Below are 113970 nucleotides of genomic sequence, written 5' to 3' on the forward strand. Positions count from 1 at the left end.
GGAGCGGGATACCGCTCACCTCAATGCGGTGCTCCGGCACGCCGGAATCGGCGATCTGCTGCTTTAAGTGCTCTGTGGCTACGTAATATTTATCAATATCCGGATGAATCCAGCGCTGGTGAAGGACAAAGTCGGTTAAGACGGTATATGTCCGGATATCCGTGCCGTTGCGGGATATTAGCCCGGAGACGACAGGCAGCGGAAACGTATAAATAATCGCATCGGGCCGTTCGGCCTGCAGCATTTGCTTGAATTTACGCGTACCGAACCGGTTCAGCATTTTGGTAAACGCCGTATCGTGCTTTAAATGCTGGGTTAAATAAAAGCTCCAGCCGTATAAATCCGGCCCCAGGGTAGAGCTCTTCAGATAAACGTAACGGGTAACGGCGTTCACGAAGGGGTGGGCCTCCGCAAGCAGGTCCACAAGCTTGACCTGGTCGATGCCCAAGCGGGCAAAACGCTGCTGCAGCGCCTTGGCGACCTGAAGATGTCCATCGCCGTAGCTGGCATATAAAATCAAAATGTTGGGGTTGGCTTCAGTCATAGTTTTTCACGCACCTTAGTTCTCATTCAGATTCGCGAAACAATGGTGAAGTTGTGGAAGGAGGGCAAGATGGCCCCATCATTATCATATACGAGTTTGCGAAAAGGTACAAAAAATTGAGTAAATTTTCTGATTTGTCCTATAGGACATCCTATTCGCACGGAGCTCAACTTAGGCTCAAAGCCAAAAAAATCGGCCCCTTGAGCAGGGGCCGACGGTGTATGGCAGCTGTGAACTTAGAACGTGGATGCGGCTTGTGCAGCTTGACGAAGACCGGTTTCCACGATTTCTGCGTTACGATCCGGGAATTGGTTATGGCCTTCGACAACGACCGTAGTCAGATCCGTTACGCCGATGAAGCCCATAATCGTTTTCACATAATTCAACGACATTTCAATGGACGCCATTGGTCCTTCGGAATAAACGCTGCCGCGCGCATTCAGCAGAGCGACCTTTTTATCGGTTACGAGACCTTTTGGCCCTTGCTCCGTATATTTAAATGTTTTGCCGGCTTGGCAGAGGTAGTACAGGTAAGTTGTCAATTGGGCCGGAATCGTGAAGTTCCAGAGCGGGAACGCGAAGACGACTTTGTCCGCAGCCAGAAATTGATCCAGATAAGCGTTGGCGACATCGGCTGCCGCTTTTTCTTCTGTCGTCAGCTCCATGCCTTTACCTTGCTTGAACAAGCCGGTCATCATGACGGAATTGTAATAAGGCGGGTTGGCTGCAAACAGGTCGAGCTCGGTGATTTGGTCTTGCGGGTTAGCTTCACGGTACGATTTCAGGAATTCGTCATACAGTTTTACGCTAACTGCCTGATCGGCCGGGCGGTCGTTTGCTTTAATAAAAAGTACGTTGGACATAAAAATAAAGCCTCCTTTAATTTGGCGAAAAGGGTATAGGGTCAATCAAAATTAATAACTTACTTTATGTAAGTATAATAAAACATGTAACTTACTAAAGTCAAGTGTTATTTTAAATTTAAAATAAAAAAGGTATAGCCGGTTTCCGGGAGTGGGAAGCTAACCGCAGCGAAACGACGGAAAGGAAGTTTGGGATGATGAATCCGATTGAATATGCGGCATACCGCCGGGTATTGGAGCGCGGCGACCAGTTGTGCGCGGATGTCGAAGTTCGCATCAAAGGGAGAGAAAACTATCTGGTGGTGCTGTTTGCAGAATCGCAGGCCAACGACTACGATATGGTGATGGTGCTGGAAAAAGACGCGGACCGCGATATCGATTGGTACGACAATGATTTGCATGCCGCTTATGTTGATGTCACGGAGAAGCTGTTCGCGGACGGAGCGGGAGAGACGCATTGGAATCCGAGAGAAGCGTTTAAGGAGCAGGTGCTGAGCTTCGGAGACGTCCGGGAGCAGATCCGGCAGCAGCTGAAGGAAGCGCGGTTGCAGAAAGTATAAGTCATATGGCAGGGAAACAAAAAACAGACGTCTGCGCCTTGAGGCGGGCCGTCTGTTTCTTTTTTTGCGCAGCTCAGCGCTTCTTGTTCGTCGGGCGCGGCGCATATTTGCGCTCGTTGCCGTCCCATCGGAAGTTCGCGACAAGAAAGCCGATTATCCCGAATACGATGATGCGGATCGTAAACCAGGACGGCGTAAGCGTTTGCTGTGTCAGCCATTCGATCGCTGTAAACAGCACCGCCAGCGAGATCCCCCACATGGCAACGCCGTAGTACATGACATATCTCGCTTTGCCCAATTGCCGCGTTTTTTGCCACTTGGCGGCCTTGTCTTCATTTGCTGTACTCATGGACTGGTTGTTCCCCCCGATTGCTTCATGGACAAACCATTCGCGAAGCAACCGGTAAATTCCTGCCTGTTCGGGAAACGTTCACATCTGATTTTTTGCCTGACCGTTTATGGCAATTTGTGGTACAATCGGTGGGAAAACAAGCGAAAGGTAGGTCGCCAGGCGTGAGTAAAGTCTTCATCTTTTCTTTATTATGGTGGGTCACCGGAAATCCGTTTGTGGCCTTTCTCGTGCTGCTGATCATCCTGTATATGGTTGACCGTCGTTTTGTCGGCTTGACCCCGAGCATTTTTCAGCCACTGAAGCGGGCGCGACGATTGTCCCGCCTGAAGGATGAGCTGCGGCTCAATCCGCATCATACGTCGACCAAGCTGGAAATCGCCCGAATTTATATGGAGCAAAAAAAATACGGCGCGGCGCTCGAACTGTTGGTTGAGGTGGCGAAAGTGATGGACGATTCCGCGGACGTGCTCAGCGAGCAGGGCATTTGCGAGTTGAAGCTGGGACGGACGGAGGAAGGCGAGCGCCTTCTGCTGCGTGCGCTGGAGCTGAACCCGCGGGTCAAATACGGCGAGCCTTATTTGCGGCTGGGCGAAGCGTTCGCAGGCAGCAATCCGGAGAAGGCGATCCGGTATCTGGAACGGTTCGGGGAAGTCAACTCTTCGTCCTGCGAAGCGTACTACCGGCTCGGTCTTCTGTACCGGGGGCTCGAGCGAAACGAAGAAGCCCGCCGGGCGTTCCGCGAAGCGGTGGAACTATACCGGGGGCTTCCCAAATACAAGCGGCGCCACGAACGGCGCTGGGCGCTTCTCGCCCGCATGAAATCATAAGACGGCGGCAGTATCTGCGGCGGCCCGGATGGGCGTGAACGGCGCCAAGTCCGCCGAAGTCGGCCGGCCCTGCGCCAGCTCGGCGACAATCCGCGCGGTGGCCGGTGCGAGCAGAATGCCGTTGCGGTAATGGCCCGTAGCGAAGATCAAGCCGGGCGCAGCGTCCCACGTGCCGAGGAACGGCAGAGCGTCCCGCGTGCCGGGCCGCAGCCCCGCCCAAGTGGAGACGAATTCGGCCTCGGCCAGCCGCGGCAGCAGCGCTGCCGCTTTGGCGTGCAATTCGCCGATGACCTTGGCGGTCGGCCGCTTGTCGAAGCCGGCTTCCGTCTGGGTCGCGCCGACAATGTAGCTGCCGTCCCGTTTCGGCACGACGTAGCAGCCTTTGGTGAAGACGGTGGAGCGGATGAGCGGCGCTTCGGTTTTAAGCGAGATGCATTGGCCTTTGACCGGGAACATAGGCAGGCTCAGCCCGAGCGGCTCGGTCAACGCCGGACTCCAAGCGCCGGCAGCGAGCACGACGAGGTCCGCGTACAGCGGGCCTTCCGACGTCTGTACGCCACGGATTCGGCCGCTTCCGGGCTCCGTCAGCAGCCGGATGACCGGCGTCCACTCGCGGATCGTGCAGCCCTGCTTCGCTATCGTGGCTTGCAGCGTCTTGGCAAGCCAGACCGGATGCACGTGATGGTCGGCAGGCAAATACAGCCCGCCGCGCACGGCAGCGGTCAGCTCGGGCTCCAGCTTCAGCATTTCCGCAGGCTGTACCCACTCGGCGTCCCGAATCCACGACAAGCGGCCGCGCAGCTCGGCTTCATCTTCTTCCGTAAGGGCCGCGCGGAGGATTCCCTCGGCGACATACTGCGCCGTAAGGCCGCTAACCTGCTCCAGCTCGTCCGTCCAAGCGCGGTACAGCTGCTGGCTCAGACGGCACAGCTCGTAGTAAGGGCCGGGCCGGTGCGTTTCGGATTGGGCCCCCAGCATCCCCGCGGCGGCGGTGGACGCCTCCTGATTCAGCGCCCCTTTCTCGATCAGCGTGCAGGCAAAGCCAACCTTGCTGAGCTCGTAGGCCGCGCTGCAGCCGATAATGCCGCCGCCGACGATGATAACGGTCGGCTTGGTGCCCGTATGACTTGAATCCGTACTCATGACAATCCTCTCCTTGGGGTATGCTTCGTCCGATCGAGAGCTTCCCGGAATGCGGCAATTTGTCCCGCCGGGTCCTCATGCAGCAGCACCGAAGACAGCACGGCAATGCCAGCTGCGCCAGTGGACAAGACATCGTCCACGAGATTCGGTTCGATGCCCCCGATGGCCAGCACGGGTACGTCCGCCGCTTCTACGGCTTCCGTTAGTCCGCTCAGGCCGCGCGGCTTTAGGCCCGGTTTTGAGCCGGTGGCGTACACATGGCCGAAGAGCGCGTAATCGGCTCCCTGCCGGCCCGCCTCGGCCGCTTCCGCGGCCGAATGGACGGAGCAGCCGAGCGTCATGCCGCGCGGAGCGATGGTGCGCGCTTCGGCCGGCGACAAGCTGCTGCCGGTAAGCTGCACGCCGGCCGCCCCGGCGGCCAACGCGGCATCCAGGCGGTCGTTCAGCAGGACCGCCGTGTGCGGCAGCAGCGGTTTCAGCCGCGCATGCCAGCGCACCAGCTCGCTGGCGCTGCGGTGCTTCTCGCGGATGTGCAGCGCGTCCACCAGCTCGAACGGACAGCGGGACACAATGGCGGCCACCTCTTCCAGCTCCTGCCGGCCGGTCGTAATAACGTGCAGCGCATGGGTTCTCCGGGACATACGGGATCGGACCTTCCTTTTCTCCATTGAAATGTAGTTTCATCATAACGCTTTCGCTTCTGCGGCGTCAAAGCGTTTGTCCCACTTGTCATAAAATGATCACGAACCGTGGGCCGCGACTCCGCCGGGCTTCTTGACGGTCGGGAAGGAGAAGACTAAACTTATGGAAGGTATAGCGATTCGGGAGGCAGGTGCATCATGACGATATTCAAAGCATTGACCATTGCAGGCTCGGACAGCGGAGGCGGGGCAGGGATTCAAGCGGATTTGAAAACGTTCCAAATGCTTGACGTGTACGGGATGTCCGCGATTACGGCGATTACCGCGCAGAACACGCTGGGCGTTCACGGCATTTACGATATTCCGCTAGAGGGGATCGAGAAGCAGATTGACGCCGTATTGTCCGATCTCGGAGCGGATGCGGCCAAAACCGGCATGCTGTCGCAGCCGGAAATTATCGAGCTTGTGGCGGGCTGCATCCGTAAGCACGGGCTGAAGCGGCTTGTCGTCGACCCGGTGATGGTCGCCAAGGGCGGAGCCAGCCTGCTAGCCGGCAATGCGCAGAACGCGCTGCGCGAAAAGCTGCTGCCGTTGGCCGCGCTTGTGACGCCCAATATCCCGGAAGCGGAAGTGATTACAGGCCTTTCGATTGCCACGATAGAGGACATGAAGGAGGCCGCGCGGCACATCGTCAAGGAATTTGGCGCTGGCGCGGCGATCGTCAAAGGCGGCCACCGCAGCGGCGAGCCGACAGACGTGCTGTACGACGGCGAGGCGTTCCACCTGCTGACAGGTGAGCGGTACGAAACCCGCCATACGCATGGGACAGGCTGTACCTTTTCCGCGGCTATCTGTGCGGAGCTTGCCAAAGGAAAGACGCTGCTGGAGGCCGCCCATACGGCCAAGCAATTTATTACGCTTGCCATCCGGCATACGCTCGGCATCGGCGCCGGTCACGGTCCGACGAACCATTGGGCGTACGTGCGCGAGCGCGCTGCGGCCGAATAGCAGACGAAGGAGCATCCGATACATGAGCTATGAATACTTGATGCAGGCGGTTTTGCTCATCGTCCTGCTCATTGTCTTTTTTCCCGCCATCGTGTTGTGGTCCAAGTGGAAAAAGAAGAAACGGAGATAAGCGATATGTACTATGTCAATCAGGAACAAATCGATGCCCGGCTGGCGTTCGTGCCGGATTTATTGAAAGCTTGCGCTGCGTTGGAGTCCGCTTGGGAAGCCCCGGAATCGGAATCGGAGCTGCTGCTGCACCTGGCGCAGGAGAGGACGCTGCATTTGGCGATTGAGACGGTGACCGACGTCGGCAGCTTGCTGATCGACGCGTTCATGATGCGGGACGCCAGCAGCTATGAGGACATCGTCGAGATCCTCGCCGGCGAAGGCGTATTCGGGGCTGACGTTGCGGCCGTTTTGACGGAGCTTGTGAAGCTGCGCCGTTCGCTGACGCAGGAATACAACACGCTGCCGCGCAGCGGGCTGCATCCGATGATCGCGAAGCTGCCCGGGGCGTTGAGCGCTTTTGCCGAAGCCGTACCGGCATTTATCCGCAAAGAAATGCTGTAGCGCCGTGCTGCAGACCAGGGACCGTCCTGATCAGGACAGGTCCCTTTGTTCTACCGGGAAGCGCAGAATCGTTTTCCAGTCGGAAGGCGGGGTTTTACGGGGATCGGTCAAATAAATTTCATGATGCAATCCGTTTTGAACCAGTCTGCGTACCTCCATGTAAGCGTGCATGCGCTCCACCGTTTCCGGCTCCGTCTCGTAAGGACCGATGTGAAGCATTTGCACGGACAGCCCTTCGGCCATCGTCTCGTACGCCACTTGAGCGATGTCGTCGGCGAGCTCTTTTTTCTTCAGGGACGTCTTCTCTTTGGCCTCGACAGCCAGGGCCCCGGTGACGAAGTCGGGCATGCGGATCAGCAGCTTCCAGCGCCATTCCTGCCGCGGGACTTCCAGTGCGGGCTTGCCGGATTCCACCCACCACAGCCCTTCCAGCTTCGGTACCGCAAAATTGGTTCCCTGCGCTTTGCCAAGCGCCTTGACACCGTAAGCGGCTGCGTACAGCGCTGCGGTAGCTTGGGCGAACCGCTCGCCGTTCGGGTCGCCCTGACCGGCAAACGTCAAGTACGGCGCTTCGCCGAAGCCTACAAGCTCCGGCTCCGAGCCGGATTTGTAATAAGTTTTATATGTTTTGGCAAGATCGAGCTTGTCCATTCGCGCACGTCCTCTCTTCGTTTCGAATAGGATATAGCTCCAGCTTAACGGGTTATCCCTGACAACCTATTGTCAGTGTAGCGGAACAGCTTCGAATTTTTCTCCGTTTTATTCTCCGCCAGCCTTTTCCTCGGTTAGTATTTTACATACATAGTAGTATATTAATTTACTTATCGTATCATTTCGTATACAATATGCTTATTCATACGGTACAGCATAGCTTCCGCCATAATGAAGCAGGCGGCCTGCATACAAGAAGGACGGTGAGACCGCATGAACCAGGAAACGGACGTATCGACGCGACGCGTCATCCTCACGATGCTCAAGACCAAAGGAGCGCTTAGCGTAGGGGACATGTCGAAGCAGCTAGGCATCACGGAAATGGCGGTGCGGCGGCACCTGAACACGCTGGAACGGGATAATTTGATCGAATCGAAGCTGGTGCGGCAGGCGATGGGACGACCTTCGCATCTGTATTCGCTGACATCGAATGCCGACGACTCATTTCCTAAAAAGTATCAGCATCTCGCGTTGGACCTGCTGGAAGAGCTGGAAGCTTCCCTGGGGGAAAACAACGTGAACCTGCTGTTCGAGCGGCGCAAGGAGAGGCTGATCGGCCGCTATGGAGAGCGCATGAAAGACAAGCTGTTCGACGGACGCGTTCAAGAGCTGGCCGAGATTCAGAATGCCAATGGCTACATGGTCGAATTGGAGCCGACGGAGGACGGCGGTTATCTGCTGAAGGAGTACAATTGCCCGATCTCTCAGGTAGCCAATCAATATAACCACGCTTGCCAATGCGAGCTCGCGATGTTTCAGCGTCTGCTCGGTCCGGAAGCCGAAGTGGAACGGACGGAATGTCTCGCCAAAGGCGGTGGCAAATGTACGTATGCCATTCGGCCAAACCAATAAAAAACCATCTCTTCTGCCGGATCTCCGCAATGACTGCTGGATCTCCGCAAGAGATGGTTTTTTGCCGTTTCAGGAAGGGGGAGCCGCGTCGTTTTCGGGCTTGGGCCGTTTGTTTTGGGCCGTTCGCAGGTTCGTCGTATACGTTATGCCGACAGAGAGCAGCCCGAACAGGATGAACGCGATAATTTTGTCCATAGCCGGACTCCCGGACAGATCGAACAGTATCGTCTTGACAGCGAGGCAGATTAGCGTCAAGGAGCCCAAGGCTTGAAGCGGCTTCCGCTTCCGGTAAGCGCCCCACAACAGCAGCAATAGCGCGTACAAGCCCCAGACAGCCGACAAAGTAAGCTGCAGGTTAAGCCGTGGGGATAGCCCGTAATAGGCAAAGAAGCTATATGTTCCGCAGGCAAGTCCTCCGCCGACGGCCAGATGGCTGAGGAAGGCGAAGCCGTTGGATAGCATCCGGTTGTCGTCTTCCCGCAATCGTTCGAAGCGGCCTTTGACCGACAAATAAAATCCTACGGCGGCCAGCAGCGCCCAAGCCAGCATATTCCCGTGAGCGAACGGGGAGAGATTGCCGAACGGGTCCGCCTCTGCCGCATTCCATGCGCCAAAAATCCAGTAGCCGAAGACGCCCAGCCAGACGACGGCCGCTACCCCTCGGAGCGCACCCCATCGTTTTACGGTGCCAAGTCCCAGCATGGCGATAGCGGCGGGAAGCCATACAAATACATGAGTGACCGGTTCCAAGGTCCGTTCCTTGAGAAAGTGGAGCGCTGCGAGGAGTATAAGCATCATCCCGCCGAACAGCTTCATCAGGACGATCGTAGATAATTCGGGTAACCAGCGTCGGATCAGGCAGGCCAGGATGACGTACAGCATCCCCATGAACAGCATCGGGTAGGCGATCGGCACGACCCGTTCCCACAAGACGAACGCCCAGAAGCCGAACACGGCTGCATTCGCGATACCCAGGAACAGGTCGGCGCCTTCGTCTGCACGTTTCTTCCATATGGAGACGGACAAGGCGCCAATGTAAAAAATATAAATCAGAAGCGCATACCGGTATGCAAGGCTCCAGCCTTCGGCGGCATCCGGCTGGAGCTTCAAGTAAAATAAGAAATACAACAGCCATGTGCCTGCAAATGCGGTGAATTTCAGCTCGTTCCAATCGAGCCGGAGACTGAGGGTAAAATAGACGACATTCAATGCCAATAAGCCGGCCCAGAGCATCCAGCCTTCATCCGGGCCCGGGCTTACAATCAGGAGCGCCGGCCATCCTCCGAGCAGTGATACGTTCATGAGGAGTCTCGACTGCCATTTGAAGGCGATCCAGCTTGCCCCTGCCGCAGTGACCAGCATGCCCGTACCCGACGGAGGCCCTTGCCCTAGCGTAAGGCAGAGCCCGTATAGAAAGACCCCCAGAATCACCACGGCTCCGGGCCAACATGACGGCAACCTGCGCAGCCGTTCTTTCATGCCCAACGTTCCTCCCTCGATATCGTGTTCCGTACTTAGTTACAATAATTGTAAGGGAACGAGGGAGGAGGGGATAAGTACTAATTTCATCTAGTACTGGAACGCACGTTCGATTTCTGCTGTTACTTGTTCAACGGGATGCTTTCCGAACCGAGCTGCAGAAGGTTCAAAATAAAAAAAAGAACAGGTCTGCCGCGGTTAGCGGGACCTGCCGTTCTTGGTCATCGTATCGGTTTCCTTTTCCTTTTCTTTGATTTTCACAGGTGCCGGATCGATTCCGAAGCGCTTGCTGTATAAGCTGTAGGTCGAACCGGTCACGGTCCTCCCCGGGATTTCCGCCGGAAGGCCCCGCTGCGTTCGCAAAGAGGCGATCGCTGCGGTAAGCTCGTCTTCTTTGACAACAATGAAAGGGCTGTCCCACCGTCCGTCCAGATGGATGAATTCGATATGGTCGGGCTTCAGCTTCTGGAAGGAGAGCACGAACCGGCGAAGCTCATCGGCAGGGATATCCGTTTTCACGCTTTCTCCGGCGATTTTCAGCAATCCGCTCCATTGGGTAATCCCGCTGAACGACGTCATCTTTTGCAGCAGCTTATCGAGCACTTCCTGCTGGCGCTGGTTGCGGGCGAGGTCCGAGGACTCTTCGGTGCCCCGGTTGGATTTGCGGTAACGCAGGAAATCAAGCGTTTGCTTGCCGTTTAACGTCTGATACCCTTTTTTCAGATTGATATCCGTACCGTCTTCATCATCGACGTAGCGCATATCCATATCGACGTTCATTTCGATTCCGCCGAGCTCGTCGACGACATTGCGGAAGCCATCGAAATTGATCGCCGCCATATAATCGATCGGCACGTTGAACATGTTGCCGTACAGCTCTTTCGTCTTCTGAATCGCGGTGTCCTTGTCCTGTATGTAATAGTACGCGTAATAGTAGTTCGCTTTTTGGCTGGAAAGGCCGAACTCCCTCGGCTTCATCTCCAGATCGCGGGGGATGGAAACGATTGTGGCGGAGCGGGTCTCCGGATTAAGCGAGACAAGCATCAGCACATCGGTGTTCAGCGTGCCGCCGCTGCCTTCGCGGCTGTCGATCCCTGTCAGCAGAAAGGTCATCGGCTTGAAATTCTCCGTAGAACCAACCAGACCGTTCAATCCTTGCTGGGTCGTCTTTACCGGCGGGGCCACGGACATATTTTCCAGCGCCTTGTCGGCTTGATGCAGCAAATATCCGGCGTAAGCGACAGCGCCTGCGCCAAGCAGGGCAAGACCTATAATAACATTCCGCAAGGTTTTGCGGGGTTTGATCGTTATATTTTGTCGGGAAGGAACCATCATTCAACCTCCTGTTAACGCTCTTTCAAAACACTGTCTACCATGTTAACGCAAAACATGGAGCAAAAGGTTACAAAAATATTAAAAATTCGCCAAATCTTTTGTCATCGTTTTGTTACCTTCTTCTTTCGACAAACGATTACAATGGAGGGAGATACTCTTCTTTACCCTAAAATGAGCCCGATCACACGTATTCGGCCCGTTGATTGATTTTTGCAAGAGGAAAGGCTATCATGTGAAAAAAACGAAACCCGGACGTTCGGACCACCGCTTGGGGAGTGACATATGACGATGAAGAGAAAAGCGGCGGCGGCTTGGCTGGCGCTGGTTTTAGGCTGTACGGGCTGCGGCTTCATGGGACAGCCGGGGGCATATATGCGGCTGCCGAAGCTCCCGGCCGAGCAGGAGGCGCTCAAGCAGACGATCGAACGGTCGCTGCCGGAAGGCGCGGCGTTGATCCGCCCCCGCAAGGCGGAGCAGAAGGGAGCGTTCTCGCTGATCGATTTGGACGGTGACGGCAGCGAGGAAGCGGTGTTCTTTTATAAGATCAAAAACAAGGAACAGCTGAATGGCGAAATATGGAGAATGAAGGACGATTCGTGGCAGCGTCTTGACCGGTTCGAGGGCGCCGGCTTCGAGCTGGATTCGCTGACGTTCGACGATGTGGTGCAGAAGGGCCGGAAGGACGTTATCGCGGGCTATTCGACGGGAGCGGAATCGGCCAAAGGCTTGGCAGTCTATTCCTTGGAGGCCGGACGGATGGTAAAGAAGCTGGAGCTGCCGTATACGGACTATGTCATTGACGATCTGAACGGAGACGGAAAGAAAGATGTAACGGTCATTGTACACGACAGGGGAGTATCGTCCAACGCAGTCCTCTATCAATATGATAACGAGCTTCGCAAGCTGGGTAACGTCCGTTTGGATTCGACCGTGAACGATTATTATAACGTGCTCGGAGGGCGCGTGTCGGCGGACAAGCGAGGCGTCGTGCTCGATGCTTCGGTAGGCGCTCATTCCTCGTATACCGAGCTGCTTGTGTACGAGGGAGGGAAGCTCAAGCGGGCGCTTAATCCACAAACGACCTACAAAGCCTACTCGGGCAAAAGCGAAGACGCCGACGGCGACGGCATTATCGAAATATCCGGCATGTACGATCCGCCGGGCTACGAGAACGAGGCGATGGCCAACATCCCTTGGATCGAGACCTTCGCCAAATGGGACGGCGGACGGGGACTTACGACGGGGCTGGAACGTTACTATAGCGGCGAATACGGGTATACCTTTGACATTCCGCCGGAGTGGAAGGGCCGGTTTACGGTGAAGAAGTCGGAGGCTTCCGTCCGTTTCATGGATACCGGAGACGGGAAGCTGCTGGCCGAGATCCGGGTATTCCCGCAGGCGGAATGGACGGATGACAACAAGTCATGGATCGTGTTGAGCCGGACGATGGATCAAGTATATGCCATCGATGCGAACGGGGCGGCTTATCGAAGCTTTTTCCGCTTGCTATCGGAAGCGAGAGCCGAAGGGGGGAGCCAGACGCATGAGTAAAATACTTATTCTGGAGGACGAAGATTCGATTCGCAGCTTTGTCGTCGTCAATTTGAAGCGGCAGGGGTATGACATTACGGAGGCGGTTACCGGGGACGAAGCGCTGGCGCTGCTGAAGCGGGACGACAGCTTCGATATTGCGCTGCTCGACGTCATGGTGCCGGGGATCGACGGCTTCGAGGTGTGCCGGCGGGTGCGGGAGTTTAACGAGCGGATCGGCATCATCTTTTTGACGGCCAAAGTGCAGGAGCAGGACAAAGTGATGGGGTTGTCGCTCGGAGCGGACGATCATATCGGCAAGCCGTTCAGTCCGGGAGAGCTGATGGCGCGCATCGGATCGCTGCTGCGCCGTGTCCGCAGGCAGCCAGCCGGCGGGGAAGATAGCGGCACGCTGCGCTCCGGTCCGTTCGAAATTCATCCGGACAAAGTCGAGCTCCGCAAAAACGGAGAACGGATCGATCTGACCCCGACCGAGTTTGCTTTGATCCAGCGCCTGATCGAAAAAGAAGGCTCCCCGCTAAGCCGAAACGATCTGCTCGATGAGATCTGGGGCGTCCAATACATCGGAGATCCGAAAATCGTCGATGTCAATATCCGCAGGCTCCGTCAAAAAGTAGAGGAGGACCCGTCCGCTCCGAAATTTATCGAGACGGTATGGGGCTTCGGCTACCGCTGGCAAGGGCGGGAAGCCTCGACATGAAGCTGCGACGAAGTCTGAGGCGGCAGGTCGTCATGCGCTTTTTGGGGATCGTTCTGCTAACGCTCCTTCTGATGGAAGGCGTCTTTTTCTTTGCCGTCCGCCAGTTTTATTATAACGGCATCGCCAATGTGCTGACCAACCATGCCGTTGTCTCGGCGAACTTTTACGCCAATTTTGCGGGGGACTTGTTTTACAATAACTTGAGCCAGCATTTGAACCGGATGGTACAGTATTTCGCTTACGAAACGGCGGAGCTGGAAATTGTGGACCGTAACGGTACGGTGCTGGCGGCATCGAGCGGCTTTGCCGTCCAGGAGAGTATTCGGACAAGCGATGTGAAGGAGGCTTGGGCGGGCCGGACGGGGGTATGGACCGGGAATCAAGCGGTGACCAACGAGCGCGTGATGGCCGTCTCCAACCCGCTCGTCTACCAAGGGCAGACGCTGGCGGTGATCCGGTATGTCACTTCCTTGACGGAGGTAGACCGGGTGCTGCGCACGATTTACGCCGTATCGGCTGGCGTCGGCGTCGTCGTGCTGCTGCTGGTGCTGCTCGTCAGCCTTCCCTTTGCCAATTCGATCGTCCGGCCGATCAAGCGGATGACGGCCGCATCCGCCGAGATGGCCAAAGGCCGGTTCGATGTGCGGGTCAACGAATCGTATGACAACGAGATCGGCGAGCTGGCGGGGACGCTGAATTATATGGCTCGCGAGATCGTGCGCAGCGAAGCGCTGAAGAACGATTTTATTTCTTCCATTTCTCACGAGATTCGGACGCCGCTGAGCAGCATTAAGGGATGGAGCGAAACGATTCTGACCGGCGGCATGGACGACAAGGAAGAGACGCGGCTCGGGCTTGGCATTATCGCGAAGGAAACGGACCGCTTGATCGGCCTCGTCGAGGAGCTGCTTGACTTCTCCAGGTTGCACCAGAAAAGCATAACGCTCGATCTCGCCCGCGTGCAGATGAACGAGCTGCTGGGGGAGGCGGTGCTGCAAATGCGTTCCAAAGCGGAGCAAAAGCGGATCGATCTTCGATTGAGCGTACCATCCGAACTCGTGACGGTCATCGGGGATACGAATCGGCTGAAGCAGGTTTGTTTGAATTTGATCGATAACGCGATCAAATTTACCGGGCCGGATGGACGCATTGCTATTTCTCTGGAGCGGGAGGACCGGGACGCCGTCGTGCACATTGCGGATAACGGCATCGGGATATCGCGCGAGCATCTAGGTAACGTTCAAACGAAGTTTTATCAGGCGGACCCTAAAGCGGAAGGAACCGGCATCGGACTCGCCATTTGCCGGGAAATCGTCAACTTGCATCAAGGTGCGATTCGGCTCGATTCGGCAGAAGGGGAAGGAACGACGGTCACGGTCCGGCTGCCGTTGGAAGAGGCTGAGGCTCAAGGGGCGGAAGCCTCCGGCACGCCATTTGACAAGCCTGAAGCGGATGGGGGATAATGGAAAAGATCGGGGCGAATCCGCATCCATTCGCACGTTCGACTTTTTCACTTTCTGGAAAGGGAGGATGAATGATGTCTTACGATGTAGCGATTATCGGAGCAGGACCTGCAGGAGCAAGCGCCGCCCTCTTCACGGCGAAGGCGGGCAAGAAGACGCTGGTGATTGATAGCGATCAGAGCATTACGAAACGCGCTTGGGTGGAGAACCACTACGGCGTAGCCGAGATTACCGGGCCAGACCTGGTAGAGATCGGGAAGAAGCAGGCGGCGAAGTTCGGAGCTGAACTGGTACAAGGCAAAGTTGTCGCCGTTGCGAAGGAAGGCGAAGGATTCCGCTTGGAGACGGAGAACGGAAGCTACGAAGCGAAACATGTCGTGCTCGCCACGGGGCTGAACGCCGAACTGGCGCAGCAGATCGGCGTGAATACGAAGCCGGGAACCGAGCCGCGGATCAAAACCGTTGTCGACGCTACTCCGGAGGGCAAGACGAACGTGCCAGGCATCTGGGCGGCTGGGACCGCAGCGGGCGTGAGCGTGCATACGATCATTACCGCAGGCGATGGAGCCAAGGTGGCGATCAATTTTATCAGCGAATTGAACGGCGAACGGTATGTCGACCATGACGTGTTAAAAGCATAAATGTTCAAAAAGGCGGCCTCCAGCTATGGAGGGCCGCCGTTTTTTGTGTTGTAGCTCATTTTCGGCTTTCTGCGGGCCATCGGATTGATTTCCTACTCACGATAGGCTACGTTTATCTGTCCTCACAATGCGAAACCTGAGAGGATGCAAGGGAGGCTGTCGGTAGAGCTTAAAGATAGAGGAACCAGGATGAGTTATTTGAATGCTTTGGACCGCTGATGAGTACATAGCGGAACTCAAAGTGCATTAACCTTGTCGAAAAATGTGCAAGCTGCCGAGAACGAAGGCGTTAAGGCACTTCCAGTTCCGCTATGGAGGATTTGCCGTCGAAATCCAATCGAATAACGCACGGGCAGTTCCGCTATTTTGTTTGGGGCCAACTTACAAGCGGCCAAGAGTATGCCGTCGCTCGCCAACTCTTAAAGCTAGCTGCTTATAACCTAACTTGGAACTCGTCACTAGTAAAAAACCTGCTGCGTATAACTCTTCCACTTGCAACTCGCCCTTGCAGCTCGAGCTTGTATTTTTTCGCCTCCAGGGTTCTTTGTCGCTTGCGCCGGAAGTGCCGGTGAGGCCAATTCAAAGGGTTGCTTTAAGGCAGCAGGACGCAGGTTCCTCCTCCGATGCGATTCAGCCTCTGGACCGCTCTACAAGCCGGGCTGCTTTATCCCGCACCCAACCAAAGTTGCCGGCAGCGATTTCCTTCAGGTTCACGAGCGAGCCGCCGATGCCGACCCCGTAGCAGCCGATCTTTATAAAATCGGCGATATTATCCTCGTTTACGCCGCCGACCGCCATCATCGGAATGTGATTCAGCGGGCCCATCAATTCCTTGATATAGCCGATTCCAAGGCTGGCACCCGGAAATATTTTCACTGCCGTCGCCCCGGCTTTCCATGCTTTCACAACTTCCGTCGGTGTCATCGCTCCCGGAAAAATCGGAGCGCCGCGCTCCACAGCGTAACGGATCACCTGCTCGTCTGTGTTCGGAGTAACCAAATACGATGCCCCGGCATCGAGCGCTTTCCGCGCGTCGTCCACATCCACGACGGTCCCTGCGCCGATGTACATCCGTTCCCCGGACCGGGCTTGAAGCCGTTCGATCATGCCAAGCGCCCCCGGCGTATTCAGCGTTACTTCCATGACCGGCACGCCGCCGCTGAACAGCGCATCCGCTAATCCCTCGATATGCTGTTCCTCCACGCCGCGCACAATGGCGACGATCTTTACTTTCTCGATCAACTGCAGTCCTTGTTCCCGATTCATCCGCTGTATCCTCCCGTTATGACCTGCTTTTATCCTGTTGTCGCAGAGACAGGCCGCCATTTCATTGTCTTCATTATACCTGCTTTTTTTTAAATGCCAACTGTGCTAACCTGTACTTTATGGAAACCATGTTTAGGAGCTGATCCGAAAGATGAGCGTTAACGAACCGATCAAATTAACCTCTTACTCTACGAAAGGCGGATGCGGCTGCAAAATAGGTCCCGCGGATCTGCAGCAGGTGATCCGGACCCTTCCGCCGGCAACGCCCGACCCGAACCTGCTCGTCGGTCTCGATACGAGCGACGATGCCGGAGTGTACAAGCTGACGGACGAGCTGGCGCTGGTCCAAACCGTCGATTTCTTTACGCCTATCGTCGACGATCCTTACGCTTTCGGTCAGGTAGCGGCAGCCAATGCGCTCAGCGACATTTATGCGATGGGCGGGAAGCCGCTAACGGTGCTGAACATCGTAGCCTTTCCGATCAAAAAGCTGGATAAACAAGTGCTGGCCGACATTTTGCGCGGCGCGGGCGACAAGGTCAAAGAAGCGGGAGCGACACTCGTCGGAGGCCACTCCATTGACGATAACGAGCCGAAGTTCGGTCTCGCTGTCACTGGACTGGTGCACCCGTCCAAAGCAAAGACGAATGCGGGGGCCAAGCCAGGGGACAAGCTGATCCTGACCAAGCCGATCGGCGTCGGCATCCTGACGACCTCGATCAAGAAAGACGCTTTAAGCCCGGAGGAAATCGAACGGGTCACGAAGGTAATGACTACATTAAACAAGACGGCTGCGGAAACGATGGAGCCGTACGACGTGCACGGCTGTACCGACGTGACCGGCTTCGGACTGCTCGGCCACGCGGCTGAGATGGCCAAAGGCAGCGGCGTAGGTGTGCGCATTGGGAAGGCTCAGGTGCCTGTGCTGCCGCGCGTCCGCGAGCTGGCTGAGGCGGGCTTTGTCCCGGGCGGCACCAAGAACAATTACGCGCACCTCGAAGGGACCGTCGCCTTCGCCGAATCCATCGATCAGCTCGATCAATGGATTCTCTGCGACGCTGTGACCTCCGGCGGGCTGCTGATCGCCGTCGCCGCGGATAAGGCTGACGCCCTGCTGGACGACTTGCGCCGCGCAGGCGTCGAAGCTGCGATCATCGGCGAGACGACCGCCGATCATCCGGGCGAAATCCGCGTCCTGGAATCGCTGTAAGCAGCCGCCAAGGACGTGCAGCTATGCCGCAGCACGCCCGATATGAAGCAAAGGAGCGAGGACGCGTTGCAACAAGACATAACCGTGCAGGAGCTGCTGCGCCTGCATCAAGAACGGGAGCTGACGCTCGTCGACGTCCGCTCTCCGGGAGAGTTCAAAGAATTTACGATCCCCGGCAGCTTGAACATACCGCTTTTCGATGACCGGGAGCGGGCGGAGATCGGCACAACCTATAAGCAGGTCAGCATCGAAGCGGCTAAGCAGCGCGGACTTGAAATCGTGTCTGCCAAGCTGCCAGCCTTCATTAGAGAATTTCAGGCGCTTGGTCCGAACAAAGCTGTCTTCTGCTGGCGGGGCGGCATGCGAAGCCGGACGTCGGCCACGCTGCTGTCGCTTATGGGCATCCGCGCCTGCCGGCTAACCGGAGGCATCCGGGCCTACCGCCAGTGGGTTGTACAGACGCTTGAGTCGTTCGAGCATAAGCCCAGGGTTATCGTCATCGCCGGCCATACCGGCACCGGCAAGTCGCTGATCCTCCGCAAGCTGGCCGAGCGGGGCTATCCCGTGCTCGATCTTGAGCGGATGGCCGGGCACCGCGGCTCCATCTTCGGGCAGATTGGACTTGCGCCGAACAACCAAAAGACGTTCGAATCGCTGCTTGTCCACGAGCTGCTGCGCTATCAGGACCGGCCTTTCGTGCTGATGGAGGCTGAAAGCCGCCGGATCGGCCGGGTGGTGATGCCCAGCTTTTTGGCGGAAGCTAAAACAAGCGGCATCCCGATCCGGATCGAGGTACCGTTGGAAGAGCGGATACGGCACATCGTGCAGGAGTATCGGCCGGAGGAGCATGCGGACGCCTGCCTCGCTGCTTTTCGGCAAATTCACCGCCGGCTTCATACGCCGATTGCCGCGCAAATCGAACAGCATCTGCTGGACCATGAATTCGAGGAAGCCGCGGGGCTGCTGCTCGAATATTACTACGATCCGCGCTACGAGCACGCGGAAGAAAGTTATACCACGGAGGCGATCCGACTCCGCGTCCGTCATGCGGATGAAGCCGTGCAGCGAATCGAGCAAGAGCTGAAGCGGCTGTTCTAAGCCAAACTTTAAAGCCTGGGCAACCGGGCTTTTTTTGTTGCTTTTTTTTGGCAAGCTCCTCGTCCTTTTTTCCGGAAGTTGTGTCAAAATGGGCGCCTCCGTCTTATACTGTACTATCTCATAGGCATTCGTCTAGAAGCGGATGGGATGACGGAGGTGAAGGCCATGTGGTGGCAATGGGGAGCGGCGACCTGCATTTTTGCCTTTCTGGTGCTCATCGGTTTGGCTATACGCTTTGCGTATTTGGCGATTCGTGCCCTGAGGCATGCCGAGACTGCGCTTGATACGATGCAGCAGCAAGTGCGGCAAACCGCGGAGAGCACCGAAAGTTTGCTTCTGGTGTCGACCGAGGTTATGCAGGACCTGCAAGGCAAAATGCAAGCGGTCGACGCTTGGTTTGCGGCGGCAGAGGAGACGGGAGAAGCGGTGCAACGGGTATCCCGAATCGTGAAGTCCGCGTCACTCGCCATTGAGAGCACGGCACTTGAGGCGCGCAAAGCGTTACATAGCCATCGGGATACTGCAAACGACCTGATGGAGCTGACAGCCGCCGGCCTGCAGCTCTGGCATCGCCTGCAAGCTTCCAGACCCATGAAATCAAAGGAGTGAAGAATGATGGCAGCGGAAAAAAGAAATAAGGATTTGCTTGTCGGAGCCGTAATCGGCGGTGTGCTTGGCGCGGTGACAGCACTGCTGTTTGCGCCTAAATCCGGACGCGAGCTGCGCGCCGATTTGAAAGAAGGCTATCAACAGGTGAGCGAGAAGACGCAGCAAATCGCAGGCGACGTTGCGGAAAAATCGAAGCGGCTTGTCTCCGCCGTATCGGATAAAGCGCAGACTGCGGCGGAAAGCATCGGACGCACGACGTCGGAGATGGCTGGAAAAGCGAAGCAGGCGGCGGTTCAGGTGAGTCAGGAAGTGAAATCGTGGCGCAGCAATAAACCGGAAAACGGTACAGACGATGTAGCCGCAGCCGAAGCGTCGATAGCAGCTACAACGGTCGAACGCGAGGAACACTAAAGCTTGATTTGCAACAAAAAACGGGATCTTCGGCGTTATGCCTTAGATCCCGTTTGGTTTTGGCGGATGATTACCATTTGGACGGATCGATTTTGCTTGGATCGAGTCCTTCCCAAATGTTTTTAATATTCGCTTTGGCCGGGTCTTCGAACACCAGCCAGGCGGTAGGCAAATACCGTTCGCCGTATTCGCTGGATGGCTTGTTCAAAATCTGGTTGTCTTTGACCAGTACGGTTGAGGAGCCGCCGTCCAGATTGGCCGCTGTCACCGCACCGTGCTCCAGAAAAATGTTCTGGATATCGTACAACGTCGCCCCGATGCTGTATCCCGGCTGGCGTCCGTCGATGATGGCGAACATGATGGTGCCGTCAGCTTTTTGCGCCATTGAGGTACGGGGAGCGATTCCCCAGCCGTCGGCCTGATTTTTGATCATGCCCACGCCGTTGACGATAAACTTCGGAGCGAAGGTGACCGCTTCCTGAACGCCCATCTTGATCAGCTCGTTCGGCGTATATTTGCCCGCGATTAGCTTGCCTTCTTTATCGATGGCAACGATGTGATTGCGTGTGTTCATGCCGCCGTCGTTGTAGAAGATCTTCCCTCCGGACATGACGAGGCCGGTCGGCTGAAAGCCATTGCCTTTCCATTCCGGATCGACGAATCCGCCCGCATTGACGCCGGCAATGGCCCCCAATCGTTTAACCATCGAGGAAACCTTTTCTCCCTTGCCGCGTGTGCCCGGAACGGCGATGCGCAGCGTTTTTGGATCGTTCACGATCAGCAGCTTGCCTTTGAAATTTTTTCCTTCAATGTCTTGTATCTCAATAGGCGGCTTTTTTTCGACCACCGTTGTCGCCGGTTTATGGTCTACGCGCACAAGGTCCTTATCCTTGATTTCGGAATACGTGTCGAACTGCGCCCAGTACCGGTCAACCCGTTTTTTGAGCTCTTCCTCGCCGATGAGGTATTTCGCCCAATCGCGGTGCTGTGTCGAAATGATCGTATCAGCCATCATCAAGCGCAGATTCGTGCCGGTTTCCGTTAGAAAAAACCACAAGCTGAACACACTTCCGAACAAAAACATGAAAAAGAACGTATAAAGTGTAATTGAAGCCAAGGTGGACGAACGCCGTTTCTTCTTTTTAACCGGCTTCTTTTTTTTCTTTGCGGCAGCGGCAGCGGTCGTCTGAGTACGAGGACTGCCGGGCATCGGTACGGACATAATTCAAATCCTTTCCATGGATATGGTTAGACTCCATCCTCCTTTATAAACGAAATACAGCGAAAAAAGTTGCATGAAAGAAAACTTAAAATGTACCCATGAATCTTGTCGCAGTCTTGGGAGAACGGAAATTGAGCTGCTTTTGCGTCTTAATGTTTTTGGTGAGGGGGCTGACCAGCCTAGGGGTGGACCGTCTGCTTCAAATAAACTCTTCGGAAAATTTAGGGGGGGTTATAGAAGGGAGCGGTTGTGGTTCCAAGGGAGGAATAAACCGGCTTTTGAAGGGCGCCGACGTGCACGGATAAGGCTGGCAGACCTGCGGACTACCAGCCCAGAAAGCTAAGGCGTTATTTCTTAAGAAGTTCTTCCGGCGTTTCTGGGCGGTTCATAGTTAATGAATTTGTTACTACAAAAAAAGCGGCCAGAGCCATTAGTAATGAGTTTGCAATAATAGCTAATTTTTTTTTCAATGCAGTTGCCTCCTCTCAAAATATTTAATAATTTTGTAGGAATATCGTGTTGTTAAAACGGCTTGTATGATGAAAGCGGCAGTAAAAACTGTAGATTTGATAAAAAAGTTGCTGAATATAATTAGTAATGTAATTATTTTTAATAAAGGGTAAAATTTTTGAGGAATTCGGCTGACATCTTTAATATTATTAGGAGCTGTAAACAGCAAGATCATAAAGGAAATGGCATTAAGATAAATGGATATTTCTGTATACTCAGATGGTACATTGGCGATGGTTGTAAAAATAAAAATTGAAGTAATACAGCAAGCCAGCGAAGAAGACAAATGAACTCCTCCGCTAACATAACGAATCAACAAAAATACACATATACCAATAAACGTTTCGTCGAATCGGTTTGTAAAAACGGATATCAACAAGGAAAAGATTATAGCAAGACTCGTATTGATTGTTAAACTCAACGCGTATTTTAAAGCTATTTCTGATCCGGCATGTTCATTATTCTTACGTATGCATTTTGCCAAGTACGTTGCCATTGAATCGATAGGATTCATCTCTTGGACAGCCTTTCTCTTCTTGCTTTCCATAGTTTTTGATTATGTTTATACGAAAGCACGATACCAATAAGAAAAATGATTGCCAATACGATTGGAATTGCAATATGGTATTTTAAATCTCCCAATATTAAAGTTTGGACCTGAAGCGCGAATACGCTTAAGATAAGTATAGCCGACAACCAAAAATTGTATTTTTTCATCGAATCATTTATTGTGAAGTGAAAACCTATTTTATAGCGTTGTAAAAAAAGGATTAGCAGCACTTGAAAGGCTGTTACAACTAATTGCCAAGTAACAAAGTGAACTAGATTGGTCTGTATTAATTGCACTGACGTTAAATTCATCTGCATACCTATAACAGTGGCAAGACCTTCGAAAATGGCTGTTGCAATATTGGCAATGATGCACATGAAAAATGAAAAAAGAATAGGAAGTCTAAAAAATAAGGTTAGCAGCACGATTTCGATTACAAATATAGACAAAAATGCATAGTTAAATTGTCCCAGAAAATCACGTACATAAAACGAAACTAAAGATAGAATTAATGCGATAAAAAATACTTTATGTAGTGCATATCGAAAATATATACGGAAAGCGGATAAAACCAACAACACCATTGCGAAAAATTCAATAGTTGTAGACACCATTTTTACAAGAAAAGTAACCATGAGGAATCCCCTTTGAAAAACTATTAGTTAGATGGCTATTACAATTCGTATGGTAAAAAAGTCCTATCATAATACTGAATTGTTTTTGGAAAACTTTAGAATCGTTTACTTCAAGATAAGTTTAATATACACATAATAAGTACACAAGAAAATTTTTGTCGAAAATTGGCGGTTTTTAACTGTTTTGCTTTCGTAAGATATAGCGTAATACTGGGCATTGAAATATAAAAAACTATTAAGTAATAAAAAGAGAAGGCCGCACCCTCCTACGTATCCGCTACTTCCTTTATATATAAATAATGAATAAGGGCTATCAAAAGCACGGTTCCCAAGCTATACGCCAGCACGCTTTTGGTTCCTACAAGAAACAAAGACGAAATAATAGCCATCAACAAAATAAGCCCACCACTCATGATAAAAAATAACCTCTTGGTATAGGTCGGATTCGTAGAAGCCATTTTGGGGTTAAATTGAACGAAGGTGAATCCCACACGCATCTTTGAAAGTATCAATGCTGTTATCGAATTTAACGAACTTAAGAAAATCGCAGGTAAAAGTGTCGCTTCCATAGCCAAGGCAACAAACGCTTCCAATTGAAAACGGGTAATGAGTAAGTACATCAGCATTTCCGAAATCAAGTTATACAACAGTACGATAACACTGACCAACACTGCGCTCGTCAGACGAAGTCTGAAAAAAAGACTGAAACAGAGAATTGTGAAAAACGGCTGCAAAACGGCCAATCCCAAAAGCAGCAGCTTTGTTTGTGTGATAAGTGAAATTTGAGTCATGATGAGGGCGCTGATGATAATGCTCTTAAGATGAGGTACAAACTCTCGAATCTATCACTACGTTTGATTCAAGCAATCATGGCAAAGAAGCCTAGACTTTGGTAGTGTTAGAGGTAGAGGACTGCACTTTACCAAAGCAGGCTTTTTTTGCTCCAAAGCTACAGTGTACAAGAGTCCGTGCTGAACTTCAAGCGACTTTATGCCATGTTTTGGCATAGGAACGGCTCGGTCTGAAGCGGTATGGAGCGATGGTCTGCAGACAAAGAGAGGATACGCCTAATGACGGTTGACGTATATAGCGGAGCATGGTGGGACGAATTTAGCGTCTTCTTTTCGAATGAAGACTTGTGGGATAACGGAAGCCGAAGCTTACTGTTAAAGTATTTTGCGAAGTTTGCGGTTCGGGATGGAGGGCGGCGCGTGCTTGATGTCGGCTGCGGTCCGGGAATCGGTACGAAGCGCTTGAACGAAATGGGCTTTCTCGCGACGGGCGTCGATATTTCTCCGGCCATGGTCGAAACTGCCAAGGCAAGGCAGGTCGAGGCGTATTTGTCGGATTGCGACCCGATTCCCGAGGAAGACGGGACTTTCGATTATGTGTTCTGCTGTACGGTGGTAGAGTGGGTGCGGAATCCGTACGGGATGATTCGTGAGATGACCCGGGTGATCAAGCCGGGAGGCGGAATGGTTATCGCTTGTCTCGGTCCCGGCAATTTGCCGCACGAAGATGCGCTGAAGCGTCTGCGGGGCGAGACGACCAATTACAATATGCTGATGCCGGTCGAGCTGCATCGGCTGCTCTTGGACTGCGGGCTGAAGATCCGATCCATGACCGGTGCGCGAAGCCGTCATATCTCTCAAGAGACGTATGCCAAGCTCGATTGGATCACCAAATCGAACTGCAGCAATCTATGGATTATCGGAGCGGACAAGGAGGGGAGCTTGCTATGAACCTGGATCATTTCGGGCAGCTCGTTCGCTCCAGGCGCGAAGCCGTCCCGATGCTGCAAAAGGAGCTTTCCGCGGGCATTTGTACCCGCAGTATGATTTCACGGATTGAAAATGAGGACTACTTTCCGCACATCACGATCGTCGAAAAGCTGCTGGAGCGGCTTGGAATGCCGATTCTCGATTGGCTGGAACGGATGAGTCGGAAGGACCCCGAGCAGAAGGCGCTGGGGCTGATTCTCGAATACCTTCAGGAGAGATACGAGAAGGAACGGGATTACGAGACGATCCGGAAGTGGATGGAACAGTTGAAAGAGATACGGTTTGAGGTAAAGCCGGTGTATCGGGCCGGCCTGCATGCATTACAGGCATTTGTCGAAGACGTTCGGCAAAACTTCAAGGAAGCCGAGAGCGAATACAAGCAATGGATTGATCTGGCTCGGGAGCTGCAGGACATTCCTATGCTCGCCGCCGGCTTAAACCGGCTTTCGTTCATGTATGTGAACATCGATCCGGGCCATGCCTCCGAATGGATTGAAGAAGCTTATGCCCTCGTACAGCGGCACAGTGTCCCGCAGGAGCTTGCGATTTCGGTTCAGCTTACGATGTCCGCCTATCGCTACGGAATCGGAGAATACCATACCGCCATTTCGCTCCTTCAGGCTGTCAAAAGCAGAAAAAGGCTTTCCCCGATCTCCCGGTTTCGCTCGCATAATCTGTTGGGAAAATGTTACCAGGTCATTGGGAAGTATACGGATGCGGAGGAAGAATACAAGCAGACTGCCGCTTATTTTACGTACCATCCTTCGTTTGAGCTGATCTTTAACAATAATATTGGGGATTTGTATGCCGATATGGGAGAGTACAAGCTGGCCTTCGAGCATCAGCGCCGATCCTTGGAAATCGGAGAGGCGACCAAGCAGCCTTATTTTGTCGAGATTGCGCGGCTGCGGCTGGCGAAGCTGCATAACCGATGCGGCGAATACGAGGAGGCGGAAACGACCTGCCGCCAGATTATCGAGCATAGCTGGAATAGCCGCAACATCCATATGGCCAAGCTGATTTTATCCGAAACACGCTTCGCTTTGGGGGACGAGAACTGTACCGGAATGCTACTGGAAGTCGTTCGTTTTTTTCAAGAGCAGCCGGGAACGGATTCCGTCGAATACTTGAAGGAAGCGTATAAGCTGCTGGCCAAAGTCAACATGACACCTGAGGATACGGAGAAGCTGTTTCGTACCCAGGTGCGAATTTATTAAGGGAGGTTACACTTTTGAGGGGGTGACAAATTTCGTAACGTGGATTAATTTGGAGTATGATAGTAATAAAGAAGGACAAGCTTCAGGCAAGCGGCTAAAAAACTATGAACACTCTCAGCGAATGCATTCTAAACAGGAGCCGGAAGCATAGAATAATACTAACAGGTATTCACTCCGCTCCTACGGGCAGAATCGGATACAAAAATAGCCCGCGGCAGTCGTTCGCGCTCGCGGGCGGAGATAGGCACAGTAATGCAGGACGAAACTAGACGTTTTTCTCCGCTGTGGAGAAAGCTGCCGATTTGCCGCTTTTACTGAAGGAAAATTCCAGGCTTTTTTTGGTGTTGATCGCCACTTTGCGCAGAAGTAGTTCGTGGTATTTCCGTTGGCGGATTGCTGAGATGGTGACGTGCGGGCCTTCGCCGTCTTCATTAAAATAAAGCCGGCCGCGCCGCTCGTCGTATTTGCGGATGTGATTGAAATTGACGTAAAGATCGGTGTCCATCTTCTTGAAATCGTTCTCTTCCAACCGGTCCAAAAAGCTGCTGAAATCAAGCAGCGACTCAATACTCCTCGTAATTGTCGCGCCTTTCTGGTAATACGTAATTTCTTTCATACCGATCTCGATGAAGTAGACGTTCGACAGGTCCATATCCTCGTTTTGTTTGGGGGCCAGAGACGATGCAATATGACTGCTCATCAGATGCCCTGCCTTAATCATCAAATCGGTATAAGGGTAGCCGTATGCAGCCGACAGCTTCTGAAGCGTATCCGGCGACGGGGTTATTTTGTCATTGGTCGAACGGTTTCGCTCAAGCTCGAGATCCCGGATGTAGGCATGGGAAAGACCGCTTTTGCGAGCCGCTTCTCGCAAAGACATCGAGCCTCGAAGACCCTCTAGAAATTTTCCGAAATCGGGAATTGGTTGTCCCAAACCTGGTCACTCCTCTCTGAAACTATTGTAATGGACAAACGTATGAAAGGAAATAGCAATTTCTAAAAAAGCGTTTATCTGGTGGTCTGCCTCTTGACTCTATGTAATACGAATACTACATTAGAAGTAGCACACTTTTTTAGCTTTACAGAAGGGGGTGGGATTGTAATGAGAGACAAAGTTATGAATCGTTGGAGCACCTACGAACCCTACTATATTGAATTTAATGGTTACAAAGTAGCAGATATCGTCATTACCAGCCATGCGCTCAGCCGATGGTCGGAGCGTGTGGAGAACGAGCAGGGCGGAATTGAGCATATTTGCTCCTTTTTATGGGAAAGACTGAAGAACTGTAAAGTCCAACCTTATTATGCAAATGAAAAAGACGTTTACCTGATTGACGATGACCTTGTGATGGTCGCCGAGTTTGTCGAATTGAAGGATGAAACCGATATCGCAGGCAATCCTCTGCATAAAATGATTGTCGTTACGTTCTTGGGCCGCGTGTCTCAGGATATTCAACTTCGCGATTTGAAAGCCTATTACTCCTGGCTGCGCCACACCCGTCGCATGACCTTGGTGAAACACGGAAGAAAACGCAAATAAGCGGCACTTGCCCATAACCATATTCATACCGAAGGCTGGCCTCTACAGGTCGGCCTTTTCTTGCATTTACTTTAAGTATACCATAATATACCAAAGGATGCGACGGGTTTTTATGTCGAATGCATAAATTCCTTCCACTCATGGGGAAAATTAGGGTGAGCAGGAAGGGGATGAAGCGTTATGGCCCGTGATTTGCCTATTGGCAACGGCAATGTGCTTATTAATTTTGACGTCCATTACAATGTTCGGGATGTTTATTTCCCTTATGTCGGTCAGGAGAATCAAGCGCTGGATCATTTATCGCATTTTGGCGTATGGACGGCGGAAGATTTTTTCTGGATCGATCATCCGGAGCTGAAGAAGCAGTCCGGCTATTTGAACGATACCCTGATTACGAACGTCGCCTGCACGCACGAACGGCTCGGCCTCAAGCTGCAGCTTCGTGACGGCGTGGACGTACAGGAGAATGTCTTCATTCGCAAGGTGGTCGTGGAAAACGACTGGGACCGGGAACGCGAGGTGAAGCTGTACTTCCATCTGGATCTGCATTTGTACGGCAACGGCGTGGGCGATACGGCATACTATGACCCGGAATTGAGATCGCTTGTATTTTACAAGGGGCACCGGTACTTGTCGTTGTCGGGCCGGGGGCCGGATCAGAAGGAGGCGGGAGTGACTTCGTATGCGACCGGGCAAAAGGAAATGAACCGGCTCGAAGGGACATGGCGGGATGCGGAAGACGGACGGCTCGGCGGCAATCCGATTGCACAAGGGTCGGTTGACGGAACGGTCGAGCTGGCCTTGCGGGTGCCGGCCAAGGGTGCAAAGGAAGCCTGGTTCTGGATTTGCTTCGCCCGGGCAGATCAGGAAATCCGCAAGCTGGAGCGCACGGTCCGTTCGGCTACGCCGCAAGCGCTGCTGCAGCGCACGTACAACTACTGGGGGCAATGGCTCGGACAAGATCGGCACGATTTGAAGCTGCTTGAGCCGGACATCGCTTCCTTTTACAAGCGCAGCCTGCTCGTGGTCCGCACGAATACGGACAACCGGGGGGCCATCCTGGCCGCCAACGATTCGGACATTTTGAAGTTTGCGCGCGACACGTATTCGTATATGTGGCCGCGGGACGGCGCGCTAATCGCGCATGCGCTTGACCGAAGCGGCTATCATGCGCTGACGAAACGATTTTTCCAGTTTTGCAAGCAGGGATTGTCGGAGGACGGCTACTTGCTTCACAAGTACAACCCGGACGGCTCCGTCGGTTCGAGCTGGCATCCGTGGGTCAACGCCCGAGGCGAGAAACAGCTTGCCATCCAGGAGGACGAGACGGCGCTTGTGCTGTTCGCGCTGTGGCATCATCACCGGCAGGCCCGGACGATGGACGAAGCACGCGACGACTACGACAACCTTGTCCTGCCTGCAGCCGATTTCCTGGCGCGTTATACTGATGCTTCCGGATTGCCGCTGCCTTCGCACGACCTGTGGGAGGAACGCTACGGCGTGCATTTGTTCACGGTCGCGAGCGTCTATGCGGGGCTGCTTGCCGCCGCAGGCTTCGCCGAGCATTTCGGGGACAAGCTGAGGGCGATGCACTACCGGGATAAGGCGGGCAGCGTGAAGCAGGCGGTCGAGCACTCGCTTTATTCCGAGCAGGAGCAGCGGTTTATCCGTTCGCTTTATTGGAATGACGAGAAGCAGGCGTACGAGCCGGATTTGACGCCGGATGCGAGCATGTACGCGATATTCGACTTCGGGATGTTTGAGCCGGACGATCCGCGGGTCGTTTCTACTATGAAAGCAATCCGCGAGCAGCTCTGGGTGCAGACGGAAGTGGGAGGGCTTGCCCGGTATTCCAACGATTATTATCATCAGGTGACGAAGGATGTCGCCAAGGTGCCGGGCAACCCGTGGTTTATTTGTACGCTCTGGTATGCGGAATATGTGATTGCCGCGGCGAAGAGCGAAGAGGAACTGAAGGAAGCGGCGGATCTGCTGCGATGGACGATGAGCCATGCGCTGCCTTCGGGGATTTTGGCCGAACAGGTGCATCCGTTCAGCGGCGAGCCGATGTCCGTTTCGCCGCTGACCTGGTCCCATGCGACGTTCGTCAAGGTGGTGCAGGAATATTTGGCGAAACTGAAGCTGTTCCGGCACCGGGAACGGGGCCGCGAGGATCAGAGCGACGCGAAGCTGCTTCATGCAGCGGGAGAGAAGCGATGAAGGCGGTGCGCGTAACCGGCCTTGCACCCGCGGGCGGAGCGGGGACCGGGGAGGCGTCGCCGAAGCTGGAGCTGGTCGAGATCGAGCGTCCCGCGCGGCAGACGAAGACGGACGTGCTCGTCCGCGTGCTCTGCATCGGGCTTGACGGGACGGACCGCGAGATCATGAGCGAAAAGTATGGCGTGCCGCCGGCGGGCGAGACGTCGCTGACGATCGGGCACGAATCGCTCGGTGTCGTGGAAGAGGCGGACCCGGCCACGGGGTTCGCGCCGGGAGACGCGGTCTGCGCCTTGGTGCGCAGGCCGTGCGCGGAACCGGGCTGCGTCAACTGCCGCAACGGGCAGCAGGACTTCTGCGAAACGGGGCAGTATACGGAACGAGGCATCCGGGGCGCGCACGGGTATTTGTCGGACTATTATGTCGAGGATGCGAGATATTTGGTCAAAGTGCCTGTGGGAAGTCTCGCCTACGGGATCTTGGCTGAGCCGCAGAGCATTGTCGAGAAGGTATGGAACGAGGTGCAGCGCATTCAGCAGCGGCTCGTCTGGCAGCCGAAGACGGCGGTAGTGCTCGGCTCGGGGCCGCTTGGGCTGCTCGCTGCGCTAACGTGCCGGTGTTTGGGCCTGGATACGGTGGTATGGTCCAAGTCGCCGGACGATTCGATCGGGGCCGAGCTGGTGCGGGCCTGCGGAGCGACATACGCGCGGGCGGAAGACGAAGCAGCCGCCCCGGCGGGCTCCGGGGGCGCTCCCGCCGTATCCGCGTTGGGGGCGTTCCTGCAGCGAAACGGCCGGCGCGCGGACCTCATCTTCGAATGTACGGGCTACAGCCCGCTCGCCTTTGACGCGATGGCCGCCTTGGGGCCGAACGGCGTGTTGGCGCTTCTTGGGGTAACCCCGGGCAACCGGAGCATCCGCATTTCATCGGACCAAATTAACCAGGAGCTGGTGCTGGAGAACAAATGCGTGCTCGGCTCGGTGAACGCGTCGCGCAAGGACTTTGAAACCGGGCTGTACCGGTTGAAGCAGATGGAAGTCCGTTTTCCCGGCCTGCTGGGCAGACTGATGACCGACCGGCTGACGCTTCAGCAGGTGCCGCAGCTGGATTTCGGCCGGATCGCCGTCAAAGCCGTGGTCGATCTTGTGCCGCGGGAGCAATGGACTGGACTGGTCCGGCACGAAGCGGGCGAGGTGGCGTACAGCTTCTCGGTGTAATGTGTAAGGCAGCGTCATATTGAGATGAATGGAAAATAAGCGGGCATCGCCTTCGACTGTGAAAGCGGCTGTCCGCTTATTTTCGTTTGGGATCACGGCGAGCAATTATAAGGCTCGTCAGCAAAACCGCAAATACGAGTGCCCCGACCGCTCCTGCAACCGTCAAGCTCCAAGGTGCTGCCGGGGAGCCCTCGGGCGTAACCGATGTCGGGGGAAAAGACGCTATGTCCGCGCGTCTCTGCTCCCACAGCGCAGTTCGGCCGCAGAGATGCGCGGTTAGCACTCCGTTTTTCTGAGCAGCGTAGACGAGGTACGCCTCGTCTTGCTGCACCGGCATCCACATGGTGCTTACCTGCACGTCGATTTTGCCGGAAGCGACGCCTTTCCAGGCTTCTGTCACCTCGAACGTGGTTGCTCCGTTTTTTCTCTCGCCAACGGCTTTGCCATGAAATACGACCGTGCTGCGGGCGAATTCCTCATTGACGGACGGTTGTCTGGCACAGGATAGCGCGTTTGCCTCTCCCGCAGGCCATATCAGCCCAAGGACCCAGATCAGAAGCAAGGCTGCCGGGAAATAGCGTCTCATCGGAAACATAGTTCTCCTTTCCGCTCGGGTGTTGGAATCTTCTTCCCCTAAGACGCGCCGGTCCGCTCAAAGGTTGCTAGCCTTCGCAGTCGTACGGATGGACCTGTTGACTGTGACGGTATTCGGAGGGCGAGTGCCCGCAATATTTTTTGAACTGCTTGGAAAAGTACAGCGCATCGCCGAAGCCGACGGAGGAGGCGACCTGCTCGATCGTCAGCGGCCCCTGAAGCAGCAGCTTCGCGCGTTCCATGCGGATTTTCAGCAAAAACTGCATGGGCGACAGGCCGGTGTGCTGCTTGAACATTTTGGACAGGTGCGTCCGGTGGTACCCGAGCGTCCGGGCCATCTGCTCGATGGAGATCGGCTGGTAATACTGCAGCGTTAACCAGCGAATCGCCTGTTCTACCTGCTGCTGAATGACGGAGCCTTCTTCTTTCGGCACCTCCTCGCGCATCCGGTCCTGTGCGTATTCGCCGAACAAGAGGCGCAGGTAACCGCCTGCTTGCATATCGCAGCCGGGCTTGGCGAGGTGCAGTGTTTTTTCCAATTGATAATAAAGCGCTGTCAATCGGCGCAGCCGGTCGGAGGAAATCACCGGTTTATCCGGGGAGATGCCGGCCTTGCTTAAAAACTCGTCCGCCCGTTCACCCTTGAAGCCGACCCAGCGGTACGCCCACGGCTCCGAGGAATCCGAAACGTAGGTGACCAGCTCGCCGGGAAAAATAAAGAAGCTGCTGCCTCGTTCCAGACGATAATCGCGATGCACGCAGCGAAAATTGCCCCGGCCCGAAACGACCGTATGCACCAAATGATAGTCCAGCACCTGCGGTCCGACCTTGTGCTGCGCTGCGGTCTGGGCATGGCCTGCGAACAGCACGGTCAGCTCGCCTTTGCCGGGGTGAGGATTGAACGACGCCTCGTGATAGACGTGAGCTATGATGGTACACCTCCGTCAGTTTTGATATGATGTAGACAAGAAAGAAGGGAGAGATTGACGAATGAATTGGAAGCAGACCATCCGGGAGAACGGGCACCATCTGTCATGGGTTGTGGCGCTCACGGCTACGCTGGGAAGCCTGTACTTTTCGGAGATTATGATGTTTACCCCATGCAAGCTGTGTTGGTACCAGCGCATCCTAATGTACCCACTGGTGATTATACTGGGCATCGCAGCCGTGCGCAAGGAACGACATATGTACCTGTATGTTCTGCCGATGTCCATTTGGGGCGGAGGCATTTCGCTATATCATTACCTCATGCAGAAGACCGACTGGTTCAAGACCGGGGCTGCGGCGTGCGGCCCGGTTCCATGCGACTTGGACTATATCGATTGGTTCGGGTTCGTCACGATTCCGTTCCTGGCGCTGGTCGCATTCGCGCTGATTACGGTTCTGCAAATTTTGATGTGGGTGGCTGAAAAGAAATAAGACGCACTACATTTCTCCATACGAAAGTGGTTTGTGTCCATATGCATTCCCGGCGAAGCGGAGTATAGTCAAAGCAAGCAAGACAATGACGTTTCCACAAGCGGGGAGGCAAAAGAAGATGGCAAAGATTACTTTTCTTGGAGCAGGCAGTACCGTATTCGCCAAAAACGTGCTCGGCGACGTCATGCTCACGCCGGCGCTGCAGGAGTTCGAGCTGGCATTGTTCGACATCGACTTGGAGCGGCTGAAGGATTCCGAGAACATGCTGAACAATCTGAAAAGCTCGCTCGGCAGCGGCTGCACAGTGAAAGCGTATACGAACCGGAAGGAAGCGCTGCGCGGCGCGAAATATGTCGTGAACGCCATCCAGGTCGGCGGGTACGATCCTTGCACGATTACGGATTTTGAAATTCCAAAGAAGTACGGCCTTCGTCAAACGATTGCCGATACGATAGGGATCGGCGGCATTTTCCGGAACCTGCGCACCATTCCGGTCTTGCTGGATTTTGCCAAGGACATCCAAGAGGTTTGCCCGGACGCCTGGTTCTTCAATTACACGAACCCGATGGCGGTCTTGACCAATGCGATGATTACATACGGCGGTGTCAAGACGGTAGGGCTGTGCCATAGCGTACAGGCCTGCGTGCCGCATCTGTTCCGCTGTTTGGGGCTAGACAGCGGTGGGGTGCAGGCGAAGATCGCGGGCATCAACCATATGGCCTGGCTGCTGGAGGTGACGAAGGACGGCGTAGACCTGTATCCCGAGATCAAACGCCGCGCTTCGGAGAAGCAGAAGGAGGAGCATGGGGATATGGTGCGCTACGAGCTGATGTTCCGGTTCGGCTATTATGTAACGGAATCCTCGGAACATAACGCCGAATATCACCCTTACTTTATCAAGAAGAAGTACCCCGAGCTGATCGAGCGGTTCAACATTCCGCTGGACGAATACCCGCGCCGCTGCATCCACCAGATCGAGAAATGGAAGACGATGCGCGAGGAACTGGTCAACGACAAAACTCTGACACACAGCCGTTCAAATGAGTACGCCTCGTATATGCTCGAAGCGATGGAAACGGATAAGCCGTTCAAGATCGGCGGCAACGTGATGAATACCGGACTTATTACGAATTTGCCGAAGGAAGCGTGCGTCGAGGTGCCGTGCCTTGTCGATGCGAGCGGCGTCACGCCGACGTATGTCGGGGATTTGCCGCCGCAGCTTGCCGCGCTCAACCGCACGAACATCAATACCCAACTGCTGACGCTGGAAGCGGCCGTCACCGGCAAAAAGGAGCACATTTACCATGCCGCGCTGCTGGACCCGCACACGTCAGCGGAGCTGTCGATCGATGACATTGTGGCGCTGTGCGACGATCTGATCGAGGCGCATGGCGATTGGCTGCCGAAGTATCGGTAAATAAGCTGTCGAAAGTATGGTAAATAAGATATATTGAAAATTCGCAGGCGCTCGAAGAGACCGGGTTATCGATCTCTTGGTGCGCTTTTTTTGTAGTGCTTGCATACCATTTTCTTATTTTATTGTATAAAATTACATAATTGTTCTTGTGCATCTTATTTTACAATATTATACTATCATCATTATCAACTACTCTATTAAAATTTCATAGGGATAGGCTTCGACAAACGAATTCCCTTGCTCCGTCCCTGCTTGGAGGTGATTGTCCGCAAACTCTCATTCCGGTAAGGCATGACTTGAAAGCAACCAGATCCGCAGATGTTCTCTCTGGAGGATGCCACGAATTTGCTGAAACCAAGTCAAAGGAGCGGATGAATATTGTTGAAGCATAAAAAGTTAAGCAAGCATCTTTCCCTGGGGATGGCCATTCTCCTGTCGCTAACCTTCAGTTATCCGGCCAGTGCCGATAACACAAGCGTCTCTCAAAAGACCGATCTCAAATCCAGCTCTCCCCACATCGCCACCGATAAAGTTTCTTCCAAGCTCAGCCAGCAGTTTAGCGATGACGAATACGTCACCTACCTCGTTAAAATGAAAGAGCAGGCGGATACGACAGCCGCTTCCAAAAATGCCCTGCAAAAATTGACTCTCGAAAAGGCCACGCCGGCCGCCATCAAGCTTGCCAGACGGAGCTCCGTTGTCAGCTCGCTCCGCGAAACGGCTTCCCGCTCACAGCAATCCTTGGAACACTATCTGAAGAAAGAGCTTGAACAGGGGGGAGTTAAGGACTATAAGAGCTTCTATATTGTCAACGCCATGGCGGTAACGAGCAGCAAATCCGTTATGGAGAATATCGCCCAGCTCCCGGAAGTCGACAAAATTTTGCCGAATGAAGAGCGATTCCTGGATAAAGTGGAAATCGACAAAGAAGCCGAGGCCAAAACGGATGCAGTCAAACAAGACAATGTGAAAACGGATGCCATCAAGCCGGCCAACGTGGAGTGGAACATCTCGCAGGTCAATGCACCCGAGGTTTGGGCCAAGGGCATCGACGGCACCGGCATCGTTGTGGCCAACCTGGATTCGGGCGTGGATTACACGCATCCCGCGCTGCAGCGCAAGTGGCGGGGACTGGACGCTTCCGGGAATGTCGTGAATCCGGAGCTCAGCTGGTATGACCCCCACAGCAGATCACCGCTGCCCGCTGATGGAGACGGTCACGGTACCCATACGATGGGAACGATGGTCGGTTCGGAGGCGAACGGTGCAAACCAAATCGGCGTTGCCCCCGGGGCCAAATGGATCGCGGTGCGGATTTTCAATCCGAGCACGACCGACGCCATTATTCTTGACGGTGCCCAGTGGCTGCTTGCCCCCAAGGATGCGCAGGGCAATCTTCACCCCGAGCTGGCGCCGGATGTCGTGAACAACTCTTGGAGCGGCGGGGCGGGACTCGACGAATGGTTCCGGCCTATGGTTCGAGCTTGGCGGGACGCGCAAATTTTCCCCGAATTTTCGGCAGGGAACAAGAGAGCGACGAATCCCGGCGGACCCGGCTCCGTAGCCAATCCGGCCAACTATCCCGAAGCGTTCGCCACCGGAGCGACGGACATCAACAAGAACTTGGCCGATTTCTCACTCCTCGGTCCTTCTCCTTACGGTGAGATTAAACCGGAGGTTTCGGCTCCCGGGGTCAACATCCGTTCTTCCGTTCCGGGCGGAAAATATGAGGGCGGCTGGAACGGTACCTCGATGGCCGGCCCGCATACGACCGCGATTGCCGGGCTTCTGCTGCAAGCCAATCATTCCTTGACGGTGGATCAGCTCGAGCAAATCCTTATGGATACGGCCACCAAGCGAACGGACAGTCAATATCCTGTCACCCCGAACAACGGATACGGTCACGGCATCGTCAACGCGCTTGATGCGGTCGGGTCCGTCCTGGAGGGAGTCGGTACGGTATCCGGCAAGGTCGTAACCGCTGGAGACGATGACGAAGCTCCCGTATTGGAGCATACGCCGTTAACCCTCGTGTTCAAGGGGCTGGATGCCCGGGTGTCCGCCCGCGTGAAAGATAATGTAGCCGTGAATGCGGTCGAATTGTTTGCCAAAGTTGCAGGCACGGATCATTACACGTTCATTCCAATGGAGCGCAAGTCGGGCGACAGCAAGGACGGAATTTACGAAGCGACGATTCCTGCATTTCTGCTCGATACGAAAGGGCTGGAGTATTATATCCGCGTGAACGATTACGGCAACAACGGCTTTAACAGCAACGTGTACAAGATCCCGGTATCCAGCGGCGTTAAGCCCGGCTATTTCCAGGATTTCGAGAAAGATAATTTGGGCTTTACCACCGGAGGCGAAGGGGGCGCTTGGGCTTGGGGAGTTCCGAGCAGCGGTCCGGGAAGCGCTTATTCCGGGCAAAAGGTGGTCGCCACCAATCTGACAGGCACTTATCCGGCCAGCGCCAACTCCTATTTGCTTGCTCCGCCGATCGATCTTACGACAAGTCCGGAAGGAGCCGTGCTTTCCTTTAAGCATTGGTACGACCTGGAAAATAATATCGACTTCGGCAAAGTGTACATCGCCTCCAAGGCCAGCAATGATGCCTTCGTGCCGCTATTGACCTTCACGGGAAGCAGCGGGGGCTGGAAAACGCAGTATGTGGACTTGAAGCCGTACGCGGGCCAAGAAATTTCCCTGATGTTTAATTTGACCAGCGATGCCTCGATGCAGAAGGCGGGATGGTATATCGACGATCTTTCCATCCAGCCGCCGGATCAAACCGCCCCGGCAGCCCCTGGCAGCTTGAGCGCTTCGGCGGACCCTGTCGGCAATGTCACGCTAACTTGGACTCCGCCTGCCGACGAAGATCTGAAGCAGTATAAGGTGTACCGTTCCACGCGTTCCGGCACAGGCTATGAAGCGATCGGCACGGTGACGTCGGCAACGTATACCGATACGAATACGGTGGAAAATACCACCTACTACTATGCCGTGACCGCTCAAGATTACAGCGGCAACGAAAGCGTCAAGTCGAACGAAGCCTCGCTGACCGTTCGTCGTCCCGCTATCCTGTTCAGCGATTCTTTCGATTCGAATACGGATAACGGCTGGACTCACAGCGGAGCCAAGGACGAATGGGAACGGGGAGTGCCTGTTGCCCCCGGACCGACCGAAGCCGTATCCAAGCCTAACGTATGGGGAACCGATCTGGACGGAACTTACGAGAACGGTGCCGACGCCTCGCTGGTTTCTCCGAGCATCAACCTGACGAATGTGACGAATGCGACGCTGGCGTTCCAGCACTGGTACGAAATCGAAAGCGGCTATGACTACGGCTATGTGGAAATATCCACAAACGGGGGAGACACGTGGTCCGAGCTGGGCAAATTCTCGCATAACACGAGCGGAAAGCAGTGGAGCCCCGTCTACTACAATCTGGATAAATACACCGGGAAAGAGGTCCAAATCCGCTTCAGACTGAAGAGCGACAATACCGTATCGAAAGCCGGATGGTACATTGACAACTTCCAAGTACTGAATGTGACGACTACCGTGCAGACGGAGAATACGGCTCCCGAGATGAATATGCAAAAGCCGAAGCCGGTTTATGACAATCCGCTGTACAAGATTTCGAGAACCGAGAAGAGCGAGTTCAAGCCCGTTGTGAATAACGATAGCGTAGGAACGGCGAGCTTGCCTGCTAGCGCAACCGTCACCGTGCTTGAGACCGGCCGTTCCGTCAAAACAGATGCTGCCACGGGACGCTACAGCTTGACTCATGTGGCCGGCAAGTTCACGCTGAAAGCGGAAGCTTATGGATACTATCCGCGGACCCAGTCTGTTACGATTACCGACGGGACCGACGTCAAATCCAACTTTAATCTGGAAGCCATTCCTCACGGCCTAATTAACGGCACCGTGAAGGATGAACGTACCGGTCAGCCGATTGCGGGCGCGGTCGTGGTTCTTCAGGAAGACCCCCGAGTCGCCCCTGTGACGACGAACGTCTATGGCGGGTTTAATCTGGATGTGATGGAAGGCAGCTATACGCTTTCCGTTTCGGCAAAAGATTACTATGGCAAAACGGCCAAAATAACCGTTACTCCGAATGGCACTGTGGAGCTTCCGGTCACTCTGAAACCGTTCATCGGCTTCCCCGGTGAAATTGCTTACGACGATGGCACGCCGGAGAACGCCAGAGCTTTCAATGCAGCCGATAATGCCTGGGCCGTCCGGATGACGCCGGAGTCCGGCTCCGCGCAAGTGACGGGCGTATCGCTCCGCTTCTGGAATACGGAATGGCCGCAGCCGGGCGGGACGGCGTTCAAATACGCCATTTATGACGCTTCCGGCGCCGGTGGCGCACCGGGACGTCAGCTTGCCGGTCCGTTCGACGGAACTGCGCTTCGCAACAATCAATGGACGACGCTGGAATTGGCCGAGCCTGTGACCGTACAGGGCGACTTCTATGTCGTCTATATCCAGACGGTAGCCAATCCGAATTCACCTGGGCTCGCAACCGACGAGAACGGTAAAAATGCACTGCGCAGCTGGCAGCGTGTCGGCGGCGCGTGGAGCGCTTCTCCCAAAGAAGAGGGGAACTACATGATCCGCGCGGTCGTTCGCTATCCGGTGAACGCTCCCGTTATTACGGCGCCTGCCGATGACTTCTACACGAAGCAGCCGACCGTTGCCGTCACGGGAACTTCTCCGGCGAACGGAGCGACCATCCAGTTGTATAACGGAACGGAAGTGGCCGGAACCGCTAGCGTGCAGAACGGACAGTTCAGCTTGACCGTGCAGCTTAAGCCCGGGGCGAATCTGCTGAGCGCCGAAGCGGTCGTAGGCGGCAAAGCGACGGACCGTTCGGAGCCCGTCACCGTGACGCTGGACCAGACGGCGCCGGAATTGGTCGTTCTCTCTCCGGTAGAGGGAGCAAGAACCAATAGTGAGGTGCTTCACGTTACGGGGACGGCGACCGACCAGTTCTTCAACACGCTGACGGTTAACGGGCAGCGGGCCGAGATTGGCAACGACGGCACCTTCGCTCACCGTATTTTGATCAATCCAGGCCAGAACCTTGTGACGGTAACGGCAAAAGACCTTGCCGACAATGAAACGACGGTTACTCGTGCCGTGTACGTCGATCTGTCCCTGCCGAAAATCAATAATCTCTCGCCTGCGGCCGATGTTCGTCTTAAGGCAGGAGAGCCGCTTCATGTCTCCTTCGACAGCGCTCCTGGCCTGAATGCCTCTTTCCGCGTCGAAGTACCGCTTCTGCTGAGTGGCAAGGCGCGAAACGAGATTCCGTTGGCGGAAACGAGACCGGGTCACTACGAAGGCACTTATCAGACCCCGTCGTCCTTAGTGCTTAACGGCGGAGTCGTCGTTGTCCGCGTCTGGGATCGGGCGGGCAACCAAGCGGAATTCGAAGTGCCCGGCAAAGTGTACGTAACCGGCACCCAGCCTCCGGCCAATGTGCCGCCGGTCGCGGCCATTTCTGCGCCGGATACGGCGAAGAAGAAGCAGCAGGTTACGTTTAACGGTTCTGCCTCCCGCGATTCGGATGGAAAAATCGTCCGTTACGAATGGAAGTTCGGCGACGGCGGAACGGCTACCGGCGTCAAAGCGAAGCACCGTTTTACCACCGCTGGCACTTATACGGTGCAACTGACCGTCACCGACGATAAAGGGGCTCAGAATACGGCGGTGCATAAAATTACGATCAAGTAAGCGAAGGCAGCCTTGTTTTGGCCGATGCGATGCGTACCAGTTGAAAGATCGAAAGACCTCTGCGGTTCTGTGCCGCAGGGGTCTTTTTTATATGCCATGCCCGTTATGGACTTGTCCCACGAGCAAGGAGGGAAGCAGCAGGAAGACCGTCAAGAGACTTTTTGAGCGCCTTGAGGGAGCGACAGTATATTTTATAATAGCCTTAGCCTTGCCTGTAGTATGGCTATTTGGCTTTGCTGATTTTTGGTGAGAATATTGTATAATTTTAACCATTATTGTCGAGGAGACAGGAATAAAACGGGTGCGGTATGGTATTCAAACTTCGTTGGTGCAAGAAGTTAATGATTTTTTTTGCATGAACGGACCCGCGATATTTACGTCGGTTTGCCACATGTTACGCCGTTTGGTAAAATATATACGAACAATTATTCGTGTTCGATCAATTGATTTCCGACCGCACCAAATGACTCCACGACCAACGAAATGGGGAACAGCGATGAACAACAAGACAAAGGCGACTTGGATGCTTGCTACGGCACTTTCTCTCATGCTTGCAGCTTGCGGCAATGAGCAGGCCGCCGAGCCGCCTGCGCCGACCGAGTCGCCGAAGCAGACCGAAACACCGAAGCAGACCGAAACACCGAAGCAGACCGATGCCAAGAAGCCGGTTGAATCCAAGAAGCCGTCCGATTCGTCGGGCGATTCTGCGGTTGTCCCGGCTCCGCCGGTGACCTCCGTCAACTCGGAGTTAGCCAAGGACGCGAAGGCGGAGAAAGAGAAAGAAACGAAAGAAGCAAAAGCAAAAGAGACGAAAGAAACAAAAGCGACGAAGGACAAACCGACTCCGTCTGAGCCAGCGGACAAGCAAAACCAAACTCCCGGGGCGACGGGGGCTGTCTCCAATAACGGCAAAGCGGGCGCATCCGGACCGAAAAATCCGGCCGCAGCCGTCACAGACGGCAAAACGAAGGAACCGCCGGCGACGGGAACTGGGGACCGCAAGGCGCTTTCGTGGTATTACATGAAGAAGCCCAAAGGCCAAGTCCCGAATTTCCCGGCGGAGACGAAAAGCTTCACGAAAGACATGAAGGCGCTCTGGGTCGGCACCGGAAAAAAAGTATATTTGACCATCGATACAGGCGGACCGCTCGGAGATATCGATACGCTGGTGAAATCGTTGAAGGACAACAAGGTGAAGGCGAATTTCTTTATTGCGGGCTACAACGTCAAGAAAAATCCCGATTTCATCCGGACGCTGGTGGCCGACGGGCATCTGATCGCCAACCATACGATGACGCATACGGATATGAATACGCAAACCGACGAGCAGGTGCGCAAAGAAATCGAAGACTACGAGAAGCTTTATAAAGATGTGACTGGAAAGGACATCCAGCCGTATTTTCGTTTTCCGTACGGCCGCTATAATACGCACTTATTGAAAATGGTATCCGATATGGGGTATACGTCCGTCTTCTGGTCTACGGCCATGCGCGACTGGGAGCCCCGCAAGAACGGTGCGGAGGACCCTTACAACGACATCATGAACAATTTGCATGACGGCAACATTATTTTAATGCATCAAGGTTCGCCGGAAAACATCCAGGCGTTGGATAAAATCATCAAAGCCGTCAAAAAAGCGGGCTACGAGTTTGCGCTGTTAAGCGATATCGAGCCTCCGAAGTAGTATTTGTCCGGCACGCTCCGTTTTGAGCCGTGACCCGCCTTAGGGCGGGTTTTATTTTTGGCCGGGGTCTGTTAAGATAAAATGATCCGCATGGCGGAACAAGCCGAACCGGACACCTTTCCTTTTCGCTTTACATACCATAAACCTAGAAGTGAACAGACCAACATAAAGGAAGCGAATACCCGTGCAGCAAGCGATAGCCATATTGGATTCAGGAGTCGGCGGATTGACGGTGGTCAAAGAGGTCATGCGCCAACTGCCGCAGGAGAAAATCGTTTATTTCGGAGATACCGCCCGGACACCTTACGGACCGAGGCCGGCCGAGGAGGTTACTCGCTTCACGCATCAGATCGTCGATTATTTGCTTCAGTTTCATCCCAAAATGGTGGTCATCGCCTGCAATACGGCAACGGCTGTCGCTTTGGAGGAGATTCGCGCCAGATTGCCCGTTCCCGTGGTCGGCGTCATTCATCCCGGAGCCCGGGCAGCGATTAAAATGACCCGCAACCAGAAGATCGGCGTTATCGGAACGATCGGAACGATCCAAAGCAACGCCTACGAAACGGCGCTGCGTCAAATTTCGCCTCACATTGAAGTCGTGAGCCGTGCTTGTCCTTTGTTCGTGCCTTTGGTCGAGAAGGGCGTATTCCATGGCGAACAAACCCAGCAGGTCGTCGAGGAATCGCTTAGCGAGCTGAAGGAAACCCCGATGGATTGCCTGATTCTCGGATGTACGCATTATCCGTTCCTTGCGGATACGATAGCTTCGGTCATGGGACCGCAAGTTACTTTGATTAACTCGGCGGAGGAGACCGCGCGGGAAATCAGCACAATCCTGTATCACAAGGGAATGCTGGCAACCTCCAATAAGCTGCCGGTTCATCAATTTTTTTGCAGCGGAGATCCCTGGATGTTCAAGATGATTGCGCAAGGATGGCTCAACGAGCAAATTAAGGTGACGCCTGTCGTCTGGCAGGTTCCGAATATTATATAGCTCTCCGGCATATGCATTAGCGAACCCCGGGCCTTCGCGTCCGGGCAGTGAGCTGAGGAGGGCTGTCGGATGACATTTCCTTACGTCGTCAGACGCGGAGATACGCTTCATCGGGTCGCACGACGGTACGGTATGAACGTGACGGCGCTTTATGGGGCAAATCCGCATTTAAAGGAGCACAGCTACTTGTATCCCGGTCAAGTCGTCCACATTCCCGTAAGAACGACGAGCCGCTACGTTATTCAAGCGGGGGACACGCTGTGGGATTTGGCCCGGCGATTCAATATTTCGCTGGCGGAGCTCCAGTCGGCCAACCCCAATGCGGAGCCGCGTCGTCTGCGAATCGGACAAACCATCGTGCTTCCCGTAAGCAAAGGCTTGACGATTGTCGAAACGGATGCGGAGTACGATTATGCGGAGCTTATGGACGATGTGGATCGGCTGCTCGAAACGTATCCTTTTCTGGAAATGACGGTTATCGGTCAATCCGTGCTCGGAAAAGATATTCCGGCGCTGCGCATCGGCACCGGCCCGCGGGAAGTGCATTATAACGGGGCGTTTCATGCGAACGAATGGATTACGTCGCTGCTGCTGATGAAATTCATCGAAGATTATGCGGCGGCCTACGCCGGAAGGAAGCCGCTGCGCAGCCGGGATATGACCGTATTGTACGAGCAAACCTCGCTGTGGGTAGTGCCTATGGTCAACCCGGACGGCGTGGAGCTTGTGCAGCAAGGGCTTACTTCGGGGCATCCTTGCTATGAGGAGCTGCTCCGGTGGAATTATGATTCGCAGCAGTTCTCCCGCTGGAAAGCGAATATTCGCGGCGTCGATCTGAACGACCAGTTTCCCGCCCATTGGGAGGCGGAGCGTGATAGGCGGGAAGTGCTGGGGCCGGGTCCGCGGGACTATGCGGGGCCTGCGCCGCTGTCCGAGCCGGAAGCGCAGGCGATGGAGGCGTTCACCCGCGGGCGTTCGTTTCACCTGGTGATGGCGTTTCATACGCAGGGCAGGGAAATTTATTGGAATTACCGGGGGCTGGAGCCACCGGAAGCTGAAGAAGCGGCACGCCGGCTGGCGAAGGCGAGCGGCTATCGGGCCGTCAAGCTGACCGGCAGCGATGCCGGCTACAAGGATTGGTTCATTCAGGAGTTCGGCCGCCTGGGGTTCACCATCGAAGCGGGAATCGGCGTCAACCCTCTGCCGATCGGGCAGTTCCCGCAAATGTACGACGAGGCGATCGGCATCATGCTGGAAGGGTTGAAGCTGTAGAGGCGGCTCCGGCGACGTAAAAAAAGAAGTGCTTCCGCGAAGATCCAACGATCCGTGGCGGAAGGCACTTCTTTTTCACTTTATTTCACAAGCTTCAAAAATTCGCGCATGAATCCCGGCAGATCGGGCCAGGCATGTCCGGTGACGAGCTTACCGTCGACATGAAGCGTGTCCGGGCCATAGGTGGCGCCGAGGCGCTCGATATCGGGGCGGCAAGCCGTATACGCGGTCATGGTGCGGCCCTTGAAATAGCCGTAGTCCGGAAGCGAGGCGAACACTTGAGCTGCATGGCATATCGCTCCAACCGGCTTGTCTGCTTCCAGAAAATGAGCGATAATGCGGGGGACATTGACATCGGAACGGATGTATTCCGGCGCCCGGCCGCCCGGTATGATTAACCCGTCGTACTCGGACGGGTCCACATCCGCAAAGGCAATATGGGAAGGAAGCCGGTGACCGAGCTTTTCCGTATAGGTCTCCCAACCTTCGACGAAATCGTGCACGACGGTGTTGAGCGTCTTTTTCGTCGGCGAGGCGATGACCGCTTCGTACCCTTCCTCCAACAGCCGGTAGTATGGGTAGTACACCTCCAGTACTTCAACCGCGTCTCCTGCCAGTACAAGTACTTTCTTGGACATGGTATCACTCCTTGGTAAAGGTTGGAATGTCACTCTCTCATTATGCTGGATGAGAGAAGGGCTGTAAACGGGGTGAAATTGTCGGAATTTGTCGAATCGTTTCGGGATTGCCGAAAAATGGTGTATACTGTAGAGAGAGGCCATTCGTACAATTCGTACAAGGAAAGGGGACGATCGTCATGTGGAAGCGATTATGGTCACTGCGGCATTGGGGTCATGTATTTCGCCGAATTATCCCGCTGCTGCGCTCGTCCAAAGTGCCGATAGGGGAAAAGCTGCTGTTCTTCGTCCCTGCGCTCGTGTATTGGATTATGCCCGATGCGCTGCCATTCATTCCACTGGACGATATCGCCGTGACGATGCTGCTCATGACTTGGTTCACCGACCGGGCGGAGCGCAAATACGGCGCCACCTGAACCTAATAAATACGACAAAGAGCTGCCTGCGGGCAGCTCTTTTCTTCTCCCAAATCGAGTCTATCGAGAGACACTATTTGCTCTTCGGAAGCTCCGGCTCATACTCCTCCGCCGGCATGCGAATCCATTTTTTCAAATAGCCTTGCTCGTACAGCGCTTTGACCAGAATGATGAGAATCGGCGACAAAATCAGTCCGGCCACGCCGAACAGAGAAAGCGACACGATCATGAAGGAAAGCATCGTAAAAGCGGACACCCCGAGCGAGTCGCCCGTAATTTTCGGCTCCAGAATTTGTCTGGCGGAGATGACGACCGCGAGCAGGACGGAGAGCCAGATGGCCAGCGTCGTTTGGCCGACCACGAACAGGTAAATAATCCACGGAATGAACAGCGTCGAGACGCCGAGCAGCGGCAGCACGTCGAAGATGGCGGACAAGAGCGCGATGGAAAACGCATTTTTGATATTCATGACGAGCAGCGCGACGAAGATGACGGCAAACGTCACGCTGATCAGCTTGGCCTGCGCCTTGATATAGGTGACGATGCCGATCAGCACGTTTTCGCGGAGAAAGAGGAACGCTTTTTTGAAGGTGTTGGGCGTCTTATCCTCCGCGATCCGCTTCCAGGATTCGATTTCGATGCTTAGAAAGTAGGCGAGAATGATCGCAATGACGAAGTTCACCACGAAAGTCGAAAAGGACGTGAGAACGGTAAACGTGCTGGTCAGGAACGAGCGGACGATTTCGGTCGTTTTTTTCGCGATTTCCGCCGAATATTCCTTCGCTTTTTTCACGATTTCTTCCGTCGGAAGCGTGCCGAAGCGGTCTTGCAGATGGTCTGTCTGCTTGGCGATTTCCTGCGTCAGCACCGCGGCGTATTCAGGGAGCTTATCCTTCAGGCTGACGATCTGGCTCGTGAAGATGACTCCGGCGCCAGTGATCACCCCCAGGATGATGAGCACGAAAATGATGGTCGAAATCGTGGTCGCAATGACCTTCTTAATGCCCCTGCGGTGTAGAAAGCGCGCGAACGGTTCAATGATCATGTAAACGATAAAAGCCAGGAAGATCGGGGTCGCAATGCGGTACAGGTAACTGAAAACGAGCATGAACAGGTACACGGTAATTACAAGCAAAGTGATGTCAAAGATCGTTTTGTAATATTTGCGGTAAAACGAAATCATAGGGTCACCTCGGAATCTCAGGGGTCAGCATCATTTGGCCGCCCACAGCTTCATTTCTTTTAGCATTCGGTGCATGCCGCCGATTACGCCAAGCGCTTTTTCGATAGGGCACTCAATGTGAAACGGCTGCTTGGGCACATCATTGCCAGTATACCTGTAATCATATCAGAAAGGGGCGGTTTCTTACCAGCATTTGTGAACCGATATCGGAAGGTTGCTTTCGTTCCCGGGTTTATATACAATAAGGGGAAAATGCTTATTAGTGGGAGATGTGCCTGAACATGAAATGCAAAATTTCGCGCAACGCCGCCAAGGTGCTTTTGGCCGAGATGGAACAAGAGGAAAACAAAGAATTGAAGCTTCGCGTATATGTAACGCACAAGCACGGCGATCATGCGCACTATGGACTCGGAATGGACACGCCTACGGAAAATGACGTGGTCGTAACTACCGACAGCGGCATCGACGTCATTTTGCAGAAGGACGAGCCGCTGCTGGACGGCGTGCGCGTCGACTACTTTTATTTGCCGGAGGAAGGCTTTGCGGTCACCAATCCGAGCAAAGGCAACCACGGCGACCATTAATCGGCCGCCCGGATGCCTCAGAAAGGATAACTCCGCATGGCCAACGATATTCGCGTCTGCGACAAATGCAAGCATATGAGAATGAAAACCGCGCTGCCGAAGCTGCAGAAGCTGGCGCCTGACGCCGACATCAAGGTCGGCTGCAAATCTTATTGCGGCCCGTGCTCGCGGTTTGCCTTCATTTATATTAACGGCCGGTACGTGACCGCCGCAACGGAAGACGAAGCGATCGAAAAAGCGAGCAAGTATATTAAAAAGAAATGATGGACGAACCTCCTGGTGCAGCTTGCGGCCGGGAGGTTTTTTTCTGGAGGCAAGGCTTTACAAAATCTTCATATGCCCTTTACATCGTCGAAACAATTGGCAACTATGCTAGGAAAAGTGAGTCCAAGAACCTAGTTTGATTCGCCGGAGGGGTATCGTCATGATGAAACGTTGGTTGAAAAAGAGAAAATGGCTGGTCCTGTCGCTAGCCGCAATGACGCTCATGGGAGCGCAAACCGCAGCAGCCGCAGAAGGCGGCATGGAAGCGATCGGCACGAAGTTCGGCATCTGGTCGGGCGGTAAAGAAGTGAAGACGGACAAGGCCCCCGTCCTGATCGACGGAAGTACATATGTCCCGCTGCGCGCGCTCGGAGAAGCGCTGGGCAAGCAGGTGGAATGGAACGAATGGACGCAGTCGATCCGGCTGAAGGAGATGCCGAAGGTTGCGGCCGTACACGAGTGGAAAAATCCGGGGACGCTGGTCGGCAGCCTGAAAGAGGGCGGCTTCTCGGGGCTGATCCATCTGCCGGGCGATCCGGCCGACGTGTTCTATACGCTGGCTGACCGCGGGCCGAACGGCGAGTTCAGCAAGGACAAGCTGCGCACGTTCCCGAACGAGACGTATGTGCCGCGCATTTACAAGATTAAAGCGGCGGGCGGAACGATCGAAGTGCTCGAAACGATCAAGCTGCATTTGCCGGCCGGCAAGACCGACAAGTTCAGCAAGACGGCAGAGCTCACCGGTCTGCCGAATCTGGAAGGCAGCGACGAAGTTCCGTACGACGGCAGCGGCACGAAGAAGATCGCTTACGATCCGGACGGGCTGGACCTCGAAGGCATCGCCTATAGCCCGACGGACGATACGTTCTGGCTATCGGACGAGTACCGTCCTTCCGTGCTGCAGGTGAAGCGCGACGGTACGGTTGTCGGACGGTACGTGCCGCAGGGAGCGAAGGAGCAGTTGGTCGCGGCGGGCGCGCAAACGGAGATTTATGACATTTTGCCGGCGGTGTACGCGAAGCGGATTCCGAATCGCGGCTTCGAAGGCGTTACGATTTCACCGGACGGCAAATATTTGTACGCTTCGATCCAGAGCCCGATGGCGGTTCCGGACAAAAAGACGGGCGAAGCGTCCCGCAATATGCGCATCTTGAAGATGGATCTGGCCGCCAAGAAAGTCGTCGGCGAATATTTGTACATCGCGGAGAACGCCGATTCGTTCACGAATGTGAAGCAGAAGGACGTCGTCATTAGCGACTTGTCCGCCTTGAGCACTGATGTGCTGCTGGTGGACGAGCGCGATAAAAACAGCGGCAAGGAAGCGCAAATCAAGCGCATTTACCGGGCGGACTTCTCGGCAGCCACCAATCTGCTTGGGACCGAGCACAGCGACAATCTGGAGAAGCTGACGCTGGCGCAAATCAAGGAAAAAGGCATCGTGCCGGCCGGCAAGGAGCTGATCGTGGACGTGGCGAAGCTGGGCTATCCGCATGAGAAGCTGGAAGGGCTCGCGGTGGTGGACAAGCATACGATCGCCGTTGTAAACGACAACGATTTCGGCGTGGACGGCTACGACGACCAAGGCCAGCTGAAGGTGAACGGTAACCCGACGCAAATGTATATCATTCAGGTCGGCGAAGAATTAAAATAAATGGTTTAGTACAGAGAGAGCTCGTCCTAGGCGGACGGGCTCTTTTCCGTTATGCCATAATTTTTTGCCGAATGTCTGGGCAGGCTCGACCAATTGCTGTATAATGAAATCCGGTTTCATTCCATGGCTAATTTTACCGAAGGTTAAATATACCGGGGGTTATATACGGAGAGAAGGTCGGTACGATGTTCGCAGCTGTAAAGTCTCGTTTGCTTCATTTCTTACGCGAGTATCATCCGATCGTGCATGTGCTGCTGGTGGGAACCGCTCTGGCGCGGATCGCTTCGTCGATGAGCATGCCGTTTCTGGCCATTTATTTGTCCCGGGAGTCGGGGCTGCATCCGATCATGATCGGCGCGATCATCGGCATCGGCTCGCTTGCCGGCATGGCGGGCGGCTTCGTTGGCGGAGCTTTGTCCGACCGCCTGGGACGCAAGTTCATCATGATGATTGCCTTGATCGGCTGGGTGATCGTCTTCGCCGGCTTTGCGTTTTCCAAAGCGCCGCTGCTTTTCATGCTGTTCAATATGCTGAACGGGCTTTGCCGTTCGCTCTACGAGCCGGTATCGCAAGCGCTGATGGCCGACGTGACGGTGAAGGAAAAGCGGCTTAACGTCTTCTCGATGCGTTATCTGGCGATCAATGTCGGCGTAGCCGTCGGACCGCTGCTCGGTGCCTACTTCGGTATGTTCGAAGCCTGGCTGCCGTTTCTGGTTACGGCTTTCATTTATTTGACCTACGCGGGCTTGCTCTATGCGCTGCTGCAGGCGTTTGGCATTCGTCAGATCGAGGGAGAGCACCGCAGCGGGGTGACGGTCCGTTCGGCATGGCGGGTCATCGCGAGCGACCGTGTATTCCGTTATTACATTGCAGGCGGGATTATCGGCGCGATCGGCTATTCGCAGATGATGGCCACCTTATCGCAATACGTGCAGCAAAGCGTAGCCGACGGGGCGACGCTGTTCGCGCTGCTGATGACGATCAATGCGGTGACGGTCGTCCTGCTGCAGGTGCCGCTGTCGAAAATGTTCGAAAGCCGGGGTCCGATGGCTGCGATTGCGGTGGGCGGTCTCATGTTTGCGCTCGGGGATATCGGCTATGCGGTATCTGCCGGATGGATCGGATTTATGATCTCCATGGTTTTGTTCACCGTCGGAGAGGTACTGAATTTTCCGGCAACGAACATGCTGATCGACCGGTTGGCGCCGGAGGGAATGCGGGGCACGTACTTCGGCGCGCAGTCGTTTACGAATCTCGGACATTTTCTCGGTCCTTTGGCGGGCGGCGTGCTTTTGTCGGAATGGGGGGGCGGTCCGCTGTTCTCCGTGATGGCAGTCGTAACGGTGGCAGGAATCTATTTTTACTGGAAAGGCCAGCAAGTCTATAAAATGTTTCATAATTCACATGAAAATCCATGAAAATAGTCCATAAGAACTATGTATTCTACCGGGTTGATCTTTTATCCTAAGAGATGAGATTTAATCATACACGAAAAGACAATTTTCGAGCGTGCTCGATAAAGGCAAACCGGGTGAAAGCCCGCGGGCGCGAAGCTATAGAGGCTAAGGCGCCGAGGTTGCGTGATGCCAGCCAGTTTACCGAAGGCACGGAGACGCGCGATGATAGATGCGGACTCCCGTACCGTCAACGGAGAGTCTTTTTGTTTTCATATAAAGGAGCGGGAACGGATGGCAGATCAGGTTCAAGGACGGAGCATCATGACGAAGCAAGGCTTCTATACCAAAGTGGGCAACGATTTCGTCGGCGTCTTTTTGTCGAGCGAAGGCCCGAAAATGTTCATTAATCGCGAGGTGTACGAGCTCGCCTCCTCCTGCTGGGACGTGGAAATGGTCAAAGGGCGCAGCCGGCAGGTCATTACGTTTTATTGGCGCGGCGAAGTAAAGCTTTCCGTGCGGTGCGAAGCGGACAATGAAGTTTTCATGTCGCTCTTCGATTATTGGAGCTGCCGGGCGCAGGATCTCCGTCACGCCTAGCGGTCGCTTGCCGACCTCCCGAATAGGCACTCGCCCTGCCCGTGATGCATACGATGCTCGTAGCACATTACGGCTTACGGGGAGGCAGAGACAGGAATGGCAACGGCTTTCGAGACATCCGCGGCGTTCGAACACCGGTTCTGGCTGCAGGTGATGGGAGATCATGCCCGGTTTATTAATAATTCGCTATCAGTGGACGAAGCTGAAGAAGTGACGCGGGCCCGGGCGATGATCGCAGCCTTCGACGGGCTGCTTGAGCATGCTCGCAAGACGGAAAAGCGCGAGCGGCTAATCGAAATTACACGGGAGGCTTACGGCCTGACGCAGCAATTGATCAGCTTCAAGCTGCATCTGCTGCAGAGACATTTAATCGGGAAAATCACGATCGGACTGTCGCCTTCGTTTTTGAGCCATATGGTGAACGAGGCGGAGGAATATGTGCGGGTGCTGGGGAGTCTGCTTTCCGGTCAACCGGCTCCTGTATTCCATGAGCTGCACCATCATCTGGTCTGGTTACAGGACGCCTATGGGCATGCAAGCTCAATCGCAGGCGATCTTGATATGGCGGAATCGCGTTTGACCGAGATGGCCCGGACGTTCGATCAGCATTTTCGAGAGTTTTATTTGAAAGCGGTCGAGTTGGCCGGATATTTGCGCGCGAACGTGAAGAAGTTTCCGGCTTTGGCGCGTTTCGGCAAAGAAGTGGAGCTTGAGATGGCGCTGTTCATGCAGTTTCTGCGGGAGCTGGAGGAGCTTCGGCTTAGCAAGCAGGCGCTCGGGATTTTGTCGCCTTTAATGGCCGATCATATGTCGCGCGAGGAATGCTACTACTTGATGAAGCTTGCTCAAGCATCGGAGCATAAAGCCCCGGCCTGCGACCCGGCCCGTCCCCGCGTCGAGTCTTAGCGCGAACAATCGAATAAATCCTTACAAGGCCAAGCTGAATCACTGCTCCGGTCTCGTAAGGATTTTTTTGCTTCTGCCAAAAAAGGGCCGGGAAGGTTAAAGCGGCAGGCAAATGGAAATATTGGATGGTATCGTTCAAACATTGTTGACAACATTCATCGGGGAACCCGACGAAGTTGCAACGGAGGACTGATATCTTATGGCTAAGGAACAATCCGTGCTGCTTTTGATGTGGATTGCGAGCGTGCTGCTGCTCTGTAGGATCGGGCGGCGGCGTGTGAGAGCCACCGTATTTCTCATCCTTATTTTTCAATCGATGACCTGGTTAATAAGTTTACTGCTGTCGAGTCTATCCTTGTTCGAATTTCCGGTGCGGGAATTGCCGAGGGCGACGTCAATTAATTTCACGTTTGAGTTTATTCTGTTTCCAGCTTATTCCGTCTGGTTTCATTATACGTATCCCGAGCGGAGAAGCACGGTTCGTCAGATCGGACATTACGCGCTGTTTGCCACAATTTTCGTCGCATTTTACAGTTTCATGGCTAAGTCTACTTCACTTGTAAAATTTCACGCTTCGCCGTTCTGGCTGTATCTTACCTTTCCGGTTGCACTCTATATTACCCGGCGGGTGTTCTTATGGTTCGTTCGGGAGGAACCGGGAAAGTCTGTCACAGGCTTATCGGAGAAACGGTTATGAGCAGATTCGTCGAGCAGTGGATTCTTGTCTTTGTCTGGGGGATGACACTGGCTTCCCTGTTGTTCATTCCGAGGGACAAGTACCGCAACGCGCTTACGGTTTTTTTGTTTAAGCAGTGCATCACCTGGCTCCTCGGACTTCTTGTAGTCGAGTGGGGGTGGATTTCCTACCCGGTCCGGTTATTCTGGAAGGTGAATGCTACCAGCTTCACATTCGAATATTTCGTTTATCCGGTCATTTGCGTTTTCTTTATGCTGTATTATCCCGAGCGCCGGAGCAGGTGGACGAAGCTGGCGTATTATGCGGCGTTCACGTCCGGAATCATGATACCGGAATATATCATCCAGCGCTATACGAAGCTGATCGATTACTTGCACTGGACCTGGTATTGGAGCTGGATCAGCTTGTTTCTTACGTTCGCGCTGTCCCGGTTGTTCTACGTATGGTATTTTAAGCCGGTGCGGATGGATAAAAACAAGCCCTGAGCTTATTGCTCAGGGCTTGGGTTCGCTTCCCGGTCCTTGCGCCACGCGTATAAGCCGCCCGGTGCGAAGTACTGGTACAATTGGCATTCGATCCGTCCGTTAAACAGCTTCCGCTTCTTGTCCGCCGGCCGGTTCACGTAGTGCTCGAACTGCTTGGCCGGGGTCAGGACAAAAGCGGACCAGGTAGGGAGCTGCGCATACAAGTGTCCGAAGTCGCGGACGGCGCGTTCCGCCTCGCTCCGGTCGCCCAGCCGCTCGCCGTAAGGCGGGTTCGTAATGATGCAGCCGTAGTCTCCTAGCGGCTGCGCTTTGGCCACCGGCAGCGTCTGCAGGCTGAGTTCTTTGCCCAGTCCGGCCGCTTTGGCCGACGCTTGGGCAACCTCGATCGCGCTGCGGTCAATGTCCGAGCCGGCGATCTGCAGCGGCACGTCGTCGCGCACGAGATCGTACGCTTCTTCACGCGCTTCCTGCCATAACGACTCAGGGACGAGTGGCCACGCCTCCGCATTGAAGCTGCGTCTCAGGCCCGGCGCCAGATTCCAGCCGATCATGGCCGCTTCGACAGGGATTGTCCCGGAGCCGCAGAACGGATCGTACAGCGGACGCTCCGGCTGCCAGCGGCTGAGCAGGATCATGGCGGCCGCCATCGTTTCTTTCAGCGGCGCTTCGGTAACCAGCTTGCGGTAGCCGCGCTTGTGCAGCCCGGGGCCCGTCGTGTCCAGCGTAATCGTCGCGATATCGTTCAGCAGCGCGACCTCGATAACGAAGCGGCCACCCGTCTCGCGGAACCATTCGGTCCCATAACGCAGCTTCATGCTTTCGACGACGGCTTTCTTCACGATGCCCTGACAGGCGGGAACGCTGGACAGCTGCGATTTATGCGAGCGTCCTTCGACCGGAAACTCGCCGTCCTCGGGAATCCAATCCGGCCAAGGCAGCGCCTTGACGCCTTCGAACAGTTCGTCGAAGGTGCGTGCCGGGAATTGCCCCATTTTGACCAGCACGCGGTCGGCGGTCCGCAGCCACAGGTTCGCCCGGGCGATCGCCAGCGCGTCGCCGACGAACGTCACGCGGCCGTTCTCGACCGTCACCTGATCGTATCCGAGGTCGCGAACTTCCCGGGCGACAACGGCTTCCAGGCCCATGGGGGCGGTAGCAATCAATTCAATGGTGTTCGATGTCAACGCTTGCTCACTCCTTGGAAAAGCCATACAATAAACTAGTATAGGCGATTGGCCCCGATTATACAACGGCGGCGGGAACGAAGGTAACGAACGGTACAGCCGTACGCCCTACGAGGACCAAACGGAGGAGGAAGAACGGAGATGACGGAGATGCCATTATCGGCGGAAGCGTATTTGGAAGGGTTGTTTGAGCCCGATGCGGAGCTTGAGCGGGTGCAGGAGGGCATCCGGGAGAACGGAATGCCGGAAATTTCGATCGCGCCGGGGTATGGACGGCTGTTGACGATGCTCACGCGGCTCGTTCGCGCGGAGCAGGTGCTGGAGATCGGGGCGCTGGGCGGTTACAGCGGTATTTGTCTGGCACGCGGCCTGTCCGACGGCGGCAAGCTGGTATCGCTGGAGCTGAAGCAGGAGTATGCGGACTTGGCGCACAAGCATCTGCGCGAAGCGGGGCTCGGCGACAAGGTCGAATACCGGATCGGCGAGGCGCTGGATAGTCTGGAGGCGCTGTCGGCGGAAGGCCGGCGGTTCGACCTGTTCTTTATCGATGCAGACAAGGGCAACTATCCTAATTATTTGGAATGGGCGATCAAGCTGGCCCGGCCGGGCGCGCTCATCCTCGGCGACAACCTGTTAATGCGCGGCAAGACGACCGATCCGGAGCAGACCGGCAACGCCGTGACGAAGATGCGCCAATTTAACGAAAGCATAGCGCGCGATCCGCGTCTGGAAGGCGTGCTGCTGCCGGCGTATGACGGCCTCGCCATTGCGAGAGTACGGGGATAGAGGCGGACAGGTGAATAGTTAATGGTATGGCGAAGAGACGGTTTCCCTTGGTCGGCACGACGAAGAGAAACCGTCTCTTTTTGCGGAAAACTTCTCAGGAGCCCCGTTTCGTTCTAAACCTCTGCAGTTCCCGTGCCCCGATAGCCGAGCTCGTGCGATATGGCGCGTGTAATTCCCACTACCTCTTGAATCCACCGTTCATGGAAGGGCAGCATACGATCGGTCGGACCGATCACGCTGACGGACGCGATCGCTTTCCCGTCGGCATCGAAGATCGGCGCTGCGATCCCGGTCGCGCCGACATTGCGCAGGTTCGAGCTCAGCTCGTATCCGTTTTTCCGGATGTCCTTCAGCCTGCGTTTCATCGTCTCCGCGTCGGTAATCGTATACGTGGTATACGTTTTCAATTGATCCCCCAGCACGTCGTCGATGAAAGCGTCGTCCCGGTAAGCCAAAATGGCGCGCGCCGCCGAGGTGGCGTACATCGGAAACCGCCTGTGCTCCTCCGCGTTGAAGCGGATCGGATACTGCGAGTCGATTTTATCGACGTAAATGGCATCCTGACCGTCAATGACGCAGAGCGTGACGAGCTCCTTCGTTTTATCCGAGAGCTGCGCTAGAAAAGGTCTGGCGAAATCGACGAGATTGTGATTTTTCAGCACCTTGTTGCCGAGCTCCAGCAGCGTATAGCCGAGCGAATATTGCTTGGTTGCGGGATTTTGCTTGATGAAGCCTTCGCTTTCGAACGTCATCAGCAGCTTGTGGACTGCGCCCTTGGAAAGCTCCAGCTTGCGGCTCAAATCGCTCACGCCGAGCTCTTTCGGAGAATCGAGAAATAGTTTAAGCAGCTTGCAGCCGTTTTTGACAGAGGATAAATGGTTGTCCATAGCCTTTGTGCTCCTTGCCGTCGTTAAGTTCAGGGACGGTTTGAAATGTAGAGTAAGTGTAACATAAACCGGGCAAATTTCCCAGAATTCGCTTTCACATGTAAGGAAACATAACATTGAAAACGTTTTAATAAAAATAAACTATTGCGCTTTATTCAAGTTACGTGCTAAAATCTCCTTATGTTTCTCGTATAGTAAACGATGTTCACGTATAGTGAACGATACCACATCCGAGGAGGAATTACAATGAACAAAAAAATGGGGGTTTTAGCGGTATTGACGCTTTGCGGCTCGCTGCTCGCAGCATGCGGATCTGGGAAGCCGGCGGCATCGGGTGAAGCGGGGCAAGATCAAGCCGGCGGCACGAAGCCGGAGAAGCAGCTTGTGATTTCCGGTAACGGAGCGACCGTCGAGCAAATGATGAAAGACGAAGTGTTTAAAAAATTTAACGAAAAATATCCCGATGTGAAGCTCACTTACGTATCCGGCGTCGCCACGGAAATCGTGGCTAAAGTAAAAGCGCAGAAAGGCGCTCCGCAAATCGACGTGACCGTGATCGAAGCGGGCGAACAGGAAGCCGGCCGTGCGGAAGGGCTGTGGGAGCCGTTGAACGATAAAGACGTTCCGTCCATGAGCAAGGTTTCTCCTGAGCTGAAAGTGAAGGACAACAGCGGCGTAGCGGTCAACTTTACCCCGATGGGCATTTCTTATAATGCGGAAATGGTGAAGTCCAAGGGCCTTCCGGTACCGGAGTCGTGGAACGATCTTGCCCGTCCGGAGATGAAGGGGAATTTGACGCTCAGCGAAATTTCCAGCAATTTCGGCCGTTCCGCGCTGATCATGCTTGCTTATGCAAACGGCGGCTCGGAGAAAGAGATGGAGCCCGGTTTTAAAAAGTTGGAAACGGTTGCGGGCTATATGCCGACATTCGCCAAGAGCGCAGCGCAGCTGCAGCAAAACCTGCAAAACAAGACGGCTGCGTATACGGCTTGGACGATGGCGCGCAGCTTGGTGCAGAAGGACGCCGGCCTCGATCTCGAATTCGTCATCCCGAAGGAAGGTGCGAACCTGGTGCCTACCGTAGCGTCGATGGTCAAAGGCGCGAAAAACCCGAACGCCTCCAAGCTGTTCATCGAGTTCCTGTTGTCGGACGAAGTGCAGGCGATGTACGCAACCAAGCTGTACTACAATCCGGCAACCAAGGTAAATCTGCCGATGGATATTTCCAAGAAGCTGAGCTTCGACATGAAGAAAGCCGTCAAATTCGACTACGAGGTTATCAGCAGCAAAACGCCGGAGTGGCTCGACCGCTTCAATAAAGAAATTGCGCCGAAAGTCGGAAAATAGGTGAACGATATGATAAAAACGATCGATGTGGAGCTCAAGGGCATCCAGAAGAAGTTCGGATCCAACGTGGTCGTGGAACAGTTCAATCTGCAGGTGGAGCAGGGGGAATGCGTTTCGTTCCTCGGCCCTTCAGGCTGCGGCAAAACGACAACGCTCAATATGATCGCGGGCTTTCTTGAGCCGGACCGGGGCGAGCTGATCATTAAGGGCAAGAAGATGAACGGCGTGCCGTCCAACAAACGGGATCTCGGCATGGTGTTTCAGACGTATTCGTTGTTCCCGCATATGACGATCTTTGAAAACGTGGCGTACGGGCTGAAGCTGCGCAAGACGCCGAAGGCGGAAATGCGGGAGCGGGTGCGGAAGGTGCTGGAGCTGGTCAAGCTGCCTCACGTGGCCGACCGCTATCCGAAGCAGCTTTCGGGTGGCCAGCGGCAGCGTATCGCCATCGCCCGTGCGCTCGTGACCGAGCCGTCGCTGCTGCTGCTGGACGAGCCGCTAAGCAACTTGGACGCCAAGCTGCGCGAAGAGCTTCGCGACGAGTTAAAGCGGTTGCAGCAGGAGATCGGCCTGACGACCATCTTCGTCACCCACGATCAGGAAGAAGCGCTTTACTTGTCCAACCGGATTGTCGTGTTGGATCACGGCAAGGTAGAGCAGATCGGCACCCCGTGGGAAATTTACAACCGCCCGGCGTCCGAGTTCGTACATACGTTCATCGGCAAATCGAACCGGTTGTCCGGCAGAGTGGAGGCAATGGGAAGCCAGACGCTGTCGCTCGTGACGGAGGACGGGCATCCGATTCGGGCTGCGTTCAAAGGCATTGCGCTTCAGGCGGGCGACGCCGTCTCCGTCTATGTCCGTCCCGAGCGGATCGGCTTTGTGACAGAAGGCGGCGAGAATGCCTCCGGCGGTGTCAATCGGGTGCAGGGCGTCGTCCAACTGATCTCCTTCCTCGGGGCTTACGCCGAGTGTGAGGTGCAGGTCGGCCGGTATACGCTGAATGTGCGCATTCCTTCCGACCGTCAGGACCGCGAATGGTCGGTCGGCGATTCGGTATGGCTGGAATGGAAGCCGGAGGACGTGTTCGTTTTCCCAAGGAAGGGGCATGAGACCCATGGGTAAAGGCAAGTCATCCGCTGTCCGGAGCGCCGTCTTGCTGCTGCTTCCAAGTCTGGCCGTCGTCGCCGGCGTGTTTTTGCTGCCGATGCTTTATATTTTTCTGCTCAGCCTGGAGGGGAAGCAGGGGCAGTTCACGCTGGAAAACTATACGATCTTTTTTAAAGATACTTACTATCTTCAAATTTTATGGCGAACCGTCAAACTGGGCTTGCTCTCGGTGCTGGCTTGTCTGGTGCTCGGCTATCCGGTGGCGATGTTCATGGCCCAGACGTCGGGCAAGCTGCGCGGGATCATTACATTTCTGATTATTTCTCCGCACTTGATCAGCGTCGTCATCCGGAACTTCGGCTGGGTCGTCATTCTGGGTGAAAAAGGTTGGATCAATAGTACGCTGCTGAAGCTGGGGCTCATTGATACGCCGCTCAAGCTGCTCTATAACGAGCTCGGCGTCGTCATCGGCTTGACCGATTCCTTGATCGTGTACATGATTCTCGCCATCGCGACGAGCCTATACCAAATCGACGGCTCGCTCTATAAAGCGGCCGGCATTCTCGGCGCGGGCAAGGTGCGCACGTTCTTCACGGTAACGCTTCCGCTGACGCTGCCGGGCATTGTCGCCGGAACGACGCTCGTGTTCAGCCTGTCGATGAGCGCGTTCGTTACGCCTGCGCTGATGGGGGGCACGTCCGTGAAGGTGCTGCCGGTCATCGCCTACGAGAAAATTATGGCCCAGCTCAACTGGCCGCTGGGAGCGGCGCTTTCGTTCCTGCTGCTCGGTTCGACTATCGCGCTCGTCTCGCTGTTCACGCGGCTTATCGAAACGCGGCGCTATAAAGAGGTGTTCTCCTCATGACAAAACGATTTTCGCCGCTCGGCCTCATTACGTTTTTCGTTGTCTTGTTCGTTGTTTCGCCGCTGCTGGTCATTATTCCGACCTCGCTGACATCGGCCAAATATTTGTCGTTTCCGCCGGTCGGATTCTCCTTTCAGTGGTACGTCAAAATTTTCGACCGGCCGGAATTCGTCGATTCGTTCTGGTTCAGCCTGGAGCTGGCGGCGCTGACTGCCGTCATTTCCACGCTGCTCGGCACCATCGCGGGACTTGCACTGCACAAGTACAAATTTCCCGGCAAAGGGGTGATCAACGGGCTGATGCTGTCGCCGCTGACCGTTCCCGCGCTGATCATCGGGATTGCGGCGCTGCTCTTTTTCACGCGGATCGGGCTGGCCGGCACGTTCACCGGGCTGCTGCTCGCGCACACGCTAATCTCGATTCCGTATGTGGTCCGGCTCGTGCTGACGGGTCTCAGCTCCTTCGATTATACGCTGGAGAGGGCGGCTTACATTTTGGGTGCCAAGCCGTTGAACGTCTTCTGGGACATCACGATGCCGCTGATGAAGCCGGCGATTATATCCGGCATGATTTTCGCTTTCTTGACTTCGTTCGATAACGTGACGGTGTCGCTGTTTCTCGTCTCCCCGACGACAACGACGCTTCCGATGGCGCTGTTCAGCTATATGCAGGAAACGCTGGACCCGCTCGTCGCGTCCGTATCGTCCGTCGTAATTTTACTTAGCTTGGTGTTCATCATTATATTGGAAAGGGCATACGGATTGGACCGTTTGTTCGGATCGAATTCGCATTCCCATTAACGGAGATGCTGCGGTGTGAAGTCAATAAAAGATCGGATTGAACAATATTTGCCCGAGATGCTGGCGCGGCTTGAAGCAAGCGTCAATATGGATTCACCGTCCGCCGACAAAGCGCTGAATGACCGGATGGCGGACTGGTACGCGGGCCAATTCAAGGAAATTACGGGAGGCACGGTCGTCCGGGTTCCGAACGAAGTGTACGGCGACCGGCTTCTGTGCGAGGTAGGGCAAGGGGATAAGCAGATTTTGCTCCTCGGCCACTTCGACACGGTCTGGCCGCAAGGAGAAGTATCGCGCCGGCCGTTTCATATCGGGAACGGTCGCGCTTACGGGCCTGGGGTCTACGACATGAAGGCGGGGCTGATGCAGGCGATGTTTGCGATCAAGGCGCTGCAGGAGTTGGGGCGGTTCCCGGCGGATAAAAAAATCGTGCTTCTGCTCAACAGCGACGAAGAGCTCGGCAGTCCGACGTCCCGGGCCTTTATTGAAGAGCAGGCCAGGAAATCCGCCGTCTCCTTCGTGCTGGAGCCGCCGATGGAGCCGAGCGGCGCACTGAAGACGGCGCGCAAAGGAAGCGGCCGGTTTAAGCTTGCGGTGCAGGGCGTTTCCGCGCACGCCGGCGTAAACCCGGAAAAAGGCGTCTCGGCGATCCAGGAGCTCGCCTGCCAGATCCAGCGGCTGCATGCTTTGACCGATCCCACTGTCGGGACGACGGTGAACGTCGGCGTCGTCAAGGGAGGCATCGGCTCCAACGTCGTGGCGGAGCACGCGGAAGGGGAGATCGACATCCGCGTCGCCACGGCGGAGGAGGCCCGGAGAATCGAGCAGGCGCTGGGCGAGCTGGCTCCCGTACTGCCGGAGGCCCGGCTGCAGCTGACCGGCCGGATGATGCGTCCACCCATGGAGCGGACGGAACGGACGGCGGCGCTGTTTGCGCTGGCCCAGCAGATTGCCCGCGCCGAGTTCGGCGTCGAGCTGGAAGAGACGCATACGGGTGGCGTCAGCGACGGCAATTTTACCGCTGCCGTCGGCACGCCGACGCTGGACGGACTGGGGGCCAGGGGCGATTATGCCCATTCGCCTGACGAGTACGTCCGGATAGACGAAATCCCGTTCCGTACGGCGCTTCTCGCGGAGCTGATTGCACGGTGCTAGAGAGCTTCGCTTCGTGCATTCGCGCAAGCAATGAAAGAAGGCCGGGAAGCGCATCAAGCGTTTCCTGGCCTTCTCTATATATACCGCATTTAAACGCTAATGGGCCTGTCGATCAGCTCGTTGGACGAAATGCCCAGAAAGACGTAGGCTTCCTTTTTCATGACGCTCGGATCGTCGTCCCAGAAGCTCTGGAGCACGTTGATGAATCCGGACGCCCGCGCGATGCGGTCCATTTGCATTTTCATAATCGCTCCGCTGCACAGCACGGCACACTGGGATACTTGAGTCAAAATGCCGCCCTGAAGCTGCTCCCAGATCGCGTTCACTTCGGGGGAGAAGACGACCGGCCGGCCGTTTTTGATCATGAAACGGTTATCGACGAGGAGCTTGGCTCCGCTCATCGTAGAAAGGCTGCTTTTTACCAGCTCGCTTGCTTGGGTGGCGTCCTCCACCGTCAACGAATCGAGTACCTGCCAGGCCAAAACATTGTTCGTGCGGTCAATGTGATGCTTAAAAACGTCTTCGAATTCCATATATATCATTTTCCTCCTATTTAAACCAGGACGCGAGCATGATATCGAGCGAACGGCACGTATATCGAACCAAATGCTCGGCTTCCTTTAGTTCAGTATCGTTCATATCTTGAATGAGATGATAGACGTTGCTGTGCTCCTCGTCCGCCTCGCAGTGAACTTCCCAATACTCCAGATTCGTAAATCCGGCTCTTTTCAGAATCGCGTAGGCGTGCAGGTACATGGCGAGGGCGTAGCCTTCCGCCGTACTGTTCACAAGAAGCAGCGACAAGTTTTCGCTCATGGAGCTGACAGCGCGGTATTGGAGCGAAATGAAGTCCTCGGTCTCATAATTCGGAAACGATTGTTCGGGGTCGTCAAGCCCCAAATCCGTCATCCATTTGCGGAGCATCTCGGCGTGGTCTTTCTCTTCCTCGTAATGGGTGGAGAAGACATCGTGCCTGACATCCGGGAACCGTTCCCAACGCAGCTTAAGAAGCTCTCCGAAATGCTTGGACAAATGGTATAAGTGCAAGCACCATTTGAAATTTTCCGGCTGTGCGCTTTCGGGAAATCGGGTGAAAAAAGGATTCGACTTTTTTACTTTCTCAAGTTCCTCTGCGATGATCGTCGAAATCGTTTCAACAACTTGTGATTGCGCCATTATTATCTTCCTCTTTCTCTGTTGAATTGGATACTTCCCGGCGGAACGACAGATGACGGATCATAAGAGGATTTCTGGTTCACCTCCTTTGGAACACCATCCATAAGGTAAGCAGGAGGAAAAAAATATTTAGTTTTCTTTACTATTTCTTACATTCTTATTATCGGATGCATTTTCCTTCTCGTTAGGAAAAATGGCATAATTTATTTACTAAGTTTTCATTAAAGTTCACTAATTTGTCAAATATTCGGAGAAAGTAGGCGGAAAATCATAGATTATTGGCAAAAAAATCCTGCAAGCCCAGGGTGACAAAGCACCAAAGGCTTACAGGTTGATAACGACAAGCGTGGTTATGAAGGGGAAGGGGTCGATTTTTGTCGGAGCAGAATCGATTTTCGGGCCCACAAGCCGTTAATCAAGAGCAGAACGGCCGAAACGAGAAAAAGCTGCTGGATCGTCATCACGCCGGAGATCGCTCCGCCCACGACGGGGCCCAGCATGTTCCCGAGCGCAAGAGCGCTTGTGTTGAAGCTGTAGGAGCGGCTTTCCATCCCGTTCGGCGTATATTTCCGGATGAGCGCGTTCACCGTAGGGAGCAGTCCTCCAAGAAAAATGCCGAGGAAAAACCGGGCCGCGCAGAGCTGCCACACGTTGTGCACGAAGGCTTGGGGGACCGAAGCCACGGCGGCGCCGAGCAGACACGTCACGAGAATTTTCTCCGGTCCGATCCGGTCAGACAATTTGCCGAATATTGGCGAAGCGATCATGTTGGAGAAGCCGGTCACCGATCCGACCAGACCGGCGTAGAACGCCAGCATCTCGTCCTGTCCGTGAAGCTGCTGGACGAACAGCGGGAGAAGCGGCATTACGCTGAGCAGCGAGAATTGGATCAAGAAGGTGACGGAGTACAGCGAAGGAAGCTGCGAAATGCGCCTCAGCTCGTTGAATGCCGCCAGCATGGACTGCTTCGGCTTCTGAAGCGCTTTTTTTGCATCGAACGTTTCCTTCACCAGCAGCGCTGCAAGCAGCGAGGCGGCGAATAGCGTAGCACCCGTCACGAAGAAAATGTTGCGGAACCCGATCCATTCCGCCAGCAGCCCGCCGAGAAACGGCCCGAGAATCGATCCGGCGACGGAGCCGGATTGCAGTGTGCCCATCGCGAAGCCGACTTTCTCGCGCGGCGTGGTGGCCGACATCAGCGCGACTCCCGCGGGCACGAAGCCGGACACCGTACCGTTCAAGAGCCGGAGCAGCAGCAGGTGCCAGGCGCTGGTCGAGAAGCCCATCAGCGTCATGACGATCGCCATGCCGAAGCCGGAGCGCAGCAGCATCACCTTGCGTCCGTACCGGTCGGCGAGTCCGCCCCAGATCGGCTGAAATATAAAGGAGGTGACGAAATTCCCTGCAAAGATGACCCCGGCCCAAGTAGCAACGCTATGAGGGTCATGGAGGCCCAGCTCCTGCAAATACAAAGGCAAAAAAGGAACAATCATCGTCATGCCGGCCATGACCAAAAATTGTCCCACCCATAATACGATTAAGTTAACCTGCCATTTCGCCACGCGAGCTCGCCTCTTTTCAAGCTGACCATCGCATGCAAACCGAAGAACATGTTTGCCGTCATCTGTGTGCTGGTCTATGTAATGTAACGTTCGACATGCTTCGAGTATACTCTCATTATTTCTGCGATGCAAACGTGTTCGGGGCAAACCGAAGAATGTGGCAATCAGGGGCCGGCCCGTTATTGCCGTTCGATCCCGCTGCGAATTTCGCCGACGAACCGCTCCAGATTGGGCAGGCCGACGCGTTCGGCGATGGCGACGGCTTGCTCGACGTCATAAGGCACGCGGACGAGCTGTACGGAGAACGGAGCAGGCTCCAGACAGGCCGGCTGCGACGTTTCTCCTTCCAGAATGGCATAGCTCGCATAAGGGAGCCCGTCGTAAGGCGCGCCGACGCTGCCGGTGTTGAAGAGCAGCAGACCTTGTCCCGCCTTCGACTTCAGCGTCTGGACGTAAGGAACGTGGATATCCCCATAGCCGATGACGTCCGGTGTCAGCTCCGTGCCCGCAAACCCGCCCGTCTGATCCGTATTTTGGAACATTGCTAGCTTTTCCTTCTTATTAGCCTTGCGGAGCACGCGATGATAAATGCTTTGCGCGGAAGCATGAAAAAGACGGACGCGGCGTCCGCTTAGCCACAGCTCCGCGGAGAACGGCAGCTCGCGCAAGTAGCGGAGCCGCTCGGTCCCGAGCTGGCGCTGCTGCCATAAGCCCGTTTCCTTGTCCTGCGGGTTGTTGATGCCGTGATCCCAGTTGCCCTGCACCGTCGTTTCGCACAGCTCGCGAATAAGGTCCACCGCCTCGCACGGCTGCGGCCCTTTGCCGACCAGATCGCCGAGGCAAACGATACGCTGGATACGGCGGCGGCGAATATCCCGAACGACCGCCTCCAGCGCAGGCAAGTTGCCGTGGATGTCGGAAATGACGGCAATGTTGTCCATGATGTTAGGTTCCTCCTGTTTCTGTAGCTCCCAAGTGGCTGATCTTTCCATTATAGCACATGCCAAGAACCTTCGGAGAACGGTATTCCCGGAAGGTTCTTATTCTTTACCGCTTTGTCGGCTCTAGTACACTTTATGAATGATCTCCTCGAAATCCGGCTCCTCCATATGAACGTCGCGGGCCGTTCCATACGGCTCCAGCCGGCGGAGTACTTCCAAGGCGGGCAGCTCCTGCCGGTTGAAATGGACGGTCAGCTCGCAGCCGTTCGCTTCCGCGACGATGAAGCCCAACTCCGACTCCGTGGCATTATCCAGAGAAACCTCGGCTTCAAACGATACGCGCAAAATCGTCGGCAGTCCGATCCGCTCCCGCAGCTCACCGATCGTTCCGTCGTACGCCAGCGACCCGTGGTTGATCACCATGACGCGGTCGCAGAGCTGCTCGATGTCGTCCATATCGTGGGTCGTCAGCAGCACCGTTTTGCCAAGCTCCCGGTTGACTTTGGACAGCAGCCCGCGAATGTTGCGCTTGGCGATGACGTCCAGCCCGATGGTCGGCTCGTCGAGAAACAGGATGTCCGGCTCGTGCAGCAATGCGGCGGCAAGATCGGCCCGCATCCGCTGGCCGAGCGACAGCTTGCGGACCGGCGTATCGGCGAATTCGCCGAGGCCGAGCAGCCCGTCCAGCTCCGCCAGCGTCCGCTGCTGCCGCTGCCGGTCGATGCGGTACATCGCGCACAAAATATCGAACGAATCGCACACCGGCAAGTCCCACCACAGCTGGCTGCGCTGGCCGAAGACGACGCCGAGCCGGGAAACGACCCGGCGGCGGTCCTTGTGCGGGCTCATGCCGTCGATCCGCACTTCGCCCGAGGTCGGGTGCAGAATGCCGGTCAACATTTTGATCGTCGTCGATTTTCCGGCGCCGTTCGGACCGATATACCCGACGAACTCACCCGTACCGACCGTAAAGCTGATATCGCGGACCGCCGTTTTTTCCGCCCCGCCTCCGGTCACGGCCGCTTTGATCCGTTCCCACCGGCTTAAATGGGGGGCGGGAATGCGAAAGCTTTTATGTAAATGCTTAACCTCAATCATCGGTTTGTTCGCTCCTTTCAGATCTGGAAGTCATGGAAGTCGTAGTAAAATCAGCTTCCGCTGCTCTGGTAGCGGCTCAGGCCGAACCGCCAAAACCGCAGCATGAGCCACAGGAAGACGGCGGCAAAAGCCATGACGGCCGGCAGCAGCCACCAGCCGAACTCGCCCTTCACGATATAAAGCGCCGGCATGTAGTTTGCCATTCCGACAGGGATCAAGGTGAGCAGCAAGGTCCGCAGCCATCCGGGATACAGCTCCATCGGATACTGCACGGCTTTGTTTGCGGCATCTTCCGTCAAATTTTGCAGTTCGCTAACCCGTGTTGTCCAGAAGCCGAACGTTGCGGTGCCGAGTCCGATGGCGAACAGAAGCACCGCACCCGTCACCAGAACGACGAGAGTGAGCGGAATGGCGGCTGCGCTCACCTGGCCCGAGCTTATCATTTGTCCTAAGCAAAGCGTCAGGATGATGCCGCCCTGCACCCATTCGCCGAGCATCAGGCGGAAATTTTGCGACATCAGCGCCAGCAAGACGGGAATCGGTCGAACGAGCAACTGGTCCAAATCGCCGGAGACCAAATATTTCTCCAGATGATGCACGTCGTTGGCGAAGCTGCGGTAGAGCGCTTTGGACAGCAGGATGGTAGCGTACAAATAACCGATTTCGTACAAGCTCCAGCCTTGAATCGAGTCGAATTTCCATAAAATTACGGAAAGCAGCAAAAAGTCCATCGCATTGACAAGAGCTGCGAGCACGGTGGATAGCCAGAAATTGAATTTGTACTGCATCCGGCTGCGGACACTGGCTTTGACCAGCAGCAAAAACATACGTATCGTGCTCATCCGCCCTGCACCTCCACTTTATTCCGCACAACAGCGGTTGCGGCGAGGCAAAGCGCAGTAAACAGTACGCACCACAAAAGGCCGCCGTACATTTCGGACGGGGAAGCGAGGCCCAAATAAATTTTGCTTGGAATGTACTGCATGTACGGATAAGGCGTCAAGTAAGCGATGCGCTGCAGCCAGTGCGGCAGCCATTCGATCGGAATGAGAAAGCCGGAAAGTACGCTTGAGATGGAATTGTGAACCCAAAACAGCCAAGTCGATTCGGTAGTCCAGAGGGCCGTTACGCCGATGAGGTAATTCACGCAAATATTCATATAGGCGGCCATCGCAAGCGCCGTGGCGAAAGCAAGCCAGGTGCCGGTGTTGTGCGGAACCGGAAGCGAAAGCATCCATATGTAAATCAGGTAGATGGGGATCGTCTTGTAGAGCAATTGGTATCCGATTTGTCCCCATTCGCGGCACATCAACTGGTAAAACAGATGAACCGGACGCATCAAGTCGGTTGCGATCTGTCCGGTGCGTACCGAGCGCTCGATCCCAAGCCCGTTGGTCACGAATAATGTTACCCACAGCATCGCTTGGTTCAGCGCGACATAATGGATGACGGTTTGCAGGCTGTAGCCGTGCATGCCGTCCTGCTGTCCGATGCCCTGCCAGATCGAGACGTAGATCAGCCCGAAGATGACGCTGGCGACCGTATTGACCGCATGGGACAAGCGGTACTGCAGATTGCGTGCGAACGCTTTCTTCATTAAGACAGGGAAAAGCATAGACACCTCCGTAAGCTTGGATTGGAGCTTGGCTGGTAACGGCAGCGAAGTCCGATTCGCCGGGTTCGGCAAGAGATGAGGCGGATTGAGGTGAGTTGCCTAAAAAATCGAGAGAAAATCTATGTTACCAGAATAAGGGGGCGTTTGGCAATCGTTTTTTTTAGGTATTTGTGCCCCATGACCACAGGCGGGTGATTTGCTATAATGGGAAAAGAGAACATGTGCGCTGATTCGCAGCGGGATAGGATAGGGGTAGGTTAAGATTCAGAAGGAACCGGTTGATACGGAGCAATCGCGTAAGCAAAAGCATGAACAGGAGCAGAAGCAGAACAGAACGCTCTGGATAAAAATTGGCTTGTTAAGCCTCATCACGATTGGCGCCTTCGCATATTTGATTCAAAAGCTGGACCCTCCGCAGGAGGGGGATAAAGGGGGCGGGCTGGCGTTGCCTCCGAAGATCGAAGCGATGTCCAAGCCGCCTGCGACGACGAATCCGGGCGTCACTCCAGAAAAGCCGCCGTCAGCGGATAGCGGTACAGCGACGGCGCCTCAGGAGCAATCCCCGAAAGTCAAGCTCACGTTCGTGGGCGATGTCATGTTCGGCAGCAAGGTGGATGAGCTGCTCCAAAAGAACGGCTACGATTATCCGTACAAACATGTCAAGCCGTACTTGGAAAAGGCGGATATTACCGTGGCGAATCTGGAAACGCCGATCACGACAAGAGGCGAAGCCCAGGAAAAAGAATACGTGTACCGGTCGTCTCCGAAGTCGCTGCCCGAATTGAAGCGAGCGGGCGTCGATCTGGTCAATCTGGCCAACAACCACAGCATGGACTATGGCGTCGAAGGGCTGCTCGATACGCTGGATTACCTTGATGCCCAGGACATCAAGCACGTAGGCGCAGGCCGGAATTCGGACGAAGCGTACAGCTACGTGATTATGGAGCAAAAAGGCATCAAAATCGCCTTCCTCGGCTTCAGCCGGGTCATTCCCGATACGAACTGGTACGCCGGCAAATCGAAACCGGGGATGGCGGAAACCTACAGCACGAAGCTGGCGTTTGAAGCCATCGGCAAGGCGAGAGCCGAGGCGGATCTGGTTGTCGTTATCGCCCATTGGGGAGAAGAGCGTAAGGCGTATCCGGTCAAGTCGCAGTCCGATCTGGCAAGGCAGTATATCGATCAGGGCGCAGATCTCGTCGTCGCCAGCCACCCGCATGTCGTTCAAGGCTTCGAGCAGTACAAGGACAAATGGATCGCCTACAGCATGGGCAATTTTATATTTACTACTAATGATAATCCGAATACTTGGGAAAGTATGATTTTGGAAGCCTCCTGCACCAAGGAACGAAGCTGCGACCTGAGCATGGTGCCGATCTTGACCAAGTGGGCCCAGCCGGTCCCGATGGTCGACGAGGCCCGAGACAAGCTGTTCGAGAAGCTGACGAGCTTGTCCGTCAATGCGCAGATCGACAAGGAAGGGCGGATCACGCTTGGGGAGACCCGCACGATTCCGTCCGAGGTGGAAGAGAAGCCGCCTGTGAAGAAGGAGACGGGCATCGTCGACGGAACGTCCAAAACAGCCGTCAAACCGCCTGCGGAAGGGACGAAAAAGCCTGCCGATTCCGGCAAAGCCGCCGATCCGAAGAAGGCCGAACAGGGCAAAAAGTCCGAGACCGGGAAGTCAACGGAGACGGGTAAGAAGACGGATGCGGATAAAACGCAGACCGGGAAGACAGGAGAATCGGGCAAGTCGCAGGGAACCGGCAAGAATACCGAGGGCAAGAAAACGTCCGAGGAAGGCACCAAATCGTCCGAGGGCGGTAAAAAATCGTCTGAAAGCACCAAGAAATCGTCTGAAAGCACCAAGAAATCTGCCGAAGATCCGAAGAAATCGACCGATTCCAAAAAGACGAACGAATCTTCAAAATCCTCCGGCGAAACCCGCAAGACAGAGGAAGACCGGAAATCATCCGACTGAACGTAAAACGGCTGCCCCATTCGCATGGGGGCGGCCGTTTTTTTACGATGCGCAAACGTTGAGATTCCCCCAAGCCAGGCTTATAATGAAGGCGGAGTCTTATTTTAACGGAAAAGGAACGATCCGAAGATGAACGAATCGATTCGCAACATTTATTGCGTAGGACGCAATTACGGACGGCATGCGGCGGAGCTCGGCAACGATATTCCGGAGGAGCCGATGATTTTTACGAAGCCGACCCATGCGCTGGCTGTGATTGACGGCGGCGAAATCGAGCTGCCCGGCGGACGGGGTGAGGTGCACTACGAAGCCGAACTGGTGCTCCGCATCGGACAAGCGTATAAAGAGGGCATCACCGTGGACGAGCTGGTGGACCAGCTGGCTCTGGGCATCGATTTTACTTTGCGGGACGTGCAATCGGCGTTGAAAAAGAAAGGCCACCCCTGGCTCCCGGCCAAAGGATTTAAGGGCTCGGCCGCGCTGACCGGATTCCGTCCGTTTCCCGGCTTCGGGCAAGCCAAGCAGGTGGAATATTCCTTAAAACGGAACAGTCAGGAAGTACAGCGGGGGAATTTGAACGACATGATTTTTGATCTACAGGTGATCGTAGATTATATCGCCGCACATTACGGCTTGGGTGAAGGGGATATCATTTACACGGGTACGCCTGCGGGCGTTGGGGCGGTGAATGACGGAGACCGCTTCGAGCTGTTCTGGGGAGAGCGGGCTTTCGGCGCTTTTACGGCCAAGATCGGAAAGTAGCGGGTCCCGGAACGAAAAAGGCACTGCCGCATCCGGCTTTTTACGATCATATTATATGGGATTGGAAGGGGGCTCGGATGAATTGCAGCATTGGATCATCGGATTGGCAGGAAGTGTTCTGATTGCCGGAGCGGCGTACAGGAAACGTTCGCTGTCCGGATCGGGGGCTGCCGCTGCGGTTATGCTCGGAACGCTGATGTATGCGGCAGGAAGCTTGGCTTGGTTCGGGACATTGATTGCGTTTTTTATCTCGTCCTCGCTGCTGTCGAAGTGGAAGAGCAAGAAGAAGGCGGCCGCCGAGAGCGGCTACGCCAAATCCGGACGAAGGGATGCCGGCCAGGTGCTTGCCAACGGCGGTTTGGGGCTCGCTCTTTGTCTGGGAGCCGCCTTCGTGCCGCATCCGGCCTGGTGGGCCGTCTACATCGGCGTGATGGCAACGGTGACTGCGGACACGTGGGCGACGGAGATCGGCGGCCTCAGCCGGACGGCCCCGCGCTCCATCGTCAACGGCCGTCCGGTGCCGCCCGGCACTTCCGGCGGCGTATCGTCGCTCGGACTTGCCGCATCCGCGGCCGGCGGCTTGTTTATCGGAGCCGTCGCTTGGGCGCTGGCGGCGCTACAGCCGGAGCAGGCAGGGGACGCCCCTGCGTGGGAGGCTTCCGTCCGGTCGGCGGCCGGCCTGTTCGTCCTTGGGCTGGTTGGGGGCCTTGCCGGGTCGCTGGCCGACTCGTGGCTCGGGGCGGTGTGTCAGGTCATGTACCGCTGCCGCGTCTGCGGGAAAGAAATCGAAAAAAACCGCCACTGCGAGGCAGCGGCGGTTCGAATCCGGGGGTTGGCGTTCATGACCAACGACACGGTTAACGCTTTAAGCTCGGCGTTTGGCGGCGCCGTAACTCTCCTACTTTCGCTGTGGCTGTAACAGCGATTTAATCCTCTTCCTTGCGGGAATAAGCGAGCTTCGTTACATACATGGTGATGCCCGAGATAAGCAGCGCGACGATAATGCTGATGACGATAACGGTAGTTACCATGGCTTAAGCAGTCCTCCAAGCGGATAAATGTCACTTCGGACATTGTACCCCATGGAGGACAAAAAGCCAACCGTTACGGATTGCGCGGCTTCCAGGCCGGAAGCTGCAGCGATCCGACTTCGCGAAGTGTTTTCAAATCGTTCGCTTTCAGCATGTCGGGCGAGGACGAATACAGCGTATCGCCGATATACAGCAGGCGCTCGATATTGCGTTCGCTGCCGTACCAGTGCTGGCCGGCTTTGTTCATATCGTCTCCCGTCAAGTGCGTAATCTTACCGCGAAGTTGGAAGCCTTTTTGCAGGTCCAGCCCGTAAACGTAAGCGCCTTGGAAGGTAAAATCCCCGTATTTCGATGCGTTTTCCTGCGTGTTGGCACCGGTCTTATCTTTCACTTCCGCAACAGTAACCGGGAAGGCCAGCAACTGCTTCTCCTTGGAGAACAGCAGCGCTTTATGATCGTGCAGCAGCGGCGATTCGGTCCCGCGGTCGCCGATCGTCTCCTTGAACAGCTCCTTTGGATTCGCCACATCGGATACATCGAACAGGGCGAGCTTCATCCCTTGATAGAAAGCGACCGTGTCCGAGCCGTCGCCTTTCTTGTTGGAGACCTCCACCGCTTCCTTGCCGAAGCCGATCAGATGGTTCTCGTCGTACGGATGCAGGTAGTCGCTGTAGCCCGGAATTTTCAGCTTGCCGAGCATAGCCGGCGCCTGAGGGTTACTCAGATCCAGGACGAACAGCGGGTCGGTATTTTTGAACGTCACCATATAGGCGCGGTTCCCCGCATAGCGTACGGAATAGATGCGCTCGCCCGGGGCCAATCCTTCCAGCTTGCCGACGACACTTAGCGCTTCGTTCAGCACATACACGTTATTTTTCGACGTATGCTCGTCATTCCGCCACATATCGCCGCTGGTGGTGGCGATGCGGAAGTAGCCGTTCTGCTCATCCATCGAAAACTGGTTCAGCGCATGTCCCGGCACCTTGCCGCGTCCGACATAACGGACCATCCCGTTATCCATGCCGAATTTATAAATGGCGCTCGTCATATTAAGCGGCGCGGGGATGAAGGTGGTCTTGCCGTCCGCCTGCACCGTCTGCTCATTCTCTTTCATCGGCTCGTACTCGCTCACGGTGACATACAGGTTGTCGGGAGAAGCGTAGACGTTTTGCCCGGAGCCGAGGTAGCTCGTCACCTGCATTTTTTGATCGGGCTTGCTAAGCTTGAGGCCGCCGATTAGCAAATAGTTCGGCTCGACGGCTTTCGGGAAGTACCGGATATCCTCGTAGCCGATCGTAATAAATTGGTCTCCGGCAGCGGAATCCCGGTAGGCCGGCAGCGATTCGTTCGCCTGCTTCGCGGCGGAGTCCGCCTCTTGACGCATGATCCAAAAATAATTCATCGACTTGTTCGTTACGACGTACAACGAGTCGCCGATTTTGCGCGAAGAGACGTAATGCCCTTCCAGCTCGGCCTCACGGACTTGCTTCAGCTGGGTCCGGTCGCCCAACTCGTAAACGATCGTTTTTGTCGTCGAGCGGGTCGGGCGCCCCGGCCATACGACCATCTTTTTGGCCGTTCCGATGGCCGGCTCTGCAGAAACCGCAGAGCTGGCGTCATAAGGAACCTGTCCCGGCTTCTCGTACGTCGGATAGGATGTGTTGCCGACAACGACGAGATAGTTGTTATCGACGTACAGCTCCTGCGGATAAAAATTCGGGTCCGCCCAGTAGACGGTGCTGACGACGCTCATGCTTTCGGCCGGAGAAGCTTTCGTCACGAGAACGCGGTCGCGATTCACCTGGTAGATGTAGATGCCATCCGACTTGATAACGTCCGCTTCATCGACGCCCTGCACCTGCACGTTCGTGCCGGAGTAGGTGGGAGCCGCTGCGTCGGAAGCCTGCTTGGCGGCACTGCCGGCGGCTTGCGGTGCGTCAGCGGACGATTTCTCGGTAACCGCGATCGCATTGTCGCCCCGTAAGATCATGTTAGGACCGCTGCCATGAACGGCGGTAGACTCCTTAAGCAGCGCTTCCATCCGTTCCCGCGAACCGACGGTCGGCAAGCTTTTGTCCGCATCGGCAATCGTTACGCGCTTGTTTGGACCGTCCCAATAAACGTTAAAATCGAACGACTCGCTGAAAAAGCGCAGCGGTACCAAAATATTTCCATTATCGAGCGCGGGCGCTTCGTCCAACGTGACGGCTTCGCTTCCGCGGAAAGCTTCCTTGCTGTCCAGCCGAAGCTTGATCGAGCGATCCGCTTTGGTTGCCGTGGCTGAGCGTTCGGCTTCGTCCCACTGCACCTTCACGCCGAGCGCATCCGACAGCTCGCGGAGCGGAACCATCAGCGTGTTTCTGATCAAACGGGGCTGCACGGACAAGCTGACGGGCTGTCCGTTTAGCGTCAGCGCGATGAGTGCTTGCCCTGTGTCGGCCGCCACCGATAACGGCGCCGGGGAGACGGAAGTAAGGAGCGTCAATGCCAACATGCTTGCAAAGAGTGTTCTTTTCTGCACTTGTTTTCCTCCTTTGATGTTTCGTACCCTCTTTGTACCCTTTTTGAAATATCTTCTTGTTCACCCCTACTGACGCGCCCCCTGAAGAAATTGTTTCATCAAAAACCGCTCTTTTCCAAAAAGAAAAAGAGCGGTTTACCGATTTATTCGTCGCAATAAGCTATAGCCCGGTTCCGCCCCTCCTGCTTGGCCCGATAGAGCGCCTTGTCCGCACGGATAATCAGCTCCCGCGGCGAGACGTCGCGGACGGGAATCATGGTGGCAACGCCCAGACTTGCGGTGACGAAGGAGGAGACGGCGGAGCCGCGATGAGGGATGCGCAGTTGCTCCACTTCCGAGCGCATTCGCTCGCCCACGTAAAGCGCGCCCCGGCCGTCTGTGACCGGCAGCACAATGACAAATTCCTCGCCGCCGTATCTCGCAATCATGTCGCCCGGGCGCTTGGCTGCGCGCCGCATCGCTTCGGCCACATATTGGAGGCAGGCATCGCCGTCATGATGTCCGTAGGTGTCGTTATACCGCTTGAAATAGTCGATATCGAGCAGTATAACGGACAGCGGGGTGGAGAAGCGCATGGCATGCCGCCATTCCTTGGCAAACCGCTCATCGAAAAAGCGCCGGTTGGCGAGCCCGGTCAGCGCGTCGATCGAAGAAATTTTTTGCAGCAGCTCGTTGGTTTTCATCAGCTGCTGTTCCGTTTGCTTGCGCGAAGAGATGTCCCGGGAAATGCAGATCACCGTTTGTCCGTTTCCCGAATCGTGTTCGTCCCCTGTAATTCGTCCGCTTGTTTCGAACCAGACATAACCGCTGTCTTTCGTACGAATCCGGTAGGAGCTCAAAGGCAAGTTCGGCGCCGTCTCCATAGGAGACGTAGTTCCAGGGATTTTCGTCAAATCCTCGGGATGAAACAACTCGTAGGCGCTGGTCCCGATCAATTCTTCGGGCTCGTACCCAAGCAGAACACGGCAAGAAGGGGAAATGTACAAAATACGGCCGGACAAATCGTGCATCGACACAACGTCTGTGCTTTGCTCTACGAGGGTCCGGTAAAGAGAATCGCTGCCTGTTCCGTTCATCTCACGTGTTGCTTCTCGCCCGGGGGCTGGCGCCGCGAATTGGCTCTGTGCATCGCTCTCCGGGATTTGCACGAACAGAGAAGCCGGCGATCCGTGTGGCCGGGGGGCGACGGGCGCCGTGATGGAGCACCGGACCAGCGTGCCGTCGCTGCGGATAAGCCTTGCTTCGAACGGCTGAGCTACGGACGTCCCGTCGGCCAACTCTTTCAATATTCTACGAATCTGCTCTCTATCTTCGGGATGGATAATAGGTCCCCAAGGCATGCCGTTCAACGCCTCTTCGGGATAGCCGATCTGCTTGCCGAATGCAGGATTGACGCGAAGAAATAGGCCTTCTTCCGAGAAGAAAGCCATGCCGTTCGTGGATTGCCTAAACGCGCTGAAATATAATTGGATTTGCTCTGCATCCGTCCATTGATCAACCATGCTGCCGGCATCCTTCCTGCATGGATTACGTCCTAGTAACTAGGAAAATCGTTCCATAAACTCGCACTTACTATATTAATGAAAGTGGAGTTTTTGATCAATGAGGATGGAAAGGTTATGGCAGATTTAATATAAATTTTACTATTTCTTGACTATTTAAAAAACATCCGGCATGAAAACGCTATTTGCTCGAATTGTTTTCGTCTTCCACATGCTCCAAGTTCGTGTCGGCGGAAAGAAACGCCCGGCTTCCCGTGTCTTCGGTAACGGTCAGAGCTTGCTCGGAGGACGTCTCGTTCAGCCGTTTCTCAAGCTGCTTGATCTTACGCTGCAGCTTGATCTGGCGGAACAAGCCGATCAGGAAGGCGATCAAGCCGCCGAGCAGGGTAGATCCCAGAATGACCAGAATGAGCGGAATGTCAGCCTGGGTGAACAAAAAATTGACGCGGACGGGCTCTACGTTAATAACGGCGAATACCGCGGTAATAAGGGCAAAAAGCAACGTACTGATCAACATCCATTGGGCTCTCATCGAAATCGTCTCCTTTTGACTGCTGCATGAAGGGCAAAAAGGCCGAGCCGGGCAATACCGGACTCAGCCTGCGTCGGCAGCTTACTTCGCCAGCACTTCCATTTGCTCCAGAAGCTCTTTGAATACGCTCATCGCTTGTTTGATCGGTTCCGGCGTCGACATATCCACGCCTGCCTTCTTCAAGATATTGATGGAGTAGTCGCTGCTCCCGCTTTTCAAGAAACCCAGATAGCGGTCGACGGCCGGCTGCCCCTCCTCCAAAATCTGCTTCGCAAAGCTGGTGGCCGCCGAGAAGCCGGTGGCGTATTTGTACACGTAGAAGCTGTTGTAGAAATGAGGGATGCGCGCCCATTCCATCTCGATGTCCTGATCTACCGCCATATCCTTGCCGTAATACTGCACGTTCAGATCGTAGTAGATTTGGCTCAACAGCTGCGGGGTAAGCGTTTCGCCTTGCTCCGCTTTTTCGTGAATGATCTTCTCGAACTCGGCAAACATGGTTTGCCGGAATACCGTCGTCCGGAACTGGTCCATGTAGTAGGTGAGCAGGTACATTTTTTCTTTCTTGTCCGTCGACTTCTTCAGCAGATAATCCATCAGCAGCGCTTCATTCAGCGTCGATGCGACTTCCGCGAGGAAAATCGTATACTGCGCGTAGCGGTAAGGCTGATTCGCGTCCGACAAGTAGGAGTGGAGCGCGTGTCCCATCTCGTGCGTCAACGTGAACATGCTGTTCAGGTTGTCCTTGTGGTTCAGAAGAACGTACGGATGGGTGCCGAATGCGCCCCAGCTGTAGGCACCGTTACGCTTGCCCTCATTCTCGTAAATGTCGATCCAGCCGTCTTCGAAGCCCTCCTGCAGGGTCTTCAAATACTCCTCGCCGAGCGGCTTCAAGCTTTCTTTGACCGTTTTCTTCGCTTCCTCGTACGTAATCTCCAGGTCGTATTCTTCGACCAGCGGAGCGAACAGGTCGTACATGTGCAGCTTGTCGACCTTCATCAGCTTGCGGCGCAGCTCCATGTAGCGGTGCATAAGCGGCAGCGACTCGTGAATCGTGTCGATCAGGTTTGTGTACACTTCCTTCTTGATGTTGTCGCCGAACAGCGACATTTCCAGCGTAGAAGGGTACTTGCGAATCTTGGAGTAAAAAATATTTTTCGTCACGTTGGCGGCAAGCGTCGAGGCGATCGTGTTCTTTTGCTTGGCATATGTGGCGTACATCGCTTCGAAAGCTTGCTTGCGGACGTCGCGGTTGCGGCTTTCGAGGAATTGGATGTAGCGGCCGTGCGTGAGCTCGACTTCTTCGCCTTTTTCGTTTTTCACCTTCGGGAACTTGATATCCGCGTTGTTGATCATGCCGTAAATCGTGCTCGGCGCTTGCGACAGGTTGCCGACTTGGGCAAGCAGCGCTTCCTCCGCTTTGCTTAGCACGTGCTGCTTCTCGCGGATCAGCTCTTCGAGCGTCCTTTTGTAGAAGGCGAGCTGGGGATCGTTCACCAGCTTCTGCAGTTGATCGTCCGACAAGCTCAAAATTTCCGGGGAAATGAACGAGGTCGCTTCACCGGCTTCGACGCTTAATCTTTTCGATTTATCGGATAAGGCCTGATATGTAGGGTCCGCCATGTCCTCGTGATGCTTCATGTTGGCGTAGACATACAGACGTTCGGTATGTAGGGAGATTTTATCCTCCAGCTCGAAGCACTGCTTGATGGCCGCCGGGTCGTTCAGCTTGCCGTGAAAGCGGCCAATTTCCTGCAGCGCGTTTTTCACTTCTTGATGCTCTTGATCCCAGGCCTGCTGGTTCGAAAAAAGATCTTCCAGGTTCCAACGGTGTTCCGCAGGAACGTCGCTCCGCTTCGGTACTTGATTCATGGGAGCCCTCCTTGTCAAATGAAGTGGTTTAGCCGCTTGATTCGCAGCCGCCGCCGATCCGATCACAACACCGGAGAGCAGCGCGCCGGATAGCAGCAACGGCAACAATCGCATTACCCGCTCACGCTCCAAGCTGTTTATGGGTCCGTTGGAAAGCTCTAGTTAGTATAGCCGGAGCGCGGGTTAAATATAAGTATAGGGAATTCAAGGAAAGAAGTCTATTGGCTTACTTCGCGCCGGAAAAAAAACTAAAGATCATCAGCACGAACGAAAACGATACCATCACCAGCGCCAAAATGGCCAGCGGCCGTTTCACGTTCGCCGGAAGGGAATCTTTCTTCATGATTAAGATCAGCGCGAGTGAGAATGAAATAATCATGAACGTCAAGATCGATGCGCCATTGCTCAAAGCTTATCACCTCTTACTGTCTATGTTCGCCAATTCGGGCGGTTTTCCTTTAACTCCTCATGAAAAAAATGCAATGGGAATCGCCCCATAGGGAACGCTATACCGGAAAGAGAAAGGAGTGATTCCCATGAGCCTCTTCACCCTTGCGGATGCTGCTGCACCCCCGGTGCTTGATGACAAGAATCAGCCTACCGCAGGCTTATCTGTATCGCAGTTCGTCCTAGAGCAGTTGCAGGCATGGAAGGTTGAGCGGATCTACGGCGTAATCGGCGACGCCAATTTAAGTTTATTGGATGAGCTCGGAAAACAGAACGCGATCCGGTACGTGGCCTGTCGGCATGAGAGCGCCGCCGGGCTGATGGCTTCCGCCGAAGCGAAGCTGACGGGTAGGACGGCGGTATGCCTGGCAACAAGCGGCCCGGGTGTCACGAATATGCTGAACGGTCTGGCCGATGCCGCCATGGATCGGGCGCCGGTACTGGCACTGTCGGGGCAGGTCGAAACGGCGAAGATCGGTACCCGAACCAAGCAGTATGTAGACCAGCAGAAGCTCAATGCCGCCGTGGCGGGAAAATCCGAGCTGGTCGCGCATGCGGACGCGCTGCCCGAATTGATGGAGCAGGCGCTCGTCCGTGGATTGCTCCAAGGGCAAGTGACCCATCTGTCCATTCCAAAGGACTTGTATTCGGTGAAGGTAAAAGGCGAGATAAAGCCGTACGCCGCCCACCTGCATCAGCCGCTGGCCGCCCCCGACAGCGAGATTGCGGAATTGGCAGCCTTGCTCGCCTCGGCCGAACGGCCGGTCCTGTTCATTGGCCGCGGCGTGAAGCAGACAGCGGCGGATGTACTTCAACTCGCGGAGAAGCTGTCTGCCGCCGTCATCACCACGCTGCCCGCCCGGCCGTTGTTTCCGAACGACCACGAATGCTACGCCGGCGGCCTCGGTCAGGCTGGCAGCGAGGCGTCCAGCGTCCTGCTGGCTGAGAGCGATCTGATCGTCATGCTCGGTGCGACATGGTGGCCGGACGATTACGTGCCGACGCAGGCGCGGATTGTTCAGGTCGATTGGAACCGGGAAGCGATCGGCCTCGGTCACCCGCTGCATAAGGGCGTCGTCGGCGACCTCGGGCAGATTGTACCCAAACTCGCCGCTGCCGAGCATCTCTCGGCCAAAGACCGCAGCGCTTGGCGCGCCCGGGTTCGCGACGTGTGTACGGGCTGGAAGCGGCAAATCGAGGCCGAGGCCCGGGCCGATGGCACGCCGGTACCGCCGCAGCGCGTCATGAAGACGATTGCGGATCACGTATCGGACCAAGCGATCGTCGCCGTCGATACCGGCGATCATACGCTCTGGTTCAATCGTATTTTTCAAGCCAAGGCGGGGCAGGATATTCTAATTTCCGGCCGGTGGCGGACGCTCGGCTTTGCGTTGCCGGCGGCAATAGCCGCCAAGCTCTGCTATCCCGACCGTCAAGTGATCGCGGTAGCAGGGGATGGGGGAGTCATCCAGACGCTGATGGAATTGCAGACGGCGGCCGAGCTGCAGTTAGCGATCGTGCTCGTTGTTCTCAACAACGGTGCTTACGCGATGGAACAGGACCGGATGAATGTCGCGGGCATGAACCTGACCGGCAGTGCCCTCCGGCCGCCCGATTTTGCGGCCATCGCCGAAGCTTGCGGCGGCTCCGGTTATCGGGCGTCGAGCCCCGAAGAATTCGAGCAATCTCTCCGTCAGGCGCTGACCGGCAGCAAACCCGCGCTGATCGACGTCCGTACCGCCGCAACACCCGTTCCGCATGCGAAAATTTGAGCTTAACGCAGCAAAGCCGGCACTAGTGGAATGTGCCGGCTTTTCATCATTGCCCCACCATATAAGCCGCGAGGCGAATTTTGTTTTTGGACGGATCATTGAAATAACGCATGCAGAAGGTAGAGTAACTGTCGGCCCCTTTGACAACGGGTTATTACCATAATATCCAGTTCATTTAACCCGTTGTCAATAGCGTCCGGAGGCAGTTACTTCTGACTCGCAGCCCCCGGCATATCCGAGTTTCCGCAACCCCCTCAGCCTCGCGACTTCACCAAAATCATGCGTCCTTTTTCATCGCGCTTCGCTTCGAAACTATCGTTCGGTTGGATGTCCGCTCCTTGCTCCAGATCGGCCGGAATCGTCAGGTGGCCGCTCTCGTTAATGGATACCAAAGAGCCGTAGATCTTCTTCCAGTAGCCCGCCAGGAGGACGCCAACGACGATGATGGCAACCAAGCCCCATTTCACGATTGGGTTGGCGATAAACCATTCCTTCACAAGTGGGTCTCCCGTCAGCATCGAACCCGCGGTATAAGCAAGTACGCCGGAACCGATGTAGATGATCCAAGGAAACTTTTCCAACAGCTTGATAAACATAGTGCTGCCCCATACCATAATCGGTACGCTGATAATGAGGCCGAGCACGACCAGAAGGAAGCTTCCGTGAGAAGCACCGGCCACCGCCATGACATTGTCGAAGCCCATGGCCGCGTCAGCGATCATAATCGTACGAATGGCGGGCCACAGCTGCGGTTTGGCTTCGATGGCATGGTCTTTCTTGTCCACCAGCAGCTTGTAGGCGATCCAGATCAGCACGACTCCGCCGATAAGCAGCAAGGCAGGCAGCTTCAGCAGCCAGACGACGGCGAGTGTAGCAATGACACGAATGATAACGGCACCGACCGTTCCCCAGAGGACTGCGCCTTTTTGCTGTTCCTTCGGCAAATTGCGCGCTGCGAGTGCGATGACGATGGCATTGTCCCCGGCAAGCACGAGGTCGATCAAGACAATGTTCATCAAGGCGAGAAGAAATTCTACGGACAACCATTCCATGTCCTACCACTCCTTTTTACGTTGTTGTTGTTGTTAATCTTTACACAAAAATGACCTCTACCATATCGGTACAGGTCATTTTTCCACCAAAAAAGACCTTTACTTCAATGGCAAAGGTCTTGCTAACAACGTTTCGTTGCCAATAAAGCCGGGGCTCTTCCCAGAACCCGAACTGACGACTTTACTGTGACAGCTACTCCCCTTTGGAGGACATCCTTATGTAATTGCCCTCATTATAACGAATGGACAAGCCGGGCGTCAAGCAAAATTATGTCCAATTTCGTTTTAAACTTGACGGAAAGCTTCCATAATACTCTCAAGCTCTTCGTCGGTGCCTTGGAACCGGTCCTTCGAGAAGCGTTCGTTCACCCAATGCATCATCTCCGGGCGGCTGAGAAACGTGTGGCAATCCTCGCCCCACTGGTCGGAAATTTCTCTTAAAATCAACTGCTTTCCATTAACCTCAACCGTCAGCATGTTCCATTTGTCTTTTTTGTAGATCGTATGTTTTTTAATCCCCTGATTTTTCAAGGCTGTTACCTCTTTCTATTCCAATGGTTGCGGGCGAGTGAGAAATCCCTCGCTACCTCTTTACCTTAGCATGAATTGATCTTGGCTTCAACCAAGCGGGCAATCATGTAGCGATTGTCAATCACCATAGACCGTGATAAAATGCCAATAAGCTCCAGCACCGGCCGCAGGGCGGGTGGGGGCGAAGCGATTCAATACATGAGCAGAGGAGAGCGGAGAAAGATGAGCAGAGGGTATGAGCAGATTGGAGTGGCAATGACCTGCCGGTCATTTGCCGAGTACGAACGCATGTTTAGGCTGAAGCCGGAGCTGCTGGAGGCGGGTCCGATTTTGGACGTGGCCGCAGGAGCTTCGTCGTTTGTAGCGGAAGCCGGTGCCCGTGGATTGGCAGCCCGAGCGGCCGATCCGATGTACGAGCTGTCGGCAGAAGGAATTTACCGCCACGGGATGACGGAGATAGAAGTGTCGACCGGGAAGCTGGCCAAGCTGCGGGAGAGCTTTGATTGGACGTTCTACGGCGACCCGGACCGGCATCGTGCGATGCGGGAGGCGTCCATGAAGCGGTTCGCCGACGATTATGCGCGCGCTTCCGAAGGAAGCAAGTATACGGCAGCCAAGCTGCCTCATCTTCCATATGAGGACGAGTCGTTCGGGCTTGTGTTGTGCAGCCACTTTTTATTTCTGTACCATGAGCAATTCGACTATGACTTTCACACTCGCGCGCTGCGTGAGCTGCTAAGGGTATGCCGTGCAGGCGGAGAGGCGCGGGTATATCCCGTCATTACGCTGCAATGGGATCGGTATCCGATGCTGGACCGGCTTCTGGAAGACCTGCGGACGGCCGGATTCGAGGCGTCTTTGGAGCTATCCGAATTGCCTTTTATTCCCGGTTCCAAAGAGCTGCTGCGCATACAAAAATAAGGCTGTGTATAATTTAGGTCTTGTTGATTTATCCTGATAAGGGTGATATACTTTAAGCATTCGCCCTTGATGGCGATACATCTAGGAGGTTGTTTTCATTGAAAGGTACAGTAAAATGGTTTAACGCAGAAAAAGGCTACGGTTTCATTCAAGTAGAAGGCGGCGACGACGTATTCGTACACTTCTCCGCAATCCAAGGCGACGGCTTCAAAACTTTGGAAGAAGGCCAATCGGTTGAGTTCGAAATCGTTCAAGGCAACCGTGGTCCACAAGCGGCTAACGTTCACAAACTGTAAGTCGAAACTAACTACGATGCCCGGTCGACAATCGGTTGACGGGTTTTGATATAAGCTTTCTTCTAGAAATCAAAACGATGAAACTTCTTGGATTCGCTTCTTGATTTCGCAAGAAAACTTACCGCTGCGGCGGTTTTCATCTCATCGTTAGATAGTTTGCTTAAGTTTCAATGCCAAATGAAAAGCCAACAAGCGGTTCTTGGAATAATCGTTCCAGGAACCGCTTTTTTTGCATCCCCGATGGAAGGCGAGGGTGCCGAGAAGCTGCTGAACACGATGGACGCTTTTAAAATAAGAACGCCCCGGATACCGATATTGGTCCGAGGCGTTCTTTAGCGTTTCCAAATTTAATCGACGATACGCAGAATGTCGTCGATTTCCTTGCGCGGCAGGCGGGCCGGCCGCTCGGAAGGATAGCCGAGGGCAATGACCATGTTGATCTGGCATTCCGGCCGGATGTTCAAATATTCGCGAAGCTGGTCTTGGGCGAGCAGTACCGGACCGGTCATCGGGCATGTGCCAAGTCCGCGGGCATGTGCGGCCAGCATCAGGTTTTGCGCGGCGAGGCAGCTGCTCTTGATGCCTTCTTCCGCCCATACCGCATCGTCGACAAGCTCAACGGGATCGAAGATACGCTCCCGGAACTTGGAGTTATACGGCGTCGCGAGACATACGATCAGCACAGGCGCATCCGAGAAAGCGGTAGCGTAAGGTCCGAACGACTTGGTCAGCAGGCGGGCTTCCTTGGACAAGCCGCGCTGCTCCGCTTCGGCAGCTCTGCGATGCAACTGATCCCAGGTAATTTGCTCGATTTCTTTAATTTTGTCGCGATTCATGACGGCAATGAATTCCCACGTTTGGGAGTTCGTATCGCTTGGGGCATAGCGTGCGCAATCGATAATTTCGCGAATATCTTCGACGGCAACGGGCTGATCCGTATATTTGCGGATGCTGCGGCGGTCAAGCGCGATCGTTTTGAATTCATGGTAGGACAGTGTAGATGTATCGGTCATTAGGGGCCATCCTCTCTTTTCGACTTGCGGTATTTCTTAGGACTTGGTACTAAAAGCTCTTTTCCATTATAACGGCGCAGCATGAAAATGACAACCGTATGGTGTGTGCGACGGATGAGCTAAGGTCGCAAAAGATCGGCCCCAATAGCAGGAAGCGGGCCTCGAACGTCAATGGGCGCCGGGCACGGACAGGCCGATGCGGTCGACCAGCCGTTTGCTTTCTTCGTTCAACCCTTTAAGGGACACGTTCTTGCTGTGCATTTCATAGCGGGAGATCATCTTCGCTACGGCATTCACGGCGGAATGGTCCCAGAGGTGAGAATGACTGAAATCCACGGTGACGGAGGCGGGGTCCCCGGCATAATCGAATTGCTCGATGAAGTGGGAGACCGTTCCGAAAAACATTTGTCCGGATACCTGATATTGCTTGGTTCCGTCCGGGAGAAGCGTTGCGGCTGTTCGCAAGGATGCCATTTTCCAAGCGAAAATGACAGCGCTCAAGACGACGCCTGCAAAAACGCCTTTGGACAAATCATGCGTAGCAACGACGATGACAACCGTAACGATCATCACGAACGAATCGGTTTTCGGGATCGTGCGAAGCTGCTTAAGCGAACCCCAATCGAACGTGCCGAGCGAGACCATGAACATGACGCCGACCAAAGCGGCCATCGGAATTTGCTTGACAACATTGCCGAGAACAAGAATCAGGGAGAGCAAGAAGACACCGGCTACCAAGGTCGAAAGCCTCGTCCGTCCGCCGGACTTGACATTGATGACGGATTGGCCGATCATCGCGCAGCCTGCCATGCCTCCGAAAAAGCCAGTCACGATGTTCGCAAAGCCTTGACCGCGCACTCCCCGGTTTTTATCACTTATGGTATGTGTCATTTCGTCCACGATCGTTGCCGTCAACAGAGACTTTACTGGACCATACGGCTCCGTTCGACAGATTTCTTGCCAAAATGAAAAACCGTACCCGAAGGTACGGTGAGCTTGTTGAGAAAGTGGGCGATTGAGGTAATAGAGGTTACGAAAGGGTGGGTATCCACTTCCGACCGCTGCTCCACCCCACAAAGTGAAGTTGAATCAGGGAAGCTTAGTCCGAGTACTTTGCGGGGACCCCGGGTCCTCGGGAAATTTGATTAGAAGCCGCTTAGAGCGGACATTTCCCGAAGACAAAGGCGGCCGCTATCGCTTCTCCAGCGGATACCCCACCTCCGTTTGCATCTCTATTTTCGTAAAAGCCCACTTTCTCAACACTTTGACCGTACCGAAGGTACGGTTGAGGGGAACTATTGAAGCACGACGGATTCGCCTTCGTTCAGCCCGCTCAGCACTTCCGTCTTTTCCGGCGTTTCCAGGCCGATTTTGACGATGCGTTTCTCCAAGCTGCCGTCAGCGGTCTCGACCATGACGTAGTAGTCATTTTTATCCCGATTAATCGTCAGCGTCGGCACGACCAGCGCGCCACTTTTCTTATCCGTTTGGATCGAGGCGGTCAAGCTGAGTCCGGCAATCAGCCGCTCGTTCGGCTCCAGGGAGATCGTAACCTCGAACTGGGCGGCCGTCGTGTTCGAGGACTCGCTGCTGCTGCCGGTGCCGGCCTTGGCGAATTTGGATAGACGCTCGACCTTGCCTTTCAGCTTGACGTCCTTCAGCGCGTCGACGCGTACCTCGACATCCATGCCTTCCTTGATGCGGAACAAGTCGTATTCGCCGACATTACAAATCAGCTGCAGCTTCGTCAAATCGACGATTTTGCCGATCCGCTCGTTATCCTTCACCGACTTCGGCTCCTTGGTACCCTCGAACAGGAAAATGCCGTTTTCCGGCGCCGCAAAGCCTGCTGCTTGAAGCTTCTTCGTTTTCTCCGCGAGCTGCGAACGGGTATGCTCAAGAGTAACCTGCGTAATCTCGTTTTGCATTTTGCGGCTTTCCGACGCGGCAAAGCGCTTTTTGGCGTCCGTTTCGGTAATGCCCTCGGTGTCCGCATCGGCAATGCCAGTTTTTTCCTGAAATTGATTCAACCGTATGTCCATTTCCTGCTTCTTGGCGTTCGCTTGAAGCTGGGCGATTTCGTTGCGGAGCTCCGTGTCGTCAAGCCGGAACAGCACGTCGCCTTTGGCCACTTGAGAGCCGTCCTTGACGGACCACGCCGCGACGTAGGCGCCGAACGGAGCGTTTATGTACGTCTCCTTCTGATAGGAAGACTTTCCTTTCACTTCGACAATGTTGGTCAAATCCTCGCGGACGACTTTGAATTTCAATGCGTTCGTTGTTTGCGAAACCGCCGGACGGGATGCGTTCTGCGGCCGGCTTTGCCAATATAACAGCCCCGTAATGCCGATGACAAGCACCGCGCCTACGGCGGCGAACCATGTTCTTTTTTTCATAGCTGCATAACTCCTAAACTGTTAGTCTCGTTTGATGGCGGTCAGCGCGTCGGTGCGCGACGCTTTGATGGCCGGATAAATGCCGGACAGGACGCCGGTCATGATGGCGAAGAACAGGCCGACCGGTAGAATCCAGGGACTGATAAATAAAATTTCCGCCTGAGATCCCGCTCTTGGAGGTGTAAACTGCATGATGGCGATATTGATCCCCCAAATGACCCAATACGACACCAGAATGCCCACCAGGCCCCCGAGCAGCCCGAGCAGCGCCGATTCGACCATAAACATGTTGCGGATTTGGCCGAGGTTGGCGCCCAGCACTTTCATGATGCCGATCTGCCGCCTGCGCTGATAGGTCGACATCGTCATGGCGACGATGATCGAGATCGAGGCGACGAACAAAATAAAGACCCCGGCGCCGCCGAAGATCAGCCGGACGATGAGCAGCTCGTTTTGCATGCTTTCCTCGCGGTGAAGATTCGTCTGAACGGTGAGCTTCAGCTTCTTGAGCAGCGACTCCAGCTCTTTGACATGGGCGCTGCTGTCCACCTTAATTTTGACCTCGTTATACTCGGCTGTCTGTGAGGAGTTTTTATCTTCCTTGACCTTGCCGCCGTTCATTTGAATGATCGCTTCCTGAAGCCGCTTGCCGAGAGCCGGCGATACGAACGCCGTCTTTTGATGAATCAGCATATCGTCGGGAACGCCCTCCGGTTTCTTGAGGATGCCGACGACCCGGACGGGAATTTGGATGTCCACCGTTTCCCCGACGTCGTTCGAACGGTAAATTTGCGGCTTCATCACGATTTGCTTCTGATATACGGGATACGCGATATATTGCTGTTCCCGCCAAGCATTCCGGGCATCGCGTTCGCTCATGCTCTGGAGCTGCTGCTGGCGGGCTTTGGAGATTTGGCTGTCGAATAGCCCCATCGTCGCCCCATAGCTCAAAATAATCGTGTTCTCCTGCTCCGAAGGCCCGCCTTGCTGCAGTTCATAGCCGAATGCAGGCAGCGTGTCCAGCTCGGTGGCAAAGATTTGGTTGATATAGCCTTTTTTGCTGTCTACTTCAAATTCGAACTGGTTTAATGTCCGGTATGTAGCCAGCGCCTTAATATATGGGAAGGTGCGCATCATGCCGATTTTGGCTTTCGTAAGCTCGTAAGGCTTCGCGCTGTTCGGATCGTTCGGATCGGCTCCTTCGGCCCGGCCGCCGCTGGTTACCGTAATCTCGTCCGATTTCAGGTATAGGCTCATCTGCGTCCGGCTGTATTGGTTGATCGACTCTCCGAAGGAGAGGGCGACCACGATGGAAGCCGAGCCGATGGCAATGCCCATCGTACACAGCAGGGTGACGACGACGCGCCGTTTGAGCTGATCCCAGCCGAGCTTAAAATAATCGAGCAGCTTCATTCCGCGTCACCTGCCCATGCGCCGTCTTCGACCAGGTACCCGTCGCGCAGTTGAATGACCCTTCGGGTTCGCTTCGCGACCTCCAGTTCGTGGGTAACGATGACGAAGGTGATGCCGAGCGTCTGGTTCAATTCGATCAGCAGATCGATGATTTCTTTCTCCGTCTTCGTATCGAGGTTCCCGGTTGGCTCGTCCGCGAACACAATAGCCGGCTGCGTAATGAGTGAACGGGCGATGCTGACCCGCTGCTGCTGCCCGCCGGACAGCTGCGAGGGGAACATTTCGGTCTTTTCCCCGAGGCCAACCTTGGCGAGCAGTGACATGGCTTGCTCCCGGCGATGCTTGCCGCGCAGGCCTTGAAAAACAAGCGGCAGCTCGACGTTCTCACGGACGGTCAAATGCGGAATCAATTCGTACGATTGAAAAATAAAGCCGATATGGGTCCGGCGGAATTCCGCAAGCTGGTTCTCACTCATTTTCTCGATCGCCCGGCCGCTGATCAGGATGCTCCCGGACGTCGGCTTCATCAAGCCGGCCATCAGGTTCAGCAGCGTCGACTTTCCCGAGCCGGAGCTGCCGAGCAGGGCGATCATTTCCCCTTTGTCTACCCGGAAGTTAATTTCGTGCAGGACAGGCGTGTTCTCGCTGCCGCTGCGAAAGCTGTGTGACAAATGTTCTACCGCAAGCACATAACCCCTCCGTTGTTGAATTTTTCTAGTTCAGTATAGACGACCGTTCCATTCAGAAGTGGAAAAAGCTGAAAATTTAAGAAAACTTTAAGAGTCGCAGGCAGAAAAAAGCCGCCGGAACGTCCGCTTGGTAATAGACGTTTGACACGGCGGCCAATCCAGCAGCTATTGCAATGAATCTTGCTGTGCCCCTGCCGCAACGTTCTTCGCTTTGGCGTACAGGGCAAGAAATCCGAGCATGGCGACGAACGAGAGTACGGAGCCGACCGCATACATGGCGTGCGGGCTCCAGCTGTTGAACACCCAACCGCCGATCGTGCCGCTGAGCAGCCCGGCCAGCCCGGACCACGTAATCGCGAATACCGCCTGGCCACTGGCCCGGAAATGATCAGGGACCACGCTCTGAATGTACCGGATGGTCGTAAACAAAAACACGCCGAACGTGATCGAATGCATCATCTGAATGGCAATGACCCACATCGGGTTATCCACCAGGCTCATGAGCAGGAAGCGTACGGCATAAGCCAGACAGCAGAGCGCCAGCAGCGGCAGCTCCTTCAGCTTGTGCCCGTATTTGCTGAGCAGGAAGAACACCGGAATTTCGCTGAGCGCCGACATCATCCACGACCAGCCGACGACGGACTGGTCTCCGCCGAGCCGCTGCAAGAACAAGGCGAGAAAGCCGTCATTCATCCGGTGGGCGATGGACACCGTCAGTACCGTAAGCAGGAACGCGAGAAACGACCGGGAGCCGACGATCGGGAGAAGCCCGGAAAAGTCCGGCTTTTTCACGTTGGCGTCCCGCGTGTCCGTAAGCAGGAACGACAGCAGCAGGGAGCAGGCAATCGTGCCGAGGCACAGCGCTACGGTCAGACCCGCGCCGTAGCTTTTGAGCAGCTGGCCGAACACAAGGGCGGCGAAGGCGAAGCCGATCGAGCCCCAGACACGGAAGGACGCGTAGCTTTTGCCGTTCCGGCTCACGGTAAGCAGAATCAAGCTGTCGGTCAGCGAGGTCGTCGGCGACTGGAAAAAGAAGAAGGCGGCCATCAACACCATCAGCAGCCCGAACGTATCGGTGTGGAACGTCCAAGCCGCCATCAGCAGCTGCCCGATAAAAATGACGTTCAAAATCTTTTTCACGCTGCGGACCTTGTCGCTGGCCACACCCCAAACTAAGTTCGAGAAGATGCCGATCATCGGGCCGACCGAATACAAAAGTCCGATTTGCAGCGTGGAAAAGCCTTTCGATTGGAAATATAAAGGAAAGAACGACGTGATTACGGCCATCGTCATGTAATACGTAAATGTAAAGCTGCGCAGCACGACCTCGTTGCGCGGAGGTTTGGACATACTCATAAGCTTTCACTCGATTCGTTATTTTTTCGGTTCGTGGCCGGCAGCGGCCTCGGAATGGCTTCGTCCGCCCGCAGAGCCGAGCGCAGTACGGCCCAGACGACTGCCGCTTCCGCCGCGACGCCGAGCGATTGGGCCAGGGCGCCGATCATCCCGTTCCAGCCGGGAGTCCGGGCGACGCACAGCACAAGAACCAGCAGCGTAACGCACACGTTTGCGGCTTGAGACCAGACCATCACCTTGGTCTGACTGCGCAGCATCAGCAGTCCGTTGCCGAAATCAAGCCACGGGAACACGAACGTCATCAGCATAAAGACGCGGAGCGTCGACAAGCTCGCCTGCATCAACCGCTCGTTAATGCCCATCACGTGCTGCATGAACCACGGGCCGGCCGGCGTATAAGCGAGCAAGGCGATCAGCAGGCTCGGGATGAGCGAGAGCAGCAGGGTGAAGCGGACCACGGAAGCCGCATCCTTGCGGTAAAAGTTCAGCACAATCTGATGTATGTAGGAGAAAAAGCTTTGCACCAGGTTCGTGAGGCTGGCGGCGATCGCAAACGAGGCGATGGCGAGCTTCAAGTCACTCGTTTTTCCGAGAAAGGCGTTGATCGCCGGTCCCGAAATGACCGCAATGACCGACGAGAACAGCAGCGGCCGGTAAAACCGGAACACCTGCGAAGGCTTCTCGATCGGATGGTCCGGCTGCTTCTCCGGAATTTCGTTTTTTAACAAAGCCCTGCCTTCCCAGAGGCTCACGGCGGCTTCGATGACCATGCCCGTCAGGAAGATGACTGCGCCGACCGTTCCGCTGGTGACGCCCGTCCGTATAAAATAAAGCGAGAGCGCGTACATTCCGGCAAGCCGGATCGCCATGCCGATCGTCAGCCATTTGGTCCGCATGTTGTAAATAATAACGCCGTGAAACATGCAGCGGATTCCCGAAAAAATGCTGACGAACATCAAGACGCGGTACACCTCCACCATCGGCTTGACCATCGCGGCGTCGACCCCGAACAAACGCAAAAACACCCACGGTCCTACGGGGGTGTAGCTGATGAATGCGCCGATGAGGAAAATGGCCCCAAGAACATAAAGGCTGACCGCCGTCAAAGCGCGGAACGAGAGGCGGTCGCGCACCAAAGCGGAGCATGTCTGCCGCAGCAGCACCGCCGGTCTCTCGGTAATGCCCAGAATGCTCATCGGCAGGGCGTAGCTTGCGATGACAATCTCGGGAGAGGCCGCGCGCGCCAGCGTGCTGTTAATGATAACATGGGAGATCGTTACAAGGCTCGCCGACATTCCGAGGGGAACAAAGAAGGCAAGCAGCTGCCGAAACGTAATGCGGGTTTGCTGCAGATCGTTCATGTTGACTTCCCTCTTTTCACATGCCAAACATTATAACATGGATAGGGGAGTCAAGGGAGAAAAATTTACGTACCTACTGGAAGCGGCTCATCGTTCGTGATACATTTATATAGATAAAACGGATCGATCAAACGGTGCGTCCCTTTTGCATAATCGAGAAAAGGTGAGAAAGGTGGAAACGGAGATGACATACGCGTTTGAACTCGACGAACGTCTCGGCATTCCGCTGCCCCGTCTTGAACAGGACTTTGAGGACTATAGCCAGCAGGAACAAGCGGAGATGCTTCTGCGCTGGGAAGAAATCCGCGGCGGCATTCCCGATCGGATCAAGCAATTGGAACGGGTCATCATCGCGAAGCAGGAGCAGCTCAATGTGGAAGAGCATTTTCCGACGTCCTGCCGCTTAAACAGCGAAATCGCCGATCTGGCCAGCACGATCAACGAGCTGCACTTATGGTTTCGGGTTCATCAGGACATGCCGGATCGTGCGGTTCATCACTGATTGCGCGGCCCATTACCGAATATAATGGGGGGAACCCCGATGCATGCAAAGAGCTATGGATTGGCAACACGCTACGCAGAAGGAGGTTGTAAGCTTGAGTTGGACCGATAGTCTAAACAGACTCGCAGCGCAGCTGACGTCGCATAAACCTTCGCTGTATCCCGACGAAGAGCTTGACGACTTGGCCGATATCAAGATCGGAAAGCTGTCGCTGGACGCCTTCGAAGAGGAACGAAAAGCCTATGCGCTCACGGTAAAAGCGGGGCTGCATTTGTTTAACGAGAGCCTGGAGAAATCGCATGCGCTATCCCAGGAAATTCATAATCCCGCCGGCAGCTACTGGCACGGAATCATGCACCGGATGGAAGGCGATTATCCTAACGCCGCCTATTGGTTTCGCATGGCGCGCAGCCTGCCGATTTATACGGAGCTCGCCGAGCGGGCCTACGGTTATGTGCGGACGGCAGACCTGCAGGGCATTACAAATACGGCGTTCAGGGAACGGCTGGAGGAGTGGGCATCCGGGTCCGGTTGGGATCCCTGCGCGTTCAACGAGCTGATCGAGCGGCACGTCACCCGGGTACGGGACGAGCAGGCCGAGGAGCTGCTGAAGCATATCCAATGGATTGAGATGCGCCTGCTTCTCGAATACGGCTATGTCCAAAGCGGAGGCGGAGGAACGTTGCTTGAGTCGCCGTAATTCGTCAGCCGATGTGCCCCAACGCCCGATTGGACTTATGCTGCGCGTGTATCGCTATGCGCTGCCGGAGGTGCGGGAGCAGCTTCGCCACTGGCGGGATAAAGCCGAAGCGATGCCCGATCCCGAGCTTCGGAAGCAAGCGATCGCGAGCATGACCAGCAAGCAGTTCCACTGCGAAGGCGGCTCGGTCTATGCCGTAGCGAATCTGCCCATGCGTCATGTGCTCATTCCCCTGATCGTCGCTTTCCAGACGATCAGTGATTATTTGGATAACTTGTGCGACCGGAGCACTTCGCTTGATCCCGAGGATTTTCGGCGTCTGCATCAATCGATGCTTGATGCGGTCGATCCGGCGGAGCCGCTGCACGATTATTATGAATTCCGGGAAGAGAAGGACGACGCCGGTTATTTGAACGAGCTGGTCAAGACATGTCAAGCCAGTCTCCGACTGCTGCCTTCTTATCCGCTTGCGGCGGATTCGGTGCGCGAGCTTGTCGGTCTGTACTGCGATCTGCAGGTGTATAAGCACATTCACCGGGAGCTGCGCGAGGATGCGCTGCTGTCTTGGTGGGAGAAGCACCGGGGACGGTTTCCGGCGGTCGCGTGGAATGAATTTGCCGCGGCTACGGGATCGACGCTTGGCGTTTTCATGTTGTTTCTGGCTGCTTCCGATCCGAAGCTGCAGCCGGAAACGGTCCGGCAAATTCACGAGGCGTACTTTCCGTACATTTGCGGACTTCACATTTTGCTTGATTATTTGATAGACCAAGAGGAAGATCTGGCCGGCGGCGATCTTAATTTCTGCAGCTACTACGATAATATGGATCGGACCGTCGAACGCATCGCCTTCATTGTAGAGGAGGCGAAGAGCAAGTCGGAACAGCTCGAGCATCCGGGATTTCACCGGATGATTATCGAAGGATTGCTGGCGCTGTACTTGTCTGATCCTAAAGTCAGCAAGCAGCGGCAAGTGAAGACGATATCCCGGAAGTTGATGAAGGACAGTCCGCTGATGCGCTTGTTTTTCTTCATTAACAGTATTTGGATCCGCAAAACCTCTTGATTCTATATACAATTAAAGAGACAGTCAAGATGACGAGGAGGAACCACCATGTCTGTAAAAAAAATTGCGGTACTCACGAGCGGCGGCGATTCCCAGGGGATGAACGCGGCCGTTCGCGCCGTCGTGCGCAGCGGCTTGTATCACGGTCTTGAAGTATTCGCCGTACAGCGCGGATACTCCGGGCTGATCAACGACGACATCCGCGAGATGGACCTTCGCAGCGTCGGCGACATCATTCAGCGCGGCGGAACGATTCTGCAAACGGCACGCTGTAAGGAGTTCGTCACGCCGGAAGGACAGCAGCTCGCTGCGGACAACCTGCGCAAGCGCGGAATCGACGGGCTCGTCGTCATCGGCGGGGACGGCTCCTACCAAGGGGCGAACAAGCTGAGCAAGCTCGGGATTAATACGATGGGGCTGCCGGGAACGATCGACAACGACATCCCGTTCACCGATTTCACCATCGGGTTTGATACGGCGGTCAGCATCGTTGTGGATGCGATCAATAAGATTCGGGATACGATGAGCTCTCATGAACGCTCGTCCATTGTCGAGGTCATGGGCCGCCACTGCGGAGATATCGCCCTCTATGCCGGCCTGGCCAGCGGAGCGGAGACGATTCTGGTGCCCGAGGTGCCGTACGATCTGGACGAAATCGCCAATCGCATGACGGAAAACTTCTCCCAAGGAAAGCGTCACAGTATTATTATCGTGGCCGAGGGCGTAGGCAAAGGGGAAAATATTTCGGCGGAAATTATGAAGCGCAACGGAATCGAGCCGCGGGTGACCGTGCTTGGACATATTCAGCGGGGCGGTACGCCTACGCACAACGACCGGATTTTGGCGAGCAGCCTCGGCGATTTTGCCGTACGCCAGCTGATCGAAGGATATTCCGGCAAGTCATGCGGAATGATCAAAGGCGAGCTTGTTGCGACCGATATCGATACAGTCGTGAATACCAAAAAACAATTCAATATGGAATTATACGAGCTTTCGAAACGGTTATCCCAATAAAAGCACAAAAAACATGCAGTCTTCCGTGGGCGGAAGGCTGCATGTTTTTTTCATACGTTAGGACTTATTCCGAGTCCCGGGCTAACGCGGCCACAATTTCAGCGGTAGGACGGTTTCCTCTTGCCGCATACCGAATCGTGCCGTCCCGGCCGATGACATAGACGATGCGCTGCTGCCCAAGCAGACCGAATAACGTCTGGCCCACATCGTACAGCTGGCGGATCGCCTCTCCGGAGTCGGTGACAAGCGGAAAATCGTAGCCGAACTTTTGCGAGAACTGCCGGTGCTCTTCGAGCGAACCGGGATTGACGCCCAGCACCAGCGCATCATAATCGGCATACTGGGCTTTGGAATCGCGCACGGCGCAAAGCTGCTTCGTACAGATGGGCGTGTTGTCCTTCGGATAAAATATAAGCACGATGGGCCGTTTCCCCAAGTGATCGGTTAACCTTACCGCACCTTGCGTGCTTTCTGCGGCAAATGCCGGAGCCTTGGTCCCGATGGCAAGCAAAAGGCTTCCTCCTCCTATGATGACGAAGTACATTAGTTGTATTGTAACGAATTGCTGCCGGGGGAACAAGGCATAGACATGCTCGCGGACGCTACAGTGAAATATAAAACTCGACCAAATGCTCCCAAAGCTGTTTTCCGGCGTATGACTTGTAGTTCATCTGCGTAGCGCTGCCCATGTAATAAGTAAACGGCTTATTGCTATGTTTGCGGAAGGTCGTTTCATATTCCTTGTATAAGTTATATCTATCGGGCTTGCTTGCGTCACCGTCGATTTCCATGTCAACGCCGATGTTTGCGCTTCGGAGCTTGATATAACTATCGTTGGCAGGAATAATCGGCTTGCCGTCCGTGTAGCTCAAGTACCCGTTTGTTATGCTTTTGTCCACAACCAGCAGCGGTACTTTGTTTCCGTCAAAATAGTAATGCGGCTGAAGCAAAACGACATCGGCGATATTTTCGTTAATGACGTAAGCAAGGCGTTTCAATTGATCGTTATGAGGGGTGACATACGGAGCCCATGCCACATTGAGGCTGCCGTTGTTTTTGGCCCATTGCTTGATCGACCTCATCGTTTTGACTACGGTGTTATCGTTCATGTTGCTTTGCAATGTTTTGGTCCAGTTCGCCCCCGTATATTTCGTGCCGGTGTCGGGGCCGTCCAAATAAATGTTTTCGAAGTTGATATAGACGCCCTTCACATGCTTGTCCCAGTTGGCTTGTCCGACGGCCTTTTTAACCGCATCAAGAAATCCGGTAATGGAGGCATCGTATGTGCTTGCGCTGCTGGTCGAGTTTCGTGACGGGGTGGAGATCCAAAGCTTGGCTTGAGGATTGGCCGCGACGATTTTATTGGCCTGATTGGCGAAATCCGTTACATCCGCTGAAGTTGCGGTCGTTTTGGTCGTTACGATAATGAAATGGTCCGCGCCTTTGGATAGATTGACAATATCCTCGGTCTTGTATTCCGGTTGGTTCGAGCCCGTATAGACCAATACGGATCTCATTTGCAGATTTGAGGAAGCTTGGGCTTCGGTAGTGAGCCCTGCTGCCCCGGCTAACAGAACGGAACAACATAAAAGAGACAGACACCATGCTTTTGCCTTTTTCACAAATGAATTCACTGTTTTCCCTCCGTGATATCATGGTTTATATTTCCATATTATGCATTTTGTTTTGCTTCTTCAAATCTTTAATTTGTCTCTAATTCATTCAAATCGAGAAGCGGCATCACTCTATCGGCACTTGCTTCTTCCGGCCGATTTCGGTAGGATGGGGGAGCGACCCATTTTCATAGAATGGGGGGGCAACTGCGTTGTACATATATAAGCTGGACGTCGAATTGCAGGAGCAGCCCGTCCGTGCTGTCATGAAAGCGAGCGCTCAAAGGCGCAGGTTATGTGATTGAGAGCAAAGAGCAGTAAAACATTAGATGAAGCAAAGGAGCAGTCAAACGATGAAAATTACGATTATTGCGGGAAGCAACCGTAAAGAGGCTACGAGCACGCAGCTGTGCCGATATATTGCGAAGCTGCTGGAAGAGAAACAGTGTCAGGTGACTTTGTTCGATTTGTATGAGAAGCCGCTGCCGTTCTACAATGGGGACCTTGATCAGACGGATGCGAATATCGTTGAGCTGAGACAGCGTCTGCTGGAAGCCGACGGCATCGTGCTGGCGACGCCGGAATATCACGGGAGCATATCTGGCGTCCTGAAGAACGCGCTCGATTTTACCGGCTTCGATCACTTCGACGGCAAGGTGACACTGTCGGTCAGCTCGGCCGGGGGAGCCGTCGGTGTCAGCTCGCTGCAGCAACTGCAGACGATCGTGCGCAACCTGCACGGCATCAACTGCCCGGAATGGATATCCATCGGCGGAGCGCAGCGCAGTTTTACATCGGAGGGCGAGCCGGAGGATGCGAAGACGCGGGAGCGCGTGCTGAAGACCGTCGGCTATTTCGCACAAATGATTTCGACGTTTCGGAAATAATCGGGAATGAAAGGGGAGTGAGATCGCCGTGGCGGCGATATTACAGAACGATTGGGCTCCTTTGCTGGAAGACCAGTTTCAGGCACCTTATTATCACCGGCTGAGATCGTTTTTGAAGCAGGAGTATGCCACGCGTACGGTATACCCGGATATGCACGATATTTTTAATGCCCTTCATTATACTTCTTATGCGGATACCAAAGTGGTCATTCTCGGACAAGACCCGTATCATGGCCCGGGACAAGCGCACGGTCTGAGCTTCTCGGTCAAGCCAGGAATCCCGGCACCGCCTTCGCTGCAAAACATATTCAAAGAGCTGCAAAGCGACCTTGGCTGCTCGATCCCGGATAACGGCTGCCTGGTGCCTTGGGCCGAGCAGGGCGTGCTGCTGCTGAACACAGTGCTTACCGTACGGCAGGGCGAAGCGCATTCGCACAAAGGGCAAGGCTGGGAGACGTTTACCGACCGTGTCATTTCGCTGCTAAACGAGCGGGAGAAGCCGATCGTGTTCGTACTCTGGGGAAACCCGGCCCAGCAAAAAATGCAGCTCATTACCGAGCGGCGCCACTTCATCGTGCGGTCCGTTCATCCGAGCCCGCTATCGGCGCATCGCGGCTTTTTTGGCAGCCGGCCGTTCTCGCAGGTCAACGATTTTCTGCGGAGCATCGGCAGCGCGGAGATCGACTGGCAGCTCCCGAATCTGGGCGTGCAAAGCCGCAGCAGCGGCACGGCCTGACCTTTTTTACAAATGTAAAAGCCCGCTCCTTTCGATGTGGAAAGGAAGCGGGCTTTTCGCTTATCTCGCAGGCGAGGCTTTTTACTTGTAATCGACATCCGGCGTGTACGTATTGACGGCGTTCCATAGCAGGAACTCTTCGGTGCCGTTATCTTTCAGCGCACGGATTTGCTCTTCAATCTCTTTTTTGCCGTAACGGACGTGACCGGGAACCCAAGTGGCGGTGAAATCTTGAATCCATGGCCGGACGACCGGCTTCAGCGATTGCAGCGGATCTAGCTTCTTGGTGGTATCCTTCATCGCCCCGTTGATCGTTACGTAGGGTGCGGCATCCGGCACCTTGGCTCCGAACCAACCGTTCGAATAGTGGCTCGGATAAATCATCGGGCAGATGACGTCGACGTTCTGGGATATTTTCTGGAAGTCTTGGCCGATGCCTTCGGCGGCCGGTACGGAAGCGGCGTAGCCGAAGATATCAACCGATACCCGGACTCCCAAAGGGGTGAGCTGCTCCCGGGCGTACTTCACGAATTCGGCAACCGCTTCGATGCGGGAGCGCTCGTCTTTATCGTACTTTAGCGTATCGGCCCGCTTCTCGAAGCCTTCCGGGAACCGGACGTAGTCGAACTGAATTTCCTTGAAGCCTGCCTTGGCCGCTTCTTTCGCAATTGCGATATTGTAGTCCCACACTTCTTTCTTGTACGGGTTCACGAAGCTGTCCGGCGGATTTTTGCCGTTGCCCCAGAGGGAGCCGTCCGGATTTACAAAAGACAGATCAGGCCGTTTTTTTGCCAGAACGGTATCTTTGAATACGACGATGCGGGCAATCGGGTATACCTTGTGCTCCTGCAGTGTGCTCATCAGCTTCGGCATGTCGGTAATAATTTTTTGCGTCGTGTCCATCGCATTCAGTTCGGGATTGCCGGTATCGTACGTTATGTACCCCCAGTCGTCCTTCAAGTCGATGACCATCGAATTCAATTCGGTATCGTCCATTAGCTTCAGCAGCGTATTCATACGCGAGCCGCCTGCGCTGTGCGCCGTGACGTAAATGCCTTTGACCTTCGGCGCATCTTTCTGCGGGTCCTTCTTGTCCACCGGAGTCAGTCGGTCGAACAGATTCCCGTCGGGGGAAGGCTGCTGGGCGACGGCAGTTTTGGAATCGATCGAAGCTTGGGCCACCTGCTCGAATGTCGCATCGGGATGATCGGCGCTGACGCCCCCCCAGGCCATGAGGAACGCGGCCAATAAAAGTTCCATGGATCAGTCTCTCCTTGCTAGTTTGATATCTACCATTATAATAAAAGAGTCGGCAATCCGATAGAGAGCTTTGATAGTTTTTAAACGACACCTCAAAAAAGGACCGATATCCGGATGAACAAACAAATCTGGACGCTGCGGGGGCTAAACTTCTCCTACTATGCGACCACTGCTGTCCTCTTGCCGTTTCTGCCCATTTACTTCGAAGGAAAAGGCTACTCTTCCTCACAGATCGGGCTGCTTATGATGATCGGGCCGTTTGTGACGATCTTCGCCCAGCCGATTTGGGGATATTTGAGCGACCGTTACCAGACGCTAAAGCTGATCATCTTCGGGTTGTGGGTCATGACGGTATTGTCGAGCATCGGCATTTTCGAGACGAGCGGGTACACCCTCGCGCTGCTCTTTACACTGCTGCTGTATTTCTTCATGCAATCATCGGTGCCGCTGCTCGACACGGTGTCGATTAAATCCGCGCTGCAAGCCGGGAAAAGCTACGGTTCGATCCGGATGTGGGGCTCGATGGGATTTACATTGCTGGCGCTATCGTCCGGTTATATATTGGACGCTCTAGGCGGGATGAACAGCATTCCTTATGTATATTGGAGCATCTGGGTGCTGCCTTTCGTGCTGCTCGTATTTCTTAAAGACGAGAAAGGAACGGGAGAGCGCATTTCTCTTAAGGCGCTGGGCAGCTTGTTCGGAAACAAGCCGTTCTTGTGGTTTCTGCTGCTGATCTTCATACTCATGGTGCCGCACCGGATGAATGACGGGCTGTTTGTCCTGTACTTGAAGGATTTGGGGGCTACGGATTCGATGGCCGGATGGGCTTGGGCGCTTGCGGCCGGGGCGGAAATTCCGACATTTGCGCTGCTCGGTCGTTATATGCACCGGTTTCACGAACTGGCGCTGCTGGGGATCGTCGCAGTGCTGTACACGATCCGCTGGCTGTTGTACGGCTGGATATCGGACCCGTCCGTTTTGATGTTATTACAAGCAACGCATTGTATGACGTTCGCCGCCTTTTGGATCGTTTCGGTGCAATATGTCGTTCGGCTCGTGCCGCAAGAGCTGCAATCTACGGGCCAGTCGATGCTATCCATGGTGTTTCTGGGGCTTGCGGGCATTGCCGGCGGATCGGTCGGAGGCTGGATCAAGGATGAATGGGGCGGCTCGTACATGTATTACATGGGAGCGGGAATGGCTTCTATCGCAGCGGTGCTGCTGCTTGGTACCCATGCGTATTACCGCAAAAAAAACCATCCGTCCTGATCGGACGAATGGTTTCATCGTACTGCAATTATTTATTCGCTGTCGGCTGAACGGGTTCGCTTGCCGACGAAGCCGCTGGAGCCGCCAATTCTTTTTTCGGGGCTTCGGGCTCCGGAGGATTATCGTCGGAACGGCCGCCGTTGCCTGACGTTGCATCTTTAAATTCGCGGAACATTTTGCCGAAACCGCGTCCGAGCTCCGGAAGCTTGTTCGGTCCGAACAAAAGCAGAGCGACGAGAGCGATCAAAATGATGTGCCAAGGGGATAATGCTCCCATAGTGTAAGTACACCTCCGAAATGGTATGATTTAATCATACCATTTATTTAATTGTACTATAACACATTTTTGTTACAAAAAGACAACGATTTTAGGGCAGTCCTAAAAAAATTTAAGAAAATAAATCAGGCCTCGTGTTCGTTCAAAAAGGTAAGTCGCACTTCTTTCAAATTCATCAGCGCCGTGCCGGTTATCGTAATCGGCTTGACCGTTAGCGTATAGGTGCCGGGTACGGGAATGCGCGCCGTTCCAAGCTCGTCGCTTCCGAAATCGTACCAACCCCCTGTCGGGTGCACCATTCCTTGGAGCCGCTGGCCGCACAGCTCTACGTGATACGTTCCCCCGGCTTCGCCTTCCGCTGCTCCGTAAACGATCGTTACCCGGCAAGTTCCAGGCGTTTCTGCGCGAAACGTCCACTGGATACTGTCCGTGGGATTAACCCAGTTTGTTACGACGTCGCGGTCTCTTTTGCCGGTATCGTAACGCAGCTCGCGACCTTGGATGTCGCCGTCGAAGGCGCCGAACCGGTTGACATAATCGTGCTCCAGCAGCCGTTTCATCGGATTGGCGTCAATCGCACCTTCGTATTCGACAACGACTACGGTGACATTCGGGTTAAGCGGCTCGGCAGGCACCTCGATTAACGCGTCCTCTGCGTTCAAGCGGTTATGGGCGAGTGGGCGCCGCTCTGGATCGGCTAGCAGGTAAGCGCTCAAGACGTCGTTGCGCAGCCCCGGAACGACGAGCCGCCCGCTCGCAGGCCATTCGAATACGTGCAGATAGAGGAGCCCGTCCTTTGTCGTGCAGCGCCCCCACTGAGGCTTGCCAATCGGGCTTCCGGTCGTCCCGTATACGCTCTCGCCGTTCGTTTTCATCCATTGTCCGAGTTCGTGCAAAATATGCTTTGACGGTTCGTCGAATTCGCCTTCTGGTGTCGGACCTACGTTCAGCAAGTAGTTGCCGTTCAAGCTGAACACATCGATCATGTTGTGGAGAATGCTAGTAACGGATTTCCAGTTGTGATCCGTTTTCTTGTAACCCCATGAATCATTCATCGTGTGGATCGATTCCCAGTCTTTGCGGTTGATCCGGATGTGCAGCTGATTGTCGCCGGAATTGCCGTAATCCCCGAAGCCGTCCCGGCGCACGCGGCGGTTCACCAGACAATCCGGCTGCAGGCTGCGGACCGTATCGACAAACCTTTGGCCTTGCTCGTCGGTCACCTTATGCCCGCAATCGAACCATACGATGGGGACGTCGCCATAGCCGGTCAGCAGCTCCCGGACTTGCGGAAACGCCTTTTCCTCCAAATACCGCTCATACCGCGTAAATTTGTCCTCATCGTTCACCCACGATTCCAACGAGTCCCATGCCCCGATATTGTTCGGATAGTCATGCGTGTTGCCCTGGGAATCGGGGTGATGCCAGTCCATCGAGTGGGAGTAGTAGAAGCACAGCTTGATTCCTTCCTTGCGGCAAGCCTCCGCTAATTCTTTCATCGGGTCGCGGCTGAAAGGGGAGCGCTTAACGATATTGAAATCGTCTGCGGCCGAATCGTATAAAGCAAAGCCGTCGTGATGCTTCGCCGTGATCACGATATATTTCATACCGGCATCCTTGGCCGCGCGCACCCAGGCCTCCGCATCGAAGCGGACCGGGTTGAACGCTTCCGCGAGCCGCTCGTATTCCTTCACCGGAATTTGTCCACGCAGCATAATGTGCTCTCCGTAGGCGCCCGGCACCGTCCGTCCTTTCCAGACGCCGCCCAGCAGCGAATACAATCCCCAGTGGATGAACATCCCGAAGCGCGCCTCCCGCCACCAAGCCAGCCTGTGGTCCTGCAGCTCTTCCTGCGGAAAGGGCGGGTTCGTCCGATCGGCCGCTTCCGCTTCCGCATTATCCATGTACATATCCCGTTTGATCATCGAGAAGCCTCCATCTGTTCGCGGTTCGTCGGTACCGCGTTGCTTACTCCCATTGTACCCGGCATATGTTATAATCCCTATGGATGCGGTTAACGCTTATTTGTACGAAATGAACCTTTTTATCGAACCGTCAAGTTACGCTTTTCGAGGTGCTGCGATGTCTAACAACGAACCGGATTTCTCACTGCTCAGCCATTTGTTGAAGGATATGAAGACAGAATTGCTGAACGCAAGATGGAGCAAATGCAATCCCGACTGGATTCAAAAGCCGTTCACCCCCGCGTACAGCAAAATCTATTACATCTGCGAAGGGGAAGGGCGAATGACGGTCGGCGGGCAGGAGCTGTTTCCCCTGCCGGGGCAGCTTGTTTTTGCTCCGGCCGGGCTGGTGCAATCGTTCTCGGTTATCGATCCGGCACAGACGTATACGATGTATTGGTGCCATTTTACGTCCGACTTGAATTGGACAGGGTTATTTTCGTTGTTTAAGCTGCCCTATTGTTTGACGGCGCAGGAGCCCTCTGAAGCGATTGCCTTGTTCGAGAGGCTGGCGGACGAGCATAACGCGAAGAAAGGACCGGCTAGGTCGATCCGGATCGAGGCGGCTCTGCTCGGCGTCATTGCCTGTTATCTGGAGCAGGCGGTGTTGAGACAGAAGGAGCAGGCGGGCCTGTCATTCCGTCACAGCAAGCTTGGCGAGGTGCTGGACTACATTGACGCGCATTTGGCCGAGGAGATAACGATTGCGGAACTGGCCGACATCGTGCATCACCATCCCAATTATTTTGTGCGCTTCTTCAAGCGCCAGCTCGGGACGACACCGATGACGTACATTTACGAGCGCCGGCTCGAAAAAGCGAAGCAGCTCATCGGTTCGACCGACATGACTATCGGCGAGGTGGCGCAAGCGACAGGCTTTCACGACCTGTTTCATCTATCCAAAAACTTCAAAAAATCCGTCGGCATCGCACCCACGGAATACCGCAGCTTGTCCCGCGGCTTGCAGCTGCCTTCCGAATAGGGGCATAAAACAAGACCGCTCTTCCTGCCACCGTACAGGCGGCCGAAGAGCGGTCTTATACATGTTATGACGCTTTACTCCTTCAATGAAGGAAGGCGTCCCTTTGATGTTCCGAAATGCTGTATTGAATAATTTCCATGGCATCCTCTGTTTCGAGAGCTTCCAGCCCGTTGCGCAGCACGATCTCCGATTCGAGCTCACGTTTCTTAAGGAATGGATACAGCTCCGGCGTCAGCCTCATGACAATGGTTGCCAACTTTACGGTTTCCACAAGCATCACCCTTCCCGTCATCTGTTGTTTAGAGATCAGGACTTACGAGTAATTCAGGTTAAGCCTTGGAAAAACGGTATGAAATTACTCTTCAATTATAGCATAATGCTGAAGGTCTATGTACCGGAAATTTTGCTTAATTGCCGGGTTCGCTTCGATCGGAGCGGCGGAACAAACCCATGACGCCAACGGTCTCGGTGATATTGACGAAAGCCTGCGGATCCCATTGGCGCACCAGGTTTTGCAGTTCGTTCAATTCGTAGCGTGTCGTCACCGTCATCAGCATATGCTGCGGCTCCTTCGTATATGCTCCTTCGGTATCGATGACCGTGACGCCGCGCTTGAGCTTCTGCATTTTTTTCAGGAGCAAATCTTTTTTCTTGGTGATGATGAAGACGGTTACCTTCAGATGCCGGATATGAATCGTATCGATGACTTTGCCTGTAATGAACATGGACAGCATGGAGTACAGGGCCAAGTCCCAGTTGTTTTTGAACAAGCCGAGCGCCACGATCACAATGCCGTTCAGACCGAACAGAGACGTGCCCAGAGAAAAATCCCGTTTGCGCGTGAGGATGGAAGCGATGATGTCAAAGCCGCCGGTCGATCCGCCCACCCGCATCGAAATGCCGGTTCCGAGCCCGACCAGCACCCCCCCGGCAACGGAAGAGATGATTAAATCTTTGCTGACGGTCATCAGGGGGATCAGCTGCATGAACCAAGTGGTTAATATAACCGAGACGACGCTCAAAATAATAAATTTGCGCCCGAGCGTCAGCAGTCCCCAGATCAGAAGCGGCGCATTAAAAATAAGAAACAAAAGCGAAATATTCCAATCCGTAAAATAACCGACCAGCATGGATACGCCCGAAATGCCGCCGCTGAGCAATTGATGAGGAATCAAGAACAGGTTGAAACTCGACGCGATCAGAGCCGCGCCAAGAAGACAGGCGATTAAAGAACCGGTCCAGGAACGTTGAAGCTGAAACATGAATGCACCTCCCGCATGCTTTTAGTATGAAGCGTTTTTACCGTTTTGAACCCCCGAAAGCCGAAAAAGAGCCAAGCTTCCCTTGGTTAAGGGAAAGCTTGGCGGTCTTATTTGCGCTTGAACGATCCGGAACGCGAGCTTGTGCTCGGTTTCGAGGAACCGGAGGAAGGCGTCTTATAAGTCGGTTTGGAGCCGTCACTCTTTCTGGCCGAATCCCCTACGGACGAATTGCTCTTCGGTGGAGTGCCGGTTTGCGGATTCGACGGTGTGGTACTTTGGGAATTTGACGGCGTTGTGGTCTGCGGATTCGACGGCGTCGTGGAAAAGCTTCCCTTGCGGTCCGACGTCGAAGGCTGCGGCTTGGTCGTCGAGCCTGTCGAGCCCGCCGAACCCGGGTATGGGACGGATTGATACCTGCCGTAATCGTTATAACGTTTGCTTGACGTGTATCCCTTGTAATCATAGCCCGTGCCGCGGCTGTTGTTGAACCATCCGCCGCCGAACAGGGATTGCAGCAGCGTTGCCGCAACATAGCCCTGAAGAAACGAGGAGCTATAGTTTTCTTTGGCGTATTGGATAGAATCGACCTCGACCAAGGTGGTTCCTTCGGTGTTCGGGTCCTTCTGTACGTTGACGATTTTATTATCGTAGACCAGGAACATCCGTTCTTCCGAATCCTTGCTCATTTCGGTCGGCTTTTCCTTATCTGCGATTTCCTTGGCGACGGTCGGCACGTCTTTTCCCGCGACGGAATAAATTTTAGCCGTGCTTTTTCCTTGCCCTTGAACGTCAATTAACGAATAGTTGTCTTTAATGTAGTTGCCGGCGTCGCCGCAAGCGGCCAGCAACGTAAATACCAGCAGGATGGCAATCCATTTGGACAATTTGTTGATCATGCGGCGGTCACCTCCGTTTCAAGCTGTTTATGAATCCGATTAGGAAATGAGAACTAACGGTCATCGGGTACCCTTCATAAATTTAATTTGTCCCGCCGGTGTCGGGGAGCCCTCCATGGCGACATACTTTCCGTCCTGCCATTGCAGGAAGAAGTAACGGTTCTCCGAACCGAAATAGCGCCAGAACATGACCTCATCTCCTGCGCGGAAATCGGTGTTCCCTTCGACACGCACCGTATCCGTGCGGTTATGCTCCATATGATAAGTTACTTCGCCGCCGACGTCGAGCACGGACGGCACGTCGTTCGGATCGTCAAGCGAGCCTTCCACAAATTCGCATAAAAAACATTCGTACGTGCGCCCTTTTTCCACAAGCAGACATGATATATGCTTGCCGTTTTGCAGATAATATGCAAAGCGGTGCGGCGCAAACCCGCGGTCAAAATAAACGGCCTTCCCGGATACGACATATTCTTCAAGGTCTACGTTAAGAATATCGCCGACCATCGTTTCCTCCAGCGGATTCGTTGGCTTCACTTCCGGCTCCGGATTGTTGCTTTTAATAATTGAACCGACTCGTTTCCATATGGACATGGGCATTTCGCTCCTTTTCAAAATCGACGAATATAATTATTATATACGATATTCGGCGAATTTGGGTTTCAACTTTGAACAATTCTGGAATATGGCTGCAGGGTATGGTATACTACTAAAGATATTCTTAAGTACGGCCTTGACTGTTCATATTGACACGGGTTGGAAGGTGTTTCATGAAGAGATTAAAAATAGAAGATAGGAGCGCACTTAAGGGTATAGACAAAGAACCCTAGAACAAAGGAGATTGAAATCATTTGAAAACTTTCAGTGAATTCGGCTTAGAGCCAAAGGTACTTCGCGCAATTACGGAAATGGGTTTCGAGGAGTCGACGCCGATCCAGGAAAAAGCCATTCCGGTAGCGATGGAGGGTCGCGACCTTATCGGCCAAGCGCAAACGGGAACAGGGAAGACCGCAGCATTCGGTATTCCGCTTATTAACAAAATCGACATTAAAGAAGAGCGTATCGTCGCTTTGATCATGTGCCCGACACGTGAATTGGCAATCCAGGTAGCGGAAGAGATCGAGAAGCTGGGACGCTTCAAGGGCATCCGCTCCCTGCCGATTTACGGCGGTCAAGATATCGTAAAGCAAATTCGTGCGCTGCGTAAAAAGCCGCAAATCATCATCGGTACGCCGGGCCGTCTGCTCGACCACATCAACCGTAAAACCATTAAGCTGGACGACGTGCAAACCGTTATTTTGGACGAGGCTGACGAAATGCTCGACATGGGCTTCATGGAAGACATCCAATCGATCCTGAAGCTTGTGCCGGATGAGCGGCAAACGATGCTGTTCTCGGCGACGATGCCGATCAACATTCAGAAGCTGGCTCAGCAATTTTTGAGCAATCCGGAGCACGTATCCGTCATTCCGAAGCAAGTTAGCGCGCCGCTGATCGACCAATCCTACATCGAGCTTCACGAGCGCCAGAAATTCGAAGCGCTCTGCCGCTTGATCGATATGGAAGCGCCGGACCTTGCGATCATCTTCGGCCGGACGAAGCGCCGGGTCGACGAGCTCTCGGAAGCATTGCAGAAGCGCGGCTATACCGCAGAAGGTCTGCATGGGGACCTGTCCCAAAATCAGCGTGACAACGTAATGCGCAAATTCCGCGACGGAAGCATCGACGTACTCGTTGCAACCGACGTAGCGGCTCGCGGTTTGGACGTATCGGGCGTTACCCACGTTATCAACTTCGACCTGCCGCAGGACCCGGAAAGCTACGTGCACCGGATCGGCCGTACCGGCCGTGCGGGTAAAGAAGGCGCAGCCTATACGTTCGTTACGCCGCGTGAGATCGACCACCTGCATTTTATCGAGAAAATTACGCGTCACAAAATTTCCCGCAAGCCGATGCCGAGCCTGGCGGAAGCCATTGAAGGCAAGCAAAAAATGACGGCAGAGCGCGTGCTGGAAGCAATGCAAAGCGACGACCACAATCAATATAAAGGTCTTGCGATTTCCCTGCTGGAGCAGCACGATTCCGTTCATCTTCTGGCTGCGGCGTTCAAGCTGCTTACGGGCGAGAAGAAAGACATCGAAATCGAGTTGACACCGGAAGATCCGATTCGTGCGAAGAAAAGAAGACCGGACATCCGCAGCAACGGACGCAGACCGTCGGGCTCTTACGGTACAGCTGGCGGCGCACGTCGCAACGATCGCCCTTATGGCGGTGACCGCGGGGGCTATCGCGGCGGCGACCGCAACCGTCGCGACGGCGGCGGCGGATACCGTGACGGCGGCCGCGATCGCGACTACCGCGGCCGTTCGGACCGTGACAATCGCGGAGGGTACTCCCGTTCTTCCAACCGCTCGAACGAAGAAACACTGGTGTAATAAACAGAAAGCAAGCGCGCCATCTTCAGCGTGCTTGCTTTTTTTTGAGCCAAAAAAAGGCAGGTCATGTACGTACTCGCACATGCCTGCTGTAATACTGCAAGAATTAGACAAAGAAGCTGCGGCTAACGATGACCAGCAGAATGAACAGAACCAAAATAACAGCGGTGGAAGTCCACCATCCTCCTCCTGCGAAACCACCCATAGTGACCAGCCTCCTTCCTGTATTTTACCACTAGAAACAGCATTATCCGGACGGATAATGGTTCTCATGTGCAAGTAGAGCTCCTCGGCATCCGGCGCGGGTATTCCTTGCTTGCCCATGGGACATTTCCACTTTGCGTACATAACGGATGACCGGGGGCTACTAACTGTGGTTGGTACTTTAGCATATGTTATTTGCAGCATTAGGTATGGACGGCTACCTAGATGGAATGAAATAGGCTATAATAAAGCAATACAGATGAAGGAGGGCATAGGATTTGGAATTTCGAGGAATCATGGGTGGGTTTTACCGTATTTCCGAATGGATCATGAGACTATCGGTAATTAACGTATTATGGGTCATATGTGCCATTCCTTTCTTTTTCCTGGGGCTCGTTTTTTTGCAGTCTCAATCGGCCGATCAGGCACTGCAAACGCTTATATTGATGGCCGTTGTCGCGCCATTCACTATCTTTCCGTCGACGACAGCGATGTTCAGCGTGGCTCGGAAGTGGTTGACCGGGGAAGAGGATGTGCCACTGTTCAAGACGTTTTTCCGAGGCTATAAAGATAACTTCGTCCAAAGCTTGCTTGGCGGTCTGATTTATATTCTGATCGGCGCCATTCTGTACACTAATTTCCAGTTTTATGGGAATCAAATGGGAGCATTTGGCATTTTACGCTTTCTGGTACTATCGCTCACCGTACTGTTGATCATTTCGTTGTTCCATTTCTTCTCGATCCTGTCGCACCTGCACATGAAGATTTTGCAAATCGTCAAAAACGCGCTGTTGATTACGATCGGCAATCCGGTGCGGTCGCTGTCGATGATCGTGTTGAACGGAATCGTCCTGTATGTCAGCTTTAACATGTTTACGTTCCTGATTCCTTTTTTTATGGGCAGCTTGATCGCAGTCGTATCGTTCTGGCACTTTAACCTGATATTCGGTAAGCTGCAGGAGAAGCAACAGGAGCTGGCCGAGAAAGAAGCGGAACAGCAGCGTCTGCAGACGGAAAATTCCGATGATCCGGTGGGGGCCGAAGCGGAGCGCAAGGCGGATAACCCGTAATTTTCCTCCGGTTCCAACAAGAAGAACGGCGCAAAGGTTTACTTTCTCTATGGAGTGGACTATAATAGGAATACAACAAAATCCTGCGATGTGCGTTTCGGTTTTACAGTTGTTTTGAACCAATGACTGTTTCTAGGGAGACCTACATTGAATCGCGGCTGTCATGCCCTCGAAAAGGGACTTCAAAACCGATTCTGCGGACACCCACCTGCGAGAGCGGGTTTGAAACACGAAATCGGACGGCATATGCGGGTTTTTTTGTTGCGTTAAAATGTTAGCGTTCACAATAAAAGAGAGGGATGTTGGAGATGAAGCTCTTTATCGACACAGCCAATGTCGAAGAAATCCGCAAAGCACATGAACTTGGTGTCATCGCCGGTGTTACGACGAATCCGTCGCTCATTGCCAAGGAAGGAAAAGATTTCTTCGAAACGGTGAAGGAAATCATCTCGATCGTCGGAAACCTGCCGATCAGCGCCGAGGTGATCAGCCTTCAAGCTGACGAGATGGTGGAACAGGGTAAAAAACTTGCTGCTCTTGGCGACGGTATTGTCGTAAAAGTTCCAATGACGGAAGAAGGACTGAAAGCGACGAAACGTTTTAGTGAAATGGGCATCAAAACGAACGTGACGCTGATTTTCAGTTCGACGCAAGCTTTGCTTGCCGCACGTGCCGGAGCTACGTACGTGTCCCCGTTTGTCGGACGCCTTGACGATATTAACCAAATCGGAATGAATTTGATTCAAGAAATCAGCGAAATGTTCAAGGTACATAACATCGGCTCCGAAATTATTACGGCAAGCGTACGTACGACGACTCACGTCATCGACGCGGCGCTACTCGGAGCGGATATTGCGACCGTTCCCTATAAAGTAATTCAGCAAATGATCAAGCACCCGTTAACGGATGCCGGCATCGAACGCTTCCTGAAAGACTGGGAAGGCGCCAACCAAAGCACATTCTAACAACAAGCGGGACGATCCTTCGTCCAACGCAAACAGGGCCTGAGCTGCGCCTATGCGGCAGCAGGCCCTGTTTTTATTTGTCACCTGCAATCTCGTTTCATTTCATGCCAGGGTATGCCGCCATGTTCGGACGCCGAAGACCGGATATACTGGAAGCCCAGGCGTTCGTAGAACGAAATCAAATGCTTCTCGCATAGCAGCAGTACGGCTTCAAGCCTGTCCTCCTCCGCTTGCTTCAGCAAAGCGCTCATCAGCCGGACGCCGAGTCCGCTGCCGCGGTAATCCGGGTGGACGGCGACGGTCAGCACGCACAAGAACTGTCCTTCCGGGTCGCTGGCTCCGGTCTGTTTCATTTTTTCATCAGCAAGGTTTTCGTGAGACAGGCGAACGGCATTGGCGATGCCGACGACCTGTCCGTTGTGCTCGGCTACCTTGAAATAACGGCCGAATGTCTGCAAGCGGTAATCGAACGCTTCGCGGGAAGCGGCGGTCTCCGGTGGATATGAAATGGCTTCTATGGCATAAGCTTCGGCCATATCGGCTGGCAGTGCTTGTCTTATCAGCATCAATGAGTTCTCCTTTGAAAAAGTAGGGAATGTAAAGCGAAATCGCAAACTTGTCCGGGTTTCGAATCATAGACTGGCTTCCATGTTAATATACTGGTACCAAGGGAATCGCAGAAATCAATTTTGTACAAAATATGAACGGTTTTATTTCGTTAGCTCTTTCTCTTCCCTGCAAACAATGATATGATAAAAGATAGTGTTAACCGGAATAGATTGTCACTTCATTGAGGAGGGAAGGCTTTGCTAAAGCGCACCTTAATCGGTCTCATTCGCAGCCACGAAACAACAGGAGAGAAGGCTAAGGACCCGGCTTTGAAGACCCGATACTATAAAATCTCCAAAGATCAGGCTTGGGATGAAGTCGTGAACATGTTCAAAAAGCTAAGCGGGTACAAACTTCTCCACGAAGTCAAGAACGTCGGCGAAATCGTAGTGGAACGGCGCACCATTACCGGCCGTACGCAGGATATCACCCTTACCATGTTCGGCATTAATCCGCTCAAGACGGCGATCGATATTTATTCGGCTTCCCGCGGCTCATTAGGAGACCTCGGATCGAACTACAGGACGATCCTTGATATATATAGGCACATCGACAAGCGGCTGGCCGCTTATAAAATAAACGATTAAAAAAAACAGCGAGGAGCTCCATGGCTGCCCGCTGTTTTTTTGTGTGTCATGACTGACGGTCGGAAGCGACATTAAACGAGCTTTTTTACTGCTTCGATCGCGGCTTCGTAGTTCGGATGCTCCGTCATTTCGCCGAGGTATTCCACGTATTGTACGGTATCGTTTGCATCGATGACGAAGATGGATCTCATCAGCAATTGCAGTTCGTCAATCAGCACGCCGTACGCTTTGCCGAACGAGCGGTTTTTGTAGTCGGACAGCGTTACGACTTTATCGATGCCCGCAGCGCCGCACCAGCGGGATTGCGCGAACGGAAGATCCACACTGATTGTCAGTACTACAACATTGTCGCCAAGTTTGGCAGCTTCTTCGTTGAAACGGCGGGTTTGCGCATCGCATACGCCAGTGTCCAAAGAAGGCACCACGCTGATCAGCTTCACTTTGCCGGCATAATCGGCAAGAGATGCGGTCTCGAGCAGGTTTTTGTTTACTGTGAAATCGGGAGCTTTATCGCCTGGCTTAACTTCCGTTCCGATGAGGGTAATCGGGTTGCCTTTGAATGCCGCTTTTGCCATGAGTACATGGGCCTCCTTCAAATTGAGAGAATGATTGGTATTTCACCAAAATATATTATAATCTTTTATAAGAGAACTTGTCCAATAGGAGTGCACAACTTTAAACATAAACAGGGGGAAGGAATAGCTTTGGAACTTAGACAGCTGCAGTATTTTGTAAAAGTGGCGCGCAAACAGCACGTAACCCAGGCAGCGGAAGAACTGCATGTGGCGCAATCGGCGGTCAGCCGTCAAATCCATCAACTGGAAGAGGAGCTTGGCGTACAATTGTTTGTGCAAAAGGGCCGCAATCTGCAGCTGACTTCGGTCGGAAAGCTGTTTTTGTGCCGGGTGGAGGGCATTCTGACCGATCTGGATCGCGCGGTGGATGAGGTCCACGAATTTCTTGACCCGGAGCGGGGCGAAATTCGGATTGGTTTTCCCCACAGTCTTGGTATTAACTTGCTGCCGACAGTCGTCGCGAGCTTCCGCAAGCATTACCCGAACGTCAAGTTCCGCCTGCGTCAAGGGACCTACAACAGCTTGATCCGCGACGTCATGAAAGGAGAAATCGATCTCGCTTTCATTTCACCTTTTCCGGAGAAGCATAATCACGTGGTCGGTGAAGTGCTGCTTGAGGAAGAGCTGTATGCCATCGTGCCGGAAGGCCATGCGTTATCGGGAAACGAATCAATTAAGCTGGACCAGCTTAGCGGCGAATCGTTCGTCATGTTCAGCGAAGAGTATTCGCTCCGCGCGATCGTCTTGGAAGCTTGTGCGAAGGCGGGCTTTACGCCCCAAATCGGATTCGAAGGGGAAGAAACGGATACGATCCGCGGGCTGGTAGCGGCAGGCATGGGCGTCAGCCTGCTGCCGGAGATGGCGCTGAAGGAAATCAACGAGCTTCAGCCGGTCAAGGTGCGCGTTACGGAACCGGTCGTTACGCGCAGCATTGGGCTGATTCGCCGGAACGGCGAAAAGCTTCCGCCCGTGGCGGAAGTGTTCCGCAAATTTTTGATCGACTTTTTCGAGAAAAAGGCCGCCTGGGCTTAACATTCGTTTTCATCTTCATCGCTAGCCCCGGGATCAAGCGAATATCGCGCTGATGGCGGTGACGCCAACCAGCCAGTCCATAAGCGGCACACGGGGAAACCGGGAGCCGCTTGCTTTTTTTTCGGTTTCTTTCACTTGCTCCAGCATTTGCATTTCAAGTTCAAACGGGTTTAACATGGTGTCTCTCCTCCTGAGGAAGCCTTTATTTCGCTTGCTTACGGCTTCTGGTTTCATTATACCTTGCGAAAGATGAATAAAAAGTGTAGCATATTGTTTATTTCTTTCATCTTTTATGGACGCATGGACCGGCGAGGAGGCGTTTTCAGAATGATCGATTTCTACTATTTGCGCCTGCGCAAGAAATATGCGGAGGTTAAGGAACAGGCGGAGATTGAGATTACGCTGACGGAGCTGACGGATATTTTTCAATGTACGGCCCGCAACGTCAACTTCGTATTGAAACGGATGGAAGAAGCAGGTTGGATTCACTGGACTCCGGGCCGCGGGCGGGGGCATCGTTCGAAAATCGTATTTTTGGCCAAAAGCGAATCGATTGCGCTGGAATCCGCTCAAGCGTTAGTGAAGAAAGGCGACATTCAGCAAGCGTTCGCTTACTTGGAAGAGCATTCTGCTTTGCCTGCGCTCAAGGATCAGTTCGTTTATTGGCTGGATTCTCACTTCGGCTATCGGCCCGAGGTGAAAAACGATACGTTGACGGATACGCTGCGGCTGCCCTATTCCAAGCGAATTGCTTGCCTGGACCCGGCGCTCATCACCTTTGTCGTGGAATGTCATATGGTACAGCAAATTTTTGACGTACTCATCCGAATGAATACGAAGACCGGCAAAATCGAGGGTGGGCTTGCGCACTACTGGACCAGCGGGAACGACGGCAAAGAATGGACGTTTTATTTGCGCAAAGGGGTATTTTTTCATCACGGGAGAGAAATGACCTCGGAGGACGTCAAATATTCGATTGAACGTCATAACTGCAAAGAATTGGGCTCGCCGTTTCGATGGCTGTTTGCGGATGTGGAGCGCATCGAGACGATCGGCAGCTACGCCATACGTATCCATTTACGGCGGGCTAATCCGCTCTTCCTGCATCATTTGAGCTACGACCGGGCTTCGATCGTTCCGCAGGATGCGGTGACGGAGCTCGGAGAGGCTTTCTGCCGGATGCCGATCGGGACCGGACCTTTCCGTGTGGTCCAAAATGACGACAATATGCTGGTGTTGGAAGCGTTCCCGCGTTATTTCGACCGGCGGGCGCATCTGGACCGGATTGAAATTTGGTATACGCCAGAATTGATGCGAAAAGCGAGTCATCTTCAACCGCCGAACTATATGATGCGGCACCAATGCGATACGGCTGAAGAGCTGCCTAAAGACTGGCAGACGATACAGACGATTGGGCGGGATTGC

General features: G+C 54.4%; 113 protein-coding genes, 1 other RNA gene, 1 pseudogene and 1 riboswitch (2 of these 116 running past the window's edge). Of the genes and pseudogenes, 60 read left to right on the forward strand and 55 right to left on the reverse strand.

Going from position 1 to position 113970, the window contains the following annotated elements:
- Both QMG93_RS06460 and QMG93_RS06465 read right to left on the reverse strand, forming a co-directional pair.
- Positions 1-544 carry the 5' portion of an MGDG synthase family glycosyltransferase gene (locus QMG93_RS06460; RefSeq protein ID WP_281934605.1) on the reverse strand. Its footprint begins 596 nt before the window's first position, so only the first 544 of its 1140 coding nucleotides appear in the window; it begins with the start codon at positions 542-544; its stop codon lies beyond the left edge, outside the window.
- Between the two features lie 236 nt (positions 545-780).
- On the reverse strand, positions 781-1407 hold the full coding sequence (locus tag QMG93_RS06465; RefSeq protein ID WP_281934607.1) for an FMN-dependent NADH-azoreductase: 627 nt from the start codon (positions 1405-1407) through the stop codon (positions 781-783).
- Between the two features lie 194 nt (positions 1408-1601).
- Here QMG93_RS06465 and QMG93_RS06470 point away from each other — a divergent pair, with 194 nt between their 5' ends.
- Positions 1602-1967 carry a hypothetical protein gene (locus QMG93_RS06470; RefSeq protein WP_281934609.1) on the forward strand — a complete coding sequence of 122 codons (366 nt, stop codon included), beginning with the start codon at positions 1602-1604 and terminating at the stop codon, positions 1965-1967.
- A gap of 73 nt (positions 1968-2040) precedes the next feature.
- Here the strand turns inward: QMG93_RS06470 and QMG93_RS06475 are convergent, their stop codons facing one another.
- The gene (locus QMG93_RS06475; protein ID WP_281934611.1) at positions 2041-2316 is read right to left on the reverse strand and encodes a hypothetical protein; all 276 of its coding nucleotides are present in this window, start codon (positions 2314-2316) and stop codon (positions 2041-2043) included.
- A gap of 164 nt (positions 2317-2480) precedes the next feature.
- Between QMG93_RS06475 and QMG93_RS06480 the strand changes: the two genes are divergently transcribed.
- Complete coding sequence (locus QMG93_RS06480; protein WP_281934613.1) at positions 2481-3146, forward strand: tetratricopeptide repeat protein; 666 nt, start codon at positions 2481-2483, stop codon at positions 3144-3146.
- Here the strand turns inward: QMG93_RS06480 and thiO are convergent.
- Positions 3141-4289, reverse strand: coding sequence for a glycine oxidase ThiO (gene thiO, locus QMG93_RS06485; RefSeq protein ID WP_281934615.1), 1149 nt, complete (start codon positions 4287-4289; stop codon positions 3141-3143). The two genes, QMG93_RS06480 and thiO, sit on opposite strands and share 6 nt — an antisense overlap.
- Positions 4286-4930, reverse strand: a complete 645-nt coding sequence (locus tag QMG93_RS06490) for a thiamine phosphate synthase (protein WP_281934616.1) — start codon at positions 4928-4930, stop codon at positions 4286-4288. The genes thiO and QMG93_RS06490 overlap by 4 nt, the downstream gene beginning before the upstream one ends.
- A gap of 198 nt (positions 4931-5128) precedes the next feature.
- Here QMG93_RS06490 and thiD point away from each other — a divergent pair, with 198 nt between their 5' ends.
- Together thiD and QMG93_RS06500 are read left to right on the forward strand one after the other, a co-directional pair.
- On the forward strand, positions 5129-5938 hold the full coding sequence (thiD, locus tag QMG93_RS06495; RefSeq protein WP_281934617.1) for a bifunctional hydroxymethylpyrimidine kinase/phosphomethylpyrimidine kinase: 810 nt from the start codon (positions 5129-5131) through the stop codon (positions 5936-5938).
- A 135-nt stretch (positions 5939-6073) separates the two neighbouring features.
- Positions 6074-6511: a DUF86 domain-containing protein gene (locus QMG93_RS06500; RefSeq protein ID WP_281934619.1), complete on the forward strand. Its 438-nt coding sequence runs from the start codon at positions 6074-6076 to the stop codon at positions 6509-6511.
- A 30-nt stretch (positions 6512-6541) separates the two neighbouring features.
- Here QMG93_RS06500 and QMG93_RS06505 read toward each other — a convergent pair whose 3' ends face one another.
- Complete coding sequence (locus tag QMG93_RS06505; protein ID WP_281934621.1) at positions 6542-7162, reverse strand: GyrI-like domain-containing protein; 621 nt, start codon at positions 7160-7162, stop codon at positions 6542-6544.
- A 273-nt stretch (positions 7163-7435) separates the two neighbouring features.
- Here QMG93_RS06505 and QMG93_RS06510 point away from each other — a divergent pair, with 273 nt between their 5' ends.
- Positions 7436-8074, forward strand: a complete 639-nt coding sequence (locus tag QMG93_RS06510) for a helix-turn-helix transcriptional regulator (protein ID WP_281934623.1) — start codon at positions 7436-7438, stop codon at positions 8072-8074.
- A gap of 69 nt (positions 8075-8143) precedes the next feature.
- On the opposite strand, the gene QMG93_RS06515 is transcribed toward QMG93_RS06510, so the two are convergent.
- A complete protein-coding gene (locus QMG93_RS06515; RefSeq protein ID WP_281934625.1) occupies positions 8144-9553 on the reverse strand; it encodes a DUF2339 domain-containing protein in 1410 nt (469 codons plus the stop codon).
- Between the two features lie 198 nt (positions 9554-9751).
- Positions 9752-10888, reverse strand: a complete 1137-nt coding sequence (locus QMG93_RS06520) for an LCP family protein (protein WP_281934627.1) — start codon at positions 10886-10888, stop codon at positions 9752-9754.
- Between the two features lie 288 nt (positions 10889-11176).
- Between QMG93_RS06520 and QMG93_RS06525 the strand changes: the two genes are divergently transcribed.
- From QMG93_RS06525 to QMG93_RS06540, 4 genes are all read left to right on the forward strand, one after another.
- Positions 11177-12439, forward strand: a complete 1263-nt coding sequence (locus QMG93_RS06525) for a hypothetical protein (RefSeq protein ID WP_281934629.1) — start codon at positions 11177-11179, stop codon at positions 12437-12439.
- Positions 12432-13139 (forward strand): response regulator transcription factor, encoded by a 708-nt coding sequence (locus tag QMG93_RS06530; protein ID WP_281934631.1) that lies wholly within the window; start codon positions 12432-12434, stop codon positions 13137-13139. Before QMG93_RS06525 ends, QMG93_RS06530 begins: the two co-directional genes overlap by 8 nt.
- Positions 13136-14602: a sensor histidine kinase gene (locus QMG93_RS06535; RefSeq protein ID WP_281934632.1), complete on the forward strand. Its 1467-nt coding sequence runs from the start codon at positions 13136-13138 to the stop codon at positions 14600-14602. The genes QMG93_RS06530 and QMG93_RS06535 overlap by 4 nt, the downstream gene beginning before the upstream one ends.
- 74 nt (positions 14603-14676) lie before the next feature.
- Positions 14677-15243 carry an NAD(P)/FAD-dependent oxidoreductase gene (locus tag QMG93_RS06540; RefSeq protein ID WP_281934868.1) on the forward strand — a complete coding sequence of 189 codons (567 nt, stop codon included), beginning with the start codon at positions 14677-14679 and terminating at the stop codon, positions 15241-15243.
- A gap of 630 nt (positions 15244-15873) precedes the next feature.
- Here the strand turns inward: QMG93_RS06540 and QMG93_RS06545 are convergent.
- A complete protein-coding gene (locus tag QMG93_RS06545; RefSeq protein ID WP_281934634.1) occupies positions 15874-16509 on the reverse strand; it encodes a bifunctional 4-hydroxy-2-oxoglutarate aldolase/2-dehydro-3-deoxy-phosphogluconate aldolase in 636 nt (211 codons plus the stop codon).
- A gap of 151 nt (positions 16510-16660) precedes the next feature.
- On the opposite strand from QMG93_RS06545, the gene selD reads away from it, so the two are divergent.
- From selD to QMG93_RS06565, 4 genes are all read left to right on the forward strand, one after another.
- Positions 16661-17719, forward strand: coding sequence for a selenide, water dikinase SelD (selD, locus tag QMG93_RS06550; protein WP_281934635.1), 1059 nt, complete (start codon positions 16661-16663; stop codon positions 17717-17719).
- A gap of 66 nt (positions 17720-17785) precedes the next feature.
- Entirely contained in the window at positions 17786-18817 is a 1032-nt protein-coding gene (mnmH, locus tag QMG93_RS06555; RefSeq protein ID WP_281934637.1) for a tRNA 2-selenouridine(34) synthase MnmH, read from the forward strand.
- Between the two features lie 165 nt (positions 18818-18982).
- On the forward strand, positions 18983-19426 hold the full coding sequence (locus tag QMG93_RS06560; RefSeq protein WP_281934638.1) for a DUF948 domain-containing protein: 444 nt from the start codon (positions 18983-18985) through the stop codon (positions 19424-19426).
- Between the two features lie 6 nt (positions 19427-19432).
- On the forward strand, positions 19433-19837 hold the full coding sequence (locus tag QMG93_RS06565) for a YtxH domain-containing protein (RefSeq protein ID WP_281934870.1): 405 nt from the start codon (positions 19433-19435) through the stop codon (positions 19835-19837).
- Positions 19838-19907: 70 nt separating this feature from the next.
- Here the strand turns inward: QMG93_RS06565 and QMG93_RS06570 are convergent, their stop codons facing one another.
- The 5 genes from QMG93_RS06570 to QMG93_RS06590 form a co-directional block, all read right to left on the reverse strand.
- On the reverse strand, positions 19908-21059 hold the full coding sequence (locus QMG93_RS06570; protein ID WP_281934641.1) for a phosphodiester glycosidase family protein: 1152 nt from the start codon (positions 21057-21059) through the stop codon (positions 19908-19910).
- Between the two features lie 347 nt (positions 21060-21406).
- Positions 21407-21529 (reverse strand): cyclic lactone autoinducer peptide, encoded by a 123-nt coding sequence (locus QMG93_RS06575; protein WP_108529963.1) that lies wholly within the window; start codon positions 21527-21529, stop codon positions 21407-21409.
- The gene (locus tag QMG93_RS06580) at positions 21526-22083 is read right to left on the reverse strand and encodes an accessory gene regulator B family protein (RefSeq protein ID WP_281934644.1); all 558 of its coding nucleotides are present in this window, start codon (positions 22081-22083) and stop codon (positions 21526-21528) included. The genes QMG93_RS06575 and QMG93_RS06580 overlap by 4 nt, the downstream gene beginning before the upstream one ends.
- On the reverse strand, positions 22080-22754 hold the full coding sequence (locus QMG93_RS06585; protein WP_163854913.1) for a hypothetical protein: 675 nt from the start codon (positions 22752-22754) through the stop codon (positions 22080-22082). Before QMG93_RS06585 ends, QMG93_RS06580 begins: the two co-directional genes overlap by 4 nt.
- Positions 22755-23020: 266 nt before the next feature.
- On the reverse strand, positions 23021-23545 hold the full coding sequence (locus tag QMG93_RS06590) for a hypothetical protein (protein ID WP_281934648.1): 525 nt from the start codon (positions 23543-23545) through the stop codon (positions 23021-23023).
- A 279-nt stretch (positions 23546-23824) separates the two neighbouring features.
- Between QMG93_RS06590 and QMG93_RS06595 the strand changes: the two genes are divergently transcribed.
- On the forward strand, positions 23825-24496 hold the full coding sequence (locus tag QMG93_RS06595; RefSeq protein WP_281934651.1) for a class I SAM-dependent methyltransferase: 672 nt from the start codon (positions 23825-23827) through the stop codon (positions 24494-24496).
- Entirely contained in the window at positions 24493-25752 is a 1260-nt protein-coding gene (locus QMG93_RS06600; RefSeq protein ID WP_281934653.1) for a helix-turn-helix transcriptional regulator, read from the forward strand. Before QMG93_RS06595 ends, QMG93_RS06600 begins: the two co-directional genes overlap by 4 nt.
- Before the next feature lie 265 nt (positions 25753-26017).
- On the opposite strand, the gene QMG93_RS06605 is transcribed toward QMG93_RS06600, so the two are convergent.
- Entirely contained in the window at positions 26018-26632 is a 615-nt protein-coding gene (locus tag QMG93_RS06605) for a helix-turn-helix domain-containing protein (protein WP_281934654.1), read from the reverse strand.
- A 222-nt stretch (positions 26633-26854) separates the two neighbouring features.
- On the opposite strand from QMG93_RS06605, the gene QMG93_RS06610 reads away from it, so the two are divergent.
- From QMG93_RS06610 to QMG93_RS06620, 3 genes are all read left to right on the forward strand, one after another.
- Positions 26855-27292 carry a hypothetical protein gene (locus QMG93_RS06610; protein ID WP_036682434.1) on the forward strand — a complete coding sequence of 146 codons (438 nt, stop codon included), beginning with the start codon at positions 26855-26857 and terminating at the stop codon, positions 27290-27292.
- A gap of 180 nt (positions 27293-27472) precedes the next feature.
- Positions 27473-29512 carry a glycoside hydrolase family 15 protein gene (locus QMG93_RS06615; RefSeq protein WP_281934656.1) on the forward strand — a complete coding sequence of 680 codons (2040 nt, stop codon included), beginning with the start codon at positions 27473-27475 and terminating at the stop codon, positions 29510-29512.
- A complete protein-coding gene (locus tag QMG93_RS06620) occupies positions 29509-30726 on the forward strand; it encodes a glucose 1-dehydrogenase (RefSeq protein WP_281934658.1) in 1218 nt (405 codons plus the stop codon). The genes QMG93_RS06615 and QMG93_RS06620 overlap by 4 nt, the downstream gene beginning before the upstream one ends.
- 76 nt (positions 30727-30802) lie before the next feature.
- Here the strand turns inward: QMG93_RS06620 and QMG93_RS06625 are convergent, their stop codons facing one another.
- Both QMG93_RS06625 and QMG93_RS06630 read right to left on the reverse strand, forming a co-directional pair.
- Entirely contained in the window at positions 30803-31312 is a 510-nt protein-coding gene (locus QMG93_RS06625) for a hypothetical protein (RefSeq protein WP_281934660.1), read from the reverse strand.
- Positions 31313-31388: 76 nt separating this feature from the next.
- Entirely contained in the window at positions 31389-32189 is an 801-nt protein-coding gene (locus QMG93_RS06630) for an AraC family transcriptional regulator (protein WP_281934662.1), read from the reverse strand.
- A gap of 121 nt (positions 32190-32310) precedes the next feature.
- On the opposite strand from QMG93_RS06630, the gene QMG93_RS06635 reads away from it, so the two are divergent.
- The 6 genes from QMG93_RS06635 (at position 32311) to QMG93_RS06660 (ending at position 43848) form a co-directional block, all read left to right on the forward strand.
- A complete protein-coding gene (locus QMG93_RS06635; protein ID WP_108529974.1) occupies positions 32311-32739 on the forward strand; it encodes a disulfide oxidoreductase in 429 nt (142 codons plus the stop codon).
- A 118-nt stretch (positions 32740-32857) separates the two neighbouring features.
- Positions 32858-34156 carry an alpha-glucosidase/alpha-galactosidase gene (locus tag QMG93_RS06640; RefSeq protein WP_281934666.1) on the forward strand — a complete coding sequence of 433 codons (1299 nt, stop codon included), beginning with the start codon at positions 32858-32860 and terminating at the stop codon, positions 34154-34156.
- Positions 34157-34534: 378 nt separating this feature from the next.
- Positions 34535-39898: a S8 family serine peptidase gene (locus QMG93_RS06645; RefSeq protein WP_281934668.1), complete on the forward strand. Its 5364-nt coding sequence runs from the start codon at positions 34535-34537 to the stop codon at positions 39896-39898.
- A 496-nt stretch (positions 39899-40394) separates the two neighbouring features.
- A complete protein-coding gene (locus QMG93_RS06650; RefSeq protein WP_281934670.1) occupies positions 40395-41582 on the forward strand; it encodes a delta-lactam-biosynthetic de-N-acetylase in 1188 nt (395 codons plus the stop codon).
- Positions 41583-41766: 184 nt separating this feature from the next.
- Positions 41767-42576 carry a glutamate racemase gene (racE, locus tag QMG93_RS06655; RefSeq protein WP_281934672.1) on the forward strand — a complete coding sequence of 270 codons (810 nt, stop codon included), beginning with the start codon at positions 41767-41769 and terminating at the stop codon, positions 42574-42576.
- 69 nt (positions 42577-42645) lie between these two features.
- Positions 42646-43848 carry a M14 family zinc carboxypeptidase gene (locus tag QMG93_RS06660; RefSeq protein WP_281934674.1) on the forward strand — a complete coding sequence of 401 codons (1203 nt, stop codon included), beginning with the start codon at positions 42646-42648 and terminating at the stop codon, positions 43846-43848.
- 80 nt (positions 43849-43928) lie between these two features.
- Here QMG93_RS06660 and QMG93_RS06665 read toward each other — a convergent pair whose 3' ends face one another.
- Positions 43929-44486 (reverse strand): DJ-1/PfpI family protein, encoded by a 558-nt coding sequence (locus QMG93_RS06665; protein ID WP_281934677.1) that lies wholly within the window; start codon positions 44484-44486, stop codon positions 43929-43931.
- A 179-nt stretch (positions 44487-44665) separates the two neighbouring features.
- On the opposite strand from QMG93_RS06665, the gene QMG93_RS06670 reads away from it, so the two are divergent.
- Entirely contained in the window at positions 44666-44902 is a 237-nt protein-coding gene (locus tag QMG93_RS06670; protein WP_010491542.1) for a hypothetical protein, read from the forward strand.
- 73 nt (positions 44903-44975) lie between these two features.
- Here QMG93_RS06670 and ytvI read toward each other — a convergent pair whose 3' ends face one another.
- Positions 44976-46085, reverse strand: a complete 1110-nt coding sequence (gene ytvI / locus QMG93_RS06675) for a sporulation integral membrane protein YtvI (protein WP_281934679.1) — start codon at positions 46083-46085, stop codon at positions 44976-44978.
- 281 nt (positions 46086-46366) lie between these two features.
- Here ytvI and QMG93_RS06680 point away from each other — a divergent pair, with 281 nt between their 5' ends.
- The 8 genes from QMG93_RS06680 to QMG93_RS06715 all read left to right on the forward strand — a co-directional run bounded on the left by QMG93_RS06680 (position 46367) and on the right by QMG93_RS06715 (position 52666).
- Positions 46367-46669 (forward strand): heme biosynthesis protein HemY, encoded by a 303-nt coding sequence (locus tag QMG93_RS06680; protein ID WP_010491539.1) that lies wholly within the window; start codon positions 46367-46369, stop codon positions 46667-46669.
- 36 nt (positions 46670-46705) lie between these two features.
- Positions 46706-46933, forward strand: coding sequence for a DUF1450 domain-containing protein (locus QMG93_RS06685; protein WP_010491537.1), 228 nt, complete (start codon positions 46706-46708; stop codon positions 46931-46933).
- A 160-nt stretch (positions 46934-47093) separates the two neighbouring features.
- Positions 47094-48584 (forward strand): esterase-like activity of phytase family protein, encoded by a 1491-nt coding sequence (locus QMG93_RS06690; protein WP_281934680.1) that lies wholly within the window; start codon positions 47094-47096, stop codon positions 48582-48584.
- Positions 48585-48769: 185 nt separating this feature from the next.
- A complete protein-coding gene (locus QMG93_RS06695; RefSeq protein WP_281934681.1) occupies positions 48770-50002 on the forward strand; it encodes an MDR family MFS transporter in 1233 nt (410 codons plus the stop codon).
- Positions 50003-50095: 93 nt separating this feature from the next.
- Positions 50096-50187: riboswitch (cyclic di-GMP riboswitch) on the forward strand.
- Between the two features lie 85 nt (positions 50188-50272).
- Entirely contained in the window at positions 50273-50578 is a 306-nt protein-coding gene (locus QMG93_RS06700) for a hypothetical protein (protein ID WP_036679994.1), read from the forward strand.
- 96 nt (positions 50579-50674) lie between these two features.
- The gene (locus tag QMG93_RS06705) at positions 50675-51484 is read left to right on the forward strand and encodes a DUF2935 domain-containing protein (RefSeq protein ID WP_281934684.1); all 810 of its coding nucleotides are present in this window, start codon (positions 50675-50677) and stop codon (positions 51482-51484) included.
- A 199-nt stretch (positions 51485-51683) separates the two neighbouring features.
- Positions 51684-52181 (forward strand): CBO0543 family protein, encoded by a 498-nt coding sequence (locus QMG93_RS06710; protein ID WP_281934686.1) that lies wholly within the window; start codon positions 51684-51686, stop codon positions 52179-52181.
- Positions 52178-52666 (forward strand): CBO0543 family protein, encoded by a 489-nt coding sequence (locus QMG93_RS06715; protein WP_281934688.1) that lies wholly within the window; start codon positions 52178-52180, stop codon positions 52664-52666. The genes QMG93_RS06710 and QMG93_RS06715 overlap by 4 nt, the downstream gene beginning before the upstream one ends.
- 2 nt (positions 52667-52668) lie before the next feature.
- On the opposite strand, the gene QMG93_RS06720 is transcribed toward QMG93_RS06715, so the two are convergent.
- Positions 52669-53850: a THUMP domain-containing class I SAM-dependent RNA methyltransferase gene (locus QMG93_RS06720; protein WP_281934690.1), complete on the reverse strand. Its 1182-nt coding sequence runs from the start codon at positions 53848-53850 to the stop codon at positions 52669-52671.
- Positions 53851-53991: 141 nt separating this feature from the next.
- Between QMG93_RS06720 and QMG93_RS06725 the strand changes: the two genes are divergently transcribed.
- Entirely contained in the window at positions 53992-54636 is a 645-nt protein-coding gene (locus QMG93_RS06725; protein ID WP_253413077.1) for an O-methyltransferase, read from the forward strand.
- A 113-nt stretch (positions 54637-54749) separates the two neighbouring features.
- On the opposite strand, the gene QMG93_RS06730 is transcribed toward QMG93_RS06725, so the two are convergent.
- Positions 54750-55523, reverse strand: coding sequence for an IclR family transcriptional regulator (locus QMG93_RS06730; protein WP_281934694.1), 774 nt, complete (start codon positions 55521-55523; stop codon positions 54750-54752).
- A 246-nt stretch (positions 55524-55769) separates the two neighbouring features.
- On the opposite strand from QMG93_RS06730, the gene QMG93_RS06735 reads away from it, so the two are divergent.
- From QMG93_RS06735 to QMG93_RS06755, 5 genes are read left to right on the forward strand one after another with little or no spacing between them, the layout of a single operon-like run.
- A complete protein-coding gene (locus tag QMG93_RS06735) occupies positions 55770-56870 on the forward strand; it encodes an ABC transporter substrate-binding protein (protein ID WP_281934696.1) in 1101 nt (366 codons plus the stop codon).
- Positions 56871-56879: 9 nt separating this feature from the next.
- Complete coding sequence (locus QMG93_RS06740; protein ID WP_281934698.1) at positions 56880-57995, forward strand: ABC transporter ATP-binding protein; 1116 nt, start codon at positions 56880-56882, stop codon at positions 57993-57995.
- Positions 57988-58845 (forward strand): ABC transporter permease, encoded by an 858-nt coding sequence (locus tag QMG93_RS06745; RefSeq protein WP_281934700.1) that lies wholly within the window; start codon positions 57988-57990, stop codon positions 58843-58845. Before QMG93_RS06740 ends, QMG93_RS06745 begins: the two co-directional genes overlap by 8 nt.
- Positions 58842-59645, forward strand: a complete 804-nt coding sequence (locus QMG93_RS06750) for an ABC transporter permease (RefSeq protein WP_281934702.1) — start codon at positions 58842-58844, stop codon at positions 59643-59645. The genes QMG93_RS06745 and QMG93_RS06750 overlap by 4 nt, the downstream gene beginning before the upstream one ends.
- 57 nt (positions 59646-59702) lie before the next feature.
- Entirely contained in the window at positions 59703-60800 is a 1098-nt protein-coding gene (locus QMG93_RS06755; RefSeq protein ID WP_281934872.1) for a M20 family metallopeptidase, read from the forward strand.
- 89 nt (positions 60801-60889) lie between these two features.
- Here the strand turns inward: QMG93_RS06755 and QMG93_RS06760 are convergent, their stop codons facing one another.
- The 7 genes from QMG93_RS06760 to QMG93_RS06790 form a co-directional block, all read right to left on the reverse strand.
- Positions 60890-61333, reverse strand: coding sequence for a hypothetical protein (locus QMG93_RS06760; RefSeq protein WP_281934704.1), 444 nt, complete (start codon positions 61331-61333; stop codon positions 60890-60892).
- Between the two features lie 16 nt (positions 61334-61349).
- Complete coding sequence (locus QMG93_RS06765; protein WP_281934706.1) at positions 61350-61976, reverse strand: iron-containing redox enzyme family protein; 627 nt, start codon at positions 61974-61976, stop codon at positions 61350-61352.
- Between the two features lie 350 nt (positions 61977-62326).
- Entirely contained in the window at positions 62327-63538 is a 1212-nt protein-coding gene (locus QMG93_RS06770; protein ID WP_281934707.1) for an MFS transporter, read from the reverse strand.
- 179 nt (positions 63539-63717) lie between these two features.
- Complete coding sequence (locus QMG93_RS06775; RefSeq protein WP_281934708.1) at positions 63718-64479, reverse strand: metallophosphoesterase family protein; 762 nt, start codon at positions 64477-64479, stop codon at positions 63718-63720.
- 123 nt (positions 64480-64602) lie between these two features.
- Positions 64603-65577, reverse strand: coding sequence for an ATP-binding cassette domain-containing protein (locus QMG93_RS06780; RefSeq protein ID WP_281934710.1), 975 nt, complete (start codon positions 65575-65577; stop codon positions 64603-64605).
- Between the two features lie 50 nt (positions 65578-65627).
- On the reverse strand, positions 65628-66419 hold the full coding sequence (locus QMG93_RS06785) for an ABC transporter permease (RefSeq protein WP_281934712.1): 792 nt from the start codon (positions 66417-66419) through the stop codon (positions 65628-65630).
- Positions 66416-67192 carry an ABC transporter permease gene (locus QMG93_RS06790; protein WP_281934714.1) on the reverse strand — a complete coding sequence of 259 codons (777 nt, stop codon included), beginning with the start codon at positions 67190-67192 and terminating at the stop codon, positions 66416-66418. The genes QMG93_RS06785 and QMG93_RS06790 overlap by 4 nt, the downstream gene beginning before the upstream one ends.
- A 355-nt stretch (positions 67193-67547) precedes the next feature.
- On the opposite strand from QMG93_RS06790, the gene QMG93_RS06795 reads away from it, so the two are divergent.
- The 3 genes from QMG93_RS06795 (at position 67548) to QMG93_RS06805 (ending at position 70854) form a co-directional block, all read left to right on the forward strand.
- A complete protein-coding gene (locus QMG93_RS06795) occupies positions 67548-69173 on the forward strand; it encodes a CapA family protein (RefSeq protein ID WP_281934716.1) in 1626 nt (541 codons plus the stop codon).
- Between the two features lie 129 nt (positions 69174-69302).
- Complete coding sequence (locus QMG93_RS06800; RefSeq protein ID WP_281934718.1) at positions 69303-69935, forward strand: fumarylacetoacetate hydrolase family protein; 633 nt, start codon at positions 69303-69305, stop codon at positions 69933-69935.
- Between the two features lie 82 nt (positions 69936-70017).
- The gene (locus QMG93_RS06805) at positions 70018-70854 is read left to right on the forward strand and encodes a DUF92 domain-containing protein (RefSeq protein WP_281934720.1); all 837 of its coding nucleotides are present in this window, start codon (positions 70018-70020) and stop codon (positions 70852-70854) included.
- Between the two features lie 185 nt (positions 70855-71039).
- Here QMG93_RS06805 and QMG93_RS06810 read toward each other — a convergent pair whose 3' ends face one another.
- The 5 genes from QMG93_RS06810 to QMG93_RS06830 all read right to left on the reverse strand — a co-directional run bounded on the left by QMG93_RS06810 (position 71040) and on the right by QMG93_RS06830 (position 77802).
- Positions 71040-73487, reverse strand: coding sequence for a beta-propeller domain-containing protein (locus QMG93_RS06810; protein WP_281934722.1), 2448 nt, complete (start codon positions 73485-73487; stop codon positions 71040-71042).
- Positions 73488-73630: 143 nt separating this feature from the next.
- Positions 73631-74989: a diguanylate cyclase domain-containing protein gene (locus tag QMG93_RS06815; protein ID WP_281934724.1), complete on the reverse strand. Its 1359-nt coding sequence runs from the start codon at positions 74987-74989 to the stop codon at positions 73631-73633.
- Between the two features lie 181 nt (positions 74990-75170).
- Positions 75171-75521 carry a lipopolysaccharide assembly LapA domain-containing protein gene (locus QMG93_RS06820; RefSeq protein ID WP_281934726.1) on the reverse strand — a complete coding sequence of 117 codons (351 nt, stop codon included), beginning with the start codon at positions 75519-75521 and terminating at the stop codon, positions 75171-75173.
- 81 nt (positions 75522-75602) lie between these two features.
- Positions 75603-77393, reverse strand: a complete 1791-nt coding sequence (pepF, locus tag QMG93_RS06825; RefSeq protein WP_281934874.1) for an oligoendopeptidase F — start codon at positions 77391-77393, stop codon at positions 75603-75605.
- A gap of 226 nt (positions 77394-77619) precedes the next feature.
- Entirely contained in the window at positions 77620-77802 is a 183-nt protein-coding gene (locus tag QMG93_RS06830) for a hypothetical protein (RefSeq protein ID WP_010491482.1), read from the reverse strand.
- Positions 77803-77929: 127 nt separating this feature from the next.
- On the opposite strand from QMG93_RS06830, the gene QMG93_RS06835 reads away from it, so the two are divergent.
- Positions 77930-79612, forward strand: a complete 1683-nt coding sequence (locus QMG93_RS06835; protein WP_281934731.1) for a thiamine pyrophosphate-binding protein — start codon at positions 77930-77932, stop codon at positions 79610-79612.
- A 254-nt stretch (positions 79613-79866) separates the two neighbouring features.
- On the opposite strand, the gene QMG93_RS06840 is transcribed toward QMG93_RS06835, so the two are convergent.
- Both QMG93_RS06840 and QMG93_RS06845 read right to left on the reverse strand, forming a co-directional pair.
- Complete coding sequence (locus QMG93_RS06840) at positions 79867-80664, reverse strand: TerC family protein (RefSeq protein ID WP_281934733.1); 798 nt, start codon at positions 80662-80664, stop codon at positions 79867-79869.
- Between the two features lie 285 nt (positions 80665-80949).
- A complete protein-coding gene (locus QMG93_RS06845; RefSeq protein WP_281934877.1) occupies positions 80950-81141 on the reverse strand; it encodes a hypothetical protein in 192 nt (63 codons plus the stop codon).
- 276 nt (positions 81142-81417) lie between these two features.
- Between QMG93_RS06845 and QMG93_RS06850 the strand changes: the two genes are divergently transcribed.
- Together QMG93_RS06850 and QMG93_RS06855 are read left to right on the forward strand one after the other, a co-directional pair.
- Positions 81418-82116 (forward strand): class I SAM-dependent methyltransferase, encoded by a 699-nt coding sequence (locus QMG93_RS06850; protein WP_281934735.1) that lies wholly within the window; start codon positions 81418-81420, stop codon positions 82114-82116.
- A 98-nt stretch (positions 82117-82214) separates the two neighbouring features.
- Positions 82215-82412 carry a cold-shock protein gene (locus QMG93_RS06855; RefSeq protein ID WP_036680064.1) on the forward strand — a complete coding sequence of 66 codons (198 nt, stop codon included), beginning with the start codon at positions 82215-82217 and terminating at the stop codon, positions 82410-82412.
- A gap of 347 nt (positions 82413-82759) precedes the next feature.
- On the opposite strand, the gene QMG93_RS06860 is transcribed toward QMG93_RS06855, so the two are convergent.
- The 7 genes and pseudogenes from QMG93_RS06860 to QMG93_RS06890 all read right to left on the reverse strand — a co-directional run bounded on the left by QMG93_RS06860 (position 82760) and on the right by QMG93_RS06890 (position 90640).
- Entirely contained in the window at positions 82760-83425 is a 666-nt protein-coding gene (locus QMG93_RS06860; RefSeq protein WP_281934739.1) for a nitroreductase family protein, read from the reverse strand.
- Positions 83426-83593: 168 nt separating this feature from the next.
- A pseudogene (locus QMG93_RS06865) lies at positions 83594-84358 on the reverse strand (SulP family inorganic anion transporter); the annotation flags it as partial.
- 362 nt (positions 84359-84720) lie between these two features.
- On the reverse strand, positions 84721-85821 hold the full coding sequence (locus QMG93_RS06870; RefSeq protein WP_281934741.1) for an efflux RND transporter periplasmic adaptor subunit: 1101 nt from the start codon (positions 85819-85821) through the stop codon (positions 84721-84723).
- A gap of 21 nt (positions 85822-85842) precedes the next feature.
- Positions 85843-87234, reverse strand: coding sequence for an ABC transporter permease (locus QMG93_RS06875; protein ID WP_281934743.1), 1392 nt, complete (start codon positions 87232-87234; stop codon positions 85843-85845).
- Positions 87231-87923, reverse strand: coding sequence for an ABC transporter ATP-binding protein (locus QMG93_RS06880; RefSeq protein WP_281934745.1), 693 nt, complete (start codon positions 87921-87923; stop codon positions 87231-87233). The genes QMG93_RS06875 and QMG93_RS06880 overlap by 4 nt, the downstream gene beginning before the upstream one ends.
- A gap of 165 nt (positions 87924-88088) precedes the next feature.
- Positions 88089-89279 carry an MFS transporter gene (locus QMG93_RS06885; protein WP_281934747.1) on the reverse strand — a complete coding sequence of 397 codons (1191 nt, stop codon included), beginning with the start codon at positions 89277-89279 and terminating at the stop codon, positions 88089-88091.
- On the reverse strand, positions 89276-90640 hold the full coding sequence (locus QMG93_RS06890) for a multi antimicrobial extrusion protein MatE (protein ID WP_281934750.1): 1365 nt from the start codon (positions 90638-90640) through the stop codon (positions 89276-89278). The genes QMG93_RS06885 and QMG93_RS06890 overlap by 4 nt, the downstream gene beginning before the upstream one ends.
- A gap of 184 nt (positions 90641-90824) precedes the next feature.
- Here QMG93_RS06890 and QMG93_RS06895 point away from each other — a divergent pair, with 184 nt between their 5' ends.
- The 4 genes from QMG93_RS06895 to pfkA all read left to right on the forward strand — a co-directional run bounded on the left by QMG93_RS06895 (position 90825) and on the right by pfkA (position 93919).
- Complete coding sequence (locus tag QMG93_RS06895) at positions 90825-91142, forward strand: hypothetical protein (RefSeq protein ID WP_216797866.1); 318 nt, start codon at positions 90825-90827, stop codon at positions 91140-91142.
- Positions 91143-91236: 94 nt separating this feature from the next.
- A complete protein-coding gene (locus QMG93_RS06900) occupies positions 91237-91842 on the forward strand; it encodes a hypothetical protein (RefSeq protein ID WP_281934752.1) in 606 nt (201 codons plus the stop codon).
- A 37-nt stretch (positions 91843-91879) separates the two neighbouring features.
- On the forward strand, positions 91880-92905 hold the full coding sequence (locus QMG93_RS06905; RefSeq protein ID WP_010491453.1) for a tetraprenyl-beta-curcumene synthase family protein: 1026 nt from the start codon (positions 91880-91882) through the stop codon (positions 92903-92905).
- A 48-nt stretch (positions 92906-92953) separates the two neighbouring features.
- A complete protein-coding gene (gene pfkA / locus QMG93_RS06910) occupies positions 92954-93919 on the forward strand; it encodes a 6-phosphofructokinase (RefSeq protein WP_281934754.1) in 966 nt (321 codons plus the stop codon).
- Positions 93920-93983: 64 nt separating this feature from the next.
- Here the strand turns inward: pfkA and QMG93_RS06915 are convergent, their stop codons facing one another.
- Together QMG93_RS06915 and QMG93_RS06920 are read right to left on the reverse strand one after the other, a co-directional pair.
- Positions 93984-94430, reverse strand: a complete 447-nt coding sequence (locus QMG93_RS06915; RefSeq protein ID WP_281934756.1) for a peroxiredoxin — start codon at positions 94428-94430, stop codon at positions 93984-93986.
- Positions 94431-94521: 91 nt separating this feature from the next.
- Positions 94522-95553: a hypothetical protein gene (locus QMG93_RS06920; protein WP_281934758.1), complete on the reverse strand. Its 1032-nt coding sequence runs from the start codon at positions 95551-95553 to the stop codon at positions 94522-94524.
- 332 nt (positions 95554-95885) lie between these two features.
- On the opposite strand from QMG93_RS06920, the gene QMG93_RS06925 reads away from it, so the two are divergent.
- Both QMG93_RS06925 and QMG93_RS06930 read left to right on the forward strand, forming a co-directional pair.
- Positions 95886-96419, forward strand: coding sequence for an NADPH-dependent FMN reductase (locus tag QMG93_RS06925; protein ID WP_281934760.1), 534 nt, complete (start codon positions 95886-95888; stop codon positions 96417-96419).
- Between the two features lie 28 nt (positions 96420-96447).
- A complete protein-coding gene (locus tag QMG93_RS06930) occupies positions 96448-97155 on the forward strand; it encodes a uracil-DNA glycosylase (protein ID WP_281934762.1) in 708 nt (235 codons plus the stop codon).
- 81 nt (positions 97156-97236) lie between these two features.
- Here QMG93_RS06930 and QMG93_RS06935 read toward each other — a convergent pair whose 3' ends face one another.
- Positions 97237-98415, reverse strand: coding sequence for a putative glycoside hydrolase (locus tag QMG93_RS06935; RefSeq protein ID WP_108530018.1), 1179 nt, complete (start codon positions 98413-98415; stop codon positions 97237-97239).
- A gap of 114 nt (positions 98416-98529) precedes the next feature.
- Here QMG93_RS06935 and QMG93_RS06940 point away from each other — a divergent pair, with 114 nt between their 5' ends.
- On the forward strand, positions 98530-99687 hold the full coding sequence (locus QMG93_RS06940; protein WP_281934766.1) for an MFS transporter: 1158 nt from the start codon (positions 98530-98532) through the stop codon (positions 99685-99687).
- A gap of 28 nt (positions 99688-99715) precedes the next feature.
- On the opposite strand, the gene tatA is transcribed toward QMG93_RS06940, so the two are convergent.
- The gene (gene tatA / locus QMG93_RS06945; RefSeq protein ID WP_054973572.1) at positions 99716-99964 is read right to left on the reverse strand and encodes a twin-arginine translocase TatA/TatE family subunit; all 249 of its coding nucleotides are present in this window, start codon (positions 99962-99964) and stop codon (positions 99716-99718) included.
- A gap of 125 nt (positions 99965-100089) precedes the next feature.
- Complete coding sequence (locus QMG93_RS06950) at positions 100090-101889, reverse strand: alpha-L-fucosidase (protein WP_281934770.1); 1800 nt, start codon at positions 101887-101889, stop codon at positions 100090-100092.
- Positions 101890-102046: 157 nt separating this feature from the next.
- Between QMG93_RS06950 and QMG93_RS06955 the strand changes: the two genes are divergently transcribed.
- Positions 102047-102910, forward strand: a complete 864-nt coding sequence (locus QMG93_RS06955) for an AraC family transcriptional regulator (protein WP_281934772.1) — start codon at positions 102047-102049, stop codon at positions 102908-102910.
- An 82-nt stretch (positions 102911-102992) separates the two neighbouring features.
- Here the strand turns inward: QMG93_RS06955 and QMG93_RS06960 are convergent, their stop codons facing one another.
- The 4 genes from QMG93_RS06960 to QMG93_RS06975 all read right to left on the reverse strand — a co-directional run bounded on the left by QMG93_RS06960 (position 102993) and on the right by QMG93_RS06975 (position 105662).
- Positions 102993-103187: a hypothetical protein gene (locus QMG93_RS06960; RefSeq protein ID WP_281934880.1), complete on the reverse strand. Its 195-nt coding sequence runs from the start codon at positions 103185-103187 to the stop codon at positions 102993-102995.
- Between the two features lie 130 nt (positions 103188-103317).
- Positions 103318-104172, reverse strand: coding sequence for a YitT family protein (locus QMG93_RS06965; protein WP_281934774.1), 855 nt, complete (start codon positions 104170-104172; stop codon positions 103318-103320).
- 107 nt (positions 104173-104279) lie between these two features.
- Positions 104280-105068: a DUF4247 domain-containing protein gene (locus tag QMG93_RS06970; protein WP_281934776.1), complete on the reverse strand. Its 789-nt coding sequence runs from the start codon at positions 105066-105068 to the stop codon at positions 104280-104282.
- 60 nt (positions 105069-105128) lie between these two features.
- Positions 105129-105662: a DUF4178 domain-containing protein gene (locus QMG93_RS06975; protein WP_216797892.1), complete on the reverse strand. Its 534-nt coding sequence runs from the start codon at positions 105660-105662 to the stop codon at positions 105129-105131.
- Positions 105663-105919: 257 nt separating this feature from the next.
- On the opposite strand from QMG93_RS06975, the gene QMG93_RS06980 reads away from it, so the two are divergent.
- Positions 105920-107503: a DEAD/DEAH box helicase gene (locus QMG93_RS06980; RefSeq protein WP_281934779.1), complete on the forward strand. Its 1584-nt coding sequence runs from the start codon at positions 105920-105922 to the stop codon at positions 107501-107503.
- A gap of 106 nt (positions 107504-107609) precedes the next feature.
- Here QMG93_RS06980 and QMG93_RS06985 read toward each other — a convergent pair whose 3' ends face one another.
- Positions 107610-107708 carry a sporulation protein YjcZ gene (locus tag QMG93_RS06985; RefSeq protein WP_281934781.1) on the reverse strand — a complete coding sequence of 33 codons (99 nt, stop codon included), beginning with the start codon at positions 107706-107708 and terminating at the stop codon, positions 107610-107612.
- A gap of 277 nt (positions 107709-107985) precedes the next feature.
- Between QMG93_RS06985 and QMG93_RS06990 the strand changes: the two genes are divergently transcribed.
- The 3 genes from QMG93_RS06990 (at position 107986) to fsa (ending at position 109742) form a co-directional block, all read left to right on the forward strand.
- Positions 107986-108777, forward strand: a complete 792-nt coding sequence (locus tag QMG93_RS06990) for a YesL family protein (protein WP_281934783.1) — start codon at positions 107986-107988, stop codon at positions 108775-108777.
- A 77-nt stretch (positions 108778-108854) separates the two neighbouring features.
- Positions 108855-109036, forward strand: a non-coding RNA gene (ssrS, locus tag QMG93_RS06995) — 6S RNA.
- A 49-nt stretch (positions 109037-109085) separates the two neighbouring features.
- A complete protein-coding gene (fsa, locus tag QMG93_RS07000; protein ID WP_281934785.1) occupies positions 109086-109742 on the forward strand; it encodes a fructose-6-phosphate aldolase in 657 nt (218 codons plus the stop codon).
- Between the two features lie 80 nt (positions 109743-109822).
- Here the strand turns inward: fsa and QMG93_RS07005 are convergent, their stop codons facing one another.
- On the reverse strand, positions 109823-110308 hold the full coding sequence (locus QMG93_RS07005; RefSeq protein ID WP_281934787.1) for a GNAT family N-acetyltransferase: 486 nt from the start codon (positions 110306-110308) through the stop codon (positions 109823-109825).
- A 240-nt stretch (positions 110309-110548) separates the two neighbouring features.
- Here QMG93_RS07005 and QMG93_RS07010 point away from each other — a divergent pair, with 240 nt between their 5' ends.
- The gene (locus QMG93_RS07010) at positions 110549-110938 is read left to right on the forward strand and encodes a DUF1499 domain-containing protein (protein ID WP_010491409.1); all 390 of its coding nucleotides are present in this window, start codon (positions 110549-110551) and stop codon (positions 110936-110938) included.
- 71 nt (positions 110939-111009) lie between these two features.
- Here QMG93_RS07010 and tpx read toward each other — a convergent pair whose 3' ends face one another.
- Entirely contained in the window at positions 111010-111513 is a 504-nt protein-coding gene (gene tpx / locus QMG93_RS07015) for a thiol peroxidase (RefSeq protein WP_010491406.1), read from the reverse strand.
- 129 nt (positions 111514-111642) lie between these two features.
- On the opposite strand from tpx, the gene QMG93_RS07020 reads away from it, so the two are divergent.
- Complete coding sequence (locus QMG93_RS07020) at positions 111643-112545, forward strand: LysR family transcriptional regulator (protein WP_281934792.1); 903 nt, start codon at positions 111643-111645, stop codon at positions 112543-112545.
- Between the two features lie 33 nt (positions 112546-112578).
- On the opposite strand, the gene QMG93_RS07025 is transcribed toward QMG93_RS07020, so the two are convergent.
- Positions 112579-112722, reverse strand: a complete 144-nt coding sequence (locus QMG93_RS07025) for a hypothetical protein (protein ID WP_281934793.1) — start codon at positions 112720-112722, stop codon at positions 112579-112581.
- Positions 112723-112872: 150 nt separating this feature from the next.
- On the opposite strand from QMG93_RS07025, the gene QMG93_RS07030 reads away from it, so the two are divergent.
- Positions 112873-113970 carry the 5' portion of an ABC transporter substrate-binding protein gene (locus tag QMG93_RS07030; RefSeq protein ID WP_281934795.1) on the forward strand. It continues 729 nt past the right edge of the window, so 1098 of the gene's 1827 nt are visible here — the first part of the coding sequence; its start codon is at positions 112873-112875; its stop codon lies off the right edge, out of view.

The sequence above is a fragment of the Paenibacillus tyrphae genome (assembly GCF_027925525.1).
GTDB lineage: Bacteria > Bacillota > Bacilli > Paenibacillales > NBRC-103111 > Paenibacillus_G > Paenibacillus_G tyrfis_B.

Bases quoted from the DNA above. Each gene is read 5' to 3' on its own strand.
- QMG93_RS06465 (WP_281934607.1), bottom strand. From the start codon at position 1,407: ATGTCCAACGTACTTTTTATTAAAGCAAACGACCGCCCGGCCGATCAG.
- QMG93_RS06470 (WP_281934609.1), top strand. From the start codon at position 1,602: ATGATGAATCCGATTGAATATGCGGCATACCGCCGGGTATTGGAGCGC.
- QMG93_RS06475 (WP_281934611.1), bottom strand. From the start codon at position 2,316: ATGAGTACAGCAAATGAAGACAAGGCCGCCAAGTGGCAAAAAACGCGG.
- thiO (WP_281934615.1), bottom strand. From the start codon at position 4,289: ATGAGTACGGATTCAAGTCATACGGGCACCAAGCCGACCGTTATCATC.
- QMG93_RS06490 (WP_281934616.1), bottom strand. From the start codon at position 4,930: ATGTCCCGGAGAACCCATGCGCTGCACGTTATTACGACCGGCCGGCAG.
- thiD (WP_281934617.1), top strand. From the start codon at position 5,129: ATGACGATATTCAAAGCATTGACCATTGCAGGCTCGGACAGCGGAGGC.
- QMG93_RS06500 (WP_281934619.1), top strand. From the start codon at position 6,074: ATGTACTATGTCAATCAGGAACAAATCGATGCCCGGCTGGCGTTCGTG.
- QMG93_RS06505 (WP_281934621.1), bottom strand. From the start codon at position 7,162: ATGGACAAGCTCGATCTTGCCAAAACATATAAAACTTATTACAAATCC.
- QMG93_RS06510 (WP_281934623.1), top strand. From the start codon at position 7,436: ATGAACCAGGAAACGGACGTATCGACGCGACGCGTCATCCTCACGATG.
- QMG93_RS06515 (WP_281934625.1), bottom strand. From the start codon at position 9,553: ATGAAAGAACGGCTGCGCAGGTTGCCGTCATGTTGGCCCGGAGCCGTG.
- QMG93_RS06520 (WP_281934627.1), bottom strand. From the start codon at position 10,888: ATGATGGTTCCTTCCCGACAAAATATAACGATCAAACCCCGCAAAACC.
- QMG93_RS06525 (WP_281934629.1), top strand. From the start codon at position 11,177: ATGAAGAGAAAAGCGGCGGCGGCTTGGCTGGCGCTGGTTTTAGGCTGT.
- QMG93_RS06530 (WP_281934631.1), top strand. From the start codon at position 12,432: ATGAGTAAAATACTTATTCTGGAGGACGAAGATTCGATTCGCAGCTTT.
- QMG93_RS06535 (WP_281934632.1), top strand. From the start codon at position 13,136: ATGAAGCTGCGACGAAGTCTGAGGCGGCAGGTCGTCATGCGCTTTTTG.
- QMG93_RS06540 (WP_281934868.1), top strand. From the start codon at position 14,677: ATGTCTTACGATGTAGCGATTATCGGAGCAGGACCTGCAGGAGCAAGC.
- QMG93_RS06545 (WP_281934634.1), bottom strand. From the start codon at position 16,509: ATGAATCGGGAACAAGGACTGCAGTTGATCGAGAAAGTAAAGATCGTC.
- selD (WP_281934635.1), top strand. From the start codon at position 16,661: ATGAGCGTTAACGAACCGATCAAATTAACCTCTTACTCTACGAAAGGC.
- QMG93_RS06560 (WP_281934638.1), top strand. From the start codon at position 18,983: ATGTGGTGGCAATGGGGAGCGGCGACCTGCATTTTTGCCTTTCTGGTG.
- QMG93_RS06565 (WP_281934870.1), top strand. From the start codon at position 19,433: ATGGCAGCGGAAAAAAGAAATAAGGATTTGCTTGTCGGAGCCGTAATC.
- QMG93_RS06570 (WP_281934641.1), bottom strand. From the start codon at position 21,059: ATGTCCGTACCGATGCCCGGCAGTCCTCGTACTCAGACGACCGCTGCC.
- QMG93_RS06580 (WP_281934644.1), bottom strand. From the start codon at position 22,083: ATGAATCCTATCGATTCAATGGCAACGTACTTGGCAAAATGCATACGT.
- QMG93_RS06585 (WP_163854913.1), bottom strand. From the start codon at position 22,754: ATGGTTACTTTTCTTGTAAAAATGGTGTCTACAACTATTGAATTTTTC.
- QMG93_RS06590 (WP_281934648.1), bottom strand. From the start codon at position 23,545: ATGACTCAAATTTCACTTATCACACAAACAAAGCTGCTGCTTTTGGGA.
- QMG93_RS06595 (WP_281934651.1), top strand. From the start codon at position 23,825: ATGACGGTTGACGTATATAGCGGAGCATGGTGGGACGAATTTAGCGTC.
- QMG93_RS06600 (WP_281934653.1), top strand. From the start codon at position 24,493: ATGAACCTGGATCATTTCGGGCAGCTCGTTCGCTCCAGGCGCGAAGCC.
- QMG93_RS06605 (WP_281934654.1), bottom strand. From the start codon at position 26,632: ATGTCTTTGCGAGAAGCGGCTCGCAAAAGCGGTCTTTCCCATGCCTAC.
- QMG93_RS06610 (WP_036682434.1), top strand. From the start codon at position 26,855: ATGAGAGACAAAGTTATGAATCGTTGGAGCACCTACGAACCCTACTAT.
- QMG93_RS06615 (WP_281934656.1), top strand. From the start codon at position 27,473: ATGGCCCGTGATTTGCCTATTGGCAACGGCAATGTGCTTATTAATTTT.
- QMG93_RS06620 (WP_281934658.1), top strand. From the start codon at position 29,509: ATGAAGGCGGTGCGCGTAACCGGCCTTGCACCCGCGGGCGGAGCGGGG.
- QMG93_RS06625 (WP_281934660.1), bottom strand. From the start codon at position 31,312: ATGAGACGCTATTTCCCGGCAGCCTTGCTTCTGATCTGGGTCCTTGGG.
- QMG93_RS06635 (WP_108529974.1), top strand. From the start codon at position 32,311: ATGAATTGGAAGCAGACCATCCGGGAGAACGGGCACCATCTGTCATGG.
- QMG93_RS06640 (WP_281934666.1), top strand. From the start codon at position 32,858: ATGGCAAAGATTACTTTTCTTGGAGCAGGCAGTACCGTATTCGCCAAA.
- QMG93_RS06650 (WP_281934670.1), top strand. From the start codon at position 40,395: ATGAACAACAAGACAAAGGCGACTTGGATGCTTGCTACGGCACTTTCT.
- QMG93_RS06660 (WP_281934674.1), top strand. From the start codon at position 42,646: ATGACATTTCCTTACGTCGTCAGACGCGGAGATACGCTTCATCGGGTC.
- QMG93_RS06665 (WP_281934677.1), bottom strand. From the start codon at position 44,486: ATGTCCAAGAAAGTACTTGTACTGGCAGGAGACGCGGTTGAAGTACTG.
- QMG93_RS06670 (WP_010491542.1), top strand. From the start codon at position 44,666: ATGTGGAAGCGATTATGGTCACTGCGGCATTGGGGTCATGTATTTCGC.
- ytvI (WP_281934679.1), bottom strand. From the start codon at position 46,085: ATGATTTCGTTTTACCGCAAATATTACAAAACGATCTTTGACATCACT.
- QMG93_RS06680 (WP_010491539.1), top strand. From the start codon at position 46,367: ATGAAATGCAAAATTTCGCGCAACGCCGCCAAGGTGCTTTTGGCCGAG.
- QMG93_RS06685 (WP_010491537.1), top strand. From the start codon at position 46,706: ATGGCCAACGATATTCGCGTCTGCGACAAATGCAAGCATATGAGAATG.
- QMG93_RS06690 (WP_281934680.1), top strand. From the start codon at position 47,094: ATGATGAAACGTTGGTTGAAAAAGAGAAAATGGCTGGTCCTGTCGCTA.
- QMG93_RS06695 (WP_281934681.1), top strand. From the start codon at position 48,770: ATGTTCGCAGCTGTAAAGTCTCGTTTGCTTCATTTCTTACGCGAGTAT.
- QMG93_RS06700 (WP_036679994.1), top strand. From the start codon at position 50,273: ATGGCAGATCAGGTTCAAGGACGGAGCATCATGACGAAGCAAGGCTTC.
- QMG93_RS06705 (WP_281934684.1), top strand. From the start codon at position 50,675: ATGGCAACGGCTTTCGAGACATCCGCGGCGTTCGAACACCGGTTCTGG.
- QMG93_RS06710 (WP_281934686.1), top strand. From the start codon at position 51,684: ATGGCTAAGGAACAATCCGTGCTGCTTTTGATGTGGATTGCGAGCGTG.
- QMG93_RS06715 (WP_281934688.1), top strand. From the start codon at position 52,178: ATGAGCAGATTCGTCGAGCAGTGGATTCTTGTCTTTGTCTGGGGGATG.
- QMG93_RS06725 (WP_253413077.1), top strand. From the start codon at position 53,992: ATGACGGAGATGCCATTATCGGCGGAAGCGTATTTGGAAGGGTTGTTT.
- QMG93_RS06730 (WP_281934694.1), bottom strand. From the start codon at position 55,523: ATGGACAACCATTTATCCTCTGTCAAAAACGGCTGCAAGCTGCTTAAA.
- QMG93_RS06735 (WP_281934696.1), top strand. From the start codon at position 55,770: ATGAACAAAAAAATGGGGGTTTTAGCGGTATTGACGCTTTGCGGCTCG.
- QMG93_RS06740 (WP_281934698.1), top strand. From the start codon at position 56,880: ATGATAAAAACGATCGATGTGGAGCTCAAGGGCATCCAGAAGAAGTTC.
- QMG93_RS06745 (WP_281934700.1), top strand. From the start codon at position 57,988: ATGGGTAAAGGCAAGTCATCCGCTGTCCGGAGCGCCGTCTTGCTGCTG.
- QMG93_RS06750 (WP_281934702.1), top strand. From the start codon at position 58,842: ATGACAAAACGATTTTCGCCGCTCGGCCTCATTACGTTTTTCGTTGTC.
- QMG93_RS06755 (WP_281934872.1), top strand. From the start codon at position 59,703: ATGCTGGCGCGGCTTGAAGCAAGCGTCAATATGGATTCACCGTCCGCC.
- QMG93_RS06760 (WP_281934704.1), bottom strand. From the start codon at position 61,333: ATGGAATTCGAAGACGTTTTTAAGCATCACATTGACCGCACGAACAAT.
- QMG93_RS06765 (WP_281934706.1), bottom strand. From the start codon at position 61,976: ATGGCGCAATCACAAGTTGTTGAAACGATTTCGACGATCATCGCAGAG.
- QMG93_RS06775 (WP_281934708.1), bottom strand. From the start codon at position 64,479: ATGGACAACATTGCCGTCATTTCCGACATCCACGGCAACTTGCCTGCG.
- QMG93_RS06780 (WP_281934710.1), bottom strand. From the start codon at position 65,577: ATGATTGAGGTTAAGCATTTACATAAAAGCTTTCGCATTCCCGCCCCC.
- QMG93_RS06785 (WP_281934712.1), bottom strand. From the start codon at position 66,419: ATGAGCACGATACGTATGTTTTTGCTGCTGGTCAAAGCCAGTGTCCGC.
- QMG93_RS06790 (WP_281934714.1), bottom strand. From the start codon at position 67,192: ATGCTTTTCCCTGTCTTAATGAAGAAAGCGTTCGCACGCAATCTGCAG.
- QMG93_RS06800 (WP_281934718.1), top strand. From the start codon at position 69,303: ATGAACGAATCGATTCGCAACATTTATTGCGTAGGACGCAATTACGGA.
- QMG93_RS06815 (WP_281934724.1), bottom strand. From the start codon at position 74,989: ATGGTTGATCAATGGACGGATGCAGAGCAAATCCAATTATATTTCAGC.
- QMG93_RS06820 (WP_281934726.1), bottom strand. From the start codon at position 75,521: ATGAGAGCCCAATGGATGTTGATCAGTACGTTGCTTTTTGCCCTTATT.
- pepF (WP_281934874.1), bottom strand. From the start codon at position 77,393: ATGAATCAAGTACCGAAGCGGAGCGACGTTCCTGCGGAACACCGTTGG.
- QMG93_RS06835 (WP_281934731.1), top strand. From the start codon at position 77,930: ATGAGCCTCTTCACCCTTGCGGATGCTGCTGCACCCCCGGTGCTTGAT.
- QMG93_RS06840 (WP_281934733.1), bottom strand. From the start codon at position 80,664: ATGGAATGGTTGTCCGTAGAATTTCTTCTCGCCTTGATGAACATTGTC.
- QMG93_RS06845 (WP_281934877.1), bottom strand. From the start codon at position 81,141: ATGCTGACGGTTGAGGTTAATGGAAAGCAGTTGATTTTAAGAGAAATT.
- QMG93_RS06850 (WP_281934735.1), top strand. From the start codon at position 81,418: ATGAGCAGAGGGTATGAGCAGATTGGAGTGGCAATGACCTGCCGGTCA.
- QMG93_RS06860 (WP_281934739.1), bottom strand. From the start codon at position 83,425: ATGACCGATACATCTACACTGTCCTACCATGAATTCAAAACGATCGCG.
- QMG93_RS06870 (WP_281934741.1), bottom strand. From the start codon at position 85,821: ATGAAAAAAAGAACATGGTTCGCCGCCGTAGGCGCGGTGCTTGTCATC.
- QMG93_RS06875 (WP_281934743.1), bottom strand. From the start codon at position 87,234: ATGAAGCTGCTCGATTATTTTAAGCTCGGCTGGGATCAGCTCAAACGG.
- QMG93_RS06885 (WP_281934747.1), bottom strand. From the start codon at position 89,279: ATGAGTATGTCCAAACCTCCGCGCAACGAGGTCGTGCTGCGCAGCTTT.
- QMG93_RS06890 (WP_281934750.1), bottom strand. From the start codon at position 90,640: ATGAACGATCTGCAGCAAACCCGCATTACGTTTCGGCAGCTGCTTGCC.
- QMG93_RS06895 (WP_216797866.1), top strand. From the start codon at position 90,825: ATGACATACGCGTTTGAACTCGACGAACGTCTCGGCATTCCGCTGCCC.
- QMG93_RS06905 (WP_010491453.1), top strand. From the start codon at position 91,880: ATGCTGCGCGTGTATCGCTATGCGCTGCCGGAGGTGCGGGAGCAGCTT.
- pfkA (WP_281934754.1), top strand. From the start codon at position 92,954: ATGTCTGTAAAAAAAATTGCGGTACTCACGAGCGGCGGCGATTCCCAG.
- QMG93_RS06925 (WP_281934760.1), top strand. From the start codon at position 95,886: ATGAAAATTACGATTATTGCGGGAAGCAACCGTAAAGAGGCTACGAGC.
- QMG93_RS06935 (WP_108530018.1), bottom strand. From the start codon at position 98,415: ATGGAACTTTTATTGGCCGCGTTCCTCATGGCCTGGGGGGGCGTCAGC.
- QMG93_RS06940 (WP_281934766.1), top strand. From the start codon at position 98,530: ATGAACAAACAAATCTGGACGCTGCGGGGGCTAAACTTCTCCTACTAT.
- tatA (WP_054973572.1), bottom strand. From the start codon at position 99,964: ATGGGAGCATTATCCCCTTGGCACATCATTTTGATCGCTCTCGTCGCT.
- QMG93_RS06950 (WP_281934770.1), bottom strand. From the start codon at position 101,889: ATGATCAAACGGGATATGTACATGGATAATGCGGAAGCGGAAGCGGCC.
- QMG93_RS06955 (WP_281934772.1), top strand. From the start codon at position 102,047: ATGTCTAACAACGAACCGGATTTCTCACTGCTCAGCCATTTGTTGAAG.
- QMG93_RS06960 (WP_281934880.1), bottom strand. From the start codon at position 103,187: ATGCTTGTGGAAACCGTAAAGTTGGCAACCATTGTCATGAGGCTGACG.
- QMG93_RS06965 (WP_281934774.1), bottom strand. From the start codon at position 104,172: ATGTTTCAGCTTCAACGTTCCTGGACCGGTTCTTTAATCGCCTGTCTT.
- QMG93_RS06970 (WP_281934776.1), bottom strand. From the start codon at position 105,068: ATGATCAACAAATTGTCCAAATGGATTGCCATCCTGCTGGTATTTACG.
- QMG93_RS06975 (WP_216797892.1), bottom strand. From the start codon at position 105,662: ATGTCCATATGGAAACGAGTCGGTTCAATTATTAAAAGCAACAATCCG.
- QMG93_RS06985 (WP_281934781.1), bottom strand. From the start codon at position 107,708: ATGGGTGGTTTCGCAGGAGGAGGATGGTGGACTTCCACCGCTGTTATT.
- fsa (WP_281934785.1), top strand. From the start codon at position 109,086: ATGAAGCTCTTTATCGACACAGCCAATGTCGAAGAAATCCGCAAAGCA.
- QMG93_RS07005 (WP_281934787.1), bottom strand. From the start codon at position 110,308: ATGCTGATAAGACAAGCACTGCCAGCCGATATGGCCGAAGCTTATGCC.
- tpx (WP_010491406.1), bottom strand. From the start codon at position 111,513: ATGGCAAAAGCGGCATTCAAAGGCAACCCGATTACCCTCATCGGAACG.
- QMG93_RS07025 (WP_281934793.1), bottom strand. From the start codon at position 112,722: ATGTTAAACCCGTTTGAACTTGAAATGCAAATGCTGGAGCAAGTGAAA.